General features: G+C 71.4%; 94 protein-coding genes and 2 pseudogenes (1 of these 96 running past the window's edge). 46 read left to right on the top strand and 50 right to left on the bottom strand.

All coding sequences use genetic code 11. The features are described from left to right. From ACZ6KY_RS29280 to ACZ6KY_RS29260, 5 genes are all read right to left on the bottom strand, one after another. Positions 1–507 carry the beginning of an ATP-dependent Clp protease ATP-binding subunit gene (locus tag ACZ6KY_RS29280; protein ID WP_469313269.1) on the bottom strand. 2,103 nt of this gene lie to the left of the window's left edge, so 507 of the gene's 2,610 nt are visible here — the first part of the coding sequence; its start codon is at positions 505–507; its stop codon lies beyond the left edge, outside the window. A gap of 215 nt (positions 508–722) precedes the next feature. Next, complete coding sequence (locus ACZ6KY_RS29275; RefSeq protein WP_469313268.1) at positions 723–1,592, bottom strand: family 1 encapsulin nanocompartment shell protein; 870 nt, start codon at positions 1,590–1,592, stop codon at positions 723–725. Further along, on the bottom strand, positions 1,589–2,626 hold the full coding sequence (locus tag ACZ6KY_RS29270) for a Dyp-type peroxidase (RefSeq protein ID WP_469313267.1): 1,038 nt from the start codon (positions 2,624–2,626) through the stop codon (positions 1,589–1,591). The genes ACZ6KY_RS29275 and ACZ6KY_RS29270 overlap by 4 nt, the downstream gene beginning before the upstream one ends. A gap of 125 nt (positions 2,627–2,751) precedes the next feature. Beyond that, positions 2,752–3,396 carry a DUF1345 domain-containing protein gene (locus tag ACZ6KY_RS29265; RefSeq protein ID WP_469313266.1) on the bottom strand — a complete coding sequence of 215 codons (645 nt, stop codon included), beginning with the start codon at positions 3,394–3,396 and terminating at the stop codon, positions 2,752–2,754. A gap of 106 nt (positions 3,397–3,502) precedes the next feature. After that, positions 3,503–3,988: a PaaI family thioesterase gene (locus ACZ6KY_RS29260; protein ID WP_469313265.1), complete on the bottom strand. Its 486-nt coding sequence runs from the start codon at positions 3,986–3,988 to the stop codon at positions 3,503–3,505. Positions 3,989–4,146: 158 nt separating this feature from the next. Here ACZ6KY_RS29260 and ACZ6KY_RS29255 point away from each other — a divergent pair. From ACZ6KY_RS29255 to ACZ6KY_RS29240, 4 genes and pseudogenes are all read left to right on the top strand, one after another. Further along, positions 4,147–4,602: pseudogene (locus ACZ6KY_RS29255) on the top strand (winged helix-turn-helix transcriptional regulator); the annotation flags it as partial. A 252-nt stretch (positions 4,603–4,854) separates the two neighbouring features. Continuing rightward, complete coding sequence (locus tag ACZ6KY_RS29250) at positions 4,855–6,222, top strand: diacylglycerol/lipid kinase family protein (RefSeq protein ID WP_469313264.1); 1,368 nt, start codon at positions 4,855–4,857, stop codon at positions 6,220–6,222. 162 nt (positions 6,223–6,384) lie between these two features. Further along, entirely contained in the window at positions 6,385–7,173 is a 789-nt protein-coding gene (locus tag ACZ6KY_RS29245) for a polysaccharide deacetylase family protein (protein ID WP_469313263.1), read from the top strand. A gap of 241 nt (positions 7,174–7,414) precedes the next feature. Continuing rightward, the gene (locus ACZ6KY_RS29240; protein WP_469313262.1) at positions 7,415–7,894 is read left to right on the top strand and encodes an SRPBCC family protein; all 480 of its coding nucleotides are present in this window, start codon (positions 7,415–7,417) and stop codon (positions 7,892–7,894) included. Positions 7,895–8,164: 270 nt separating this feature from the next. On the opposite strand, the gene ACZ6KY_RS29235 is transcribed toward ACZ6KY_RS29240, so the two are convergent. From ACZ6KY_RS29235 to ACZ6KY_RS29210, 6 genes are all read right to left on the bottom strand, one after another. After that, on the bottom strand, positions 8,165–9,340 hold the full coding sequence (locus ACZ6KY_RS29235; protein ID WP_469313261.1) for a glycoside hydrolase family 6 protein: 1,176 nt from the start codon (positions 9,338–9,340) through the stop codon (positions 8,165–8,167). 270 nt (positions 9,341–9,610) lie between these two features. Then, entirely contained in the window at positions 9,611–10,765 is a 1,155-nt protein-coding gene (locus tag ACZ6KY_RS29230) for an XdhC family protein (protein ID WP_469313260.1), read from the bottom strand. A 59-nt stretch (positions 10,766–10,824) separates the two neighbouring features. Then, a complete protein-coding gene (locus tag ACZ6KY_RS29225) occupies positions 10,825–12,282 on the bottom strand; it encodes an NCS2 family permease (RefSeq protein ID WP_469313259.1) in 1,458 nt (485 codons plus the stop codon). A 276-nt stretch (positions 12,283–12,558) separates the two neighbouring features. After that, positions 12,559–14,946, bottom strand: a complete 2,388-nt coding sequence (locus tag ACZ6KY_RS29220; protein ID WP_469313258.1) for a xanthine dehydrogenase family protein molybdopterin-binding subunit — start codon at positions 14,944–14,946, stop codon at positions 12,559–12,561. A 2-nt stretch (positions 14,947–14,948) separates the two neighbouring features. Further along, a complete protein-coding gene (locus tag ACZ6KY_RS29215) occupies positions 14,949–15,551 on the bottom strand; it encodes a (2Fe-2S)-binding protein (protein WP_469313257.1) in 603 nt (200 codons plus the stop codon). Next, positions 15,551–16,441 (bottom strand): FAD binding domain-containing protein, encoded by an 891-nt coding sequence (locus tag ACZ6KY_RS29210; protein ID WP_401331357.1) that lies wholly within the window; start codon positions 16,439–16,441, stop codon positions 15,551–15,553. Before ACZ6KY_RS29210 ends, ACZ6KY_RS29215 begins: the two co-directional genes overlap by 1 nt. Before the next feature lie 474 nt (positions 16,442–16,915). Here ACZ6KY_RS29210 and ACZ6KY_RS29205 point away from each other — a divergent pair, with 474 nt between their 5' ends. Together ACZ6KY_RS29205 and ACZ6KY_RS29200 are read left to right on the top strand one after the other, a co-directional pair. Next, positions 16,916–18,589 carry a PucR family transcriptional regulator gene (locus tag ACZ6KY_RS29205; RefSeq protein ID WP_469313256.1) on the top strand — a complete coding sequence of 558 codons (1,674 nt, stop codon included), beginning with the start codon at positions 16,916–16,918 and terminating at the stop codon, positions 18,587–18,589. 135 nt (positions 18,590–18,724) lie between these two features. Further along, a complete protein-coding gene (locus ACZ6KY_RS29200) occupies positions 18,725–19,498 on the top strand; it encodes a hypothetical protein (RefSeq protein ID WP_469313255.1) in 774 nt (257 codons plus the stop codon). A 280-nt stretch (positions 19,499–19,778) separates the two neighbouring features. On the opposite strand, the gene ACZ6KY_RS29195 is transcribed toward ACZ6KY_RS29200, so the two are convergent. After that, positions 19,779–20,513 carry a GntR family transcriptional regulator gene (locus ACZ6KY_RS29195; RefSeq protein ID WP_469313286.1) on the bottom strand — a complete coding sequence of 245 codons (735 nt, stop codon included), beginning with the start codon at positions 20,511–20,513 and terminating at the stop codon, positions 19,779–19,781. 586 nt (positions 20,514–21,099) lie between these two features. On the opposite strand from ACZ6KY_RS29195, the gene ACZ6KY_RS29190 reads away from it, so the two are divergent. Together ACZ6KY_RS29190 and ACZ6KY_RS29185 are read left to right on the top strand one after the other, a co-directional pair. After that, positions 21,100–22,002: a (2Fe-2S)-binding protein gene (locus ACZ6KY_RS29190; protein ID WP_469313254.1), complete on the top strand. Its 903-nt coding sequence runs from the start codon at positions 21,100–21,102 to the stop codon at positions 22,000–22,002. A gap of 311 nt (positions 22,003–22,313) precedes the next feature. Further along, complete coding sequence (locus ACZ6KY_RS29185; protein ID WP_469313253.1) at positions 22,314–23,354, top strand: DUF2637 domain-containing protein; 1,041 nt, start codon at positions 22,314–22,316, stop codon at positions 23,352–23,354. A gap of 90 nt (positions 23,355–23,444) precedes the next feature. On the opposite strand, the gene ACZ6KY_RS29180 is transcribed toward ACZ6KY_RS29185, so the two are convergent. Further along, positions 23,445–23,897, bottom strand: a complete 453-nt coding sequence (locus ACZ6KY_RS29180; RefSeq protein ID WP_469313252.1) for an ATP-binding protein — start codon at positions 23,895–23,897, stop codon at positions 23,445–23,447. Positions 23,898–24,112: 215 nt separating this feature from the next. On the opposite strand from ACZ6KY_RS29180, the gene ACZ6KY_RS29175 reads away from it, so the two are divergent. Then, on the top strand, positions 24,113–27,127 hold the full coding sequence (locus ACZ6KY_RS29175; RefSeq protein ID WP_469313251.1) for an alpha-mannosidase: 3,015 nt from the start codon (positions 24,113–24,115) through the stop codon (positions 27,125–27,127). A 75-nt stretch (positions 27,128–27,202) separates the two neighbouring features. Here the strand turns inward: ACZ6KY_RS29175 and ACZ6KY_RS29170 are convergent, their stop codons facing one another. Beyond that, the gene (locus ACZ6KY_RS29170) at positions 27,203–27,697 is read right to left on the bottom strand and encodes a hypothetical protein (protein ID WP_469313250.1); all 495 of its coding nucleotides are present in this window, start codon (positions 27,695–27,697) and stop codon (positions 27,203–27,205) included. Positions 27,698–27,946: 249 nt separating this feature from the next. Here ACZ6KY_RS29170 and ACZ6KY_RS29165 point away from each other — a divergent pair, with 249 nt between their 5' ends. Next, positions 27,947–29,437 carry a helix-turn-helix domain-containing protein gene (locus ACZ6KY_RS29165; RefSeq protein ID WP_469313249.1) on the top strand — a complete coding sequence of 497 codons (1,491 nt, stop codon included), beginning with the start codon at positions 27,947–27,949 and terminating at the stop codon, positions 29,435–29,437. A gap of 54 nt (positions 29,438–29,491) precedes the next feature. Here the strand turns inward: ACZ6KY_RS29165 and ACZ6KY_RS29160 are convergent, their stop codons facing one another. After that, positions 29,492–31,234: a pyruvate dehydrogenase gene (locus tag ACZ6KY_RS29160; protein WP_469313248.1), complete on the bottom strand. Its 1,743-nt coding sequence runs from the start codon at positions 31,232–31,234 to the stop codon at positions 29,492–29,494. 101 nt (positions 31,235–31,335) lie between these two features. Continuing rightward, positions 31,336–32,784 carry a protein phosphatase 2C domain-containing protein gene (locus ACZ6KY_RS29155; RefSeq protein ID WP_469313285.1) on the bottom strand — a complete coding sequence of 483 codons (1,449 nt, stop codon included), beginning with the start codon at positions 32,782–32,784 and terminating at the stop codon, positions 31,336–31,338. A 1,156-nt stretch (positions 32,785–33,940) separates the two neighbouring features. On the opposite strand from ACZ6KY_RS29155, the gene ACZ6KY_RS29150 reads away from it, so the two are divergent. Together ACZ6KY_RS29150 and ACZ6KY_RS29145 are read left to right on the top strand one after the other, a co-directional pair. Continuing rightward, positions 33,941–34,921: a helix-turn-helix domain-containing protein gene (locus ACZ6KY_RS29150; RefSeq protein ID WP_469313247.1), complete on the top strand. Its 981-nt coding sequence runs from the start codon at positions 33,941–33,943 to the stop codon at positions 34,919–34,921. A gap of 36 nt (positions 34,922–34,957) precedes the next feature. Then, the gene (locus tag ACZ6KY_RS29145) at positions 34,958–35,440 is read left to right on the top strand and encodes a DUF456 domain-containing protein (RefSeq protein ID WP_469313246.1); all 483 of its coding nucleotides are present in this window, start codon (positions 34,958–34,960) and stop codon (positions 35,438–35,440) included. A gap of 76 nt (positions 35,441–35,516) precedes the next feature. On the opposite strand, the gene ACZ6KY_RS29140 is transcribed toward ACZ6KY_RS29145, so the two are convergent. After that, positions 35,517–36,797, bottom strand: coding sequence for an SGNH/GDSL hydrolase family protein (locus ACZ6KY_RS29140; protein ID WP_469313245.1), 1,281 nt, complete (start codon positions 36,795–36,797; stop codon positions 35,517–35,519). A gap of 243 nt (positions 36,798–37,040) precedes the next feature. Between ACZ6KY_RS29140 and ACZ6KY_RS29135 the strand changes: the two genes are divergently transcribed. Next, entirely contained in the window at positions 37,041–37,409 is a 369-nt protein-coding gene (locus ACZ6KY_RS29135; RefSeq protein WP_469313244.1) for a PPOX class F420-dependent oxidoreductase, read from the top strand. A gap of 154 nt (positions 37,410–37,563) precedes the next feature. Here ACZ6KY_RS29135 and ACZ6KY_RS29130 read toward each other — a convergent pair whose 3' ends face one another. The 12 genes from ACZ6KY_RS29130 to ACZ6KY_RS29075 all read right to left on the bottom strand — a co-directional run bounded on the left by ACZ6KY_RS29130 (position 37,564) and on the right by ACZ6KY_RS29075 (position 54,995). Beyond that, the gene (locus ACZ6KY_RS29130; protein ID WP_469313243.1) at positions 37,564–39,030 is read right to left on the bottom strand and encodes an AlkA N-terminal domain-containing protein; all 1,467 of its coding nucleotides are present in this window, start codon (positions 39,028–39,030) and stop codon (positions 37,564–37,566) included. A 173-nt stretch (positions 39,031–39,203) separates the two neighbouring features. Then, complete coding sequence (rsgA, locus tag ACZ6KY_RS29125; RefSeq protein ID WP_469313242.1) at positions 39,204–40,364, bottom strand: ribosome small subunit-dependent GTPase A; 1,161 nt, start codon at positions 40,362–40,364, stop codon at positions 39,204–39,206. Positions 40,365–40,670: 306 nt separating this feature from the next. After that, entirely contained in the window at positions 40,671–41,360 is a 690-nt protein-coding gene (locus ACZ6KY_RS29120; protein ID WP_469313241.1) for an FHA domain-containing protein, read from the bottom strand. After that, on the bottom strand, positions 41,348–42,004 hold the full coding sequence (locus ACZ6KY_RS29115) for a 4Fe-4S single cluster domain-containing protein (protein WP_469313240.1): 657 nt from the start codon (positions 42,002–42,004) through the stop codon (positions 41,348–41,350). Before ACZ6KY_RS29115 ends, ACZ6KY_RS29120 begins: the two co-directional genes overlap by 13 nt. 1 nt (position 42,005) lies before the next feature. Further along, on the bottom strand, positions 42,006–43,310 hold the full coding sequence (locus ACZ6KY_RS29110) for a hypothetical protein (RefSeq protein ID WP_469313239.1): 1,305 nt from the start codon (positions 43,308–43,310) through the stop codon (positions 42,006–42,008). Next, the gene (locus ACZ6KY_RS29105; protein WP_469313238.1) at positions 43,307–45,592 is read right to left on the bottom strand and encodes a serine/threonine-protein kinase; all 2,286 of its coding nucleotides are present in this window, start codon (positions 45,590–45,592) and stop codon (positions 43,307–43,309) included. The genes ACZ6KY_RS29110 and ACZ6KY_RS29105 overlap by 4 nt, the downstream gene beginning before the upstream one ends. Continuing rightward, positions 45,589–47,502: an AAA family ATPase gene (locus ACZ6KY_RS29100; protein ID WP_469313237.1), complete on the bottom strand. Its 1,914-nt coding sequence runs from the start codon at positions 47,500–47,502 to the stop codon at positions 45,589–45,591. Before ACZ6KY_RS29100 ends, ACZ6KY_RS29105 begins: the two co-directional genes overlap by 4 nt. Continuing rightward, positions 47,499–47,729, bottom strand: a complete 231-nt coding sequence (locus ACZ6KY_RS29095) for a hypothetical protein (protein WP_469313236.1) — start codon at positions 47,727–47,729, stop codon at positions 47,499–47,501. The genes ACZ6KY_RS29100 and ACZ6KY_RS29095 overlap by 4 nt, the downstream gene beginning before the upstream one ends. After that, positions 47,730–48,386: a DUF6338 family protein gene (locus ACZ6KY_RS29090; RefSeq protein WP_469313235.1), complete on the bottom strand. Its 657-nt coding sequence runs from the start codon at positions 48,384–48,386 to the stop codon at positions 47,730–47,732. 8 nt (positions 48,387–48,394) lie between these two features. After that, the gene (locus ACZ6KY_RS29085; RefSeq protein ID WP_469313234.1) at positions 48,395–51,529 is read right to left on the bottom strand and encodes a CHAT domain-containing protein; all 3,135 of its coding nucleotides are present in this window, start codon (positions 51,527–51,529) and stop codon (positions 48,395–48,397) included. A 251-nt stretch (positions 51,530–51,780) separates the two neighbouring features. Continuing rightward, entirely contained in the window at positions 51,781–53,304 is a 1,524-nt protein-coding gene (locus tag ACZ6KY_RS29080; RefSeq protein ID WP_469313233.1) for a cellulose binding domain-containing protein, read from the bottom strand. Between the two features lie 368 nt (positions 53,305–53,672). Then, on the bottom strand, positions 53,673–54,995 hold the full coding sequence (locus ACZ6KY_RS29075) for a radical SAM protein (protein WP_469313232.1): 1,323 nt from the start codon (positions 54,993–54,995) through the stop codon (positions 53,673–53,675). A 176-nt stretch (positions 54,996–55,171) separates the two neighbouring features. Between ACZ6KY_RS29075 and ACZ6KY_RS29070 the strand changes: the two genes are divergently transcribed. Continuing rightward, positions 55,172–56,056: an alpha/beta fold hydrolase gene (locus tag ACZ6KY_RS29070; RefSeq protein WP_469313231.1), complete on the top strand. Its 885-nt coding sequence runs from the start codon at positions 55,172–55,174 to the stop codon at positions 56,054–56,056. 123 nt (positions 56,057–56,179) lie between these two features. On the opposite strand, the gene ACZ6KY_RS29065 is transcribed toward ACZ6KY_RS29070, so the two are convergent. Next, the gene (locus ACZ6KY_RS29065; RefSeq protein ID WP_469313284.1) at positions 56,180–57,190 is read right to left on the bottom strand and encodes a hydroxyacid dehydrogenase; all 1,011 of its coding nucleotides are present in this window, start codon (positions 57,188–57,190) and stop codon (positions 56,180–56,182) included. A 196-nt stretch (positions 57,191–57,386) separates the two neighbouring features. Here ACZ6KY_RS29065 and ACZ6KY_RS29060 point away from each other — a divergent pair, with 196 nt between their 5' ends. The 6 genes from ACZ6KY_RS29060 (at position 57,387) to ACZ6KY_RS29035 (ending at position 66,405) form a co-directional block, all read left to right on the top strand. Further along, the gene (locus tag ACZ6KY_RS29060; RefSeq protein WP_469313230.1) at positions 57,387–58,637 is read left to right on the top strand and encodes an FAD-binding protein; all 1,251 of its coding nucleotides are present in this window, start codon (positions 57,387–57,389) and stop codon (positions 58,635–58,637) included. Between the two features lie 189 nt (positions 58,638–58,826). After that, on the top strand, positions 58,827–60,074 hold the full coding sequence (locus ACZ6KY_RS29055) for an ROK family transcriptional regulator (RefSeq protein ID WP_469313229.1): 1,248 nt from the start codon (positions 58,827–58,829) through the stop codon (positions 60,072–60,074). A 249-nt stretch (positions 60,075–60,323) separates the two neighbouring features. After that, a complete protein-coding gene (locus tag ACZ6KY_RS29050) occupies positions 60,324–61,586 on the top strand; it encodes an ABC transporter substrate-binding protein (protein WP_469313228.1) in 1,263 nt (420 codons plus the stop codon). 20 nt (positions 61,587–61,606) lie between these two features. Next, entirely contained in the window at positions 61,607–62,572 is a 966-nt protein-coding gene (locus tag ACZ6KY_RS29045) for a carbohydrate ABC transporter permease (RefSeq protein ID WP_469313227.1), read from the top strand. A gap of 86 nt (positions 62,573–62,658) precedes the next feature. Then, entirely contained in the window at positions 62,659–63,459 is an 801-nt protein-coding gene (locus ACZ6KY_RS29040) for a carbohydrate ABC transporter permease (protein ID WP_469313283.1), read from the top strand. 12 nt (positions 63,460–63,471) lie between these two features. Then, on the top strand, positions 63,472–66,405 hold the full coding sequence (locus tag ACZ6KY_RS29035; protein WP_469313226.1) for a glycoside hydrolase family 2 TIM barrel-domain containing protein: 2,934 nt from the start codon (positions 63,472–63,474) through the stop codon (positions 66,403–66,405). 76 nt (positions 66,406–66,481) lie between these two features. Here ACZ6KY_RS29035 and ACZ6KY_RS29030 read toward each other — a convergent pair whose 3' ends face one another. Continuing rightward, positions 66,482–67,093 (bottom strand): hypothetical protein, encoded by a 612-nt coding sequence (locus tag ACZ6KY_RS29030; protein WP_469313225.1) that lies wholly within the window; start codon positions 67,091–67,093, stop codon positions 66,482–66,484. Next, positions 67,090–68,796 carry a PHP domain-containing protein gene (locus ACZ6KY_RS29025; protein WP_469313224.1) on the bottom strand — a complete coding sequence of 569 codons (1,707 nt, stop codon included), beginning with the start codon at positions 68,794–68,796 and terminating at the stop codon, positions 67,090–67,092. Before ACZ6KY_RS29025 ends, ACZ6KY_RS29030 begins: the two co-directional genes overlap by 4 nt. Positions 68,797–69,043: 247 nt before the next feature. Between ACZ6KY_RS29025 and ACZ6KY_RS29020 the strand changes: the two genes are divergently transcribed. Next, entirely contained in the window at positions 69,044–69,631 is a 588-nt protein-coding gene (locus ACZ6KY_RS29020; protein ID WP_469313223.1) for a TetR/AcrR family transcriptional regulator, read from the top strand. Positions 69,632–69,641: 10 nt separating this feature from the next. Here ACZ6KY_RS29020 and ACZ6KY_RS29015 read toward each other — a convergent pair whose 3' ends face one another. Then, entirely contained in the window at positions 69,642–70,112 is a 471-nt protein-coding gene (locus ACZ6KY_RS29015) for an Lrp/AsnC family transcriptional regulator (protein ID WP_469313222.1), read from the bottom strand. 142 nt (positions 70,113–70,254) lie between these two features. Here ACZ6KY_RS29015 and ACZ6KY_RS29010 point away from each other — a divergent pair, with 142 nt between their 5' ends. Continuing rightward, positions 70,255–70,656, top strand: coding sequence for a hypothetical protein (locus tag ACZ6KY_RS29010; RefSeq protein ID WP_469313221.1), 402 nt, complete (start codon positions 70,255–70,257; stop codon positions 70,654–70,656). A 9-nt stretch (positions 70,657–70,665) separates the two neighbouring features. On the opposite strand, the gene ACZ6KY_RS29005 is transcribed toward ACZ6KY_RS29010, so the two are convergent. Together ACZ6KY_RS29005 and ACZ6KY_RS29000 are read right to left on the bottom strand one after the other, a co-directional pair. Beyond that, positions 70,666–71,505, bottom strand: coding sequence for an enoyl-CoA hydratase/isomerase family protein (locus tag ACZ6KY_RS29005; RefSeq protein ID WP_469313220.1), 840 nt, complete (start codon positions 71,503–71,505; stop codon positions 70,666–70,668). Between the two features lie 190 nt (positions 71,506–71,695). Continuing rightward, a complete protein-coding gene (locus ACZ6KY_RS29000) occupies positions 71,696–72,304 on the bottom strand; it encodes a DJ-1/PfpI family protein (protein ID WP_469313219.1) in 609 nt (202 codons plus the stop codon). A gap of 154 nt (positions 72,305–72,458) precedes the next feature. Between ACZ6KY_RS29000 and ACZ6KY_RS28995 the strand changes: the two genes are divergently transcribed. Next, positions 72,459–72,956, top strand: coding sequence for a hypothetical protein (locus tag ACZ6KY_RS28995; protein ID WP_469313218.1), 498 nt, complete (start codon positions 72,459–72,461; stop codon positions 72,954–72,956). A gap of 292 nt (positions 72,957–73,248) precedes the next feature. Here the strand turns inward: ACZ6KY_RS28995 and ACZ6KY_RS28990 are convergent, their stop codons facing one another. The 3 genes from ACZ6KY_RS28990 to ACZ6KY_RS28980 form a co-directional block, all read right to left on the bottom strand. Continuing rightward, positions 73,249–73,983, bottom strand: a complete 735-nt coding sequence (locus ACZ6KY_RS28990; protein WP_469313217.1) for a rhomboid family intramembrane serine protease — start codon at positions 73,981–73,983, stop codon at positions 73,249–73,251. A gap of 49 nt (positions 73,984–74,032) precedes the next feature. Beyond that, a complete protein-coding gene (locus ACZ6KY_RS28985) occupies positions 74,033–75,835 on the bottom strand; it encodes a DUF2264 domain-containing protein (protein WP_469313216.1) in 1,803 nt (600 codons plus the stop codon). Positions 75,836–75,973: 138 nt separating this feature from the next. Then, entirely contained in the window at positions 75,974–77,062 is a 1,089-nt protein-coding gene (locus tag ACZ6KY_RS28980) for a rhamnogalacturonan acetylesterase (RefSeq protein ID WP_469313215.1), read from the bottom strand. Positions 77,063–77,292: 230 nt separating this feature from the next. Between ACZ6KY_RS28980 and ACZ6KY_RS28975 the strand changes: the two genes are divergently transcribed. Beyond that, positions 77,293–78,969 carry a rhamnogalacturonan lyase B N-terminal domain-containing protein gene (locus tag ACZ6KY_RS28975; protein ID WP_469313214.1) on the top strand — a complete coding sequence of 559 codons (1,677 nt, stop codon included), beginning with the start codon at positions 77,293–77,295 and terminating at the stop codon, positions 78,967–78,969. Positions 78,970–78,993: 24 nt separating this feature from the next. Here ACZ6KY_RS28975 and ACZ6KY_RS28970 read toward each other — a convergent pair whose 3' ends face one another. The 3 genes from ACZ6KY_RS28970 to ACZ6KY_RS28960 form a co-directional block, all read right to left on the bottom strand. Continuing rightward, a complete protein-coding gene (locus tag ACZ6KY_RS28970; RefSeq protein ID WP_469313282.1) occupies positions 78,994–80,403 on the bottom strand; it encodes an RICIN domain-containing protein in 1,410 nt (469 codons plus the stop codon). 321 nt (positions 80,404–80,724) lie between these two features. Continuing rightward, positions 80,725–81,513 carry a class I SAM-dependent methyltransferase gene (locus ACZ6KY_RS28965; RefSeq protein WP_469313213.1) on the bottom strand — a complete coding sequence of 263 codons (789 nt, stop codon included), beginning with the start codon at positions 81,511–81,513 and terminating at the stop codon, positions 80,725–80,727. 73 nt (positions 81,514–81,586) lie between these two features. Further along, positions 81,587–82,189, bottom strand: coding sequence for a nitroreductase family protein (locus tag ACZ6KY_RS28960; RefSeq protein ID WP_469313212.1), 603 nt, complete (start codon positions 82,187–82,189; stop codon positions 81,587–81,589). A gap of 385 nt (positions 82,190–82,574) precedes the next feature. Between ACZ6KY_RS28960 and mmuM the strand changes: the two genes are divergently transcribed. Continuing rightward, entirely contained in the window at positions 82,575–83,501 is a 927-nt protein-coding gene (gene mmuM, locus ACZ6KY_RS28955; protein WP_469313211.1) for a homocysteine S-methyltransferase, read from the top strand. Positions 83,502–83,747: 246 nt separating this feature from the next. Here mmuM and ACZ6KY_RS28950 read toward each other — a convergent pair whose 3' ends face one another. Beyond that, complete coding sequence (locus tag ACZ6KY_RS28950) at positions 83,748–85,502, bottom strand: carboxylesterase/lipase family protein (RefSeq protein ID WP_469313210.1); 1,755 nt, start codon at positions 85,500–85,502, stop codon at positions 83,748–83,750. A 175-nt stretch (positions 85,503–85,677) separates the two neighbouring features. Next, entirely contained in the window at positions 85,678–86,361 is a 684-nt protein-coding gene (locus ACZ6KY_RS28945) for a ThuA domain-containing protein (protein ID WP_469313209.1), read from the bottom strand. Positions 86,362–86,691: 330 nt separating this feature from the next. Between ACZ6KY_RS28945 and ACZ6KY_RS28940 the strand changes: the two genes are divergently transcribed. Next, complete coding sequence (locus tag ACZ6KY_RS28940; protein ID WP_469313208.1) at positions 86,692–87,105, top strand: VOC family protein; 414 nt, start codon at positions 86,692–86,694, stop codon at positions 87,103–87,105. A gap of 35 nt (positions 87,106–87,140) precedes the next feature. Here the strand turns inward: ACZ6KY_RS28940 and ACZ6KY_RS28935 are convergent, their stop codons facing one another. Both ACZ6KY_RS28935 and ACZ6KY_RS28930 read right to left on the bottom strand, forming a co-directional pair. Next, positions 87,141–87,875 (bottom strand): helix-turn-helix domain-containing protein, encoded by a 735-nt coding sequence (locus ACZ6KY_RS28935; RefSeq protein WP_469313281.1) that lies wholly within the window; start codon positions 87,873–87,875, stop codon positions 87,141–87,143. Between the two features lie 431 nt (positions 87,876–88,306). Next, complete coding sequence (locus tag ACZ6KY_RS28930) at positions 88,307–89,476, bottom strand: YihY/virulence factor BrkB family protein (protein ID WP_469313207.1); 1,170 nt, start codon at positions 89,474–89,476, stop codon at positions 88,307–88,309. Positions 89,477–89,704: 228 nt separating this feature from the next. On the opposite strand from ACZ6KY_RS28930, the gene ACZ6KY_RS28925 reads away from it, so the two are divergent. The 17 genes from ACZ6KY_RS28925 to ACZ6KY_RS28845 all read left to right on the top strand — a co-directional run bounded on the left by ACZ6KY_RS28925 (position 89,705) and on the right by ACZ6KY_RS28845 (position 105,725). Beyond that, entirely contained in the window at positions 89,705–90,094 is a 390-nt protein-coding gene (locus tag ACZ6KY_RS28925; protein WP_469313206.1) for a transposase, read from the top strand. Next, on the top strand, positions 90,039–91,673 hold the full coding sequence (locus ACZ6KY_RS28920) for an acyl-CoA dehydrogenase family protein (RefSeq protein WP_469313205.1): 1,635 nt from the start codon (positions 90,039–90,041) through the stop codon (positions 91,671–91,673). The genes ACZ6KY_RS28925 and ACZ6KY_RS28920 overlap by 56 nt, the downstream gene beginning before the upstream one ends. A 325-nt stretch (positions 91,674–91,998) precedes the next feature. Then, complete coding sequence (locus ACZ6KY_RS28915; RefSeq protein WP_469313280.1) at positions 91,999–93,228, top strand: GAF domain-containing protein; 1,230 nt, start codon at positions 91,999–92,001, stop codon at positions 93,226–93,228. A 160-nt stretch (positions 93,229–93,388) separates the two neighbouring features. Further along, positions 93,389–94,744 (top strand): hypothetical protein, encoded by a 1,356-nt coding sequence (locus ACZ6KY_RS28910; protein ID WP_469313204.1) that lies wholly within the window; start codon positions 93,389–93,391, stop codon positions 94,742–94,744. Positions 94,745–94,941: 197 nt separating this feature from the next. Then, positions 94,942–95,514: a GNAT family N-acetyltransferase gene (locus tag ACZ6KY_RS28905; RefSeq protein ID WP_469313203.1), complete on the top strand. Its 573-nt coding sequence runs from the start codon at positions 94,942–94,944 to the stop codon at positions 95,512–95,514. 164 nt (positions 95,515–95,678) lie between these two features. Beyond that, positions 95,679–95,762: a putative leader peptide gene (locus tag ACZ6KY_RS28900; protein ID WP_309486338.1), complete on the top strand. Its 84-nt coding sequence runs from the start codon at positions 95,679–95,681 to the stop codon at positions 95,760–95,762. A gap of 137 nt (positions 95,763–95,899) precedes the next feature. Further along, entirely contained in the window at positions 95,900–97,594 is a 1,695-nt protein-coding gene (locus tag ACZ6KY_RS28895) for a nitrite/sulfite reductase (protein ID WP_469313202.1), read from the top strand. After that, the gene (locus ACZ6KY_RS28890) at positions 97,591–97,770 is read left to right on the top strand and encodes a hypothetical protein (RefSeq protein WP_469313201.1); all 180 of its coding nucleotides are present in this window, start codon (positions 97,591–97,593) and stop codon (positions 97,768–97,770) included. The genes ACZ6KY_RS28895 and ACZ6KY_RS28890 overlap by 4 nt, the downstream gene beginning before the upstream one ends. Beyond that, positions 97,767–98,477, top strand: a complete 711-nt coding sequence (locus ACZ6KY_RS28885) for a phosphoadenylyl-sulfate reductase (RefSeq protein WP_469313200.1) — start codon at positions 97,767–97,769, stop codon at positions 98,475–98,477. The genes ACZ6KY_RS28890 and ACZ6KY_RS28885 overlap by 4 nt, the downstream gene beginning before the upstream one ends. A 65-nt stretch (positions 98,478–98,542) precedes the next feature. Then, entirely contained in the window at positions 98,543–99,079 is a 537-nt protein-coding gene (gene cysC, locus ACZ6KY_RS28880) for an adenylyl-sulfate kinase (RefSeq protein WP_469313199.1), read from the top strand. Next, positions 99,076–100,014, top strand: a complete 939-nt coding sequence (cysD, locus tag ACZ6KY_RS28875; protein WP_469313198.1) for a sulfate adenylyltransferase subunit CysD — start codon at positions 99,076–99,078, stop codon at positions 100,012–100,014. The genes cysC and cysD overlap by 4 nt, the downstream gene beginning before the upstream one ends. 2 nt (positions 100,015–100,016) lie before the next feature. After that, positions 100,017–101,372 carry a sulfate adenylyltransferase subunit 1 gene (locus tag ACZ6KY_RS28870; protein WP_469313197.1) on the top strand — a complete coding sequence of 452 codons (1,356 nt, stop codon included), beginning with the start codon at positions 100,017–100,019 and terminating at the stop codon, positions 101,370–101,372. A gap of 223 nt (positions 101,373–101,595) precedes the next feature. Then, positions 101,596–102,714, top strand: coding sequence for an aliphatic sulfonate ABC transporter substrate-binding protein (locus tag ACZ6KY_RS28865; protein WP_469313196.1), 1,119 nt, complete (start codon positions 101,596–101,598; stop codon positions 102,712–102,714). Between the two features lie 36 nt (positions 102,715–102,750). Beyond that, on the top strand, positions 102,751–103,539 hold the full coding sequence (locus ACZ6KY_RS28860) for an ABC transporter ATP-binding protein (RefSeq protein ID WP_469313195.1): 789 nt from the start codon (positions 102,751–102,753) through the stop codon (positions 103,537–103,539). Continuing rightward, positions 103,526–104,428, top strand: a complete 903-nt coding sequence (locus tag ACZ6KY_RS28855) for an ABC transporter permease (protein ID WP_469313194.1) — start codon at positions 103,526–103,528, stop codon at positions 104,426–104,428. The genes ACZ6KY_RS28860 and ACZ6KY_RS28855 overlap by 14 nt, the downstream gene beginning before the upstream one ends. 7 nt (positions 104,429–104,435) lie before the next feature. Continuing rightward, positions 104,436–105,182 carry a sirohydrochlorin chelatase gene (locus ACZ6KY_RS28850; protein WP_469313193.1) on the top strand — a complete coding sequence of 249 codons (747 nt, stop codon included), beginning with the start codon at positions 104,436–104,438 and terminating at the stop codon, positions 105,180–105,182. A gap of 168 nt (positions 105,183–105,350) precedes the next feature. Beyond that, positions 105,351–105,725, top strand: coding sequence for a hypothetical protein (locus ACZ6KY_RS28845; RefSeq protein ID WP_469313192.1), 375 nt, complete (start codon positions 105,351–105,353; stop codon positions 105,723–105,725). Between the two features lie 85 nt (positions 105,726–105,810). Here the strand turns inward: ACZ6KY_RS28845 and ACZ6KY_RS28840 are convergent, their stop codons facing one another. After that, on the bottom strand, positions 105,811–106,182 hold the full coding sequence (locus ACZ6KY_RS28840; protein WP_469313191.1) for a nuclear transport factor 2 family protein: 372 nt from the start codon (positions 106,180–106,182) through the stop codon (positions 105,811–105,813). Then, positions 106,175–106,723 carry a DUF1697 domain-containing protein gene (locus tag ACZ6KY_RS28835; RefSeq protein WP_469313190.1) on the bottom strand — a complete coding sequence of 183 codons (549 nt, stop codon included), beginning with the start codon at positions 106,721–106,723 and terminating at the stop codon, positions 106,175–106,177. The genes ACZ6KY_RS28840 and ACZ6KY_RS28835 overlap by 8 nt, the downstream gene beginning before the upstream one ends. Before the next feature lie 307 nt (positions 106,724–107,030). On the opposite strand from ACZ6KY_RS28835, the gene ACZ6KY_RS28830 reads away from it, so the two are divergent. The 3 genes from ACZ6KY_RS28830 (at position 107,031) to ACZ6KY_RS28820 (ending at position 111,481) form a co-directional block, all read left to right on the top strand. Next, complete coding sequence (locus tag ACZ6KY_RS28830) at positions 107,031–109,304, top strand: MMPL family transporter (RefSeq protein ID WP_469313189.1); 2,274 nt, start codon at positions 107,031–107,033, stop codon at positions 109,302–109,304. Between the two features lie 281 nt (positions 109,305–109,585). Then, a complete protein-coding gene (locus tag ACZ6KY_RS28825; RefSeq protein WP_469313188.1) occupies positions 109,586–110,392 on the top strand; it encodes an oxygen-binding di-iron domain-containing protein in 807 nt (268 codons plus the stop codon). A 225-nt stretch (positions 110,393–110,617) separates the two neighbouring features. Beyond that, entirely contained in the window at positions 110,618–111,481 is an 864-nt protein-coding gene (locus ACZ6KY_RS28820; RefSeq protein ID WP_469313187.1) for a phosphotransferase enzyme family protein, read from the top strand. A gap of 336 nt (positions 111,482–111,817) precedes the next feature. Here the strand turns inward: ACZ6KY_RS28820 and ACZ6KY_RS28815 are convergent, their stop codons facing one another. From ACZ6KY_RS28815 to ACZ6KY_RS28805, 3 genes and pseudogenes are all read right to left on the bottom strand, one after another. Next, positions 111,818–112,540 (bottom strand): exonuclease domain-containing protein, encoded by a 723-nt coding sequence (locus ACZ6KY_RS28815; RefSeq protein WP_469313186.1) that lies wholly within the window; start codon positions 112,538–112,540, stop codon positions 111,818–111,820. Between the two features lie 107 nt (positions 112,541–112,647). After that, complete coding sequence (locus tag ACZ6KY_RS28810) at positions 112,648–113,886, bottom strand: SAV2148 family HEPN domain-containing protein (RefSeq protein WP_469313185.1); 1,239 nt, start codon at positions 113,884–113,886, stop codon at positions 112,648–112,650. A gap of 119 nt (positions 113,887–114,005) precedes the next feature. Next, positions 114,006–115,214: pseudogene (locus ACZ6KY_RS28805) on the bottom strand (copper amine oxidase); the annotation flags it as partial. Positions 115,215–115,343: the final 129 nt, after the last annotated feature.

The following is a 115,343-nucleotide window of genomic DNA, read 5'->3' as shown; positions in this document are numbered from 1 at the left end:
CAGTTTCCGCGCGTCCTGTCCGTCGGCGCGCAGCAGCTGGGCTGCACCGGTGTCGGCGTCGCCCAGCAGGGCGCCGAGAATGTGTTCCGGGCCGATGTAGGACACCCCGGCCGCCTGCGAGCGGGCGTACGCGGCGGCGAGGGTGCGTTTGGCCGCCGGGGTGAGGCCCGGTTCGGAGGACGGTTCGCTGCTCTCGCGGGGAAGCACCTCGGCGAGCTGGGCCGCGAGGGCGTCGGGGTCCACCTCCGCGCGGGCCAGCAGCGAGCGCGAGGGTTCCACCTTCGTGGCGGCCCAGAGCAGGTGCTCGGTGTCGAGATCGGACGACCCGTCCTGCATGGCCCGCCGCGCGGCCAGGCTCAGGAGTTCCTGCGATGACTCCGTCAGCAGCCGTCCGATGGGCACCCGCTGCACCGCCGGCGGCGAGGACGCGGGGGACATCCCGAAGAAGCGGTTCAGCAGTTCACCGAAGGGGTCGGACGAGCCGAAACCGTGGGACGACATCGACATGGGCAGCTCCCGGTGCGGCGGTGAGTCCTTTCCACCATTTCGCGGCGCCTATTGCTCCGCAACCGGAGCGGGCATCCGCGCCACGAGCGTCCTGGCCTGCGGTGCTTCCCCGGAGAGGGCGGAACTCGCCGACGGGAAAGGCGCGTTGAGGCCGTCGGAAAACGGAGCCGGCGGCCGGGGCGGACCCCCTGCCGAGGGCCGCGCACCCGGCGAGGTCAGGCCCTGTCCGTGCTCGTGTCGGTCCACGGGTCGAGTGCCACCACGGCCTCGTCCGTGTGGACCAGGAACGTCAGGGTCTGGCGGAAGTACAGGTCGATGCCGGTGGCGTCGTGGGTCGTGTAGCCGATGGCCAGATCCTCGCCGAGCCGCAGTTCGTAGTCGCCGCCCCGGGTGGTGAGCAGGAAGGCGCCTTCCATGGCGGGCGCCCAGATCAGCCGGCCGTCGAGGATCCGGCCGAGGTGGGCGGCGACGGGATAGCCCTGGTCGGAGGTCTCGCTGACCGCCGTGTACGCCTCCGCGCCCAGCAGCAGCGCGTACGGGCCCTGCACCCCTGCCAGCCGGAGGGTGCTCAGGGCATGGCTGACGGCGTCCGGGAAGTCGCGCGGCTCCGCGGGGAGACGGAGCACCGGGTTGGAGGTGCGTGCGCGAAGACCGTCGATACGGGCCGCCGTGTACCCGTGGAACACGGTCTGGTCCTCGGCGAACGCCATGATGCGGGCGGCGTCCTTGACCGGCTGCCAGTCGGAGTCCTTGGCGCCCCGGTCCACGTCGTCGACGGCGGCGCGGCTCACCCTGAACGGAACCGTCAGCTCGACCAGGGGCTGTACCTGGCGCAGCCGTGCCGCGACACCGGGCGACGGCCCGTCGATGCCGGACAGATGACCGGTCCCGACGGCGGCGAGTTCGGGGCCGTCGGGGCCCGTGACGTCCACGGCGCGCCGGCCGGCGAGGTTGCGGCGGAAGGTGCGGCGCGCCTCGTCCTCGATCTCGTTCCACGCGGCGGGCGTGATGGGGGCGAGTTCGCGGTGCAGGTTGCCGGCGCTGGAGACGGCGGGGGCGATGGCGCTGTCGTCGGACGTGGTCATGGTCGGACTCCTTTGAGGCTGCCAATCCCCAGTGAGCCGTCCGCCCTCGCCCGCTCGCCCGGAGCGGCGGGGAGCTCCGTCGGCCGCTCGTCCGCCGCCCGCTCGTCCGGGGCGGCGGGAAGGTCGTCCAGGAAGTCGACGGTCGGCACGTGGAAGAGGCATCCGGTGATCGCGGTCGAGAAGTCGAGGATGCGGTCGTGCGGGGCGCGGCCGTCTCCGAGGAACATGTTCCGCAGCATCTGCTCGGTCACCTCGGGGGTGCGGGCGTAGCCGATGAAGTAGGTGCCGAACTCGCCCTCTCCCAGGGCGCCGAACGGCATGTTCTCCCGCACGATCCTGCGTTCGGCGCCGTCCTCGCCGGTGATGGTGTTGAGCGCGACATGGGAGTCGGCCGGCAAGACGTCGTCGGGGAGTTCGACGTTGGCGAGCTTCGTACGTCCGATGACCTTCTCCTGCTCGTCCGACGGCAGCGCGTTCCATGTCCGCAGGTCGTGCAGGTACTTCTGGACGATCACGTAACTGCCGCCCTCGAAGCCGGGGTCCTCGTCGCCGACGAGCACGGCGTCCGCGGCCGGCCGGCCTTCGGGGTTCTCGCTGCCGTCGACGAAACCGAGCAGGTCGCGGTCGTCGAAGTACTTGAATCCATGGACTTCGTCGACGACCGTGACCGCGCCGTCGAGCCGTTCCACGATCAGCCGGGCCAGTTCGAAGCAGAGGTCCGTCCGGCGGGCCCGGAGATGGAACAGGAGGTCTCCCGGCGTGGACGGCGCCCGGTGGCGCTTGCCCGTCAACTCCACGAACGGGTGCAGCTGTTGGGGGCGGGGCCCGCTGAACAGCCGGTCCCAGGCCGCCGATCCGATGCCGACGATGCAGCCCAGATCGTCACCGGGTGCCCGGAAGGCGACGGAACGGCGCAGTCCCGAGACATCCTCCAGCAGGCCCCGGACCGTGTCCTCGTGCCCCGGCGTGACGGTGACCACGAGGAACACGGTGGCCCTGGCCGGTCGGGAGATCACAGCCTGTGGCTCGGCCAAGAGTCGGCCTCCTCATGATTCATGGGACGCGGAGGTGTCCGTCGGCGCGGACCGGTCGGTTCCTCCTCCCATCCTGCTTCGTCCGGGGGCAAACCGCACCAGAGCCGGGCGCGCCTCAGCTGCCGTCAGCCGCTCACGAGTCCCACGACGACGTTGATGGCCGTGGCGAGGATGCTGGTGCCGAACACGTACGACAGGAGGGAGTGCCTCAGCACGATCGAGCGGATCCTCGGACTCGAGACGTCGGTGTCGGACACCTGATAGGTCATTCCGAGGTTGTAGCTGAAGTAGAAGAAGTCGCGGTACGCCGGTGGGTCGTCCGTGTTGAAGTCGATGCCGCCGTTGGCGTCGTAGTACACGTAGGCGTAGCGGGTCGCGTACATCAGGTGCAGGGCGGCCCAGGCCAGGAAGACCCCGCACAGAGCCGTCACGGCCGCGGCGTGGCCGTCGTCGGGCCTGCCGCCGCGCAGGAGCAGCAGCACGATGGCGAACAGTCCGCACAGGGCGACCGCGACCACCACGAGCTCGTCGGTCAGGGGCCGGAGGTCCTCGCGTCGCGCGTTGTCGCGGGTGGCCGCGGCCGTCATCGGCCACAGCACCGCCCAGCCCGCCAGGACGAAGAACAGTTCCGTGGCGGCGATCCCGGCCAGCAGGCCCAGGAAGACATCGGTCGGCACTCCGACGACCGCGCCGACCGCCGCGCCGAGGACCACCGCGCCGATCAGGCGCGGTACGGCGTCCAGGGGCAGGTTCGGCAGGCTCGTCCTCATACACGGCCACGGTATCCGCGAGAGAGCCGGTCGGCCCGACGGAACCGGTCGCCACGGGGAGGGCACCGGCTCGCCTTCCCGCGGCGGAGAGAGCCGAGGCGGCGGGTCACACGGGGAACAGCAGGCAGCTGCTGGTGGTGTGGGCGAGCAGCCGGTCGGCCGCGTCGAACAGCTCCGCCTGGGCGAGGGCCGTACGGCGGCCACTGCTGAGGACGGTGCCGACCGCGCGGACCTTGCCGGTGTCCACGGTGACCGGGCGCAGGAACTTCACGTTCAGGTCGAGCGAGGTGTATCCGGTGCCCCGGGGCAGCACGGACTGCACCGCGCAGCCCGCCGCGGAGTCGAGCAGCGTGGCGTAGACGCCTCCGTGGACGCTTCCGATGGGGTTGTAGTGCTCCTCCCCCGGAACCAGGGCGAAGACCACCCTGCCGTGCTCGACCTCTTCGAGGGTCATGCCGAGGGTCGCCGAGATCGGTGGCGCGGGGAGCCGTCCGGCCCGCACCTCGCGGAGGAAGTCGAGACCGCTGTAGTCGCCGACGGCGGCCGCGGAGACGGCCGGGTCCTGCCAGTCGTACGTACGAGACCTGCCCATGGTTCTCCCACTCTCCCCGTTCCTCGACGGCCCGACGCGACGGCCCGACTCCGCTCTCTGACTGCGTTTCTCTGACCGTGCTTCTCTGACTCTGTTTTTCGAAGCTAGCCAGTCGCACACCTGGCTGTCAATCTCACAGTCAGCCTACGATGGTGCGTATGACGTGGCTCGACACAAGTACCGAGAACTGCACGGTCCAGCGGACGCTCGACCTGATCGGCGAGAAGTGGTCGATGCTGGTCCTGCGGGACGCCATGAACGGCGTACGGCGCTTCGACGATTTCCGGCGGCATGTCGGGCTGTCCGAGAGCGTGCTGGCGGACCGGCTGAGGAAACTGGTCGCGGCCCGGATCCTGGACACCGTGCCGTACAGCGAGCCCGGCAGCCGTACGCGGTACGAGTACCGGCTCACCCGCAAGGGCTGGGAGCTGTGGCCCGTCATGATCGCCCTCAAGCAGTGGGGCGACCGCTACACGGCGGATCCCGAAGGGCCTCCTCTGGAGGTCGTGCACGCGGACTGCGGCGAGCAGGTGCGCGCGGAGGTCGTGTGCGGCGCCGGGCACGGCGCGCTGATTCCGCCGGAGGCACGCACCCGCCCCGGCCCCTCGGCGCGGCACGCGGACCCCGCCGCCGGCCGACCGGCGTCCGGAGCGGGACCGGACAGGGAAGCGGGCCAGGAATCGGGCCGGGACACAGGCCGCCTCGTGGTGCCGGAGCCCGGCTCGTGACAGCGTGACCTCATACGGGCCGTCCCGGCACGTGGGTCATGGATGTCCGTCCCACGGGCACATGGTTCACGTGACGGGTGGAACGGCTCCTCCCGTCCGGTGACCGCGGTGCGCGAGGGACCGACCAGTGGAGGAACGATGAGCACGGATACGGGTCCGCCGGCCCGCGAGCGGTGGGCGGCGAGAGCTTCGCTGGCCTCGGCGGCGCTCGCCGTGGCGCTGCCCCTCGCCTTCGGGGGCGTACGCGGATTCCTGCTCCTGCTCGCCGCTCTGGCCGGCATGGCGGTCGCGGCGGCGGCGCTGTGGTGGATGCTGACCCGGCGAGGCCTGGTGCGCTGGATCGCGGGGCTGCTGGCGATCGTCGTACCCGTCGCCGTCATCGTGGTCCTCGCGGTCACGCTGCTGTGGACCCTGCTGCTGTCCCCCGTGCTGTGGATCATCGCCGTGTGGAGCGGCCGTTACGCGCTGCGGAGCGCTCGTGGCCGGGTCCGGCCCATGAAGGAGCGGCGCACCCCGCCGCCGCAACGGCCCTTCGTCCTCATGAATCCCCGGTCCGGCGGCGGCAAGGTGGAGCGGTTCCAGCTCGTGGAGAAGGCCGAGCGACTCGGCGCCCGCGTCGTCCTCCTCGACCCGGAGCACCATCAGGACGTCACCGAGCTGGCCCGGCGGGCGGTCGCGGACGGAGCGGATCTGCTGGGCGTGGCGGGCGGCGACGGGACGCAGGCGCTCGTCGCGGCCGTGGCCGCCGAACACGGGCTGCCGTTCCTCGTCGTCTCGGCCGGGACCCGCAACCACTTCGCCATGGACCTCGGCCTCGACCGCGACGACCCCGCCACCTGCCTCGACGCCCTGACGGACGGGGTCGAACTCCGGGTGGACCTCGGCTTCGCCGGGAAGCACCCCTTCGTCAACAACGCCTCGTTCGGCGCGTACGCGGCGGTCGTGCAGGATCCCGCCTACCGGGACGACAAGATCGGCACCATCCTGCAGTTGCTTCCGGACCTGCTCACCCGCCAGCGCGGACCGCGGCTGAGCGCCCGGGCCGCCGGCACGACGCTCGACGCGCCGCAGGCGCTGCTGGTGAGCAACAACCCCTACCGCACGAACGATCCGGCCGGTCTGGGCCGCCGCGAGCGGCTCGACTCGGGACTGCTCGGCATCCTCGGCGTCAAGGTGGACAGCGCGGTCGAGGCCGCCGCCCTGCTGCTCTCCCCTGACCCTCAGGGCCTGTCGGTCCTCACCGCGCTCGAAGTGGTCGTCGGCGCCGACAGCGACGCGCTGGAGGTCGGCATCGACGGCGAGGCCATGATCCTGCCCACCCCGGTGCACTGCCGTGTCGAACCCGGCGCGCTCCGCGTCCGCGTCCCGAGGAAGCGGCCGGGCGTCCCCACGGTCCAGCCCGCCCTTGACTGGCGCCGGCTGTTCGCCATGGCGATGCTCGTGGGCCGCACGGCCGGCGTGCACCGCCCCGGCCACGGACCGAGGCCGCGGCAAGGGCCGGAGTAACGACCTGAGCGGCGTTCCGACAACGCGCGACGCGTGAGCACCGGCTGTCGGCGCGACGCGGACTCGTGACGACACCCCCCGGCCAAGCTGCCGCCGATCAGGGCATTTGCGCAGCTCACAGCACTATACATCGAGTGTATACACGTCATATATAGTCGCGGCATGCCTTCTCTGACCAGGAAGATGAAAAGACCGGCGACCGGGTTCCGCGCGACGGCCGCGATCTCCGCCGCCGTCGCACTGACCCTGCCGCTGACGGGGTGCGCGTCCAGGGACACCACCGCGCCGAGCGCCGCGAGGGCGCGAGGGGGATCCGCCGGACAGGCGGCATTCGGGACGGTGGACTGCCGAAAGGCCAAGTGCATCGCCCTGACCTTCGACGCCGGGCCGAGCGAGCACTCGGCCCGGCTGCTCGACATCCTCAAGGAGAAGAAGGTCCAGGCGACCTTCTTCCTGCTCGGCAAGCGGCACATCGAGAAGTACCCGGAGCTGGTGCGGCGCATGGCCGACGAGGGCCACGAGGTGGCCAGTCACACCTGGGACCACAAGATCCTCACGCGTATCCCGCCGGCGGAGATACGGGAGGAACTGCGCCGTCCGAACGAGGAGATAGAGCGGCTCACCGGGCACAAGCCGACGTTGATGCGGCCGCCGCAGGGGCGGACGAACGACACCGTGCGGAAGATCGCGCGCGAGGAGGGTCTCGCCGAGGTCCTGTGGAGCGTGACCGCCAAGGACTACCTGACGGACGATTCCGCGCTGATACGCGAACGCGTCCTGCAGCAGTCGTCCCGGGACGGGATCATCCTGTTGCACGACCTCTACCCGGGCACCGTGCCCGCGGTACCCGGGATCATCGACGCGCTGAAGGAGCGCGGGTACGTGTTCGTGACGGTGCCGCAGCTCCTGGCACCGGGGAAGGCCGAGCCCGGCACGGTGTACCGCCCCTGACGGAACATCAACTCCGGTGCGGGACACCAGATTTCGGGGCCGCCCACCCGATTGCAGCCACGGCCGCCCATCTTGACGAATGATCAGCTCCGACGCACGGACAGCGTCCGGCGGCCGTGGCCGGTGAACGACTCCGCGCGGCGCGCCGGGGCCCGCGCGGTGCCCCCGCTCCGGTACCTGCGAAGGTGCGGCCTCCCGGGCGAACGGTGGATCGCGGCCGGCCGGGTCGTAGCCTGGAGGCGTGGTCCTCTTCGTCCTGGAACGCGTGTCCTCCCACTCCGTCGCCGAGAGCTGGCGGCGCCTGACCGACTGGCCCCGGCACGCGGACGTCGTCCCGCTGACCCGGATCAGCGTGCGCACCCCGCCGCCGACGGGGGAGGGCACGGTCTTCGTGGCGCGGTCGGGGCTCGGGCCGCTGGCGTTCGACGACCCCATGGAGGTCGTCACCTGGCGGCCACCGCACGACGGTGGCCCCGGAACGTGCCGCCTGGTCAAGCGCGGCACGTTCGTCACGGGCTGGGCCGAGTTCGAGGTGCACCCGGTGGACGGTGACGGCGCCGGCGATGGCGATGGCGGTTCGCTGGTGGTCTGGCGGGAGGATCTGAGCGTGCGCGGGCTGCCCGGTCTCGCCGACCGGCCGCTGGGACGGTCGGCGCGCTGGATGTTCGGGCGGGCGATGGACGGGCTGCTGGGACGGGGCGAGAGCACCGGGCGGGGATGAGACACCGGGCCGGGGGCGAGACACCGGCCGCGAGCCAGAGCAACCGGCCGAGGGTGAGAGCACCCGGCCGCGAGCCAGAGCACCGGGCGGGGATGAGACACCTGGCCGGGAGTGAGGCCGCCGGCCGGGAAGAGACCGCCGGCCGGGAAGAGACCGCCGGCTGTGAGGAGAGCACCGAGCGCGGTGCTCTCCTCACCGTGGTGGTGGAGGACGTGTCCGGCCCGGTGCGGAACGTACCCGGCCTGGACGCCGTCGCTGCCGGGTGCTCCGTCAGTCTCCGGGAATGATGGGCGGATCGGCCAACCGGGAGAGTTCCAGGGCCTGTTGTGGGAACCAGTCCCCCGCCTTCGGGTCGACCGTCCCGCGCTCCGGGTCCTCGGGCCCCGCCGTTCCGCGCAGACAGAGCCCGTCCGACTCACCGGGCGTCTTGATCCACAGCCGGGCGTCCTGGAGGGGGTCGCCGGTGCGCAGCGTGGGGCGGGCGCCGAGACCCCGGTCCGGCGGGTTGCACCAGTCCTGCGCGTCGGAGTACTTGCCGGCGGGCGGGACCCAGGGGCCCTGTCCGTTGCGGCTGGAGTCCGTCACGAAGTGCTTCATCCGGGACGGCGGCGTCCGCACATGCGCGTCGAGCCAGGCCTGCGCGTCGGCGCGCGGCCACCACTGGTTGGGGCACTCGGCGACGTCACCACCACCGTCGGCATAGGCCAGACAGGATGAAATCAGCTTGCCGTACCAGGAGTTGGCGTCCTCGGTGTTGTAGTTCGAGGCGTTGGTGTAGAAGCCGGAGGCCCGCGCCACCCCGCCCTCGATCAGGCGCGGCACGATGGAGTTGACGGTGTGCCAGCCAGGGTGTCCGGTGTCGAGGTAGACCCGTGTCCCGGGCAGTGGTTCCAGGGCGTCGACCGCGTAGTTGACCTCGGTGTACCGCGCGGCGGTCTTCGTGCCCTGCGCGTCGTCCTGGCCGCAGTCGGAGGGCAGCAGGGCGAGGGCGTCGGGTTCGAGGGTGACGATCGCGTCGCCGTGCCCGATCCCCCGGGCCACGGCGTCGATCCACGCCTTGTACTCGGCGGTGTCGGCGGCCCCGCCCGCGGAGTAGTTGGCGCAGTCCCGGCCGGGGATGTCGTACAGCGCCAGCACGGGAATCGCGCGCTCATGGCCCGCGTCGCGCACCACCGCGCGGACCAGTCGCTCCACCTCGGCCGGTGTCTGATCGCCGAACCACACGGCCTGCGGGGTGTTCACCATCGCCAGAATCCCGGCCGCGTCACGGAACCGGCCGGCCCGGGCGAGGCCGAGGGCCTGCTGGTACGCCGCCGGGTTGGGGTCCGGGACGTACAGCGACCGTCCATGGCCGGCGGCCTCCGCGGCGTGCGCCGGGGGTACGGCGAAGAGGGCGGCCAGCCCGACGGACAGGACGGCCAGCCAGGTGGGGGTACGTCGTCTCATGCGCGTTCACTCCTGGTTCGCAACGGTCACGAGGGACTCGCGGGAGCGCTCCCACAGAGATTCGCCGAGAGGCGTGCCTGCGTCAATACAAGACACAGAAGACGGGCCCTGAAGCAGAAGACGGATGCCCGGGAATCAGCAGACGGGCCCCGACGACAGGCGTCCGGCGAACAGGCCCGGAGGACGAGCCGGGAGGAGAAGGTACGGGGGCCGATTCCGCCGCCCGTCCCGCAACCGCCCCTCCGCCACCGTCTCCCAGGCCACCGTCTCTCAGGCCACCGACCCGATCCGCCGTGCCGGAACCGAGGACGCGTCGTGATGGATCGGCGTGTGCGCACCGGTGAGGGAGACCCCGCTGCCCCCGCGCCGGTCGGCCACGATCTCCGAGGCGATGGACAGTGCCGTCTCCTCGGGCGTGCGCGCTCCGAGGTCCAGGCCGATCGGTGATCTGAGGCGGGCCAGCTCCAGCTCGGTGACGCCGACTTCGCGCAGCCGTTCGTTGCGGTCCAGGTGGGTGCGGCGCGAGCCCATGGCGCCGACGTACGCCACCGGGAGCCGCAGCGCGAGCCGGAGCAGCGGGACGTCGAACTTGGCGTCGTGGGTGAGGACGCACAGGACCGTGCGGGAGTCGACCGCCGTGCGCTCCAGGTAGCGGTGGGGCCATTCGACGACGATCTCGTCCGCGTCGGGGAAGCGGGCCGCCGTCGCGAAGACCGGGCGGGCGTCGCACACCGTCACCCGGTAACCCAGGAACTTGCCCATGCGGACCAGGGCGGAGGCGAAGTCGATGGCGCCGAAGACGATCATGCGCGGGGGCGGCACCGACGACTCCACGAGAACCGTGAGCGGTGCTCCGCAACGAGAGCCCTGCTCTCCGATCTCCAGGGTGCCGGTGCGGCCGGCGTCCAGTTGGGCCGCCGCCTCGCCCGCCACCGTACGGTCGAGTTCGGGGTGGGCGCCGAAGCCGCCCTCGTACGAACCGTCGGACCGCACGACGAGGGCGCGGCCCATCAGTTCGGCGGGTCCACCGACGACGCGGGCGAGCGCCGCCGCCTCGCCGCCCGCCGCGGCGGCCAGCGCCGCCGCGAACACCGCGCGGCGGGCGGTGTCCCGCGAGCGGACCGGGGTGACCAGGATGTCGATGACGCCGCCGCAGGTCAGGCCGACGGCGAAGGCGTCGTCGTCGCTGTAGCCGAAGCGTTCGAGGACGGTCTCGCCGTCCTCCAGCGCCTGGACGCACAGTTCGTAGACCGCTCCTTCCACGCAACCGCCGGAGACCGAGCCGATCGCCGTGCCGTCGGAGTCGACGGCGAGCGCGGCGCCGGGCCGGCGGGGCGCGCTGCCGCCGACCGCCACCACGGTGGCGACGGCGAAGTCGCGGCCCTGCTCGACCCACCGGTGGAGCTCTTCGGCGATGTCCAGCATCTCTCGGTCTCCTTGTGTGCTTGTCCGCTTGTCTGCGGTTGCGTGGAAGAGACGGGGCGTCAGTGGACGCCCAGCCAGTTCTCGATCGGGTGGAGCGCGAAGTAGACGAAGAAGACCGCCGTCAGACCCCACATGAAGGCCCCGATCTCCCGGGCCCCGCCCTGGGCGATCTTGATGGCCACGTAGCTGATCACGCCGGCCGCCACGCCCGCGGTGATCGAGTAGGTGAACGGCATGATCACGACGGTCAGGAAGACCGGGATGGCGGTGGCGCGGTCGGCCCAGTCGACATGGCGCGCGTTCGTCATCATCATGGCGCCGATGACCACCAGGGCCGCCGCCGCGATCTCGCCCGGGACGATCGCCGTGAGCGGGGTGAAGAACAGGCAGGCCGCGAAGAAGAGCCCGGTGACGACGGACGAGAGGCCGGTACGGGCACCCTCGCCGACGCCGGTCGCGGACTCGACGAACACCGTCTGACCGGAGGCGCCGGCCACTCCGCCGACCGCTCCGCCCGCGCCGTCGATGAACAGCGCCTTCGACAGGCCCGGCATCCGGCCCTGGCCGTCGGCCAGTCCGGCCTCCGTCCCGACGCCGATGACGGTGGCCATGGCGTCGAAGAACCCGGCGAGCACGAGCGTGAAGACGATCATGCCGACCGTCATCGCGCCGACCTGTCCCCAGCCGCCGAACTCGACCTTGCCGAAGAGCGAGAAGTCCGGCATCGAGACGGCGCCGCCGTGCAGTTCGGGGGCGCCGCCGGCCCACTGCTTCGGGTCGATGACCCCGGCGGCGTCGAGGACGACGGAGACGACCGTGCCGGAGACGATGCCGATGAGGATCGCGCCGGGGATGCCGCGCGCCTGGAGCATGAAGATCAGCAGCAGGGTGGCGGCGAACAGCAGCACCGGCCAGCCGGCGAGTTCTCCGGTGGCCCCGAGAGCGAGGGGGGTGGCCTTGCCCTGGTGGACGAAGCCGGCCTTGACCAGGCCGATCAGCGCGATGAACAGGCCGATGCCCATGGTGATGGCGTGCTTGAGCGCCGGCGGGATCGCGTTCATGATCATCTCGCGCAGCCCGGTGGCGACCAGGAGCATGATGACCGCGCCGTACATCACGCACATGCCCATCGCCTGCGGCCAGGTCATCCGCGGGACGACCTGCGAGGAGAGCACACCGGACACCGAGAGTCCGGCCGCGAGGGCGAGCGGCACCTTGCCCACGAACCCCATGAGAAGCGTGGTGAAGGCCGCCGCGAACGCGGTCGCGGTGATCAGGGCCTTCTGGCCGAGCATGTCCCCCGCCACGTCCTTGCCGGACAGGATGAGGGGATTGAGCAGCAGGATGTACGCCATCGCCATGAAGGTGGTGACGCCGCCGCGCACCTCACGCGCGATCGAGCTTCCCCGCTGGGATATGTGGAAGTACCGGTCGAGCCAGGACCGTCCCGCCGGAACGCGGCTGCCCGCGCCCGCGTCCTGCGCGGTGGTCTTCGGCTCCAGTGACTGCTGGGTCATGTGGGACTGCTCCCAAGGTTCAAAGGGGCACCCGGACAGCCGTCCTGACGACTGGTCAACCGCGAGCGCGGTTGCGGGATTCGGGATGGTGCTTCGGCCGCACGACCCGGGGGACGGCCCGAGGCGAACGTGAAGAACGCGATGAACTCTTCTGTGTTGCTTGGTTGTTGCTCACTGCTTCCTGCCGGGTCCCGGTTCCGCGAGCGGTGCGGTGACCGGGTGCTCCGGGCGGCGCGGCGACGTTCCCGGCGCCGCCCGGAGCGGACTGCCCGGTGCCTACGCGGTTCCCGTGAGGTGTTCGGGGCGTACCGGCGTCCGGTCGAGCTCCAGACCCGTCGCGTTCCGGATCGCCGCGAGGACGGCCGGGGTGGACGACAGGGTCGGGGCCTCGCCGATGCCACGGAGCCCGTACGGGGCGTGGTCGTCGGCGAGTTCGAGCACATCGACGGGGATGGTCGGTGTGTCGAGGATGGTGGGGATCAGGTAGTCCGTGAAGGACGGGTTGCGCACCTTCGCGGTCTTCGGGTCGACGATGATCTCCTCCATGACCGCGATGCCCAGACCCTGGGTGGTGCCACCCTGGATCTGGCCGATGACGGACAGCGGGTTGAGGGCCTTGCCGACGTCCTGGGCGCAGGCCAGTTCGATGACCTTGACCATGCCGAGTTCGGTGTCCACCTCGACGACGGCGCGGTGCGCGGCGAAGGAGTACTGGACATGGCCGTTGCCCTGGCCGGTGCGCAGGTCGAAGGCCTCGGTCGGACGGTGCCGCCACTCGGCCTCGATCTCGACGGCCTCTCCTTCGAGCACGTCGGCGAGATCGGCGAGGACCTCGCCGCCGTCGGTGACGACCTTGCCGCCCTCCAGGAGGAGTTCGGCGGTGGCCCACGCGGGGTGGTACGTGCCGAACTTGCGGCGGCCGAGCTCCAGGACCTTCTCACGGACCAGCTCGCAGGAGTTCTTGACGGCGCCACCGGTGACGTACGTCTGACGCGAGGCGGACGTCGAACCGGCGCTGCCCACCTGGGTGTCGGCCGGCTGGATGGTCACCTGGGCGACGCCCAGCTCGGTGCGGGCGATCTGCGCGTGGACGGTGACGCCGCCCTGCCCGACCTCCGCCATCGCGGTGTGCACGGTGGCGACCGGCACGCCGCCGACGACCTCCATGCGGACCCGGGCGGTCGAGTAGTCGTCGAAGCCCTCGGAGAAACCGACGTTCTTGATGCCGACGGCGTACCCGATCCCGCGGACGACGCCTTCTCCGTGCGTGGTGTTGGACAGGCCGCCGGGCAGTTGCCGTACGTCGGCGTCCTCGCCCGCGGAGAGCCACTGCTGCTCGGGCGGCAGGGGCATCGCCTTGACGCGGCGCAGGAGTTCGGCGACCGGGGCCGGCGAGTCGACGCGCTGCCCGGTCGGCAGGAGCGAGCCCTGTTCCATCGCGTTGAGCTGGCGGAACTCGACCCGGTCCATGCCCACCTGGTCGGCGAGCTTGTCCATCTGTGCCTCGTACGCGAAGCACGCCTGGACCGCGCCGAAGCCGCGCATGGCGCCGCAGGGCGGGTTGTTGGTGTAGAGCGCGACGGCCTCGATGTCGACGTCCTCGACGACGTACGGGCCGACGCCGAGCGAGGAGGCGTTGCCGACGACCGCCGGGGAGGCCGACGCGTAGGCGCCGCCGTCGAGGACGATCCGCGCCTTCACGTGGGTCAACTTGCCGTCCTTGGTGGCCCCGTGCTCGTAGTACAGCTTGGCGGGGTGGCGGTGGACGTGTCCGAAGAAGGACTCGAAGCGGTTGTAGACGATCTTGACGGGCTTGCCGGTGCGCAGGGCCAGCAGGCAGGCGTGGATCTGCATCGACAGGTCCTCGCGGCCGCCGAACGCGCCGCCGACGCCGGAGAGGGTCATCCGGACCTTGTCCTCGGGCAGGCCGAGCACCGGGGCGATCTGGCGCAGGTCGGAGTGCAGCCACTGGGTGGCGATGTAGAGCTCGACTCCGCCGTCCTCCGAGGGCACGGCGAGGCCGGACTCGGGGCCGAGGAACGCCTGGTCCTGCATGCCGAACGTGTACTCGCCCTTGACGACGAAGTCGGCCTTCTTGGCGGCCTCTTCGGCGTTACCGCGGACGATCGGCTGGCGGTGCACGATGTTCGGGTGCGGGACGTGGCCGATGTGGTGGTCGTCGCGGCCCTCGTGGACGAGGACCGCGTCGGGCGCGGTCGCGGACGCCTCGTCCGTGATGACCGGCAGCTCCCTGTACTCCACCTTGATCTTGGCGGCGGCGCGGCGCGCGGTCTCCGGGTGGTCGGCGGCGACGATGGCGACCGGCTCGCCGTGGTGGCGTACCTTGCCGTGCGCGAGGACCGGGGTGTCCTGGATCTCCAGGCCGTAGTTGCGCACGGCGGTGGGCAGGTCGTCGTACGTCATGACGGCGTACACGCCGGGCTGCGCGAGGGCCTCGGAGGTGTCGATGGAGACGATCTCGGCGTGCGCGACCGTGGAGCGCAGGATCTGGCCCCACAGCATGTCCTCGTGCCACATGTCGGAGGAGTACGCGAACTCGCCGGTGACCTTGAGGGTGCCGTCCGGACGGAGTGTGGACTCGCCGATGCCGCCCTTGGTCCGGGAGCCCTGCGTGATGTTCGTGGGTGTACCGGTCGTTCCCATGGTCAGACCGCCTCGGACTGCCGGGCGGCCGCGAGGCGGACCGCGTCCATGATCTTCTCGTAGCCGGTGCAGCGGCACAGGTTGCCCGAGAGCGCCTCGCGGATGTCCGCGTCGGTCGGGTTCGGGGTGCGCTCCAGCATCTCGTCCGCCGCGATCAGCAGACCCGGGGTGCAGAAGCCGCACTGCACGGCTCCTGCGTCGATGAACGCCTGCTGGACGGGCGCGAGTCGGGTGCCCTCGCCGGTCTGCGAGTCGTGCCCCTTGGCCGCCCAGTTCTTGGCCTCGTCGAGCGAAATCCCGTTCCCTTCCGGGATGTTGGACGTACCGGTGGCGCAACTCCCGTGCTCCGCGCGCTGCTCGGCGAAGTCGGCGAGCCCCTCGACGGTGACGACCTCGCGGCCCTCGACCTGGCCCGCGGCGACCAGACACGAACACACGGGCACACCGTCGAGCCGGACCGTGCAGGAACCGCACTCGCCCTGTTCGCAGGCGTTCTTGGAACCGGGCAGGCCGAGCCGCTCGCGCAGGACGTACAGAAGGCTCTCGCCCTCCCAGACGTCGTCGGCTTCCTGCCTGCGTCCGTTGACCGTGAAATTGACACGCATTACGCGACTCCCTCCGTGCGGGCGGCGGTGCCGCGGTAGGACTCCCAGGTCCAGGTCAGCGTGCGGCGGGCCATGACGCCGACCGCGTGGCGGCGGTAGCTCGCCGTGCCGCGGACGTCGTCGATCGGGTTGCAGGCGGCGGAGCACAGCGTGGCGAACTGCTTGGCCACCGACGGGGTGATGATCTTTCCGTTGTCCCAGAAGCCGCCCTCGTCGAGTGCCGCGTTCAGGAACTCCTCGGCGGTCTTCGCGCGGACCGGGGTCGGCGCGGCCGAGCCGATGCCGGTGCGGACGGTACGGGTCTCGGGGTGCAGGGCCAGACCGAAGGCGCACACGGCGATCACCATCGCGTTGCGGGTGCCGACCTTCGAGTACTGCTGCGGTCCGTCGGCCTTCTTGATGTGGACGGCGCGGATCAGCTCGTCGGGCGCCAGCGCGTTGCGCTTCACGCCGGTGTAGAACGCGTCGATCGGGATCAGCCGCGAGCCGCGCACCGACTCGGCCTCGACCTCGGCGCCCGCCGCGAGGAGAGCGGGGTGGGCGTCGCCGGCCGGGGAGGCGGTGCCGAGGTTGCCGCCGACGCCGCCGCGGTTGCGGATCTGCGGGGAGGCCACCGTGTGGGAGGCGAGGGCCAGCCCGGGGAGCTCACCGCGCAGGTTCTCCATGATCCGGGTGTACGGGACGGAGGCGCCCAGGCGCACGCTCTCCTCGCCGACCTCCCAGTCGCTCAGCTCTCCGATGCGGTTCAGGTCGAGGAGGTATTCGGGTCTGCGGTGATCGAAGTTGATCTCGACCATCACATCGGTGCCACCCGCAATCGGCACAGCGGTGGGGTGCTCAGCCTTCGCGGCGAGCGCCTCCTCCCAACTGGCGGGGCGAAGGAAGTCCATGAGTGGCTCTCTTCATTCGTATCGTGGGTCGTTCTGATCAAGCCAGATCGTGTGCGGGCGGCCCGGCTCGTTCATGAGGTGTTCACGCGGAGTGAGGCCAGTACACAGCCGCGTCCCACACCGGGGTCAGTCACCGAAACCATGAAGGAGTTGGCTGGCCAGCCCGGGCATCTTGTAGATTCGTATGAACCGAGGTCATCAGCAACCTCTCAGCTTTCCTCCGGAAACAATGAGCACGGCCCTCCGGAAACAATGAGCACAGGCCCGGGACCATCGAGAACCGCCCCCTGGAAACAGAGAGCACGGCTCTCGAAAGCCCAGGACACAGGCCCGGGGGGCCGGGACCACCGATTCTCGGAACCCACGGACCGGCTCCGCGGAACCCACGAACCGGCTCCACCGGGCACGGGGACCGTCGGCGGGCCTCACCCACGATCCATCGAGATTTCGAGACAAAGAACGGCGGCGACGAGAATGCGGCTGCGCGCACTGCTGGACACCGACGCGCTGGGCCTGCGGCTGCTCGGCGGCGAGGACGAGCTCGACCGCACCGTACGCGGTGTGATGACCACCGACCTCAAGGACCCGAGCCGCTACCTCTCGGGCGGCGAACTGGTCCTCACCGGCCTCGCCTGGCGGCACGACGCCGAGGACTCCGAGCCGTTCGTCCGCATCCTCGCCGGCACCGGGGTCGCGGCCCTGGCCGCGGGTGAGGCGGAGCTCGGCGACATCCCCGACGACCTGGTCGTGGCCTGCGCCCGGCACCGGCTGCCGCTGTTCGCCGTGAACGAGTCGGTCGCCTTCGCCACGATCACCGAGCACGTCGTGCGCCAGGTCTCGGGCGAGCGCGCCGGGGATCTGGCCGCCGTGGTCGACCGGCACCGGCGGATGATGACCTCGGGCCCGGCGGGCGGTGGCCCCGACGTGGTCCTCGATCTGCTCGGCACCGACCTCGACCTGCGCGCCTGGGTCCTCTCGCCCGCCGGACGGCCCATAGCCGGCTCCAAGGTCGCGGGCGGCGCGCTGCCCGCGGACACCCGCGCCGAGCTGGCCGCCGAGCATCTGGCGGCGGCCCGCACCGGGCGCCGGGGACCGCACCGGGTGACGGTGGGCCCGGCGATGTACTCGCTCTTCCCGATCCGCTCCTCGGGGCGTGCCACGGGCGCCTCCCGGGACGTGCGCGAGACGGTGCTCTCGGACTGGCTGCTCGCGGTCGAGGCGGACGCCGGGGAGTGGCCCGAGGAGCGGCTCGACCTGCTCCAGGGCGTCACCCAGCTGATCGCGGTGGAGCGGGACCGGCGGGACGCCGCACGCACGGTACGCCGACGGCTCGCGCAGGAAGTGCTTGAGCTGGTCCAGACGGGGGCGGCGCCCGCCGAGATCGCGGCACGGCTGCGGGTCGCGGCGCCGGTGCTGCTGCCGGGCCTGGGCGCGGCCCCGCACTGGCAGGTCGTGGTGGCGCGAGTCGAGTGGGACGGCGGCGAGATCGAGGGCGGCCCGGTCGCCCAGGCGCTGCTGGAGGAGATCCTCGTGGACCCGCTGTCACCGGGCCCGGAACACTCCGACCGGATAGCCGTCGCCCACACGGGCGACGAGGCGGTCGCGCTCGTCCCCCTTCCGGCGGTCCCGTCCGACCAGGACGGCCCCGAGCGCGGCCTGCACGCCGACACCCTGCTCGCGGCCGTACGGGACCCGCTGTCGGCCGGTCTGAACGACGACGGGCGGCTCACGCTCGGCGTCAGCGCCGCCGTCCACTCGGCCGAGGGGCTGCGCGGCGCCCTGGAGGAGGCCCGGCACGCCCGCCGGGTCGCCGCGGCGCGCCCCGGGCGCGTCTGCGCGGCCGGACACCAGGAGCTGGCCTCGCACGTCCTGCTGCTGCCGTTCGTCCCGGACGACGTGCGCCGCGCCTTCACCGCCCGCCTTCTGGACCCCCTGCGCGAGTACGACAGCCGGCACCGGGCGGAGCTGATTCCGACCCTGGAGGCGTTCCTCGACTGCGACGGCTCCTGGACGCGCTGTGCCGCCCGACTGCACCTCCACGTCAACACGCTGCGCTACCGCGTCGGCCGTATCGAGCAGTTGACGAGTCGTGATCTGTCGCGCCTGGAGGACAAGTTGGACTTCTTCCTGGCACTGCGAATGAGCTGACCTCAGGAGCCCCGGGTGAGCCGCGCGCGTCCAATGACTTTGTGAAATCCTTCACCCACCCTCTTGGCCGGGCCCGGTGATCCGTGCTGAGATGCCACCACTCAACAGCTCAATGGTGTGCTCGGGGAGGGCAACGTGGCGCATACCGCCATGTCTGGTACCGGAACGACTGCAGGGGACGATCCACTCCAGACCGCGGTATGGCGGCTGCGCTCGCGCGCCTGCTGGGCCGACGCGGCGGCGCTGCTCCAGCCGCACACGGCGGGGGCCGCCCTGCAGAGAGCGTCGCTCCTGGTCGAGCGCTGTCTTTACACCGAGCAGGGCTGGGCCGAGGCGGAGGACGCCCTGCGCACCGCCGAGGCGCTGGCGCAGACCGACGACGAACGGGGCGCGGCGGCCTGCGAGCGGGGGCAACTCGCCTACGCCGCCACACTGCTGACCGTGCGCGACCGGGCCGACGAGGCGCGGGCCGCGCTCGGCAGGGCCGCGGCGCTGCTCGCGCCGGGCGCGCCCGGCAGAGCCCTGCTGGACTTCCGGCGCGGGCTGCTCGCCGAGAACCTCGCGCACGCGCCGCAGGCAGCCCGCGCCGCGTACCGGCGGGCACACGCGGGCGCGACCGCCCAGAACGACGCACTGCTGCTGTCCTTCACCTGGCGGCATCTCGCCGGACTCGCCCTGCGCGAAGGGGAGTTGGCGGAGGCCCGGCACGGCTTCGCCGAATCCCTCAGGATCCGGGAGGAGCTGGGGTACCTCGTCGGTACGGCCCCGGCGCTGGCGTCCCTGGCCGACGCCGAGGTCGAGCCGGAGGCGTCGCGACTGCGGGCGGAGGCGGGACGGCTGTTCCGGCTGCTCGGGGGCGTGCCCATCTGGCTGGCGGGCCAGTTGACTCCGCCCGCGGCGACGGCCTGATCACACACGGGCGGGCGGATACTCCGCCCGCCACGGGCTCCTGTTGTCCGGGGCGGGCTGCCGTCCAGCACGGATGTGTACGGACCCGTACAGCCCGCCCGGCACGGACGCGTACGGCGCCCGACCGGCACGACGGCTCGTGCCGGCACAGATGCCAAGGCCCGACCGGTACGGACGCGTACAGCGCGTGCGGCACGCCTCGCTGAGGAGCGGGCGGGCGGGACGAGCCGGGCGCGTACGGCACGACCGCCGAGGAAGCGGGCAGGACGGGCCGGGCGCTTCAGGGGGCGCCGGTGAAGTGCTCCCGCACCAGGGCCTGGACGACCGTCAGATCCTCGGCGATCAACGCCTCAAGCAGCGCGGTGTGTTCGGCCGCGTCGGCCACCAGGTCGGCGCGGCCCCGGGAGACGGGACCGCCGACGAGGGGCCACTGGGCGCGGCGGTGCAGATCGTCGGCGATGCGCACCAACTGCGCGTTGCCCGCGAGCGCGAGGACCGCGCGATGGAAGGACCGGTCGGACTCCGCGTAGGTCGCGCGGCAGCCCGTGGACGCGGCGCGCACGGTGGCCTCGGCGAGCGGGCGCAGCTCGGCCCAGCGGGCGGCGGGCACGGTACGGGCGAGCCTGAGCATCACCGGGACCTCGATCAGGCCCCGGATCTCGGCGAGTTCGGCCACTTCCCGGGTGCCGCGCTCGATGACGCGGAAGCCCCGGTTGGGGACGACCTCGACGGCGCCTTCGAGGGCGAGTTGCTGCATCGCCTCCCGGACGGGCGTCGCGGACACCCCGAAGCGCTCGCCGAGCGCGGGCGCCGAGTACACCTCGCCGGGGGCGAGTTCACCCGCGACGAGCGCGGTGCGCAGCGCGTCGAGGATCTGCCCGCGCACGGAGGCACGCTGCACGACGGGCCGTGCGGCCTCGGCTCGTACGACGGGCCGGGTGTCCTCGGCGCGCACGGGGCGGGCACCCGGCTCACGTACCGCGGGGCGGGTTTCCTCGACGCGTACGGGCCGGATGCCCTGCTCGCGTACGCCGGGTCGAGTCTCGTCCGCGTACACGGGCCGGACGCTCCCGGGACGCGTCCCGGGGCGGACCTCGTCGGCGTGTACGGGGCGTACAGCGGGGCGGGTGTCGGCCGGGCGTACGGCGGCGCGGGTGTCCTCGGTGCGGGGGTGCGGGATCGGCGTCTCGCTGTGCGTGTGCTCACCGCGGGCCGAGGCCGAGGCCACGACGGGACCGCCGCCAGGCCCACCACCCGACCCACCGCTCGCCGAACCACCACCCGGCCCGGTGCCGGGGCCGTCGCCCGTGACACCCGCCGGGACTCCCCTCGCCCGGCCCCCGTCCGCGGGCCCCGGCTGCGGCGGAACCCGGAAGGCGGCGGGGTGGATGTCCGGGTCCCACGACCCGGCGGAGCCGTGCGCGCTGCGCGGACCGGCCTGCTCCACGGGGCCCTCCTCCGGGTCGGTGGTACTGGGGGTCATGGCGTCGGTTGTTACTCGTCCGTCAAGCACGATAGGCGCACATGGCCTCAGTTCAAACACCCGCAAGGCGGGGTAAGGTAAGGCTTGCCTTCTAACGATCGTGAAGCGATGGTTCCGCATGTCCGCTCCCGCCCCGTCCGCCGACTCCCTCACGACCGCCCCAGCCGCCCCGGCCCGCCCCGCCAGGCAGCCCGCCGCCGCGTCGCCCGTGGCGGACGCGTACACGCGACTGAGTGAGGTCTTCCCCGGTCTGGGCGTCACGGAGCTGGGGGCGGCAGAAGCGGCCCCGCGGGGCACGGGCTGGGCCGCGGCCGCCGGGCTCGCGGAGGGCGGGCCCGCCCTCGACGCGTTTCTCGCCTGGGACGAGGCCCAGGTGGTCCGGGACTACGGCCTGCGGGCACGGCCCGACGTCGTGGCGGGTTTCGGACTGCACCGGTACGCCTGGCCGGCCTGCCTGCTGATCACCGTGCCGTGGTTCCTGCTGCGCCGGGTGCCCCGGCTGCCCGTGGAGGACGTCACATTCCAGCGTGAGCTCGGCCGGATGGCCGTCCGGGTCACCACGTTCGCCTGTCTGCCGGACGACCCGGCCGCCGCCCTGCCGGGCGCCAGGGTCGTACCGGACGAGGAGGCACTGCGCGCGGAGGTGCGGGCCGCGGTGGCCGAACACCTGGAGCCGGTCCTCGGCGGATTCGGCCCGCGGATGCGGCGGCGCGGCCGGGCGCTGTGGGGCATGGCGACCGACGAGATCGTCGAGGGCCTCTGGTACGTCGCCCACCTGTTCGGCGAGGAGCGGCGCGCGACGCGCGAGCTGGAGCTGCTGCTGCCCGGCTCGACGCGGCCGTACGTCGGTTCGGCGGCCTTCCGCGAACTGACCGGCCCACAGGGGGAGTCGCTGCCCACCCGCGACCGGGTGAGCTGCTGCCTCTTCTACACACTGCGTCCGGCGGACACCTGCGCCACCTGCCCGCGCACCTGTGACGCGGACCGGATCACCAGGTTGACCTCCGCTGCGGCGAGTTGAGACACCCGGGCGAGGGTCTGCCCGTAGGCGCGTCGGGACCGTCACCGGTCGCGGCGCCCTCGGACCGCTCACGGATCACAAGTGCTTCACGAATTCCTCACTTGTCACGGGAACTCTCCACGGAACCATCCGTATGGGTAGTCTTATTCGTACTCAACTCCCGTCCCTCGTGCGGCAGTTCGAGCAAAGCGTCGCCCTGCGTACCTCCTCGCACTTCCTTGGCGGCCTCTTGCCCCGAAACCCCCTGAGGGCCGACGTGATTGGGCCACTATGGCGGGCGTTACGCCCTATCCCAATGCAAGGGACCCCAGATGAGACTGACCGACATATCGCTGAACTGGCTGCTTCCAGGCGCCGTTCTGCTCCTGGGCCTGCTGGCGGCGGTGGCGGTGCTCGCGCGCGGCAAGCGGTCCGGGGACAGCACGAGCAGCGACGACTCGTGGGAGCGCACCGAGGAGCGCCGCAGGCGTAAGGAGGCCGTCTACGGCTCGGCCTCCTATGTGCTGTTGTTCTGCTGTGCCGCTGTCGCGGCGGCACTCTCCTTCCACGGCCTGGTCGGCTTCGGCCAGCAGAACCTGGGCCTCTCCGACGGCTGGGAGTACCTCGTCCCGTTCGGCCTGGACGGCGCGGCGATGTTCTGTTCCGTCCTCGCGGTGCGCGAGGCCAGCCACGGTGACGCGGCGCTCGGCTCCCGCATACTCGTGTGGACCTTCGCCGGTGCCGCGGCCTGGTTCAACTGGGTGCACGCGCCCCGCGGCATCGCCCACGCCGGTGCTCCGCAGTTCTTCGCGGGCATGTCCCTGTCGGCCGCGGTGCTGTTCGACCGGGCTCTGAAGCAGACCCGTCGTGCCGCGCTGCGCGAGCAGGGTCTGGTGCCGCGTCCGCTGCCGCAGATCCGCATAGTCCGCTGGCTGCGCGCGCCCCGTGAGACGTACAGCGCCTGGTCGCTGATGCTGCTGGAGAACGTCCGCTCGCTGGACGAGGCCGTGGACGAGGTGCGCGAGGACCGGCGCCAGAAGGAGCAGAACCGGCTGCGCCGCCGGAACGAGGAGCGGGTCGAGCGAGCACACCTCAAGGCGCTCAGCCGTGGTCACCGCGGCTTCGCCGGACGCGGTGGCGCCCGGGAACTGGAGACCGCGACCGTGGAGCGGGCACCCGCGCCGGCCTCCACGGAGCCTGCCATATCCACCGCGGAGCAGCTGCCCGTACGATCGCGGCCCTCCCTCACCCCCGTCCGCAAGAGCACTGAGCCGATCACCGTCGACCTCACCACGGAGGACGAAACGATGGCGCTGCCGCGGCTCGACTCCCTGGAGCGCAAGCTCAAGGACCTTGAACAGCAGTTCGGCTGAGGCGCACACGCCCGACCCCGGGCGACAGTCCGGAAGGCCCGGCCGGGATCTCCGGCCGGGCCCGGACACGACAACGGCGGCGCGGTGTTCCTACACCGTGCCGCCGTTCAGTTCGAACCACACCGCCTTGCCCACCCCGTGCGCCCGTACGCCCCACGCGTCCGCCAGGGACTGGACGAGGACGAGACCTCTGCCGTGCGTACCGTCGTCGGCGTTCGGTACGCACATTCTGGGCCTGCGTGCCACGAAGTCCCTGACCTCCACGCGCAGTCCGCGCGGTCCGATCGTCGCTGTCAGGACGGCGTCGTCATCGGTGTGAATCAGTGCGTTGGTGACGAGCTCGCTGGTCAAGAGCTCGGCTGTCTCGGACCTTCCCGGTTTCCCCCAGTGCCGTAACAGCTCCCTCAGCGCCTTGCGCGCCTCGGGCACCGCCCTCAGATCCGCCTTGCCCAGCCGGCGCCGGAGCTGCGCGCCGTCCGGTTGGTCGATCGCCCCCTCGGACGCTTCCTCCACTGGATCGGTGGAGTAGGCCCCCCTGGTCATGGGACCACCTCCTGGTGCCTGCCGCTTCATGACCCCCGCCTGCGTACCGATATCGGGTCCCCTCTGCTCGAACACGTTCACGGGAATCCATGCCCTCATCGGGAACGTGACACTCATGCCGATCGTCGACCAACCGCCGTACGGTCACGGGTGCGCGCCGCCCGCACGGGGAAGTGAAGGCTTCGACAGAGCCGTCCGAGCACCGAGGAGCCGCCGTGCACGACGACCGTTCGCTGGTGGAGGCTCGCCTGGAGCGCGCGCTACGGCAGCGCCTGCGCCCCGCGCAGTACGCGGACCGGGTGCCGCTCACGCTCTCCGTATGGCATGTACCGGGCGAGCCGGTGCCCGTCGACCAGGCGCTCCAGGCCTCCTACGAGCCCTTCACGACCGGCACGGTCTGGGGAAAGCCCTGGTCGACGAGTTGGTTCCGCATCGAGGGCCGGGTGCCCGAGGAGTGGGCGGGCCGCCCGGTGGAGGTGGTGATCGACCCCGGGTTCACCGGGGACGGACCGGGATTCCAGGCGGAGGGGCTGCTGTACGACGCGGCCGGCGTCCCCCTCAAGGGCATCCACCCGCGCAACCGCCATCTGGCGGTCGGGGCACCGGCGGCGGGAGGCGAGGCGGTGAGCCTGTTGCTGGAGGCGGCGGCCAACCCCGCCGTCCTGCACGGCTTCGAGCCCACACGCCTGGGAGACGTGCTGACCGCCGGTGATGGGCCGATCTACCGATTCGCGGCTGCCGATCTCGCCGTACTCGATGAGGACGTGTGGCATCTGGTCCTCGATGCCGAGGTCCTCTCGGAGCTGATGTACGAGCTGGATCCGCAGCGGCCGCGACGGCACGAGATCCTGCGCGCCCTGGAGAACATGCTCGACGCCCTCGATCTGCACGATGTCTCCGGCACGGCGGCGGCGGCCCGGTCCGAGCTGACCGAGGCGCTGTCACGGCCCGCGTCGGCGAGCGCGCACCGCGTCTCGGCGGCCGGGCACGCGCACATCGACTCGGCGTGGCTGTGGCCGCTGCGCGAGACGGTCCGCAAGGCCTCCCGGACCTTCGCCAACGTCACGGCACTGGCCCTCGACTACCCCGAGCTGGTCTTCGCCTGCTCGCAGGCCCAGCAGTACGCCTGGGTCAAGGAGCACCAGCCGCACATCTGGGGACGCATCAAGAAGGCCGTGGAGGAGGGCAATTGGGCTCCGGTGGGTTCGATGTGGGTGGAGTCCGACGCCAACATGCCCGGCGGTGAGGCGCTGGCCCGGCAGATCGTGCACGGCAAGCGGTTCTTCCGGGAGGAACTGGGCGTCGAGACCGAGGAGATCTGGCTGCCGGACTCCTTCGGCTACACGGCCGCCTTCCCACAGCTCGCGAAGCTCGCGGGCGTCCGCTGGTTCCTCACCCAGAAGCTGAGCTGGAACCAGACCAACAAGATGCCCCACCACACCTTCTGGTGGGAGGGCATCGACGGCACCCGGGTCTTCACCCACTTCCCGCCCGTGGACACCTACAACTCCCAGTTCCACGGCCGCGAACTCGCCCACGCGGAACGCAACTTCGCGGAGAAGGGCCGGGCCACCCGCTCGCTGGTCCCGTTCGGCTGGGGCGACGGCGGGGGCGGTCCGACCCGCGAAATGCTGGAGAAGGCGAGGCGGTTGCGGTCCCTGGAGGGCTCACCGCGCGTCGAGGTCGAGAAGCCTTCGGCGTTCTTCGCCGCCGCGGAGGAGGAGTACGGGGTCCACGCGCCGGTGTGGTCGGGCGAGCTGTACCTGGAGCTGCACCGGGCCACCTACACCACGCAGGCCAAGACCAAGCAGGGCAACCGGCGCTCCGAACACGCTTTGCGTGAAGCCGAGTTGTGGTGTGCCACGGCCGCCGTGCGCGATCCGTCGTACGCCTACCCGTACGACGCCCTGGACCGGCTCTGGAAGACGGTGCTGCTGCACCAGTTCCACGACATCCTGCCCGGCTCCTCGATCGCCTGGGTGCACCGGGAGGCCCGCGAGACCTACGCGCGGGTGCTCGCGGAACTGGAGGAGATCACCGCGGACGCGGTACGGGCTCTGGGCACCGGCTCCTCGCCCGCTGTGCTGAACGCCTCGCCGTACGAGCGGACCGAGGTGGTCGGGGACGGGCTGGTGACGGTGCCGGGGCTGGGCGGCGCCGCCGTACCGACCGGGCCCGGACCCACCGTGCGGGCCGAACAGGCCGACGGCACGATCGTGTTGGAGAACGACCGGCTGCGGGTGCGGATCGACGGTGACGGGCTGCTGACCTCGGTACGGGATCTCGCGCACGACCGCGAGGTGCTGTGCGGTCCCGGAAATCTGCTCCAGCTCCACCCCGACCATCCCAACGCCTGGGACGCGTGGGACATCGACCGGCACTACCGGCGCACCCACACGGACCTGACGGCGGCCGAATCGGTGGAGCTGGTGGAGAGCGGGCCGCTGCGGGCGACCGTGCGCGTCACCCGGGCCTTCGGCTCCTCCCGGATCACCCAGGAGATCCGGCTGACAGCCGCGAGCCGCCGGCTGGACATCGTGACGGACATCGACTGGCAGGAGTCGGAGAAGGTCCTCAAGGCCGCCTTCCCACTCGACGTCCAGGCCGAACGGTCCGCGGCCGAGATCCAGTTCGGGCACGTCCACCGCCCGACCCACGCCAACACCGGCTGGGACGCGGCCCGTTTCGAGATCTGCGCCCACCGCTGGCTGCGGGTCGCGGAGGATTCGTACGGCGTCGCGGTGCTCAACGACTCGACGTACGGCCACGATGTGACCCGTACACCGCATGACGGCGGCCTCGGCACCACCGTACGGCTGACCCTGCTGCGTGCCCCGCACAGCCCGGACCCGGAGACCGATCTCGGCACGCACCGGTTCACGTACGCGCTGTTGCCGGGGGCGGGCGTCGGGGACGCCGTGGCGGAGGGGCTCGCGCTCAATCTGCCGCTGCGGCAGGCCGCGGCGCCGGCGCTCGAACCGCTGGTGAGCGTCGACGACCCGGCCGTCACCGTCGAGTCGGTCAAACTCGCGGAGGACCGCGGCGGCGACGTGGTGGTGCGGCTGTACGAGTCCCGGGGCGGGCGGGCCAGGGCGAAGGTGACCGCCGGTTTCCCGGTCTCCCGGGCCGAGGTGACCGACCTGCTGGAACGGCCGCTGCGCGAAGCCCCGTCGGAGATCGAGCTGCGGCCGTTCCAGATCCTCACCCTGCGGCTGAGGCCCGCGCGGTAGGACGGCCGGGGGCCGGGCCCGCGGTGCGCGCGCCCTGCCCCCTGTCCCCCCGCCCTTGCCCCGGAGGACGGCCGGTCAGTTGCCGTCGATGTGGATGATCTTGTGGTTGCGGTCCAGGCCCACGACGAGCTTGGTGGTCTGCCCGCCGCCCCAGGTGAGGGTGACGCCGACCTTCGTGTGGCCGACGGCGCCGGTGTCCTTGACGGTCCACTTCGCCGGGACGTTCTGAGCGCGCAGGACGCCGTCCGCGTGGTTGCGGCTCTCCCACGTCGCGAGCGTACGGAGGTAGCCGGACTGGACGTAGAACTTGCGGAGTTCGGTGGACAGCTTGCCGCCGTGGTCCGGGTCGCTCTGGGCGTCGATGTAGGCGCCGTAGAAGTCGGCGACGAGGGTCACGTTGTCGGACGCCGTGCCGCTGACCGTCCGCTGCGCCGCGGCGCCCGTGGTCGTCCCTCCCGTTGTCGCTTGGGCCGACGCGGTGAGCCCGAGCGGCAGGGCCACGGCGGCGACGAGGCCGGCGATCATCGCGGTGCGGCGGACGTGCTTGCGGGCGGTCGTGTTGCTGTTCATGAGTGTGCTTCCCCGATTTCGGTGAGTGCGGAATGGCGTCGCGCTGTGCGGGGCGGGCCCCTCGGCCTCCGTGGTGCGGAGACCGAGGCTTCCGTGGTGCGGAGACCGCGACCTCGGTGATGCGGAGACCGCTCCGGCGACACCAAGAGCATCAGCGGCCCCATGGTCCGGGCACAACGGACTGCGCCCCATCCGCAACGGTGGAACCGTCCCAGCCCTTCTGACCTCTCCTTACGGGGAGTGCCTGGGATGCCGTCCTGGGACGGGAGGCGGGGAGAACCGGTGTCATCCCAGGACGACGTGGAGGAGTTCGCGGCGCTGCTGCGGCACTTGAAGGCGCGCACCGACCGCAGTTACGCCGCGCTCGCACGCCGCCTGAACATGAACGCCTCGACGCTGCACCGGTACTGCGCGGGGGAGGCGGTGCCGCTCGGGTTCGCACCCGTGGAGCGGTTCGCCGCGATCTGCGGGGCGAGTCCGGCCGAACGGGTCGAACTCCACCGGCGGTGGATCCTGGCGGTGGCGCAACGACAACGACCCCGGACGTCTCCGGGGGCCGAGCCGGCGTTGCCGGGCCCGTCAACTCCGGTGACCGTGCCGCCGAATCCGTTGCCTCCGGAGGAGTCGGCCGCCGGCTCCTTGCCGACAGCGGCCCCGGACTCCGTGTCGGAGCCGACTGCCGGTTCGCCGGCTGCCGGTTCCGTGTCCGCGGCGGCGTCCGACCCCTCGCCCGGTCCCCGGGAGAGCACCCCGGAAGGGCACCCCGCCTCGTCGCGCGAGCGCGATGTGGCGGCGCACCCGGCAACGCCAACGCCCTGGCACAGGCGCCGCGTCGCGGTCACGGCGGCTGTCGTGACCGCGCTGCTCGCGACGCTGGGCAGCCTGTCCGCCCTGTCGTCCGGGCACTCGGGACACGCCGGCACCACCACGACCACCGGCGACGACCGGGCGGCCGGTTCACCGACCGCGAGGGCGGCGGGCGGGCGGCACGGCTCCCCGGTGCCCTCCGCACACCCCTCCACCGCGCGCGGACGGTCGTCCGGGTCGCCCTCCCCCGAGGCGCCCGCCGCGAACGGCGGCTCACCGAACCCGTCCACCAGCCCCTCCCCCACGACCGCTTCCGCCGTCACCCCTCTCACCTGGACCGCGAACTCCCAGTTGTGGCAGCTCGGTTGCAGTCACGACTACGTCATCGACAAGGAGCCCCGGCAGGTGCCGCCACCCCCGGCCCCGCAGGACGCCGCGCCGTGGGCGCGGACACAGGGCGCGGTGCACGGCGGCGAGACACTCGTGGAGATCTCGGTGCAGGGGCGAACGAACACGGCCGTCGTCCTGGAGGGGCTGCGGGTCCGCGTCGTCGGGCGGTCCGCCCCGGTGAAGGGCACGGTGTACGCCATGGACCAGGGATGCGGCGGCGAGATCAGTCCCCGCTCGTTCGCCGTCGACCTGGACGTGGACCGCCCGATCGCCCGGTCGGTCCCGGGCAAGGAGACGGGGACGAGCACCCCGGCGATGCGCATGCCCTACCGGGTGTCCGCGAAGGACCCCGAGGTACTGCTCGTCGACGCCCGGACCACCGGCTGCGACTGCCGCTGGAACCTGGAGCTCGACTGGTCCTCACAGGGCCGCACGGGCACCGAGATCATCGACGACCACGGCCTCCCGTTCCGCACCAGCGGCATCAAGGGTCTGCCGCACTACTGGTACGCGGGCCGCGGCTGGACCCCTCTCCAGGATTGAGCCGGGGTCACCGGCCACCGTGCCGACACACCCCCGACGCCGTACCCGAACGCCTTACGGGCGAGGCACGTTGCGCAGGTTGGAGCGGGCCAGCTGCACCATCCGCCCGACGCCGCCGTCGAGCACGATCTTCGACGCCGAGAGCGCGAAGCCCGTCACCATGTCCGCGCTGATCTTCGGCGGGATGGAGAGCGCGTTCGGGTCGGTGACGATGTCGACGAGGGCCGGGCCCTTGTGACGGAAGGCGTCCTTGAGGGCTCCGGCGAGTTCCTTGGGCTTCTCGACCCGGACGCCGTACGCCCCGCACGCGCGGGCCACCGCGCCGAAGTCCGGGTTCTTGTTGGTGGTGCCGTACGAGGGCAGCCCGGCGACCAGCATCTCCAACTCGACCATGCTGAGGGACGAGTTGTTGAAGAGTACGACCTTCACCGGCAGGTCGTACTGCACAAGGGTGAGGAAGTCGCCCATCAGCATGGAGAATCCACCGTCGCCGGACATCGACACGACCTGCCGCCTCCGGTCGGTGAACTGGGCGCCGATCGCCATCGGCAGCGCGTTCGCCATCGACCCGTGCGAGAACGAACCGATCACGCGGCGGCTGCCGTTGGGCGAGATGTAGCGAGCCGCCCAGACGTTGCACATCCCGGTGTCGACCGTGAACACCGCGTCGTCGTCGGCCAGTTCGTCGAGCACCGAGGCGACGTACTCGGGATGGATCGGAACGTGCTTCTCGACCTTGCGGGTGTACGCCTTGACGACCCCCTCGAGGGCGTCCGCGTGTTTCTTCAGCATTTTGTCGAGAAAGCGCCTATTGCCCTTGGGCCGCACCCGCGGGATCAGACAGCGCAGCGTCTCCCGCACATCGCCCCACACCGCCAGGTCCAGCTTCGACCGGCGCCCCAAGTGCTCCGGCCGCACGTCGACCTGGACGATCTTGACGTCGTCGGGGAGGAACGCGTTGTACGGGAAGTCGGTGCCCAGCAGGATCAGGAGATCGCACTCGTGGGTCGCCTCGTAGGCCGCGCCGTAGCCGAGGAGCCCGCTCATGCCGACGTCGAACGGATTGTCGTATTGAATCCATTCCTTGCCGCGCAGCGCGTGCCCGACCGGAGACTTGATCTTCTCGGCGAACTGCATGACCTCGGCGTGCGCGCCCGCCGTGCCGCTCCCGCAGAAGAGGGTGACCTTCTCCGCCTCGTCGATCATCTCGACGAGTTTGTCGATCTCGCTGTCGCCGGGCCGGACACTGGGCCGGGAGGTGACGAGAGCGGTCTCGATCGTCTTGTCCGGGGCGGGCTGGGAGGCGATGTCACCGGGCAGCGAGACCACGCTGACACCGGACTGGCCCACCGCGTGCTGGATCGCGGTCTGGAGCAGCCGCGGCATCTGCTTCGGGCTGGAGATCAGCTCGCTGTAGTGGCTGCACTCCTGGAAGAGCCGATCCGGGTGGGTCTCCTGGAAGTAGCCGAGGCCGATCTCGCTGGAGGGAATCTGCGAGGCGAGGGCCAGCACCGGGGCCATCGAGCGGTGCGCGTCGTACAGGCCGTTGATGAGGTGGAGGTTGCCCGGACCGCAGGAGCCGGCGCAGGCGGCGAGCTTGCCCGTGATCTGCGCCTCGGCGCCCGCGGCGAAGGCGGCGGTCTCCTCGTGGCGGACCTGGATCCAGTCGATGGCCGCGTCGCGCCGGATCGCGTCCACGACCGGGTTGAGGCTGTCGCCCACGACTCCGTACAGCCGCTTGACGCCCGCGCGGACGAGGATGTCGACGAACTGCTCGGCTACGTTCCGCTTGGCCATGCTGCACGCACCTCTTCGTGATCCTCGAAACCCTCAGGTGTCTCGGGTCCGCTGGTTGCCCGGCCCGTCCCTCGGGTTCCATGAATTCACACCGGTGGCGGTTACGCCTCCCACACGGCGGCGGCCGTACGGTCGTCGGCGTACCCCTTGACCCGCACCAGGCTGTCCGCGAGGAAGGCCGCGAGGCCGGGCGGCTCCCCCGCCGACCACCGTGCCGTCAGGTACTCGGCCAGCTCGGGTTCGCCGCGCAGCGGCTCCGCCAGGCCGCCCGTGCACAGCAGGAGCGTGTCACCCGGGCGGGCGACGGAGGCCCGGAACCGGAAGGGCGCGCGCGGCGGCCGGGGGGCAGGTTCGTACGGGCTCGGGGGCGTCGTGATGCCCAGGTCCATGGTGAGCCGGTCGCCCTCGGGGGTCTCGTGGGGCAGTGATCCGAAGCCGACGACGGCCTCGCCGGCGGTGTCGGCGACCCGCGGTTCGATGTCCTGCCACTCACCGTCCCGCAGCCGGAACAGGCCGCCCGCGCCGACGCCGAAGAAGACCCGGGTACGGCACTCCGGATCGGCCGGCAGCAGCAGACAGCGCAGGCCGGCGGTGTACTCCTCGGGTTCGACGCCCTGCTCCGCCGCGCTCGCCCGCAGTTTGCCGAGGCTGCGGTCGGTGAGCCGCTGCAACCCGGACTTCAGGTCGCCGCGCCGGGCGGCCCTGATGTCGTCGGCCAGCCGCTCGTGGCTGCGCCCGACGGCCTGCCCGATCCACCGGCACGCCTCCGCCGCCGCCCGGTGCGCTCCCGGGGTGGCCCGGGCGCCGGTCGCCATCGCCACCAGCACGAGTGCCTGCTCGCCCGCTCCGAACCGCGCGGTGAGCAGCGCGTCCCGGCGCGGCTCGCCCCGGTACCGCGCGGAGTCCCCGCGCGCGGACACGGCGCGCAGCGTGCTCGTTCCGTACCGTGCGCCGTCCAGCGCGGTGTCGGCGACCAGATCACCGAGTTCGTCCGGCTCGGCGGGCGGCAGCGCGGTCGGTTCGGGGTCGTAGGTGGGCGGGCCTGAGCCGACGTGGCCGACGGAGGACGGCGGCTGGACGACGGAGAGGACGGTCTCCCGGGGTGCGCCCGCGGGCATGTCCGCGGGGGCCGACTCGGGCGGCGGTGTCCGGAAGCCCCCGGTGGTGCTGGGCAGTGCGGCCACCGGGCGGACGGAGGGCGGCGCGCCCGGGGGTACGGCGGGAGCCGACACGGGTTTCGGCGGCACCTCCGACGGCGCCCTCGACGCGGGCACCTGCGCCGGGGAGGGCGCGGAAGGCTCCGAGGGCGTGTCGCCCCGGGTGTCCCGGGACGCGTCCGGGCCGGGTTCCTGCGCGGTGAACCCCGGTGGTTTCGGGCCGGGCGGGAAGGGCGCGGGGGCGGCCGGCGCGGAGGCCGGGGCGGGGGGCGGGAGCTCCCATGCCGGAGGTTCCCAAGGTGTGGGTTCCCAGGGGGTGGGCTCCCAGGCGGTGGGCTCCGAGGGGGGTCCGCCGCGGCCGGGCGGTCCCATGTCGGCACCGGGCCCCGACACCGGGCCCCGCTCCCAGCGTCCGGGCCGGGACACCGCGCCGTCGCCGGGGTTCGCGGCGGGCCGGGGCGGCGTGTCGTCGCTCGGGATCACGCCGGGCCAGGGCGGCGTCTCATCGCGCGGGGTCGCGCCAGGTCGGGGCGGCACCTCGCCACTCGGGGTCGCGCCGGGCCGGGCGGCGGAGGCCGAGGGGCCACCGTGCTGCCCCGAGACGGCGGGAGGCTGGCTCGGGAGGGCGGGCGGCTGCTTCCCCGTCCCGGGGGACGAGGACTCCGGCACGGCGGGGGACCGCCGCGGGGGCGGCGGACCGTCGAACCCGCGCGCGTCGGACCGCCGGAGGGAACCGCGCCCCCGGCCGGACGCCGCGTCCGGCTCGGACCTCGGATCCGAGGCGGAGCTCCCGTCGGGCGCGGACCTCGATTCCGCTGTGGGCCACGCGTCCGCTGTAGGCCACGCGTCCGCTGTGGGCCGACCGTCTGTTGTGGGCCGCGCGTCCGGCCCGGATTCCGGACCCGGATCGAGCCCGCCTCCGACCGTCCCCGACGCCGACGCGAACCGGTCGTCGAGGGAATCGGCCACGGCCGCGGGCCCCGTGTCCTCGGTGGAGTCGTCGTACAACTGCCTCCACCAGTCGTCCTCGTGACCGGTGGGCTTCTCCCCCTGCTGGCTCATGCTCCCGATTGTCCACCGAGACAGCCGGTTGAAAACGGGGCATCCGGAAAAACCGGCCAACGTGCGGACCCTCGAACGGCGCGTCGAGTGAACCGTCGAACGGCGATGCGCACCGAAACGTGCGAACACCTGACCGCCGGGCGGTCCCACCCCCCACGGGAGAACCGCCCGGCGGCACCTGGGTGACCGGAGCCCGACGCACGTCGCGGACAGGCCCGGGTCACGGTTCGGATGGCCGAATCCCGTTCGAAGTCGGCCAGTTCAGAACTGGGTAAGGGCCGCGGTCCGCGAGCCGGTACAGCCTCTTTCCCGCAGACCGATCCCAAGCGGGGCATTACGGAAGGTAGTTGGCGCCGCGGTGACGTGAGCTTGTCAGAGGGGCGGGGGGTACGACCATGATGTGCCGAGGCGGGTTTGTGCCGTGGCCGATTTCCGCCACGGCTCCGCCGACCGGCCGGAACGCATCCATGGGGAGGGACATCGCCGCATGCTGGGAGCGATAGGTCTGGACGAGACCCACGAGTCGGCGTACCGAGCGCTGGTCTCCGTGGGCGCCGCCGAGGTGCCCGATCTCGCGCGTCGGCTCACACTCGGCGAGTACGAGACGGAACGCGCGCTGCGCCGGCTGGAACGGCACGGTCTGGCCGCGCAGTCCTCGGCGCGGCCCGGCCGCTGGGTCGCCGCGCCGCCGGGCGTCGCCCTCGGCGCGCTGCTCACCCAGCAGCGGCACGAACTGGAGAAGGCGGAGCTGGCGGCCGCGCTGCTGGCCGAGGAGTACCGGGGCGCGGCCGGCGAACCGGCCGTGCACGACCTGGTCGAGGTGGTGATCGGCGCGGCGGCGGTCTCGCAGCGCTTCCTGCAGCTCCAGCTCGGCGCCACCGACGAGGTGTGCGCGCTGGTCACCGGGACCCCGATGGTGGTCTCCGGCGCGGACAACGACGCCGAGGAGCAGGCCGCGGGCCGGGGCGTCGGTTACCGCGTCGTCGTCGAGCGGACCGTCCTCGACCAGCCGAGCGGGATCACCGAGCTGTCCGCCGCGCTCGGCCGCGACGAGCAGGTGCGGGTCGTGGACCAGGTGCCGACCAAACTGGTGATCGCCGACCGGGCGCTCGCCATGGTGCCGCTGACCTCGCACACGGCGGAGCCGGCCGCGCTGGTCGTGCACGCGAGCGGGCTCCTGGAGCTGCTGTCGGGGCTGTTCCAGTCGGTGTGGCGGGACGCGCTGCCGCTGCGGCTGGGCAGCCGGGGCGTGCTGGAGCGGGAGCCGGACGGCCCGGACGGAACCGATCTGGAGATCCTCTCCCTGCTCCTCGCGGGACTCACCGACGCGAGCGTGGCCAAACAGCTCGACCTGGGCCTGAGGACCGTACAGCGCCGCGTCAAGCGCCTGATGGAGCTGACAGGGGTGACGACCCGGCTGCAACTGGGCTGGCACGCGTACGAGCGCGGCTGGGTGGCGCGTGACTGACCTGCGGTTTCCCGCCCACTCGGGCAGGCTGGGCAGATGGGAGTGTGGGAACTCCTGCTGGTCGGCGTCGTGATTCTGCTCGGCCTGGTCGGAGTGCTGGTGCCCGGTCTGCCGGGATCGTGGCTCGTCTGGGCCGCGGTCCTGTGGTGGGCGCTGAGCTACCCGCAGACCCTGTCCTGGGCCGTCCTCGTCGGCGCGACCGCGGTCCTGCTGCTCGCCCAGGCCATCCGCTGGATGCTGCCGCCACGACGGCTGCGAGAGAGCGGCGCCACCACCCGAATGGCGGTGTACGCGGGTGGCGGGGCGTTCCTCGGCTTCTTCCTGGTGCCGGTGGTCGGCGCCGTCCCCGGTTTCATCGGCGGGATCTACCTCAGCGAGCGGCTGCGCCTCGGCGGGCACGGGCCGGCGAAGGCCTCGGTGCGGACCGCGATGCGGGCGGGCGGCTGGAGCGTCCTGACGGAGCTCTTCGCCTGCCTGTTGATCATGGGCGCGTGGCTGGGCACGGTGATCTGGGGCTGAGCCGGCGGCGGGGGGACGCGTGTGCGAGACCTCCGGCGGCCGGGGACGCGTGACCGGGGCGTCGGCCCGCCCGGGGCTAGCGCGTGGACGACTTCACCGCGAGGGACCGCAGGTCGATCGTGTCGGCCAGCGCGCGCATGCCCTCGTCGTTGAAGTGCAGGTGGTCGCCGGGATCGTAGGCGGGGAGGATACGGCTCGGGCGTTGCGGGTCCCGGACGGTGGCGTCGAAGTCCGCGACCGCGTCGAAGATCCGGTGCGTGCGGATGGCGGCGTTGACCGCCTGCCGCACCGCCTCCCGGTCCGGGGTGTACGCGGCATGACCGCCGTACGGGGTGATCGTGGCGCCGATGACCCGGATGCCTCGGGCGTGTGCGCGGCGCACGACGAGCCGGTAGGCGTCCTCCAGGGCGCGTGGGTCCGTCTGCTCCGGTGTTCCCTTGATGTCGTTGACGCCTTCCAGCATGATCATCGTGCGGACGCCCGCGCGGGAGAAGACGTCGGTGTCCAGGCGGGTCAGAGCGCTCGGGCCCCGGTCGTCGAGCAGGACGCGGTTCCCGGCGATCCCCGCGTTGAGGACGCCGGGCCTGCGGTACGCGGGAAGGGCGCGCAGCCGGGCGGCGAGCCGGTCGGGCCAGCGGCGGTTGGCGTCGGACGACGAGCCGGTGCCGTCGGTGATCGAGTCGCCGAGCGCGACCACGCTGCCCGCGGCGGACGGGCCGAGCACGTCGACGCCGGTCACGTAGTACCAGCTGCCGACGGTGGTGGTGTAGGCGGCGCCGCTCTCCTCGCCGGTCCGATCGCCCCTGGGAGCGATGAAGTTGGCCTGGAGCGCGGAACGGTGGTACGTCGCCGGGCCCGAGTCGGCCGGGGTGTGCACCGAGACGAGGAGGTTGGCGTCGGCGGGGACGGGCAGCGCGACGGGGTCGCTGACCAGGTCCCGGCCGACGGGGACGGTGACCGATCGGGCGCCGGCGAAGGTGACCGCGCGCACGGAGCCCGCGACCGCCCGGGGGCTCCTCGGTTCCCCCTGCCGCTGCAATGCCAGTGTCACGGAACCGAGTTGGAGCGGTCTCGTGCCGAGCCGGTTGGAGAGACGGACGCGAGCGGCGCGGCCGCCGACGCTGGTGTGCACGACGTTGCGGACCGAGGCGCCGGGCAGCGCGGGCACGGTCCCCGCGGCCGCGGCCTCCCAGGTACCCGTCCAGATTCCTGGCCAGGCCCCTGCCCAGGTCTTGGCCGGCTTCGGGGCGCTCCGGCCGGGCGCGGACCGCGCTTCGGCGATCCCACTCGGCGGGGTGAGGACCAGGGCGGTCACCACGGGGACGAGGAGACGCCGGAACATGATCGCGCGGGGCATGGGGCCATCGCTTCCCCGCCCGCGCGCCCCCACATCACACCATCACACCGTCGGACGCGCCCGAACGGGACCGGACAGGACCGGACGGGCTCCCGCACGCCGATCCGGCCGAGGCTCCATACACCGATCCGGCCGAGGATCCGCACGCCAATCCCACCAAGGCTCAGTACGAGATCCCCTCCTCCCCTGGTCCTAGGTCCGGAACCCGATGCGCCGCGGGCGGGGGCGTGTTTGGCTGCTGTCATGACCGAATTCAGTGAAGCCGAGCGCGCGTATCTGAGGTCGCAGCGGCTGGGACGGCTGGCCACCGTCGACCCTCTCGGGCAGCCCCAGGCCAACCCCGTCGGCTTCTTCCCGCAGGAGGACGGGACGATCCTGATCGGCGGTTACGCGATGGGCACCACGAAGAAGTGGCGCAACCTTCAGAAGAACCCGAAGGTCGCCCTGGTCGTCGACGACATCGTCAGCCTCAAGCCGTGGAAGGTCCGAGGCGTCGACATCCGCGGAGAGGCGGAACTCCTCACCGGCGCACATGACTTGGGACCGCACTTCAGCGAGGAACTGATCCGGATCCACCCGAGGCGGATCCACAGTTGGGGCCTAGACGACTGAACGGCCTTACAAATAGGTCGGGTTGGAGAGAAGCCGAGTCACCGCGTTGCCTGGACGGCGGGTTGGGCCATCCGATTCGGTTCGTGCACAGGGCCGTTGAAGATCGCGCGTGAACCCGCCGCCCGGCTCAAGGCGTCCTGCTCAAGGCGTCCGGCTACAACTCCCCCGCCACCCTGAGGTGTCGGACGGCGTACGAGCGCCACGGGCGCCAGGTCTCCGGGGCGTTCGCGCCGGGCGGGGCCACGTCCGGGTCGCCGAGGGCCCGGGTGCGGATGGCGGCGGCGGTGCCCTCGTCGATGCCGGGCAGCGCGAGCAGCGCCGCCCGCGCCTCGTCCCGGTCTGCGCCCGGGTCGAGGCGCACGGTGCCGTCGGCGAGGGCGGCGGTCAGCGCGCCGAGCGGGCCGCCGGGCTCCGCCTCCGCCAGTGCGGCGGCCTCGGGGAAGAGATGCGTGAGCGTGTCGCACGGGGCGTCCAGCGCCTTCCCGTACCGCAGCACCAGCCGCCCGGCCTCCGCCTCCCCGACCAGCGCGCGCACCGCGAGCTCGTCCGGATCGGCGGCGCCCGGCGACCGCAGGCCCGGCCGCGCCGCGACCAGGGGACCCAGGCGCGCGTCGGCTCCCAGCCGCGCGTCGACGGCGTACGGATCGGCGTCGAGGTCGAACAGCCGCCGCAGCCGCTGTACGGCGGTGGTGAGGTCCCGGAGATCGGTGAGGTGCAGCCGGGCGTCGAGCCAGCCGCCGGGGTGGGCGGCGTCGGTGGGGCCCGGTGCTCCCGCGGTGCGGCTCGTCCCGCCCGCGCGGGTGCGGCCCGCGCCGGTTCCCGGGCGCTCCTCGACGGCCACGATCCCCGTGCCGTACGGCAGCCGGAGCGTGCGCCGGTACGTACGACGGCCACGACTGCCGCCGACGGCCTCGATGCCCGGGACGGCCTCGGCGGCCAGCAGGTCGAAGACGGCGGCGGACTGGTAGGGCCCCCGGTAGGCGAGCCGGAGCGGGACACCGGCGGTGGGGGTGGCCGCGCTCGCGCTCCGGGCGGCGGGGCCGGTTCGCGGCGCCGCGGCGCGCAGCTCGCTCGGTGTCGACGCGTAGACCGTGCGGATCGTGTCGTTGAACTGGCGCACACTGGAGAACCCCGCCGCGAACGCGATCTGTGTGACGGGGAGTTCGGTGGTCTGGAGCAGTATCCGCGCGGTGTGCGCGCGCTGGGCCCTGGCCAGCGCGACCGGACCCGCGCCGACCTCCGCCGTGAGCTGCCGCTGGACCTGGCGGGCGCTGTACCCGAGGCGCGCGGCGAGACCTCCGACGCCCTCGCGGTCCACCACGCCGTCACCGATCAGGCGCATGGCCCGGCCGACGACGTCGGCCCGTACGTTCCAGGCCGCGGAACCCGGCACGGCGTCCGGGCGGCATCTGCGGCAGGCCCGGAAACCCGAACCCTGCGCGGCGGCGGCCGTCGCGTAGAACCGCACGTTCCGCCGCTTCGGTGTGACCGCGGGGCAGCTGGGCCTGCAGTAGATCCCCGTCGTCCGCACGGCGAAGAAGAACTCCCCGTCGAACCGGGCGTCCCGACTCCGCACGGCCTCGTACCTGGTGTCCTCGTACCTGGTGTCCTCGTCGTTCACCCTTCCAGTGTGGGCCGGCACCCACGGCAGGGCTGGCGGAAATCGGACACGGCACTACGGCCTGGGCGGTCCGGTGCGCGGCGGCCCGGAGAGTCGGGCAGCCCGGCTGCTCAGTGATCCAGCGGGCCGGGGTGGAGGGCACGCGGAATCCGTGGCCTCCACCCCGTCCCCGGCTACCAGCGCCCGCGCTTGGCCTCCATGGCGGCGCGGCCCTCCGCACCCTTGCGCTTCCAGTCGCGGCGGATCTCGGCGCGCACGCGGGCGTCCGTCTTGGCGACGATCCGCTGGTTCTCGCGGAGCAGCTTGCGGTAGCTCTCGAGCCGTCGCTCCGGCAGTTCGCCGGAGTCGAGCGCCGCCAGCACCGCGCACCCGGGCTCGGCGACATGGGCGCAGTCCTGGAAGCGGCAGTCCGCGGCGAACTCCTCGATCTCGGAGAACACCTGCCCGACCCCGATCGCGGCGTCCCAGAGTCCGACTCCGCGCAGCCCCGGGGTGTCGATGAGGACACCGCCGCCCGGCAGCGCGAGAAGGTTGCGGGTCGTCGTGGTGTGCCGCCCCTTGCCGTCCATGTCGCGGATGGCCTGTACGTCCATGACGTCCTCGCCGAGCAACGCGTTGGCCAGCGTCGACTTGCCCGCGCCGGACTGTCCGAGCAGGACGGCCGTACCACCGGCGAGCACCGCTTCGAGGATGTCGAGCCCCGCCCCCGTCGCGGAGCTGACGGCGAGCACGGGAACGCCGGGCGCGGAGGTCTCCACGTCCTGGACGAGGTGCCCGAGGGTCGCCGCCTCCGGGACCAGGTCGGCCTTGGTGAGGACGACCACGGGTTGTGCGCCGGACTCCCAGGAGAGTGCCGACTTGTGGAGCAGCGCCTCACCGGTCGAACAGGACATCGCAAGCGCGAGGAACCGCTCGATCCGCCCGAGGTCCAGTTCGACCGCGAGCGACACACAGATGACGACGTGGTCGATGTTCGTGGCCAGCACCTGGCCCTCGGAGCGCTTGGACGACGTCGACCGCACGAAGGCGGTACGCCGGGGCAGCAGCGTCCGTACGTACCGCGGGTCGCTGCCTTCAGGGTCGACCGCTACCCAGTCCCCCGTGCACACGACCTTCATCGGGTCACGAGGAACGACGAACTCGGTGTCGGCACGGACAGTACCGACCGGGGTGACGACGTCGCACAGGCCACGATCGACCCGTACGACACGACCGGGCAGGAGACCCTGCTCGGCATACGGGGCGAACTCGGCCTCCCAGTCCGCATCCCAGCCGTACGGCACGAGGGGATGCGAGGAAGGTGAGAACGAACCGGGGAGAGAAGAGAAAGACAAGGGGTGACCCTTCACAAGGGTGGCCCCGGCACCGCGCTCAAGGGCGCGGGAGAGGAAGAGGTCAGCCGGAGGCCACGGAAGTGGACTTGATGAACTTCCGGATGCGGGCAGCGCCCATCACAGAGACAGCCATCGGTCACACCTCCCGTTCCTCACTCAGCCGACAGCGGGGCCGACCGGCCACCGCGTGAAGCAGCACTCACCATAGAGGCGCACTCACGCGGGTGCCACCGGTTTTCCGCTCCGGCCCCCTTCCCGTACCCGGCCCGAAGCCTCGGGCCGGGAAACGGCTCGGTTCGCCCCCCGTCACACGCGACCCGTCCGGGGTGGTGGGATCCTCCTGCCCACGATTCCGACGCGTGCGGGGACGTTGGAGGCCAGCCGGATCACACTGCCGTCGCGCAGCGGTCGTGTCTGGCCGGCCGGTACGGGTTCTTCGTCGACCCAGGTGCCGTTGGCGGAGTTCTCGTCGCGGAGCCAGGCGGCACCATCGGAGGTCAGGCCGACTGTGGCGTGCATCCGGGAGACGTTGTCGAAAGGCGCGAGCCGAGCGGCCGTGGCCGTGTGGCTGGGGTCGCGGCCCAGGACCACCTGCTGTCCGGGCCGGACTTCGACCTCTCCGGTGGTGAAACTCAGCCGGAGCAACGTCGCGTCGTGTTCCAGGGTGGTGCGCAGCGCCTCGTCCCGAGGTGCGCCGGGACGGTCGGAGGGCAGCTCGCGCAGGCAGGCCATACAGATCAGATCGGCCGTCGTGACGGGCGTCCGGCAGTGCGGGCACGTCGTCCATTCCGCCGACGGGGGCGTGGCAACGGGAGCTGACGGTGGTGGGTCGGGAGCGGTCTTGGCGGAGAGGTCCCGCGCCGGGCGTTCAGCGGCGAGCTCGGCGGTGACGACGCGCACCGCACCCTCCGTGGTGAGCACGGCCCGGCACTCGGGGCAGACCACTTCGTCCGCGCCCACCTCCGCGTCGCAGGCCGTGCAGATCAGGCGGTCCACGTGGTTCCCTCCCATGTCACACCCCCGGCCTCGGAGGCGGCCTGCCATCGGGTCAGGTCCGCTCGGTACGGGATGCCGATGACGCGCAGGTCGCCGCCGTCGGTCATCACCTGGAGGCGGCGTTCTCCGTAGCCGGCGAGAGCCTCCGCGTCGTACCGCTCGCGGCCCAGCGGCGTGAGCGGTACGACCTCCTGGTTGTCGGATCCCCGCAGTGGGCTGCCGGTGTTGCGGCGGGCCACGTAAGGACCGGCGACGACCGCGTCGCACAGCGCCAACGCCGCCTGGTACTCGGCCCCGTCCCGCAGCCGGGGCCACGCGTAGCCGGAGAAAACCAGAAGGTCTCGGGGGGACTCGTCGTCACGGGCCGACTCCCGCAGGCCGTTGAGGAGTTCGGCCAGGGCGCGGGACTGCTGGAAGGGTTCACCGCCGGAGACGGTGACGCCGTCCAGCGGGCCGGGGAGCCGGCGTATCCAGGTGAGCACGGCATCGACGTCCGCCTCCGTGTCCGACCGTGGCTCCCAGGTGTCCCGGGACATGCATCCGGGGCAGGCCAGTGTGCAGCCCTGGACCCACACGCCGACCCGCACGCCGTGCCCGAGCACGGTGACGGGGTAGTGCAACCTGTTGATCGCGAGTCGCGTCATGTCAGTGCCCCTGCCGCTCGGCCTGCGGGCTGCTGTCCGCGCGCCGCTGTTCCTCCTGGTCGCCGGTCCCCGGCGAGCTGGTCACAGGGGTCGGCCTGGAGCCGGGGACGGTGAGTGAGTGGACGTCGACGCTGACGCCCCGGTCCGCCAGCCGGGCCTGCAGATCCTCCAGGGCGCCGCACCACTGCTCCTCGCGCTCCAGGTCGGCGCGAGTGCCGCTCAGTCCCTGTGATCCGCCGGTACGCACCACGACGGCCCGCAGTTCCCGCTCGGCGTTGTCGTAGATCATGCGCACCTCGTGCTCACGCCAGGACGTGTGGGAGACGGCGAACGCTCCCTGCTCGACCGTGACGGTGGAAAAGTCCCCACAGATCTCGTACCCCATCTGCTCCAGCGGCTCCAGGAGCACCTGCCGCACGTGGTGCCGCTCCGCGGCGTCGCGTACCGCCTCCGCCCAGTGCAGGGCTTCGTCGCGTACGCCCTGTTCGAGCGGGCGCTGCGCGCGGACGACGGCCAGCAACGTCTCGCGCAGGGGAGCAGCCGTCTCGTCCTGGACGTGCTCGAGTACCTGCAGGAAGGCGGCTGCGGCCCGGGCGTCCGCCATCCGCCGGTCGGCGGTGCCGCGTGCGCCGTCGACGCGCGAGCGCAGGTCGTCGAGCCGGTTGCGCGCTTCGGTCTCCGAGGCGGCGGCGCCCACGCGCGCGGCCGCGGCCGTGATCCTCAGACGTTCGTCGTGCGAGACGGCCGGTGTCAGGCGGCGCAACGCCCGTGCGGCGGCCTCCCGTTCGGACCCGAAACGGTCCGGGGCGGGCGCCCCCGCAGTCTCCCGGCGCTCGCGGGCCGGCCCTGTGGCCGGGCCCGGTGCCGCGCGCGTCGGCCGTTCACCGACCGGCGGTCCCGTTGTCAGCCAGGCCGCCGCCCGCAGGGCGTCCTGGTCCGTCAGCAGACTCTCCGCAGCTACGAGCGCACGATCCGCGACGGCGCACCAGTCACGCAGTTCCTGGATCTGCTGCCTGAACAGCACCAGCGGCTCCGGCAGTGGGGCCGCGGGCCGGCCGTACGCGCCGAGCGCGGCCTTCGTCACCTCGATCCGGGCGTTGCGGGTGAGCACCTCGGCCACCGCCTCCTCCCACACCGCCTCCGCGCACCGCTCGCGCTCCCAGTGCACCTGGCGCCGTTCGAGAGCGGAGCCGACGGCGGTCAGACCCGACGTGAGGGCGAGCGACACGGCAGCGCCCGCGGCGTAACCCAGGACTGCGCCGACGGCAAGCGGCGCCACGAGTCCGATCGCGGAACCCCCGCTCATCGCCCTGTCACCACCCTCGCGTACGCGGCGGCGTGCTGGTTGCTCCACAGCGCCCGCCTGGCCGGGACGGACCGCAGGTGAAGCACCAGCAGGACCGCGTAAGCGATGGCGGGATAAGCCAGGACCGCGCACATGAAGGGGATGGCCAGACAGCCGAAACCGGCGCCCCGGGGTCGGCCCGCTCTGCGGAACGCGCCGCCGGCCTGGCTGAACAGGGTGTACCCGTGCGCGTACGGGCCGCCGATGTGCCGTGCGAGAGTGACCTCGACCGCGATGTGCACGAACAGCAGGATCAGCCCGATGACCAGGCTGGACACCGCCAGGTCCACGCCGACGAGGGTACTGCCGAGCAAGGCGGCCAGCACCATGACCGCCGCGTAGCCCGCGAACGGACCGATGGCGCGGCTGGTGGCCGTCGCGAGAGCGCCGGGCGATGTGCGCTCCGCCTCCATGTGCTGCCAACGTGCCAGTTGTTCGCGCTGGGCCGCCTGGGCCGCCGCCGTCCGGCGTGCGGTCTGCTCAGCCTCCACGAGGGCCGCGGGGACCAGCCGTCGCAGTGCGGTGACGGCCGCGGGACCGTCGCCCGCCTGTTGTCGGGCGTGCCAGAACCAGGGGACGTTGGCGGTCCGCGCGGACACCTGGTCGAGCTGCTGCCACATCCTGGTGCTCTCCCCCTGGCCACCGAGGAGCAGGCACAGCTGGGGCGCGATCACCATCCGGGCGTCGGACGGCACGGTGAGGGCCTGCCGAGTGGCCTGCGGGAGCAGCTGCCACAGACGGCCGAAGGTCTCGTCGCTGCGGAGCTGGGCCGTGCGCCAGGCCTCGTCGATCCGGCGTAGATCCGAGGACGCCGGGAACCTCGCCAGCTCGGTGAGCAGGTTCTGCTGCCAGAGCGCTTCGACGAACCGGACATGCTCGTCGCCGGGGCTCTGCGCGGCAACGGCGTGCCGGGCGACGCCGAGCAGGTTCTCGCGGTCGACGCGCAGCCCGCGGCACATGGCCGGCGTCTCCGGGGCGAGTACGTGCACCAGGCGTGCGAGTCGTGCGTCGGGGCCCAGGGCCGGGTCGGTGAGCTGGTGGTCGATCAGGTCCTGCAGTTTTTCGACGTCGTACTCGTCCGGCTCGTCGAACTGCCTGAGCCACTTGCGCAGGGCGCGCCATCCTTCGGACGGCTGGTGGGCGGGGCCCATGTCGGTGAAGTAGCTGCGTGCGGCGGCGTTCCACACGTCCGGCTCGGCAAGGGCGACGGCAAGCTCCTCCGGTTTGGTGTAGCGGACGGAACGCAACACCAGGGGCAGGGTGTTCCTCGTGCGCTGTGACAGGGCGAGGGGCGCGGTATAGCTGACCGGAGGGCTGCCGCCGGCCAGCCAACTCGCCACCTCGGATGCGCCCCACCGGTCCTCGGGGTCCCGGGTGAGCAGGCCGGCGCACAGCATCCGTAGGCGAGGATCCGTCACCCCGTCGAGGTCGATGCCGCGGACCATGACGGCCATGACGATGGCCGGATCCATCATGTCGGCGAAGGGCCTTTGTCCGAGGAGGAGTTCGCGGGCCATCATGCCCAGCGCCCACCAGTCCCGTGCGCGTGAGGTCTGCCCGACACCGCTCACCAGCAACTCGGGCGCCAGGTAGGGCAGAGTGCCGGCCGTCGAGGCGGCCGCGCGGGTCTGGTCGAGTACGCGGCTCACTCCGAAGTCGGAGAGCGCGAGGTCGAGGGGGTTCCGGGAGCGCACCAGGACGTTCTCGGGTTTGAGGTCCTGGTGAATGATGTCGGCCCTGTGCAGTGCGCCGAGAGCCTCGGCGATCTGTCGCACCATCTCGGTGACCATCGCCGGGAGGCTGTCGGCAGCCCAGCCGCCCACGAACTGGGCGAGGTTGCCGCCCTGGACGTACTCCATGAGTTCGTAGTCCCGCTGTCCGGCGGCGCCGGTCTCCAGGGTCTTGACGATGTACGGGTTGTCCAGCTGGGGAAGCTTGGACCATACCTCGCGTGATGCCTGGCGGCCGGCGTGCCGGTAGATCTTCGCGACGAGGTGCTTGCCGTGTTCGTCGGCGACGAGCAACAGGTTGGCCTCCGCGCCCTGGGCGGGAATCTCGCTCAGGAGTCGGAAGCGGGCCGCCAGTTGCTTCGGCAGAACGGTCAGTACTTCCTCCGGAGGCGGCGCGTCCGAAGCATGTGATGACTCCAGCCGGGTCCGAAGTGCCTCTCCAGAAGGCGGTGATGCCGGTGCTGTCCGTTCCAGCCGGGTCTCAAGCGGGTTGTTCGGCTCCTCAGGGGTCATCGCAGAGTCACCCGCCAGCCCGTCGCCTCGTGCGTGACGTCGGTGATGCACTGCTCGGGCGCCGGATCGTGGCCCTGGGTGAACAGTGCGCGTGCCAGCGGGTTGATCAGGGCCGTCTCCAGAATGGACCCGATACCGCGACCGCCGAAGGTGATGTCCGCCGTCGCGACCTTCAGCAGCGTCTCCCGTGCTTCGGGCGCGATGGTCAGCTTCACCTTCCGCTCCTTCTCGACAAGGACGAGGATGCGCTGGAGCAGCAGGTCGAAGATCTCCTGCGCGGCGGCCCGGCCGATGAAGTTGAAGACGACGATGTTGTCGCCCAGCCGGTTGAGCAGCTCCGGCCGGTCCAGTTCCTCGGCGATGTGCTGTCTGACGGCCGAGGAGATCAGGCTGACGAGTTCGTCGCGCGTGTTGTCGGGGCTGACGTTGTGCACCTGCATGCCGCGTTCGTCGAGCACCGACATCCCGAGGTTCGAGGTGAAGACGAGCACGGCCTCCGAGAAGTAGACGGTGGATCCCGTGCTGTCGGTGAGGCGGCCGTCGTCGAGGATCTGCAGGAACTTGTCCAGGATCCGCGGATGCGCCTTCTCGATCTCGTCGAAGAGGATGAGGCTGAACGGGCGTTCCCGGACGGAGTTGGTGAGTTCACCGCCCGCGTCGTGCCCGATGTATCCGGGTGGCGCGCCGATCAGCCGGGCCGCCGAGTGCTCCGCGGAGAACTCCGTCATGTCGAATCGGATGTACGCCCGCTCGTCGCCGAAGATGAGCTCGGTGAGCGACTTGGCCAGCTCGGTCTTCCCGACGCCGGTGGGTCCGGCGAAGAACAGCACCCCGCGCGGTCGCGACGCGTTCGAGGCCGCCTGCGCGCCCGACAGTCCCATGACGGAACGGATGATGATGTCGACGGACTGCTCGATGGCCTCGTCCTGACCTCGGACGCGCTCACGGATGCGCTCGGCCGCGGTGGTGAGTCGTTCCCTGAGGAAGGGCTTGCTCCAGGGGTTGTCGGAGATGCCCACCCGGTAGCAGCGGGCGGCGGCCTCGATCGAGTCGACGGCGTCCTCACGGGTGCGTGCCAGCCGGATGATCTCCATCATGCTGCGCACGGTCAGGGATTCGGTCTGTTCGGCGAACCGGTAGGCGATGTCGTCGTCGGTGGCTCCCCCGAGCATGTGTGAGGAGACTCCCTGTGACAGCAGTTCGGCCGCCACCTTACGGTCGCCGAGGTCCGGCAGCGGTACGGCGATCCGTCGTACGGCCATGGAGTCCGCGGTGAACCACGCGGGGATGTCCCGGTCGTTGTTGGCCACCCACAGCACCGGGTTGTAGCGCGGTGTCGCCCCGCGGCCGCGCAGCGGCTTCGCCGTGTGCGACAGCTTCTCGCAGGCGGCGAAGAAGTAGTGCTCCTCGGGCGAGAGCTGGCGGACATCGCGCACCAGGCGGGAAGCGTAGTCCACCATGACGCCCGCCTTGGTGTCCCGGCTGCCGGTCACCGCACGCAGCACACCGAGCAACGTGTCGAGGCTCAGCGGTCGGCCGTTCCCGAGCGCGACCGAGGTCAACGCCGCGACGCTCTTCAGGACCTCTTCGTCGTTGCCGGGAAGCACGTGCAGCCCGTCGACGGGGTCGACGACGAGCAGGAATCGGTAGCCCAGCGGCTTCATGAGCCACCACAGGGCCTCCCTGACGTCCGGGAGCTGCCATGAATCCCCTTGCGGGACCAGGTAGTTGTCGCGGATGTTGCCGTACAGCACCAGCTGGGGATTGGTCAGGAAGCAAGTGCTGGTCTCCCGGAGCCACGCCGGAACATGGCGGCCGCCGTATGCGTCGGCTGCGGCGTCCCCGGCTCCCGCGGGATCTTCCGCGCCGGTGCCCTTGGTCAGGAAGGGCAGATCGGAGTCGAGGCTCATCCGTCCGCCTCCTGGTCGCCGTCGGCGTCGTCCTGGGCCTCGGGCGCCGGGACGGCGGGCTGATCCGAGATCGTCACCGAGGCAGGCGGCACCGGCATGTCCGCGGCCGGCTGCCCCGTTCGTGTGTACCCCCCGCGCCGGCGCACCGTACGCCGCCGTTTTGTGGGCGACTCCTCGGGCCGGGGCGCCGCTTCTGTCTCCGCCGTCTCGTGTTCTTCGTCACTCATCTACTCCCCCTCTACGGACATGACCTCGGCGTAGGCGATCTCCTCCCACCGCATCAGCACGCCGACGCCGCGAAACTTCGGCCGACCTTCCACCAGACGGATACGCCCCGACGCCGGATCGACCTCCACGGTCTCCGCCAGATAGATGTCCTGGTCGTGCGGAAACCCGGACGCGTACGAGTGCGGGCCCCGGCGTGCCGGGGCGAAGGCGCCCGCGAACCATCCGTTGTCCCCGCCGCTGGGATCCTTCAGCCGGATCCGCAGCCAGATGCTGTCCTCGTGGGAGAACACCTGATCCCAGGCGCGCGGCGCTGGCGCCGGGCCGATCAGCCACCGCGTCCAGGGGCGCCGGCGCCGGGCCGCGACGCCGACCGCGTGGCCGAGCGCGGCAGGGAGAAGCGCATAGACGGCAACGACCGGCCACAGCAGCCAGGGTGACGCGCCCGCCCGCAGTGTCCCGTGCCTGTCCTGCTGAACCAGCCACCAGGACAGGGGCGCGAGCGCCAGGTGGAACAGGACCGACATGCCCAGGAAGCGCAGGACCCTGTCCGACAGGTTCACACCCCAGGCGCCCGCCTGCTTCTCCAACTCCCACGTGTACAGCGCTCCGGGCACCACGCCGATCAGGGTGGTGAGCAGCGCCTCGAACGAATCCATGGTCCTCCTCAGATCCCCAGACAGCTGAAGGCGGCCCAGACGAGCGGGCTGCTGTGCTCTCTGCGGTCCGGCCACCCGGGGTCGTCCGCCGGAGCGAGGTCCTCGGGAGCAAAGAAGGCGAGTTCCGGGAACGCCGCGCACTTCTGCTCGTTCGTGCTGTCGCGGAGCCACGCCATGGCGCTGCCCATCGCGGCCGGCAGGCTCTTCCCCTCACTCAGCCAGTACCGGTAGGTCAACGCCATCTGCGCGGCGGCGGGCGCGTCCTCGACGGGCCACAGAGCGGCGATCACCGCGCCGAAGCCCGCCTGCAGGAATCCCGTGGCAAGTCCGACGACCTCCTCGGGGAGACTCTCGTCCACGCGGCCGCTGTCGCACGCCGACAGGACCGCCAGCCGCGCCGTGATGGTCGGCATCGCGAACATGTCCCGGACGGTGAGTCTTTCGCCGCCGACGAGGCTGAGCCCTCCGTCGAGCGGCCGCTCGGGGTGGACGTGAGCATGGCAGGCGAAGTGGCAGATCTCGACGTCCGCCAGTGCCAGTTGGACATTCTGCCGGGTGGCCGCCACGCCGTGGAGCTCGCGAACCCGCACCTGGGGCGGCAGGGCGACGCGGACCCGCTGGATCTCGGCCGCGGCCCCCGGCAGCGGCAGTTCGTCGCTCGGCGACGGATCGCGTACCGCGAGCAGCCCGCGCACCGATGCTCCGGAGGTACGGGCGACCGCGACGCTCAAGGTGCGGGCGCTGGGTGCCATGGCCACCGGTATGTCGTCGATCACGAATCGGCGTCCGACGGACGCCCGGGGGTCGGGGCGGGCGGCGGCGTGCAGCGGAAGCGTGCCGAGGGGGCCGTCGGGTATCAGGACGGCCGGAGTTCCGGGCCCCATCGCGCTGACCACCGGCTCCATCACCGACTCCCACAGCCTGCCGGTCAGTTCGTCCATGCGTCGCTCGGCTTCGTCCAGGTCGGCGTGTGCGACAGCGCCGCGCAGCACCGCCACCGCCTGCCGCTCGAAGTCGTCCGTCAGTCCCGGCAGTTCGACGGCCCGCACCGGCCGGTCGGCCGGACCGGGAGAGGGGGCGGGAACCAGGAGCGCGATACCGCCCCTGTCGGTGGCCGCCAGGTAGACCAGGGTGCTCCGGCAGACGTCCGCCGCGCCGGAGAGGTCCGTCATCGCGGGCGGGCGCAGGAACGTGCCGAAGCCCGGCAGCCTGCGGATGTCCCGGACGACCTCATCGAGTGCCCGCAGCCGGACGCGGTACGTCTCCCGGATGCCGTCGACCACCGGCAGGTCCCGCGGGCCCGCGAGGAGCCGCCGTTCGAGCGCCGTCATCTCCTCCGCCGCCCGACGGAAGCGGGACGACAGGTTCTGGTATTCGCTGGCCAGCAGCCTGAGAAGATCGGGGTGTTCACGCTGCATGGTCTCGGCAAGCATCACCGCCCGGCCGGTCTCCAGGATGGTGGCGGCCGCGGCGGTCTCGCCCCTCGTCACCAGCGCGAACGCCGTTCGTGACGCCAGCCCTTCGGCCTGGCGCAGGGGTACGGCCTTGTCGTCCCGGCCCAGTTGCAGGGACGCGATGTCGTGCAGCAGCGGCACGGCGATGCTGCCCGCCTCGGCGACCTCGTCCATCGCGCCGCGTCGCCAGGCCGACTCGGACCATACTCGTGCCGCGAGGTACACGGCCGCACGGTCGGAGTCCGCGTAGTCGCGACATACCTGCCGGCACAGCTCACCGGCCTCCCGCTGATGGGAGGCGAGCCGGGTCGCCTCCGCACGCGCCAGTAGGACGTCCGCCAGGCAGCCCAGTGCACCAGCCCTCAGCGGGGACTCGTCAGGGATGCCGTCGGCGGCGCGGCGCGCCAGGTCGACCGCCGCCTCCAGCGACGCCGCGTCGCCCGTGGACCGGGCGATCGCCAGGCGGCAGTAGGCCAACCGCGATGTCACACCGATCTTGGACCGATAGTCCAGGCCCGGGTGGTCCAGGGCATCACACAGAAACCGTTCGGCCGCGGTCAGGTCCGTCGCGTGCCGGCCGGGGTCGGTCATGTAGCGCTCCAGGAGCAGCATGCCGCTGAGCGCCATCGTCCCTCCCCGGTACTGCGCGGGCACGTTCTCGTCGTCGTTCTCCCGCAAGAGGTCCAGGGCGCGCGTCAGATCGGCGGAGGCGGCCCCGGAAGGCGCGCTTTCGTCCGCGCGATCGGCCCCCCGGCGGGCGTGATGACGAACGGCCAGAGTGAGCGCCAGATTGACCACGAGCGGGCTCCGCCGGACGACATCGTCACCGCACCGGTCGACTGCCTTTTGCTGATCTAGAATTGCCTGGTCGACATCCGCCTGCCGCGCATCGGACATGTATTCGAAGAGCGCGATGGTGGCCTGGATATCCGCCCCGATCACCGAAGCCGCATTCAGTCGCGACCCCGGTGCGACGGAATTCCCGGGCGGCTCGTCGGGCGTTTTCCGGAGCGCGGAGGCACGGGAAAGGTCTGCCGGGTCTCCCCGGTCCGCATAACGCAGTGCCAGGGCCTGGGCCAGATGGGCGGCGGCCCAGTCGGCCCGTTCGGGGTCCAGGGCGCGCCTCCCGAGGTCGTCGAGAACGACGATCGCCTCGTCCAGTCCGCCCGGGTCGGGCCGCGCGACTTGATGACGTGTGGCGAGCAGCACCGCACGGTTGGCCCGCAGGGTGTCACCGAAGCCACCTGCCGGCAGGTCGCGCACGGCCCGCTCCAGCAGGGCCAACGCCTCGTCCAGCAGTTCGGCGTCGCCGCCGAGGGTGAACGACTCGTACAGCCCTTGTGCCAGCTGACCGGCGGAAGCGGCCCATTCCTGACTTCCGTACCGCTCCCGGGCGAGGCCGTTGCGCCACAGACCCACCGCATCGTCGAGGTCTTCGCGCGTTCGGCGGGCCGCCAGCATCATCGCCAGGTTCCCCTGCGCGGTGCTGCACTCAGGATGACCGACCGGCAGGAGCCGCAGCACGGTGCAGAGGTGGTCGATCGCGGCGTCCAGATCACGTCGGCCGCCCTGACAGCGGTGACGTGAATACAGGGATATCGCGAGGTTCCCGAGTGCAATACAACGGGATTGAAGGTCGTTGCCTGCGAGCCGCAAGGTGCGTACATCCGCGGCGACCGCTTGGTCCACTTGATGACACGGTACGAAATCGTCGCGCGGAAGGGCCTCCCTGAAATCACGCATGCGACAACCCCCCGAATTGCGCACGACCGAGACTCGGCCATCCGGGAATCAAAGCTACTAATGAATTCAAGATCCCAGAACCGAACGGCTGTTTCTGATCGAATTTGACCCCAGCCGATCGACGTGTCGGTAACTCAGCAGCCGAGATCAGCCGTCAAGCGGGCCTGGAGGGGACGGGAATCTCCGGGGCCGACGGGTCAGCCCGCGGTCGTGCAGCGTCCGCCGTTGACGGTGAAGGCGTTCGGGGCCGCGTTTCCGTCGTGCCAGGTGCCGTTGAAACCGACGGCGAAGGAACCGCCCGCGGCGACCGACTTGTTGTAGTCGGCGGCGGTCGCGGTCACGTGGGAGCCGTTCTGGGCGACCGTGCCGTCCCACATCTGCGTGACCCGCTGGCCGTCGGCGAAGGTCCAGGCGATCTGCCAGGAGTCGAGGGCCACGGTGGACGTGACCGTGACGGTGGCCTGGAAACCGTCCGTCCACTGGTCGACGACGTGGTACTTCACCTCGCAGGAGGCGGGGCTCTTGGTGGAGTCCGGGTCCGGGGGATTCGTGGGTTTCGTGGAGTCCTTGGAGCCCGGGGTCCCGCTGGGGGTGCGGGCCGAGGAGGAGGACTTGCCCTGGGGTTCGGGGTCGGTGTTCGAGCCCGCGTCGGCGCTGGGGTCCGCGGGTTCGGGCGAGACGAGCGAGCCCGCGGCGCGGGCGGTCGCCTGCGGGGACGGCACACCCGGGTCGGCCACCGGCTGACGGTCGGCCGAGTCGCCGCGCGCGGAGGTGCCGGCGTCGCTTCCGGGGCCGAACGGCATCAGGGAGACCGTGAGCGCGAGGCCGGAGACGATGACGGCGGCGACGAGCAGCCCGGTGCGGCCGATCCGGGGCGCGGCCTCCTTGATCTCGGCGAAACCGGTGTCCACGGCCGTGTCCGTACGCCCGCCCGCCGTCCCCGCCTCGGCGGCGCGGCGCCTGCGCTCCAGATAGGCGAGGCCGCCCCAGCCGATCACCCCGCCCGCGAGCGCCGCGGGCAGTCCGCCGCCGTGCAGCCGCAGACAGGCGGCGGCCTCCGCGCACTCCACGCAGCGGGAGAGGTGCTGCGAGAGGTCATCGGGCGTGTCGGCGCCCGGCGAGCGGGTGACCGCGTCGAGAAGCCTGGCGTAGCTGCGGCAGTTCGTGTCCATCGGTGTGTCGAGGTGGTTGCGGTGACAGCGGTCCCTGAACAGCGTCCGCACCTGGCCGAGTTCCTCGGCGGCCGCCACCGGGTCGAGACCGAGCCGCCGGGCCACCGCGGGCAGCGGGAGCGCCTCCACCTCGACCAGCCACAGCAGAGCCGCGTCGGGTTCCTGGAGATCCCTCAACCCCCGCAGCGCGATGGGGCGGTGCAGCGGAGGTCCGGTGTAGCGGTCGGCCTTCTCGGAGTTGAGCCACAGCCTGAGGTCGGGGTCGAGCCGGTGGCCCTGGCCGTGCGCCTCCCAGGCGGCGGCGGTGGTCCGAACCGAGTTCAGCAGCAAGGGAATCCGGGGCAGCCGGGGGGTTCTGCGGCCCGTGTTCTTCGTGCGGGCCATGACCGAGCGCGCCTCATGGATGCCATGGGTGAACGCCTCGGTGGCCAGTTGGGTGGCCGCGGCGGAACCGGACGTGCACAGATCGGCGTACGACAGGACCGCGTCCCAGCATTCCGAGAACAGCGCGGCCTCGGCGGCATCCTGAGGGGTCGGCAGGTCTGACATGGGGGGCTCCTGCATCGATTGCTTCCATGTGCGACGTCGCACAACGCCCAACTCGCCCTGATTCGGCTGGAGTTGGGGACCGTCTCGACAACGGGCCAGAGCCTTTCACGGGTTCGACACAACTGACAAGCGACGTAGTCACATATCGCGGTCGCGCGATCACACGGTGGACCGTCCGACTCCGGTCGCCCCGAGTGTCGTACGGAACGCGGGGCGGGAGGGACCGATCGCTTCAACTTTCACAGGACCTGCCATTCCCCGGGCAGGGCAGCTCGCGGTACGAGCGCGGTACGGGCTCGGTGGGACGCGTACGGCCCGGACGTACGGATGACGTCCGGGCCGTGCGGGGTGCGCCTCGGGGGCGCGGGTCACACCTGGGAGGCGGGCTCCCGCGCGGGAAGGCTGTCCATGAAGGAGCTGACGGAGAAGACCGCTCGGCCGGGACCGGGCTCTCCGTATCCGGGCGGTGACTTGAGACCGAAGTCGTCCATCGTGGCGCGGTAGGCCTCCAGCAGACGGATGTGGTACTCCAGCGGCGCGCCGTGCGGGTTGGCCTTGCCCAGCGGGGTGGTCGGCTCGGGGCACCAGGTGGTGAAGCGCGGCGTGATGCCGTGCGACATGAAGAAGCGCAGGCCCTCGGTCGTCGACGCGATGGCCTCGTCGACCGTGGTGAAGCCGAAGGGCTCGGCCATCTCCACGCCCGCCACGAAGTTGGGGATCACGTTGCGCGCGCCGAAGACCTCGGCGGAGTCGAGGATGCGCTTGTGCCACTCGTCCCTGCCGACGTAGCGCTCCTTGCCGGGGCAGTACAGCTCGAACAGCCGGCGGTCCCACACCTCGTAGTTGGGGTGGTAGATCTGCACGCCGTAGTCCTTGAACCGCTGCACGTCGTCGCGCGGCAGCGCCTGGGCCACCACCTTGCCGATCCACCGCCCCGGGAACCGCTCCTCGATGGCCTTGGCGTAGTGCCCGTAGAAGTCGGCCTCGTCCCGCCCGGCGACCGTCTTGGTGATCGCACCACCGGTGAGGGTGTACGCCGTCGACGCCTTCGCGGTGTCGTAGCGGTCGATGATCTCCAGCGCTTCGAGGACCTCCTCGACGTCCTTCACGCCGGTGTACGGGCGGCCGGCGGCCTTGTGCTGGCGCCAGTTGTGGTTGATGTCGCAGTACTGGCACTCCTCCTTGGCGCCGAAGTACTGGCACACGCGGAAGACGGTGAGGTAGATGAGGTACCCCCACTGGATCGTCGGGGCCACCTCCATCACGGACTTCCCGTTGGAGAGGGTGTGCCGGTAGTACTCGGGCATCGGCGGCACGCCGACGTCGGAGATCCTCTTCCCGTCGAGGTAGAGCCCGAGGACGCCCTCGTCGTCGGCGGCGACGCGGTACGGCGAGGCGGGATTGACGCGCACGGACACGACGGTGCGCCGCAGGTCGTACGGGCCACCCGTGAGGATGATCTCCTCGGGCGGGCGCCGCAGCGCGGCCTCACCGAGCTCGGGCAGGGTGCCGTGGTCGAAGGAGAAGATGAAGTACGACTTCGGCTTGACCTCGCCGTTCTCGTTGTCGCTGAGGGCCGAGGCGTCGAAGGCCACGCCCCCGCGGAGCAGGTCCTCCTTGATGACGGCTTCCCGCGGCACGTGCGGGAACCGCTCCATCAGATCCTCGACCAGCGCGGTGCGGCTGCCCATCCCGTTCTCCTCGCTCTCGACCTGCTTCGTCTGTCGCTTCGTCTGTCGTGTTCGACTCCTCACGGTATGCCCCCGCTCGGACATCGGCCGTGCCGGGTCCCCTCGCGCCGCGCGACGCCCGCCGCGGCGCCGGATCCCGTTTGCCCCGTCCGGGCGCCGCTGCGAGAGTCCTCGCCATGCCTTCCTTCATCGCGTACGACAGGACCGAGCTGGCGTTCGACACCTTCGGGGACGGCTCACCGGTGGTGTGTCTGCCCGGCGGGCCGATGCAGGACTGCGGGTATCTCGGGGACCTGGGCGGGCTGTCCGCGCACCGGCGGCTGATCATGCTGGACCCGCGCGGGACCGGTGGGTCCGCGATCCCGGCGGACCCCGCCTCGTACCGCTGCGACCGGCTCGTCGACGATGTCGAAGCGCTGCGCGAGCACCTCGGGCTCGACCGGATGGACCTGCTCGCCCACTCCGGCGGGACGAATCTGGCGCTGCTCTACGCGCAGCGCCATCCGGAGCGCGTGGCGCGGCTCGCGCTGATCACGCCGAGCGTCTACGCCGTCGGGATCGAGATCACCCCGGAGGTCAGGCGGGCGACTGCACTGCTGCGCCGGGACGAGCCGTGGTTCCCGGAGGCGTTCGCGGCGCTGGAGGCGATCGTCGCCGGGAACGGGGACGCCGACGCGTTCCTGGCCATCGCCCCTTTCTGGTACGGCCGTTGGGACGAGGCCGCGCGAGCGCACCGGGACGCGGAGGACGCGCACAAGAACCACGAGGCCGCGGCCCGCTACGCCGACGGCGCGTTCACCCCGGCCGCCACCCGGGCGGCGCTCGCCCGCCTGGCGTCCTCGGTGCTGGTGCTCGCCGGGGAGGCCGACCTGAACTCCCCGCCTCCCGCGATGGCCCGGATCGCCGCCCTGTTCCCGCACGCCGAGCTGGTCGTCCAGCCCGGCACCGGGCACTTCCCGTGGCTCGACGACCCGGAACGGTTCGTCTCCACGACGGCAGCGTTCCTCGCCCGGCCCGCTCGCCGGGGACTCCCCACCGGCGCCGTACGACCCACCGTGTGAGGCGCGCCGGGTGGGGCACCCCCGGCAGGCGGCACGCGATACCCGGCCAACGGCCACCCCTCAAGCACCCCGCTCGGGGGACCCGCCCGAGCACCCCGCCCAGGGGCAGCACAAGCGCCCCGCTCAAGCGGCCCGCTCCAGGTCCTCCAGGTCGATCCGGAACTCCGGCTCTCTCCCCGACAGGAGGCGTTCGGTCTCGTTCAGCACGGTCTGGCCGAGGCGGGCGACCTCGTTGCCCTGTGAACCCGCCAGGTGGGGCGTGATGAAGGCGTTCGGGAGGTCGTGCAGTGGGGAGTCCGCGGGGAGCGGCTCGGGGTCCGTGACGTCGAGGATCGCGCTGATCCGCTCGGCGCGCAGCGCCTCGACCAGGGCGTCGTGGTCGACCAGGGAGCCGCGTGCGGTGTTGATGAGAACCGATCCCGTGGGCATCAGCGCGAGTTCGCGGCGGCCGATCAGATGCCGGGTCTCCGGAGTCTGCGGGGCGTGGATCGTGACGATGTCACTGCCGGCGAGCAGGGCGTCGAGCGGCAGCAGGGGGACGCCTAGAGCGGCGGCCCCTGCCTCGTCGACGTAGGGGTCGGCGAGGCTCACCGCCAGGTCGAAGGGCCGGAGCAGTTCGATGAGACGCCTGCCGATGCGGGAGGCGCCCACGATGCCGACGCGGCGGCCGAAGTTGCCGACGCCGGGAAGGATCTCTCCGTAGGGGAAGGTCCGGTCGGTGCGCAGGCGTTCGCGGTGGGCGAAGACGTCCTTGCCCGCGAGCAGGATCATGGCGAGCGTGTACTCGGCGACGGGCAGCGCGTTCGCGGCGGCGGCCGACGACACGACGATCCCGCGCTCCCACACCGTCGGCGTGGCGAAGCTCTTGACGGAACCCGCGGCATGCAGCACGGCCCACAGCTTCGGGGCCGCGTCGAGCGTGCCGGCGTCGAGGACGGGGCACCCCCAGCCGGTGATCAGGATCTCGGTGTCGGCGAGGCGGGCCCGTACCCGTGGATCGGCGAAGTCGCCCGCCGCCAAGGAGAGATCGATGTCCACCAGCGCGCGCAGCCGGGCGAGTGTGTCCGGAGGGAAGATCCGCGTCACGTTCTCGGCGGTCATGGCGAACATCGCCACAGGCCGCTCGGACGCCATCACCACAGGACGCTCGGGCAAGGAGGTGGCCTTCCGGTTCGGTGACGCCGACGACAGCAACCGCTCTCCAAGGTAGATCGCGCCACGTGAGAGGGTCAACGGCAGGTCTGCCACCTCGGCGGACCGGCAAGGTACGTTCCCCGGGTGGTCATCGCACGGGCCACGTACGGCGACTTCACGGGAAGGGACGACAGGGATGACTCGGACCCTGACCAACTGGGCCGGCAACATCACGTACGCGGCCAAGGAGCTGCACCGGCCCTCCTCGCTCGACGCGCTGCGCGCGCTGGTCGCGGACAGTTCCCGGGTGCGGGTGCTGGGCAGCGGGCACTCGTTCAACGAGATCGCCGAGCCGGGCGCGGACGGCGTCCTGTTGTCGCTGACCGCGCTGCCGCCCGCGGTGGACGTCGACACGACGGCCCGTACGGTACGGGTCTCGGGCGGCGTCCGGTACGCGGAACTCGCCCGCCTGGTGCACGAGCAGGGGTTCGCGCTGCACAACATGGCCTCCCTCCCGCACATCTCCGTGGCGGGCTCGGTCGCCACCGGCACCCATGGGTCCGGGGTCACGAACGGGTCGCTCGCCTCCGCCGTGCGCGAGGTCGAGCTGATCACGGCGGACGGTTCGGCCCTGACGATCCGCCGGGGCGAGGCGCGCTTCGACGGCGCCGTGACCTCGCTGGGCGCGCTCGGTGTGGTCACCGCGCTCACCCTCGACCTGGAGGCGGACTTCGAGGTGAGCCAGCATGTGTTCACCGAACTCCCTCTGGAGGGACTGGACTTCGAGACGGTCGCCGCGTCGGCTTACAGCGTGAGCCTGTTCACCGACTGGGGGCGTCCCGGCTTCCGGCAGGTGTGGCTCAAGCGGCGTACCGACCAGCCGCTGCCCGACTTCCCGTGGGCGGTGCCCGCGACCGAGGCCCTGCACCCGGTGCCGGGCATGCCCGCCCGCAACTGCACCGAGCAGCTGGGCGTCCCGGGGCCCTGGCACGAGCGACTTCCGCACTTCCGGGCCGAGTTCACCCCGAGCAGCGGGGCCGAGTTGCAGTCCGAGTATCTGCTGGCGCGCTCGGACGCCCTGGCCGCGCTGCACGCCCTGGACGCGATCCGCGAGACGATCGCGCCGCTGCTGCAGATCTGCGAGGTGCGGACCGTGGCAGCCGACGACCAGTGGCTGAGTCCGGCGTACGGCCGGGACACCGTGGCTCTGCACTTCACCTGGGTCGAGGACACCGAGGCCGTCCTGCCGGTGGTACGGCGGGTCGAGCAAGCGCTGGAGCCGTTCGGACCGCGTCCGCACTGGGGCAAGGTGTTCACCGTGCCGCCGATGGTGCTGCGCGAACGGTACCCGCGACTGGCCGAGTTCAGGGCGCTGGCCGACGAGCTCGACGCGGCGGGCACGTTCACGAACGCCTTCGTGGGGGACTTCCTCCACCCCCTTTCCTAACCCCTTGTCGAAAGTCCCCGGCAGGCCATAGCCTTGCGCAGCGCCGGGGCCGACGGGCCTCGTCAGGGCACGGACGACCGGGGGAAGCGATCGGTGCCGTGCCGCCCCGGGGCGATCCCGGACCCCGGCCCGAAGATCTGGTCGGCCGACGCGCCCGGCATCCGGTGCGCGGAAGCGAGGGGGAGCCTCATGAAGCGCGGTACATCACGCGACATCCGCACCGCGAACCGGTACGAGGTGCTGCGCCAGATCATCGCCGAATCCCCCACCTCGCGCCAGGAGTTGGCGGCGGCGACGGGGCTCAGCCTGGCCACGGTCGCCACGCTCGTCGGTGAGCTGCTCGACCTCAGGATGCTGACCGAGGTGGGGTTCGAGGACTCCGCGGGCGGCCGGCCCCGGGGGCTGGTGGCGGTGAACGCGGCGGGGGGCGCCCTCATCGGCGTCGACATCGCGGAGACGTACGTCCGGGTCGAGCTGTTCGACCTGGCCCTGAACGTGCTCGCCCGCGCCGCCGAGGACATGCGCCCCGGCGAGAGCCGCCCGGAGCAGGTGGTCGGGCATGTCGCGGCCGCCGTCGGCTCGGTGGTCGCGCAGGCCGGGGTGGAGGGCGCGCGGGTCCTCGGCGTGGGGGTCAGCGTCCCCGGGCAGGTCGACCGGGACACCGGGATCGCGGAGTACGCGCCCAACTGGGACTGGCACGACGTGCCGTTGCTCGATCTGCTCGCGGAGCACATCGCCTACCCCCTGTACCTCGACAACCCGCTGCGGGCCTGTGCCGTCGCCGAGTTGTGGTTCGGCGCGGCCCGCGGACGCGGTGACGCCGTGGTGGTCAACCTGGGCACGGGCGTGGGCGCCGGTCTCGCGCTCGGCGGCGGACTGCACCGCGGTGTCAGCAACAGCGCAGGCGAGTGGGGCCACACCACCCTCGTGCTGGACGGCCGGCTGTGCCACTGCGGCAACCACGGCTGTGTGGAGACGTACGTCGGGGCACCCGGAATCATGCTGAATCTGCGGGAGTCGAGCCCCGGGAGCGCTCTGCTGCACCCGGAGGACCAGACCGCCACCATCGACGCCCTCGCGGCGGGCGTCGCCGCGCAGGACCCGGTCGCCCTCAAGGTCGTACGCGACACCGCGCGTTACCTCGGCGCCGGGATCTCCGACCTGGTCAACCTGCTCAACCCCGAAGTGGTCGTGCTGAGCAGCTGGGTCGCGGCCACGCTCGGGGAACCGCTGCTGCGCGAGGTGCGCGAGGCCGTCGCCCGGCACGCGCTGCGGCGTCCGCTCGCGGCCACCGAGATCGTCCTCTCCCCCATCCCGACGGACCCGGTCTGCCTCGGCGCGGCCACGTTCGCCCTCGAAGGGGCACTCCAGTCGGTCGGCCAGCGGCCTGCCAAGCAGGCCGCTCCCGCGAGGAGCCGCACAGCACCTCAGGCGTGACGACGAACGCGACACGATCAGCGCGGTCCGCTCCAAGTAGAGCCGTGTTGCTGTGAGTTGAGCATCCACGGTCCACCGCGACGGTGGACCGCGGCCCGGCACGTCCGGTATCCCGAACCCCCCGCAACGCTTCGCGCCGACTTCGTCCAACCCCTTGCCGAAGCCTTAGTAGAAGGTTAACGTCCCGCACCGCACCGCGAATTCGAGCCGCAGCCGCACTCAGACCGCATCGAGGACAAGGACGTCACCATGTCGGCATTGAGCAGCAACTGGGACCGTCGATCCGTACTGCGGGCCGCCGCCGGCCTCGCCGCCCTCGGGCCGCTGGCCGCATGTGGCAGCAACAACGGACGTTCCGGGGGCGGGAGTTCGGGCAAGGAGCTGGTCCAGTACTTCCACGCCTACGGGGAGGCGGGCACCGAGCAGGCCATCAAGAAGTACGCCAAGGCCTACGACAAGGCCCGGGTGACCACGCAGTGGATCACCGGCAGCGACTTCGAGAGCAAGCTGTTCGCCTCGCTGCTCACCAAGAACGCACCCGATCTCTTCGAGTTCCACCCGCAGATCCAGCTCGTCAGGAGCGGCCAGGTGGCGGACCTGAGCGACATCATCGATCCGGTCAAGGACGACTTCAACCCGGCCGACATCGCCTCGCACACGGTCGACGGGAAGATATACGGCGTCCGGATGATCGACGACCCGCAGTTCTTCTTCTACCGGCCCTCCCTGCTGGAGAAGGCCGGCGTCAAGGTGCCGACCACCCTCGACGAACTCATCGAGGCCGCCGCCAAGTTGACGACCGGCAAGGTCAAGGGCCTGTTCATCGGCAACGACCTGCACGCTGTCATCAACCCGATGATCTGGTCGGCGGGCGCCGACACCCTCGACTCCAAGAACCAGATCGCCTACCACACCGAGGGGGTCAAGGAGGGCCTGAAGAAGATGCGGGGGCTCTTCACGAGCGGCCATCTGCTCCTGGACGCCCCGGCGGACTACTGGGACCCGTCGGCGATCAACCAGGGTCTGTGCGCCATCCAGTTCTGCGGGATGTGGGCGATGCCGCAGATGCAGAAGGCGCTCGGCGACGACATCGGGGTCTTCGCCTTCCCGAAGGTCACCGACTCCGGCAAGCCCTCCGTCTACAACGGCGGCTGGTCGATGTTCGTCAACGCCAAGGGCAGGAACGTCGACCTGGCCAAGGAGTACGTGAAGTGGCTCTGGATCGACCAGAAGAAGTACCAGGAGGACTGGTCGCTGTCGTACGGCTTCCACATCCCGCCGCGCACCTCGCTCGCCGCGTCCGCCACCAAGCTCGAGTCGGGGCTGCCCGCCGAGGGCGTCAAACTCTTCGGTGAGTACGGGCACTTCGACAACATCGGCTGGACCCAGTCCATGATCACCGCACTTGAGGACGTCTTCGCCAACTGCGTCCGCAAGGGCGGGGACCCGGAGGCCGCGCTCGACAAAGCCGACCAGACCGTCGACCGCGAGCTCAAGAAGCTCTTCGGATAGACCGACGGACGGGCCCCGACATGTCGACCACCACCTCACGCGGAGTCTCACGCCCCGCCCCTGCCGAGGCCACAACGCCCCGGCCGCGGCGGAGGCTTCGGGGCGGCGCCACCTTCAACTTCTGGCTCTTCACCGGCCCCTTCCTCATCGGCCTGCTGGTCTTCGTCTATGTGCCGATCGGCTGGAGCCTGTGGCTGAGCTTCTTCGAGGCGCGCTTCACGGTCACCCCGGACAAGTTCGTCGGCTTCGACAACTACCGGCAGATGCTGGAGAACGGCGACTTCACCGGGTCACTGGTGACGTTCACCGTCTTCGCCGCGTTCATCGTGCCGCTGACCTGGGCGCTCTCCCTCGGTCTCGCGCTGCTGGTGAACCGGCTGCGGTTCATGCGGGCGTTCTTCCGGTCGGTGTTCTTCCTGCCGACCGCGTGCAGCTATGTCGCCGCCTCGCTGATCTGGAAGATGTCCATCTTCAGCGGGGTCCGCTTCGGTCTGATGAACACCGTCCTCGGCTGGTTCGGCGTCGAGAACATCGCCTGGCTGGCCGACCCCGATCCGCCGTGGTACTGGCTGGTCATCGTGAGCGCCCGGCTCTGGCTCCAGGCAGGCTTCTACATGATCCTCTTCCTGGCGGCCCTGCAGAACATCCCGCCGGAGCTGTACGAGGCCGCCGCGATCGACGGTGCCCGGCCCGGCTGGCAGACCTTCCGCCACATCACCCTGCCGCAGTTGCGCGCCACCTCGACGGCCGTGATCCTGCTGCTCCTCGTGGCCGCCTACCAGGCCTTCGACGAGTTCTTCAACCTGCTGTCGAAGACCACCTGGGGCCGCCCGCCGCTCGTCGAGCTGTACTACACGGCGCTGGGCCAGGCCCAGGACTACGGCGCGGGCAGCGCGGGCGCGGTCATCCTCACCCTGCTGATCTGCGTGGTGACCCTGCTCCAGGGCACGTTCATGGGATTCGGACGCGGGGAGGAGACCGAGTGACCGCCGTCACCCCGGGCCGGAAGGCCCACGCCGCCGCGCCGGGGAAGCGCCGGCGGGACCGGGGCGGAGTCCTCGGCAGCACCGGCCTGTACGTCGCCACCGGCGTCGCCGGTCTGCTGTTCCTCGTCCCCTTCTATCTGCTCGTCCGCAACTCCCTGTCGACCGACGCCGAAATCACCGGCGAGAACTGGCAGTTCTTCCCCACCGACCTCAAGTGGGGCAACATCACGGAGCTGTTCGACGATCCCACCGTCCCCTTCGCCCGCTCCCTGTGGAACTCCGCCGTCGTCGGGGTCCTGCACACCCTCGGCACCCTGCTGGTCTGCTCGCTCGCCGGCTACGGCCTCGCACGGATCCCGTACCAGCACGCCAACAAGGTCTTCTACGGGGTACTGGTCACCCTGATGGTCCCCTCCGCCGTGACCTTCGTGCCGAGCTTCGTGCTCGTGTCGTCGCTCGGCTGGGTGGACAGTCTTCGCGGTCTCATCATTCCGGGGCTTTTCAGCGGTTTCACGTGCTTCCTCTTCCGGCAGTACTTCCTGGGGTTCCCGAGGGAGTTGGAGGAGGCGGCGCGCATGGACGGGCTCGGCTACTGGGGCGCGTACTGGCGCATCGTCGTGCCCAACTCCCTGAACTTCTTCGCCGCTATCGCGACCATCACGTTCATCAGCGGCTGGAACGCCTTCCTGTGGCCGCTGGTCATCGGCCAGGACCCCGACGCCTGGACGGTCCAGGTCGCCCTGTCCTCGTACATGACGAACCAGACCGTCAACTTCCATCTGATCTTCATGGCCACGGCCATTTCCATCCTGCCCCTGGTGTTCGTGTTCCTCTTCCTCCAGCGCTGGCTGGTCCAGGGAATCGCACAGACCGGCATCAAGGGCTGAACTAGGAGACGCATGTCTTTCCGCACCTCTCCCGGACAACCGGCCTCTCCCCCGTCCGCCACCGACTACGTCGAGGACGTCTCCCCCGGCAGCGGCGCCCTCCCACCGCGCGCCTGGTACGCGACCTCGGACGCCAGGTCCCTTTCCCTGAACGGCAGTTGGGACTTCCGGCTGTCGCCCACCGCCGACGCCGAGGACGACTCGTTCGCGGCCGAGGGGTACGAGCCCGGGGGCTGGACCGAGGTGCGGGTCCCGGGCCACTGGGTGCTGCAAGGTCATGGTTCGCCGATCTACACCAACCACCTCTACCCGTTCCCGGTCGACCCGCCGCGCGTACCGACCGAGAACCCGACCGGTGACCACCTGCGGCACTTCGACCTGCCGTCCGACTGGCCGGCGGACGGCGGTTCGGTCCTGCGCTTCGGCGGGGTCGAGTCCTGCGCCCGGGTCTGGCTGAACGGCACGGACCTCGGCGAGTTCAAGGGCTCGCGGCTGCCGCACGAGTTCGCCGTGGGCCATCTGCTGAAGCCGGGCGGCAATGTGCTCGCGGTCCGGGTGCACCAGTGGTCGGCGGGCTCCTACCTGGAGGACCAGGACCAGTGGTGGCTGCCGGGCATCTTCCGTGACGTCACCCTGCTGCACCGCCCGGCGGGCGGCGCGCTCGACTTCTTCGTGCACGCCTCGTACGACCATCACCGGGGCCTGGGGACCCTGCGCGTCGACTCCGACGTCGACGGGCGGATCCTCGTGCCCGCGCTGGACATCGATGTCGAGACCGGCACACCGGTCACGGTGCCGGTGCTGCCGTGGACGGCCGAGACACCCCGGCTGTACGACGGCGAACTGGTCACCGAGGGCGAGCGCGTCCCGCTGCGCGTCGGCTTCCGTACCGTCGCGCTCGAGGACGGTCTGATCAAGGTCAACGGCACGGCGATCCTCTTCAAGGGCGTCAACCGGCACGAATGGCATCCGGAGAAGGGCCGCGCCCTCGATCCGGAGACCATGCTCGCGGACGTGCTGCTGATGAAGCGGCACAACATCAACGCCGTGCGCACCTCGCACTACCCGCCGCACCCCGCCTTCCTCGACCTGTGCGACGAGTACGGTCTGTGGGTGATCGACGAGTGCGACCTGGAGACCCACGGTTTCACCGAACAGGCCTGGCGGGACAACCCCGTCGACGACCTCCGCTGGACACCGGCACTGCTCGACCGGGCCGCGCGCATGGTCGAGCGCGACAAGAACCATCCGTCCGTCGTCCTCTGGTCACTCGGCAACGAGGCCGGCACCGGGCGCGGACTCACCGCCATGGCCGAGTGGATCCGTGGGCGCGACAGCTCACGGCTCATCCACTACGAGGGCGACCCCGACTGCCGTGACACGGACGTCTATTCACGCATGTACGCCGACCACGCCGAGGTCGAGCGGATCGGCCGGCACCTGGACGGCGGCGGCCTGAGGCGACGTCAGCTCCCCTTCATCCTCTGCGAGTACGGGCACGCCATGGGCAATGGGCCGGGCGGACTCGCGGACTACCAAAGCCTGTTCACCTCGTACGACCGTGCTCAGGGCGGCTTCATCTGGGAGTGGATCGACCACGGCATCAAGGACGAGCGGTACGGGTTCGCGTACGGCGGGGACTTCGGCGAGGAACTGCACGACGGGAACTTCGTCTGCGACGGACTTCTCTTCCCGGACCGGACGCCGTCCCCCGGGCTCGTCGAGTACAAGAAGGTGATCGAGCCCGTCCGCATCGACGCCGGTGGCTCCACCGCCCCGTCCGAACCGCGCCGGGAACCCGTCACGGGCTCGGACGGCACCGTGCGCGTCACCAACGGGTACGACTTCGCGGACCTTTCCGCCCTGGCCTTCGAGTGGTCGTACCAAGTGGGCGGCGAGACCATCGAGTCGGGCCCGCTCCCGGTGCCCGCGCTGGCCCCGGGCGAGTCGGCGGACGTCAAACTGCCGACGCCGCCCGCGGACCCGGGGGGCGCCGGGGCGCGGTGGACGGTCCGGGCGGTGCTGGCCGAGGAGACGGCGTGGGGGCCGCGCGGCCATGTCGTCGCCTGGGCCCAGCTGCCGGTGACGGAGGCGGCCTTGCCGCGGCTCACGCCGTCCGGGGTTCCGGTGCGCGGCGAGCGGGTGATCACCCTCGGGCCCGGCACCTTCGACGCCCGCACCGGTGCGCTGCTGACCGTCGGCGGCGTCGAGGTCACCGCCCCGCGCCTCGACGTGTGGCGCGCCCCGACCGACAACGACAACGGCGCGCACTGGCAGCCGGACGCCCGCTACGGCCCGCTCTGGCGCACCCTGGGGCTGCATCGGATGCGGCACCGCCTGGACGGGGTGGAGTTGGGCGACGACGCCCTGACCGTACGGACCCGGGTGGCGCCCGCGGCCCGGGAGGTGGGCCTGCGCACGGTGTACCGGTGGACCTCCGACGGCACACGGCTGCGGCTGACCGTGTCCGTGGCACCGGAGGGCCACTGGAAGCTGCCGTTGCCACGGCTCGGCGTCCGGCTCGGGCTCGCGGGCTCCGCGGACCGGGTGACCTGGTTCGGCGGCGGACCCGGCGAGGGGTACCCCGACACCAAAACGGCGTGTATGACCGGCCGTTGGGAGTCGACGGTCGACGCGATGCAGACGCCGTACGTGCGCCCGCAGGAGAACGGCGCCCGGCCCGACGTCCGCTGGGCCGAGATCGGCGGCCTGCGGATCGAGGGCGACCCGGCCTTCTGGTTCACCGCGCGCCGCTGGACGACCGAGCGACTGGACGCCGCGGATCATCTGCCGGATCTGCGCCCCGGGGACACGGTCTGGGTCAACCTCGACCACGGCCAGCAGGGCATCGGTTCGCAGTCGTGCGGTCCCGGCACCCTTCCTCAGTATCAACTGCGGGCCGCACCAGCCGAGTTCTCGTTCGTCTTCTCGGAGATCCAGGACTGACCGCCGTGTACAGAGCACGGCCGGACGGCTCTTCAGCCGTCCGGCCGCGCTCGTGTGCGGGTCGCGTCCGTCGGACTCAGTGGCCGGCGCAGCAGGGCGTCGGGTCCGGTACCTCGAAGGGGACCAGGGTGCCGCCCGCGGCCGGCATCACCGCGAGGACCAGACGACCGTCGCGCCACTCCGGACGGACGTGCTCACGGGTGACCAACTTCGCCTCCGGATCGGCGCCTTCGGGCGAGCCGAGCACGGCGAGCCGGTCCACCGCCGAGACTTCCAGCAGCCGTGCGACGGTCATGACTCCGGTGAGGGCGTCGGCCCCCGGGTACAGGACGGCACGGCCACCCGTGCGGGCCATGTGCTCCGCGGCGGCGTGTGCGGCTCCGGCCGCGAGCTCGTCGGACCCGTGCAGCTCAGCGCCGAAGGCGACACCCGGGAGGGCACCGGGACCGGCGTCGGGACCGGCCCCCTTCTCCGTGAGCCGCCCCCGGAGCGCGCGGGCCGCACGCTCCGACGGCACGCCGAAGGACAGCGCCGTGTGCGGCCGCCGCCCGTCCCGTACGTGATGCGTGCAGCCCAACACGTCCTCACTCAGATCGAGTTCGGCAGCCAGCGCCCGCAGCAGGTGGTCGGCCTCCCGCAGGGATCCCGTATGACCGGTGTCGACTCCGACGACGTACCACTCGCTCACGACGGGAGGACCCACACCGGATTGGAGTAGAACCACAGGTCCTTCCACGGGTCGGCGTCGCCGAGGACGTCCACGGCCGGACCCGCCGGGTCGACCGCCGTGCCCCTCAGGCCGACGGCGGAACGGTTGCCGTCGGTGCCTCGCAGACGGACGTACACCGGACGGTCGACGGCGCCGAGGTCGTAGGTGAGGCGGACCGTTCCGGCCGACTTGTCCACCTCGTAGGACTTGGCGACCCGCGCGGTGGGAGCGGTGATCGTGTCCCGGTCCGCGGCCGCGCCCGTCACATCGCCCTGGATGACGTCGACGCGCGCCAGCTTCGGCACGAAGCCTGCCCAGTTGGGGACGCCGGCCAGTCCCACGTCGACGGTGAGCGTGACCCGGGTGCCCTTGCGCACGTGCAGCGCGCCGCCGAGGGTGGCCCAGCGGCCGCCACCCGAGACCCGGGCGTCGAGACCGCTGAGGAGCTGCCCGTGGTCGACCCACACCCGGCCGGCGCGGATGCCGTCCATCACGGCGGAGTACGAGAACCCGTCGGAGCCGACGTGCGTACGGCTGTACTGGCCGGGCCAGAAGTCGCCCTGCGTGAGGTCGATCCTGCCGCCGTAGACCGGGTCGGTGTGCCGGCCGTTGGCGTCGAAGTCGCTGTCCGGTCCGCCGCGTACGGCGGTGTCCGTGTAGACCTGGTGGGAGTCGGAGTTGGCGGTGATCCACCAGGGCTTGCCCTCGGCGAGGAGGCTGTCCCACAGGCCGCCGACGGTGGCGGTCATCCAGTCGAAGCCGCCCCAGGTGCGGTAGCTCTCCAGCGGGTACCCGGCGAAGGAGTTGGCGCTCGGGCTGTTGTCGTACAGACCGCGCGCGACACCCATGCCGTACGTCTTCTCGATACCGCCGCCCTGGTGGCCGGGCGCGCCCTCGAAGCCGACGGCGATCTGGTGGGACGCGGGGGTCGCGTCGCGCCAGGCGCGGATCTCGTGCGGGGAGTCGAGGCCCTTGCGGGCGGGGTGGTTGGCCAGCATCAGGATGTCCTTGACGCGGCGCCGCTGGACCTGCTCGGCAAGGAAGTTGAGGCCCGCGATGGCGAGCGCCTCGTTGGCGGGCGTCGAGTCGGAGGCGTTCTTGACGCTGCCGTCGTAGTCGGTCTCGAACTGCTTGAGGACCGCGACCTCGTTGCGGCCCGGGTGGACGAAGACGGTGCCGTGCTCAGCGGCCGGGATGTTCCACTCCAGACCCTGGAAGACGAGCGTGTCCTCGTAGGCGTCCCGGGCCTCCCGGATGTCCGGGTTGACCTTGTCCACACCGATCTTGGCGTGCGTCACGCTGCCGTGGTCGGTGATGACCATCCAGTCCAGGCCGTGCGCGGCGCCCTGCCGGACCTGGTCGCGGACGCGGTACTTGCCGTCGCTGCTGTACTGGGTGTGGATGTGGTGGTCCCCGGCCAGCCACAGGAAGCCGTCTCTCCGCCGGCCGCCCGTGGAGGCGTACGCGGGGGTGGCGGCCCCCGCGAGGACGCCGCCGGCGGCGAGGCCCGCGCCGAGCAGTCCCGCGCGGCGCAGCAGTGACCGGCGCGACCGCTGCTCGGGGGTGAGGGCCTCGTCGGGCACGGAGGTGTCGAAGGCGGCGGGCAGCGGGGTGCCCGTCTCCTCGTGGTCGTGATGGTGGTGATGGTGGTGCCCGTGCTCGTGTCCGTGCGTGTGCCCCATGACCGCCTCCTGAATTCCGCCCCGCCCCTGCGGGCGCGTCATGAGGAGATTCGGCGCGGAGCATGAACGGCGGGCGGCGCACTCGTGTTCGCCGGGCGACCTGGACCGGTCAACTGCCCTTACCCAAAGGCCTGTTGGCATTCCGGATGCCCGTTGCGTCAGGACTTCCGTGGAGTTGGCGGTCCGCCGGGACTAGGGTTCTGCCTGGGTTCCCTAGGAAATGGTCTGTGGCGAAAAGGTGGTCCTCATGGCTCGTGCCGGGCTCACGACCGAGCGGGTCGTGCTGGCCGCGGCCGAACTCGCGGACGAGATCGGCTTCGAGAACGTCACCGTGGCGGCCCTGGCCCGGCAGTTCGGGGTCAAGGACGCGAGCATGTACGCGCATGTGAGGAACCTGCGGGAGCTGCGCGAGCGCATCGCGCTGCTCGCGTCCGGGGAGATGATCGACCGGATCGCCACCGCCGTGGCCGGGCGGGCCGGCAAGGACGCGCTCGTCGCCTTCGCCGACGCCTATCGCTTGTACGCCCTGGAACGGCCCGGTCGCTACCGGGCCACCCACACACAGCTCGACCCGGCCCTCGTCGCCGGGACGACGACCTACCGCCGCACGGCCGAGGTCACGTACGGCATGCTGCGCGCGTACGGGCTGTCCGAGCCCGATCTGACAGACGCCGTACGCCTGTTGCGCAGCACCTTCCACGGCTACTGCAACCTCGAGGCCATCGGCGGATTCGGCGCCCCACGTGACGTCGAGACGTCGTGGAGGCACGCGCTGGACGCGCTGCACGTGGCCCTGGAGCACTGGCCCCGCGCGAAGGGCGAGGACCGGGCCTGACGCGCGCCTTTCACTCTGTGCCGGTGGGTCTGAGCGGGCCCGCCACCGGGTTGCTCAGATGCTGATGGATCACCGAGCTGCGGTAGTCGACGATCTCGGGTCTCTCGCTGAAGCGGTCCAGCAGGAAGGAGTGAAGCCGGTCGACGTCCGGGACGGCGACATGGACGAGGAAGTCCTCGCCGCCCGCGACGACGAAGACCGACAGCACCTCGGGGAGACCGGCCGCGTACTCCTTGAAGCCCTCGACGACCTCGCGGCTCAGCGGCCGCACCCGCACGGACAGCAGGGCCTGGACGGGGCGGTTGAGGGCGCGCAGGTCGACGGCCGCGTGATACCCGGTGATCACGCCGCGATTGCGCAACGCCCGTACCCGCTCCAGGCAGGTCGACGGGGCGATACCGAGCTTGCGGGCCAGATCCCGGTTGGTCTGCCGGGCGTCGCGCTGAAGGTGCTCCACGATCTCCGCATCAAGTTCATCCATGACCGCCACTCTTCCCCATCCACCGAATTGAATTCGGCAGATCGTCCGACGATCACACCTTCTGCCTGCTGCGCAGGCCATCGTCCGAACCACGTTCCCGGTCTCGGCGTCATTGTCAGTCCTCGCCTGTACGGTCCCGCCCATGGCTGAGAGACCGACTGCGAACTGGCGTCACGGCATTGCCGAAGAAGCGGAAGAGCTTGCCGCCGGCACCCTGGATCCCGAGTGCGCCTGCATGGCCGAACTGTTCCCCGATGAACTGCTCGCGGCCACCGACGCGGTCCTCGACACCTTCGAGGCCGAGATTCCTCGACCTGGCGACGCCGACGACGAACAGGTCCTCGCCGTGGTGGAACGCGTCGTCCTGGCCCTCAACGCGGTGAACGACGCGCACGACAGAGGGGCCTACGAGACCGGCGAGCGAGAGCAACTGTGCGACTACATCGACCAGTCGCTCACCGAGCACGGCGTCGACATCGTGGCACTGACCGCCCGCCACGGACTGGGTCGCTACGAGCTCACGGACGAGTGGCGGACATGGTAGGACCGCTCGTCAGTCGGCGGCCTTCAAGTGGCCGAGCGCGTCTCCGAGGCCGAGTTCGGTGGCGCCACGGGTCTGGAATCCCTGCTCGAACAGCTCAGCGGTACGCCGCCGGGTCTCCTCGCCTCGGACGAGTTGCTGGAACAGGGCGGCGTCCGCGCGTACTTCGGCAGGCGTCGGCAGGCTGACGGCGTTGACGGCCGACTTGGCCGCGATCAGCGCATCGCGGGGGAAGCCGCTCACGCGCGCGGCGACGCCTGTCACGAACGCGTCCAGTTCGGCGTCGGGGACCGCGCGATTGATCCATCCATAGCGTTCGGCGAGGTCCGCGTCGAAGTCCGACGACGTCAGCACGACTTCCAGCGCACGACCCCGGCCCATCAGCCGGGTGAGGTGCTGGATCGCGCCCGCGCCGGGGGGTGCCCCGATTCCCACCTCGGGCTGGCCCAGGACGGCGTTCTCCCGGGAGGCGAAACGCATGTCGCAGGCGAGGAGGAACTCACTTCCCGCGCCCCGGGCACGTCCGCGCAGCTTGGCGATGGTGACAGCCGGGAGCAGGCTCAGCTTGCGGAACAGCATTCCCAGGGAGGCGTCGCCGGGGCCTCCGGCCTTCGCGGCCTCAGCGGTGTACTCGGGGACCTTCGTCATGTCGACGTGCGGGAAGAAGAAGTCGGCGTCGGCACTGTCGAAGATCACCACGCGTGGGGCGGTCGGGTGCGACAGTTCCTCCAGCAGCGCGACCAGATCCCGCACGACCTCGGGACCGATGAGATTCATCGGCGGCGCGTCGAACGTGGCGGACAGGACGGTGCCGTCCAGCCTGGTCCTGATGGTTTCGTACGAGGCGGTCATCTCGGTCCTCCTGTCATCGAGGCCGAAGCTCATTGCGCCACGTCGGACCGCCCGGGGCTCGACAGTAGACACTCCACCCGGTTTCGTCATGCTGTGCCGCGCCGCACCAGTTCTCCTGATGGCCCTGACTTCGCGATGGGTTCAGCCCTGGACGACTGAGCGGCGGCCCTGAGGAATGATGCGCGCGCCGTCAGTGCCGTACGGCCTCGCCCGCCCGGACGGCGCGCAGGGCGCGCTCGACGGTCTCCTGGTTCTCGCCGACCGGAGCGACGTAGCCGATGACGTCGCGCGCGGCGTCCTCCCCGAGCATTCTGGTGATCACCCAGGTGGCAAGATACTGCGAGGCCAGGCAGCCGCCCGCCGTGGCGATGTTCCCCTCGGCGTGGAACGGCGCGTCCAGCACGGTGACATCGTGGGCTTCCACAAAGGGCCGGCTCTTCATGTCCGTACAGGCGGGCATGCCCTCCAGCAACCCGAGCCGGGCGAGCACCAGCGCGCCGGAGCACTGCGCACCGATCAGCTGTCGCGAAGGGGCGAGCGGCAGCCTCGCGATCAGCCGGTCGTCGGCGACCACCTCTCGCGCCTTCACCCCGCTCCCGATCAGCACGACATCGGCCTCGGTCACGAACTCCATCGGGCGCTGACCGGTCACCTCGACACCGTTCATGGACGTGACCATCGGCGTGGGTGTCGCGATGAAGGCCTCCAAGCCGTCTTTTCGGCACCGGTTGATCAGCGCCGAGGCGATGAAGCTGTCGAGTTCGTTGAATCCGTCAAAGGTGACCACGGCTACCTGCATGGCATCTCCTCGAAGCACGGCACGGGAGCGCGGTCTCTCAGGGCGCCGCACCCAGGTCACAGGCCAATCGGCGGTCGGTGGCCGCTCCGCCGACCCGATGTCAGTGTCGCCTGCTCTACTTGAACCCAGGATCCGGTGAAGGACTGAGGCCGACATGGGTGTGCTGTACGACTACTTCCACACGACCGACCACGCCACGGCCGTGCATCAGGCCATTGGCCCGGACGGCGACTGGCTCCGCGGGACGTCGCTGGAAGAAGCGGGCGCGGACTGGATCGACGCGAAGGGCCTGGACCCGAACGTCGTCCTGGCCAAACTGGTCACCTACGCCGAGGGCGTCCGTTTCACCGATCGGCAGGACAAGCCGGAACTGATCTGGCCCGACCTGCCGTACCCCCAGGGCGAGCCCACCGATCCCGACTCCCCCTGGAACTCGGGCGTGATCCTCCAACAACTCCCCGACCGCTGGCGGGACATCCTCGCCGACCTCCCCGAGGAAGCGGTCCCGATGGTGGCGGCACAGTGGTACGAGATCGAGGAGGTCGACTTCGCGGACTACCTCGCCGTCAAGGACGCAGTCGACGTGTTCATAGCCCTGGCGCGCCGGGCGCGGATGGCGGACGCCCACCTCTACTGCCGATGCAGCCCGTGAAACCGCCCGTGGGGTACCGGCCGCACCACAGCTGCCGTTACGGAGCGCGGAAGCGCTGAGCCGTCGTGCCCCACGCGTGCCGATCAGTCGGGGCGAGCGGGGACTCGGGGCAGCTTCACGCAGATGTTCGGCCTCGGCGCCGGACTGGCCATCCTCATCGACGCCGTCGCGGTACGCGGCGTCCTCGTCCCCGCCGCGACGCGCCTGCTCGGCCGGTCGGCCCGGTACGCGCCCGGGTTCCCGCGCAGCGTCCACGGACGATTCGGTCTCGGCCAGGGCGGTGACGGCTCTGTCAGAGGAGGCCCAGATCGCCCAGTTCCTTGTGCAGGTCCGCGCGCGGGTTGGCGGTGTCCGTCTGCGGGGTACGGCGGGCGGGAGCCGCCCCTCCGCCGTCGGATCGGGTGGGCGGGAGGGGGCGCGGGTGACGGTCTCGGAAGAGCCAGGCCCCGGCCAGGCCGCCGAGCAGGCCGCCGAGGTGTCCGAGCCAGCTCACCCCCGGCGTCCCGGGTACGGCCACGGTGAGCAGGTAGGCGAAGGAAGCCGCCATGACGACGCCGATCAGCGTGTCGATCAGGTGCCGGTCGAAGATCCCGCGGACCACGACGTAGCCGAAGTAACCGAAGATCAGGCCGCTGGCGCCCACCGTGTCCACGTTGCCTCGTTCGAAGAACCAGACCACGAGCCCACTGGTCACCGCCACGAGCAGGCTCAGACCGAGGAAGCGGGCCACGCCTCGGTAGGCGGCAAGGAATCCGAAGACGAACAGTGGTCCGGAGTTGCTCTCGATGTGCGCCCAACTCCAGTGCAGGAAAGGTGCGCTGAGGATGTCGGGCAACGTGCCGAAGTCGCCGGACACCACCCCGTAGTCCCGCGAGAGGGCGTAGTGGTCGGCGTAGTTGGCCAGTTGCACCAGCCAGACGATCACAAGGAACCCGAACATCACGAAGAAGGCCTTCCGCGCCTCCGCGATCATCTGCTCGGCGTCGACCGGGCCTCTGCCGCCCCGGTCCTGGTCCGACCCACCCATGGCACGCTCCCCGTCCCCCGGCGGATCCGTTTCCGCCTCACCCCGAACTCTAGGGAATCCCGGCGGAGCCGCTTCCGCTCAGGGCCCCATCTCCGACGGTTGCCTGTCGCACCACCACGGACGGCCCCGAGGACGTACCTTCCCGACCGGCAGAACCACCGAGCCCGTCGAACCGGAAGCTCGCCGTCTCTCCCTGGGTCCAGGTCACCGTCACGTCGTACGCCCCCGGCCCCCCGTCCTCGGGCGCTGTCACCCGTACGGACACCAGGTCCGTGAGCGGGAGGGGGTCCGGCTCGGCGGTCAGGCGGACGAGGGCTACGAAGAGGGTGGCGTCGTCCCCGGTGACGCCCTCCCCCGTTCCCGACAGGCCGTGCACGGGCAGGAGTTCGGAGCGTGCGCCGTCGCGCGCGGCCCAGCCCGTGACCCGGACCCGCGTCCCGGGATCCGCGCCCGCCACCAGATGGGCCCGCACCTCCACGGCGCCCCGCGCGACCACGAGGCAGGCGACCTCGATGCCCGCCGAGACGGTGTGCCGGGACGCCGCCCAGCCCTCCCCGACGCCCAGCGGCTCGATCCCCGTACGGCTCGCGTCGGCACCGACGATCACGCTGTTGTCGTACGACGGCGAGGGCTCCGTCACCGTCGAGTAGGCGAGCCGCGTGTAGAAGGGGTCGTAGCGGACGTCCTCGCTGCCGTGGTTGTGCAGGCGGACCAGACCGTCCGAAGTCGTCGACTGGAGAAGCCAGTTGGGCGGCCCGATCGGGGTGACGGCGTCGGCGCGCTCGGTGGGACCCGGCTCCTCCTGGACCGTCCAGACCGCGTGGTCCGGGGGCAGCAGCAGGCCGACGAAGGCCTTGCCGGCCCAGTACGGCGAGGCGGGGCCGGAATAGTGCTGCAGGAACGCCTCGTCGGGGCCGTGCCAGCCGAGGGTGAGCAGGCCGTTCTCGTCCACCGCGCCCCGGTCGAGGAAGTAGCGCAGGGCGCCCGAGGCGAGGCGACGGGTCTCCCCCGGGGACAGGGGCGTACGGCCGGTGAGCGCGCCCAGCCACAGGGGCGCGGTGGTCGCGAAGCGGTAGGTGAGCGAGCGGCCTTGGAGCATCGGAGCGCCGTCGCCGCCGAACAGGCGGGCGTAGTCGGCGAGATGGGATTCCAGGCGACCTGCGTACAGGTCGAGCAGCCGGGTGTCGTCCGCCAGCCACGCGTGCAGCACCGGATAGAGGTGCATGGCCCAGCCGTTGTAGTAGTCGAACTTGCGCCCGTGGCCGTCGGTGTACCAGCCGTCGCCGAGATACCACTGCTCGATGCGCTCCAGGCCGCGGTCGATCGCGGCGCGTGACGCCTTGGGCTCGTGTCCGATCTCCTGGAGGAATCCGCCGACCGTCACCGGGAACAACTCCCAGTTGCAGGGCCATGGTTCGGCCGTCAGGGCGTCGCCGAGCCAGTCGGCGGCCCGCTGCCGCACGCCGTCGTCCAGGCGGTCCCACAGCAGCGGCCGGGTCAGCCGCAGCGCGAGCGCGATCGACGCTGCCTCGACGAGTGGCTGACCGCGGTCCTCGACTCGGGGCCAGACGCCCGCCGTTCCGGCGGCCAGCCCCTCCGCGTACCGCTCCAGGACCTTCTCGTCGCGGCGGAAGCCGGCCAGCAACAGCGTGCGGGCGTAGCCCTCCAGTCCGTCGGAGAGCCTGCCGGACGTGCTCGTGTGCTTCCCGGGGAAGTGGTAGAGGGCTCCGTCATCGGTGGCGTACGGCGCGACCGCGGCGAGCAGCGAATCGGCGACCGCCTCCCAATGGGCGCGCGTGCAGCCGGTGTACGGGCTCAGGGAGCGGTCCTCGGAAGGTTCGGCGGGCGTCACATGGGCCTCCGGTCCGGGCTGCGCCGGGCGTCTCGGTACGCCCGGGCACCTCGTCATGCCAAGCGCCTGGGGGCGTCCGGGCATGGCCGAGGGTCGATACCTGGGGCGCCCCGGTTCCGGTCGGGACGCCCCAGGGACTCATCCCACCCTCACCAGAGCCCTCGGCACCAGATGCAGGGCGAGGAGTTCGTCGCGGACCAGGGCCGCGTACACCGTGGCGCCGTGCACCGAGGTGTGGGTGTTGTCCCGCTTCTCGTTGTAGAGGTAGATCGCCTTCGATCCCTCGACGCCGAGTGATTCGACGAGAGCCCTGGTCTTCGCCGTGAGGTCGATGAGCGGCACGTCCTCGGCGGCGGCGACGGCGCGGATGACGGCCGGATGGTCGACGCCCAGACCGTTCACCAGCAGTGCGGTGTCGTTGTTCAGGGTGCCGTCCGCGTTGAACCAGCGGCGGACGATCGGCGTGACGAGGACGGGTTCGCCGCCCCGCGCGCGTACGCCCGCGACCAGCGTTTCGAGGTTCGTACGGTACGTCGTCCCGTCGGTCGTCTTGTCGTTGTGGGCGAGCTGGATGAGTACCAGGTCGTGCGCCCGGATCAGCGGCTGGACGGTCGGGAAGAGGAGGGGGTCGGCGAGGTAGGTGACCGTACTCTCCCCGGAATCCGCGTAGTTGGCGACCGAGAGACCCTTCCTGAAGTACTGCGGCAGCTGCTGGCCCCAGCCGGAGTAGGGGGCGCCGGGCTGGTCGCAGACGGTCGAGTCACCGACCAGGAAGATCTGCCGGGTGCGCGTGCGGCCGTCCCCCAGCCGGGCGGGGCCGAGGTCTCGGAGGGCGGCCGGGGTCACCCGGATGTCCGCCAGCGCGGGCGCCGAACCGCCGATGACGAGGTCGAGGCCCGGTGTGCCCTCGGGGCCGGTCGGTTCGCCCTCGGGGGTACGGACGTTCACGGTGAAGCCGCGCGCCACGGGCCGGCCGGCCTCGGTGACGGTCTCGGGGAGCAGGGAGCGGCGGGTCTCGCCGCTGATGGACGTACTGGCCGCGGTACGGCCGCCGAGCAGCACCCGGACGTCGTACGTGCCCGGCGGGACGTCGAAGTGGCAGGCGGTCGCCGTGCAGTTCTCCATGCCCAGGGCGGGGCGCGCCGTGCGGGCCTGGGCCGGGGCGGCCGACAGCGCACCGGCGACGGCCATCGCGAGCAGCGGCACAGCGATGGTGAGACGTCTCATGTGCGGCTCCTCACGACGGGGCGACAGGGCGACAGGGCGACAGGGCGACGAGACCTGGCGGCAGGACGGTACCGCTCTTGGACAAGCGCTTACTAGAGGGAAGCCCGATTTCATACAACAGCCAACTTCCGCCGCGCGAAAGCCCTTTCGCGATGACGGTTCGACTGTCACTCTGCGAAACACCCGCACCCCCCACCTCTCCACCTCCCCACCCCGAAGGAGGCACCCCCATGTCCGGATCCCTGAACCGGCCGGTCCGACGCCGCGCCTTCGTGCTCGGCGGCGCCGCCGTCGCCGGCACCGCCGCCCTCGCCGGGCCGCTCGCGAAGGCCGCGTCCGCCGCGGCCTTCGGCTGGAGCGACGACGGTTCGAACTACGTCGTCGACACCGGCGCGAGCCTCGTCTTCAAGGTGAGCAAGACCAACGGCGACCTGACCTCGCTGGTCTACAAGGGCACCGAGTACCAGGGCTACGGCGGCAAGAACTCGCACGTCGAGTCCGGCCTCGGCACCTCCACCGTGACGATCACGCAGTCCGGCACGACGATCCTGGTCTCCGTCGCCTACGGCACGCTCAAGCACTACTACGCGGCCCGCAGCGGCGAGAACAACATCTACGTGTGGACCAACAAGGCCGACACCTCCGTCACCGCCACCCGCTACATCGTGCGCGTCAAGGCGGGCCTGTTCCTCAACGACGAACCGGATTCCTACACTTACGCGCCGACCGTCATCGAGTCCGCGGACGTGTTCGCGAAGTCGGACGGCCAGACCCGCTCGAAGCACTACGCGAAGCGCCGCGTCATCGACTACTCCGCGATCGGCTGGACGACCGGCGGTGTCGGCCTGTACATCGTCCGCTCCAACCACGAGAAGGCGTCCGGCGGCCCGTTCTACCGTTCCCTGCTGCGCCACCAGAGCACGGACGGCGGCGGCCTGTACGAGATCCTGTACTACGGCGAGAACCAGACCGAGTCCGAACGCTTCGGTCTCCAGGGCCCGTACGTCATCGCCCTCACGGACGGCGGCACGCCCTCCTCCTCGCTGTATCCGGGCACCCTGACCACCGCGTGGGCGGACTCGCTCGGCATCTCCGGGTACGTCGCGGCGAGCGGCCGGGGCAAGGTCGCGGGCGTCGGCATCTCGGGGCGCGACACCACGTACGCGTACACCGTCGGGCTCGCCGGCTCGGCTGCCCAGTACTGGGGTTCGGCGCGGTCCTCGGACGGATACTTCTCGATCGGGGGCGTCCTGCCGGGGACGTACGCCGTCACGGTCTTCAAGGGCGAACTCGCCGTCCACACCACCTCGGTGACCGTCACGGCCGGTGCCACGACCACCCTGAACACCATCGCCATCGCGTCCTCGAACGACCCGGCCAACGCGAGCGCGATCTGGCGGATCGGCGGCTGGGACGGTACGCCCTCCGGGTTCAAGAACGCGGACCTGATGACGTACGCGCATCCGTCCGACGTCCGGGCGGCCGCGTGGACCGGGAACGTGGTCATCGGCAGCGGCAGTGAGACCGCGTCCTTCCCGGCGTACATCTGGAAGGACGTCAACAGCGGTCTGCTCGTCTACTTCAAGCTCACGGCCGCGCAGGCCGCGGCCGCGCACACCCTGCGGATCGGGGTGACCACCGCCTACGCGAACGGCCGACCGCAGGTCACGGTCAACAGCTGGGTGTCGTCGGTCCCCTCACCGCCCACCCAGCCGAGCACCCGTTCCCTGACGGTCGGTTCGTACCGCGGCAACAACTACACGTTCACCTACAGCGTGCCGGCCAGCGCCTGGCTCACCGACACCAGTCAGTACAACGTGCTGAGGATCGACGTGGTGAGCGGTTCGGGGACGACGTCGTATCTCAGCGCCGGCACGTCGATCGACGCGCTGGATCTGCTGGCCTGAGGCCGGTGTCGGTGATGCCGTCGCTCAAGTGCCGCGCGTCCACTGCTGGTTGGCGCCGCCGTTGCAGGTGTACGTGATGAGCGGCGCGGAGTTGGCGGTGGACGCGCCGGACACGTCCAGGCACTCGCCGGACGCCCTGGCCTTGAGGAGCACATAACCGCCGGAGGCCGTCACCGACCACTGCTGGGCGGTGGCGCCGGCGCAGTTCTCCTGGGTGACGCCGGTGGCGTTCTCGGTCAGGCACAGGGAACTGCCCCGGCCCATCAGCTCGTAGTAGCCGCTGCCGAGGGACTTGAACCAGAACTTCTGGTTCGCCCCGCCGTTGCAGGTGTACTGGGCGAGCGCGACCCCCTGCCACAGCGACTGGTTGGGCACGTCCGCGCACTTGGCGGAGTGACGGGCCGTCAAAGTCTCGTAGGTGGCGCTCGTTCCGCCGATGGTCCCGGCTGCCGTGTCGACGGTGATCTCCGGGGACCAGGACAGGGACATCGTGGTCGTCGTCGGGAAGGCGAGCGGCAGCCAGACGTAACGGGAGTCGCTGACCGTGCCCCCGAAGGAGTCGCCCCAGCGGTCGCCCATGTAGAGGTACGAGGTACCCGAAGTCCCCTGCACGGGAAGGACGTACGCCGTCTGCGAGCCGTACGCCGTGGAGTCGCCGACGTTCGCCATCGCGGTCCAGGGGCCGGCGATCGAGGTGGCGGTGGCGTACTGCTGCTGGTTGGGGCTCCAGCCGGTGGCGGCGGAGGTCAGCATGAAGTAGACGCCGCCCCGCTTGAAGAGCGCGGGCGCCTCGCGGTGTCCGCCGTGCCAGGGGTCGGCGACGAGGGCCGCGATGCCGGTGTAGTCGGCGGTGAGCCGGTAGATCTGGAGGTCGTAGTTCTCGCGGGCGGCGGAGACCATGTAGCCGGTGCCGTCGGTGTCGACGAAGGTCGTGATGTCACGGGACATGTACTGACCGAGCGGCTGGAAGCTGCCTTGGTAGGTGTAGGCGCCGTCCACCGTGTCCGACACGGCGACGGCGGCACGCGCCTCGCTGTAGTCGACGCCGTTCTCCTTGTGCATCCACATGACGAACTTGCCGGTGGACGCGTTGTACATGACCTTGGGCCGCTCGATGTAGGCCGTGCCCAGCTCGGCGGCGCTCGACTGGGTCAGGACGTGGTTGCGGAACTCCCAGTTCTTCAGGTCGGTGGAGCGGTAGGCGTCGACGTATCTGAAGGTGTTGTCGGCGTTGCGGTTCTCGCCGAACCAGTAGTAGTAGCTGCCCACTTTGACGACTCCACCGCCGTGCGCGTGGACCGCGGCGCCCGAAGTGTCGCTGAACTGGGTGCCGTTGGTGATGGTCTGGGCCGCCGCCTGCGCGGGCCCGGCGGCGAGGAGTCCCCCGGCGACCGCCAGACAGAGGGCGGCGAGGAGGGCGTACACACGTCTCACCTTGCTCGTACCACTCATGCGGCTCGTAGAACTCGTGCGGTTCATGCGGCTCATGCGATGACCGTCCGTCCGGTATGCCGAACATTATCTGCGATTACGAACGCTGCCGCCGAAAAAGTAAGCGCGTACTACGACGAGGTCAACGGGGCGGACGGGACCGGTCCTTCGGGGCGGGGCTCGTGGGGCGGCCGGGACGGTCAGAGGTGCCGCTGGTGCTGGTGCCGTGTTGCCGGGCCCGCCAGGAAGCTACCGGGACGCCCCGCGACGAAGCGGCCTTACCGATCGGGGCCCTACCGGTAAGGGCCCACCGGCTCCGCGGAGTCATTGGCGCGGAGAAACCCGGCGAGCCGTGATCAGCTCGTGCAGGTAGCGCTTGGTGATGCTGCCTCCGTGCCGGTTCTCGATCAGCTCGGCGACGCAGTCGAGGAGTCCGCTGAGCGCGGGCGCCGGCAGTGCCCGGTGGTTGGAGTAGGTGCGCAGGACGTCGAGATAGGCCGCGGTCGTGTAGGTGATCTCCTGAGGGAAGCGCCGGATCTCGACCGGCCCGAGCCGGTCGGAGGCGTCGAGCTCGGTGACGTCCGAGACCACCGTGGTCTCGTCGGACAGGCGCAGATCGGGCGGTGTGCCGGGGTCCCAGCGTTCGTAGCAGCGCTGGGCACGCTCGAAGAACTCCGCCGAACCGCCCGCCACATGGTGGGTGGTGACCAGGGCGAGGGTGCCGCCCGGGGCGAGGGCGGCGGCCATCCTGGGCACGCGGACCGCGGGGTCGATCCAGTGGAAGGCGGTGGCGCTGACCGCCAGCTCGAACCGGTGGCCGGACGGGGGGCTCCACTCCTCGAAGGCGGCGACCTCGACGCCCGCGTCCGGGAACGGACGCAGGTTGCGCCGGGCCACCGCCGCCAGCGAAGGACCCAGTTCGACCGCGGTGATCCGCAGTCCCGCGCGGGCCAGCGGCACGGTCAGCTGTCCCGTTCCCGGGCCCACCTCCAGGACGTGCCCGCCAGGGGACACCCCCGCCCCGGTGATCAGGGCCTCGACCAGGGTGGGCGGGTAGCCGGGGCGGGCACTGTCGTAGAGCTCGGCGACCTCGTCGAACATGTCACGCAGCATGCGTCCAGGCTAGAGACCGGCCCGGTGCCTCGTCAGTGGTTCAGCTGCTCAGGTGTGCAGGTGTGCGGCTGTTTCAACTGTGCAGGCCCCAGTGCCCCCGGTGGACGACCTCGGCGACTCCGCGCCGGCGTTCCGCGATACGGGAGCCCTGCTCGGGAACGTCGTCCGACCGGTAGCCGACCGTGATGCCGCCGATCGGCGCGTACTCCTCGGGGACCCCGAACTCGGTACGGAACGGATCCAGATGCTCGGGCATGATCCCGAAGAAGCAGGCGTCGAGTCCTTCGTCCACCGCGCTGAGCAGCATCATGAGGGCGGCCATCCCCGTGTCGATGTACCAGTACGGGGCGGGCCAGCGGGCCTCCGCGCGGTCCCCCCAGCCCTTGTCCGGCTCGGCGTAACGCTCCAGGTAGGCCGCCTTGTGGGCGAGCGGCACGACGACCAGCGGGGCGTTCCGCATGGTGGGCGTCCGCTCGGCGCGGATGGGGACGAACGGCCAGAACCGGGCGCGGTCGGCGGGGTCGGTGAGCGCGAGGAACGCCCAGCCCTGGGAGAAGCCGGCCGACGGAGCCCGCAGCGCGGAGGCGAGGATTCTCTCCACCGCCTCGGGGGTCAGCGGTTTGTCGGAGTAGTGCCGGATCATGCGACGGCGACGGACCACTTCGGAGAACTCCATGTCACCTGATCCTGCCAGGGGCCGGGCCGGAGGAGACCGGGAGCCGTCAGGATCAAGCCTCGGTCACCGGCGGTCCAGCCGTCCGGCCGTCCGGTCGTCCGGCGGTCCGGTCGTCCGGCGGTCCGGTCGTCCGGCGGTCCGGCGGTCCGGCGGTCCGAACGTCAGCGGACCGCGGTCAGCGGGTTGTCGCGGCCCCGGCGCCGCGAGCGGCAGGAGTGGTACGAGCGGTATGAGTGACACCGGTCGCCGGAGACGCGAGCGCCGTCGGCCGCCCGCGACTCCCGCCGCCGGGCAGGGCAAGCCCCCTGTGTCTCACTCAGCGGGACGGCCGTTCGGCAGGTGGACCGTGCCGGGCGCGTCGCCCCGGATCGGCTAGCGTCGTGGCATGGCCAGCGACAACACCCTCACCCTCGCCGCCGCGCTGTCCTCCGGCACGGTCGTACTCGACGGAGGCATGTCCAACCAGCTCGAAGCGGCCGGACACGACCTGAGCGACGAACTGTGGTCCGCGCGGCTGCTCACGGACCTGCCCGAGGCGATCGTCGAGGCGCATCTCGCCTACTACGAGGCGGGCGCGGACGTGGCGATCACCTCCAGCTACCAGGCGACGTTCGACGGGTTCGCCCGACGCGGCATCCCGCACGAGCGGGTGGCCGAACTGCTCGGCCTGAGCGTCGAGTTGGCGCGCGAGTCCGCCCGGCGCGCGCACGCGAAGGGCGTCGCGCGACCGTTGTGGGTCGCCGCGTCGGTGGGCCCGTACGGGGCGATGCTCGCGGACGGTTCGGAGTACCGGGGGCGGTACGGGCTGAGCGTCGCGGAACTGGAGCGGTTCCACCGGCCGCGTCTGGAGGTGCTGGCCGCCGCCGCGCCCGACGTGCTGGCCCTGGAGACGGTCCCGGACACGGACGAGGCCCAGGCGCTGCTGCGGGGGGTGCGCGGACTCGGCGTACCGGCGTGGCTGTCGTACAGCGTGGCCGGTGACCGCACGCGGGCCGGGCAGCCGCTGGAGGAGGCCTTCGGTCTGGCCGCCGAGGCGGACGGGGTCATCGCGGTCGGGGTCAACTGCTGCGCCCCCGAGGACGTCGACGCGGCGGTCGCCACGGCCGCGCGCGTGACCGGAAAGCCGGTCGTGGTCTATCCGAACAGCGGCGAGGCGTGGGACTCCCGGGCCCGCGCCTGGACCGGCGGTTCCACGTTCACGGCCGCGCAGGTCGGCGGGTGGGAGCGGGCCGGGGCCCGGCTGATCGGCGGGTGCTGCCGGGTGGGCCCGGAGGCGATCACGGGGATCACGGCGACACTGCGGGCCGCGTAGGCCCGCGCGGCACCCCCGGGTTTCGGGCGCCGCACTCCGGCTCGCACCGGAAGGCACCATGCGGGCGGTCACCTGATCCCGGCCTGTCCGCGCCGGGAAGCCCGCGCGTGACGCGTACCCGGCCGTCCGAGCCCGCCCGCCCCAGGGCAGCCCGCGTCAGGGCGGCGCCCACCCCCCAGCCCCGGGACTCTGGGCACCCTCGGCTCACGGCCCCGGACTCGGCGCCGCCCTGGACCGCGGCCCGACTCACGTCCGCCCGGCGCCGCCCGAGCGACGGAAGCGTCGTACGGCCGACAGCGGTGTCGCGATGCGCGCGGACGCGTCAACGGGACGGCCGGACGTGGGCGGGCCCTCCGCCGAACCGGCCGGGTGGTCCGCGGGCTTGTCGGCGGACCCGTCGGCGGGCTCATCGGCTGGCTTGATCAACGGCTTGTCGGTGGGCCTTGTCACGGGCTTGGTCGCGGCTCTGGCCGATTCGGCTTCCCACAGGGCGAGTTCGCGGTCGCGCGGGCCGTGCACGGTGTGCGGGTCACCGGCGCCGAAGATCCGCACCGGGTGGGAATCGTCCCAGGCGGCCCACCCCGGGTCGCCGTCGACCGCGAACCGCACCCACGCGCCGTGCATGGCGTCCGCCAGCTCCTGCGGGGCGCCCTCGCCCGCGAGCTTCGCCGCATCCGGGGTGCCTGCGGTGTCGAAGACGAAGCCCAGCTCCAGGGCGTGGCAGGCACCGAGGTCGGGCACGTTGGACGGCCAGGCGAACTCGTAGACATGCGCGGAGGCCCGGCCCACGCCGGGGACGTCCGCGTCGAGGGACGCGGTGGGCCGGCCGCTGCGCGCGTCGGCGAGGCGGTGCAGCGGGACCCGCAGGAGATGATCGGTGATCATCTGCCCGACGAGATCGGCGGTGCCGCCTTCCGAGTGGATGGCGCGGTAGCCGCGGGGCACCTCGTGGCCGCAGTGGCAGCGGGCCATCGCACCGGCCAGGGCGACCGGGCCGAGCCGGTCGACGCGTTCCAGGAGCCCGCCAGGTACGAGCCACAGCCGGTACTCGTCGCGGGTCCAGCCGAGCAGAAGGCCGACGTCGGGCGCGGCGCCCTCGACAAGGGCCTCCAGCGGGTCGCGCGGCACGAGGTCGCCGTCGACGACGATGCCGAAGGCGGGGCCGCCGAGCACCGGACTGCTGAGTCTGCCCACGTCGGCCTGGGTGCGCAGGAGCAGGTCGCGGTCGACGGCGGCGAACGCCTCCGCCGTCGCGGGGATCCTCAGCCGGGTGGCCATCCTGCGCACCATCCGGCGCACCTTGTCGCGGTCGCTCGCCTCGGGCGGCCCACTCTGCAGCACAGCCCGGTGGAACAGGCCCTGGGCGCGCGGGCTCGCGAGCAGCGCGCCGATGCTGATGGCTCCGGCGGACTCGCCGAAGACGGTCACCCGGTCGGGGTCGCCGCCGAACCGGGCGACGGACTCCCGCACCCACTCCAGCGCGGCGAGCTGGTCGCGCAGCCCGGGGTTGGCGGGGGCGTCCGGGAAGAGGCCGTAACCCTCCACTCCCAGACGGTAGTTGACGGACACGAAGACGACGCCGTCGCGGGCGAAGGCACGCCCGTCGTACACGGGCACGGCCGAGGAACCGCGCGTCAGGGCTCCGCCGTGGATCCACACCATGACGGGGAGCCGGGCGCCGGGGTCCGGCTCCGGAGTCCACACGTTCAGGTTGAGGCAGTCGTCGCCGGGCACGACGGGGTCGCCGAGGAGCCGGGCGAACGCTTCGGAGTACGGCGGCTTCGGCGGCGTCGGCCCGAACGCGCCGGCCTCCCGGACGCCGTCCCAGGGTTCGGGCGGCACGGGCGGGCGGAAGCGGCGGGGGCCGAAGGGCGGGGCCGCGTACGGGATGCCCCGGAAGACCGCGATCCCGCTCTCGTACCGGCCGCGCACCGCTCCGTACGGGGTGGCGACCACCGGGTCCTTCGCCTCCGCCACCGGATCCACCGTGTCCACCGCCATCCGGGACCAGCTCCTCACCGTCGCGCGTCGTAAAGATCAGAGCACCACATCACTTCCCGGTATTCCTTCGGATGTCCCCTGTTCGGCCGATATCGCCGTGCGGAGCCGTACGGAGCCGTGCGGCTCCGGCCTTCGCGCCGGGTCCGGGCCGACCGGTAGCACTGGGCGGCGCGTTTCAGCGCGTCGGCTCAGGACCGGCGGCCGAGGGCCTCCGCGCCGCCCAGCGGATGCCGCCGAGCAGATGTCCGCGGAAGCCAGGGTCCTCGTACGCCCGTGCCTCATGTCCGAGCGCGGTGTAGAAGACCCGGCCCGCGCCCTGTTCCCTGCACCACACCAGGGGGTGGTCGTCGCCCATCCCCCCGCCCTCGTAGGAGGATTCGTCGGCGGAGGCGAGCACGCGCACCGAACCTCGCGGGCTGGAGCGGAAGTCGTACCACTCGTCCGTGAACTCCCAGACGGGCGGCAGGTGCTGGGTCGCGGGATGTCCGTGGTCCTCGACGAGGACCCTGCCCGGCTGGAGGTCCGGGTGCCGGTCGAAGCGGGCGCCGAGCAGGCCGCCGTAGTGGGGCCAGTCGTACTCCGTGCAGGCGGCGGAGTGCACCCCGACGAAGCCGCCGCCGCCCTCGACGTAGGCCGCGAGCCGGTCGCGGCCCGGCGGCGTCAGGACGTCGCCGCTCGTCGACAGGAACAGGACCGCCGCGTACGGGTCGAGGGGCGCCTCGAAGACCGCGGGATCCTCGGTGGCGTCGGCCGCGAAACCGTACGCGTCACCGAGGGCGCGCACGGCCGCGACGGCGGCCGGAATGGAGTCGTGCCGGTAGCCGGTCGTACGGGTGTACACGAGAACGCGAAAGACCATGCCCGGAGCCTAGGGCGGCCCCTGCCCCCGGCGGTACGGGGAACGGCCGCCGGGCAGGCGGGGCGCACGGGCGGGCTGGCGAGGCTGGCGAGGCTGGCGAGGCTGGCGGGGTGGTCACGGCAGGCGGCAGGCCTGGGCCTGGCAGGCGGGCAGCCGGTTCGGGCGGCAGGGCACGGCGGGCGGCCAGGCGGCAGGCCAGGCAGGGGCACTCCGCGCGAGGCAAGGGCGTCGAACGGCCCGGGCGGCCAAGGCAGGCCGGGCGGACACGGTGAGTGCAAGGTGTCCGATTCGTTCAAGACCGGGCGGGCCTCGCCCGCCTACGGTGACCGCATGACTCCACGATTCGATCTGATCGGCCTGGCGGTCTCCGACATGGCCGCCTCCCTCGCGTTCTACCGCCGTCTCGGGCTCGTCTTCCCCGAGGGCGCCGAGAACGAGCCGCACGTCGAGGCCGAGCTGCCCGGCGGTCCGCGCCTCGCGCTGGACACGGAGGAGACCATCCGGTCGTTCCACGCCGGGTGGCAGCCCCCGAGCGGCGGCGGCAGGGTGTCGCTCGCGTTCCTCTGCGACAGCCCCGCCGAGGTCGACTCCGTGTACGAGGAGCTCGTCGCCGCCGGCCACCACGGCGAACTCAAGCCCTGGGACGCCTTCTGGGGCATGCGGTACGCCGTCGTGCACGACCCGGACGGCAACGGCGTCGACCTGTTCGCCCGTCTGCCCGGGGAGCGGGACCCGGCACAGTAGTCCGGCACAGTAGTCCGGCACAGCAGTCCGGCTCCCTACCGGTTGCCGACCAGTTCACCGAGCGTCGCGCCCGCCAACTCCCTTACGTCTCGCGCCAGATGGGCCTGGTCCGCGAAACCGGCCCGGAGGGCGGTCTCCGCGAAGGGCACCCCGTCGCGGGCGAGGGCGAGCGCCCGTCGCAGTCGCAGGACGCGGGCCAGGGTCTTGGGCCCGTAGCCGAAGGCCGTGAGTGAGCGGCGATGCAACCGCCTTGCTCCCAGGCCCAGTCGGTCAGCGGTCTCGGCGACCGGGCGGCCCGCGTCCAGCGCGGCCACCACCTCCCGGAGCAGCGGATCGGGGGGCTCGGCGTCGGCCGCCCGGAGCAGCGCGACCTCTTCGAGCGCGTCCACGGGGTCGGCGGCCGCGTCGATCCGCGCGATGAGACGGCGCACCTCGGATGCGGGCCACAGGTCACTCGACTCCACGCGCCGGTCACGGAGTTCGTTCGCCGGTACGCCCAGGTACGCGGGCGCGGTGCCGGGGAAGAAACGGACGCCCGCCCAGCCGCCGGGCACCCCGTCCGGAACGAAGGACCGCGTGTCGGGACCGGCGACCAACAGCCGCCCCTCGGTCCACAGCAGATCCATGCAGCCGTCCGGAAGGACCACTCCCCGAGCGACCCCGGACTCGCCTCCGAACCCGGGACCAGACCCAGGACCGGGCGCCGGGCCGGGCAGGTCGCGGCTCCACACGACCGCGCCCCGTAGCCGGGACGCCCGTTCCGCGTACATGGACGCCAGGCTACGCCGGGCGAGCCCGGCACTCCGGGGGGCCCACACCGTACACCCGTTCGAATGTGTTCGACGGCGCGAAGGCGCTGCCGTGGAACGTACGGCGGGCGAGGGCCGGTACCAGCCGGGCGCCACGGCCTCGGGGCGGGAGAACCAGGCCCGCCGGGCGGTGATCGTCAGCGGGTCGAGGAGCCGGTCCAGGACCAGCTCCTGGCCGGTCTGGTCGCGCACCATCTCCGCGGCGAGGGTCCTGAAGGCCGTGAAGGTCCTCCCGGGCGGCGTCGGACGCGATCCCCCGGCCCGACGGACCCGCGGCTCTCGGACGGCGTCCGGCAGCCTCTCAGCCCGGCCCCTCGGCCGGCGCCGCGCTCGCCCCTCTGCCGATGGAACGCCCGGTCAGCCGTGCGAGACGTCAGCCGTGCGGGACGGGCTCACACCTCCGGGGGGTGCTCCTCGCCGTTCTTGTGGGCGCGGGGGGTGTGGTGGGTGTTCTTGGCGTGCGTGCGCAGGCGGGACGTCACGTCCTCCGGGGGCAGGAAGCGCGACCAGCGTTCCGGGAACTCGGAGGGCATGTCGGGGTCGTCGGGATCGGCGTCGTAGGAGCGGTGCGCGGCGACGCGAGCCACGTACTCGGCGGCCTGGGCCTCGCGCAGCCGCTCGTTGGCGGCACGGGCCGCGGCGGTGGCGGCGGCCGGCCAGACCCGGTCGATGGCGGCGTTGACGGCCGCGCCCACCAGGACGGCGAAGGCGGCGACACCGATCCACAGCAGGACGGCGACCGGCGCGGCGAGCGAGCCGTAGATGGTGGGGCCCTCGATGGCGTTGGTCAGATAGATGCGGAGCAGGAAGCTGCCGAGCACCCACATGGCGAGGGCGACCAGGGCGCCCGGCACGTCCTCGACCCAGGGAGAACGCACCGGGACGGACACGTGGTAGAGCGTCGTCAGGAAGGCCACCGACAGGACGATGACGACCGGCCAGTACAGGACCTGCACGACGGTCGTCGACCACGGCACGACGTGCACCACGGCGTCCGGGCCCGCCACCATCAGCGGGAGCAGGACCGAGCCGATCAGCAGGGCCACGATGAACAGCAGGAACGACATCATCCGGGTCTTCACGATGCCCCGGGTGCCGTCGAGGCCGTACATCACGGTGATGGTGTCGACGAAGACGTTGACCGCGCGCGAGCCCGACCACAGGGCGAACAGGAAGCCGAGGGAGATGATGTCGGGCCGGCCGCCCTTCATCACGTCGTGCAGGATCGGCTCGGCGATCTGGTGCACGCCCTTCTGCGTCAGCACCCTGCGGGACGCGTCCAGGATGTTGGACTCCACGCTGGCGATGGTGTCGGCGCCGGTCCAGGCGTCCACGTATCCGAGCAGCCCGACCATGCTCAGCAGCAGCGGCGGCACGGACAGGAGCGTGAAGAAGGCGGCCTCGGCCGCCAGCCCCAGGATCCGGTACTCCATGCACGAGTTGACGGTGTCCTTGATCAGCAGCCAGGCGGTCCTGCGCTTGGAGACGTTCCGGTAGAGCGCGCGAGCGCGGTGAAAGCGGCCCGAGCGCGGCCGTTCAGCTGTTTCTTTTGCCTGGTGCACGCCCTTACGGTAGCGGTGTGACTCCTCCCCCGGTTGAAGCCGGGGGGCTTCTCGTTACACCAGGTCGGCGTCGCGACGGACCAGCCCGGCCCGTAGAACGTCGATGGCTCCGACCGTGTCGGCGTGCGGTGTGGCCGCAGGCGACACGGTGGAGCTTTCCCCGTGCGGGCCGGTTCTCCTCGGCGGTGCGCCCGCATTGGCTACCGGCGTGAGATCTTCGACGGTGAGATGCTGAGGCGCCGCGAGGCGATCGTGCGGGACGTGTGCGAGAGCTTCGGCGCCAAGCCGCACGAGGTCGGCGGTGAAGGCGATCACGTCCACCCGCTCGTGCACCGGCCGGATCAACCGGACCGGCACGCGGTCCGTGTTCCGGTCCCGTCGTACTTCGCGGGATCCCGCGGCGGCGCACCGGCGGCCATCGCCCAGGACCACGTCGAGAACCAGAAGCGGCCGGTCCGATCGTCACCCCGCAGCGCAGAGAACTCCGGCGCTCCGCGCCTCCGGGCCAAGGATCGCGTTCCCGCCCGGCCTGAAGGCCGGGATTCCCTGCGAGGATCAGGGGATGGCAGCCAGCACCCACACCGTGACCAACCAGGCTCCGCCCCTGGTCGGATATGACGTATTCGCCGCCGACCGGGCCCTCGCCGAGGCGGTCGACCGGCATCTCGATCCCGAACTCCTCGAGGAGGCGCGCGAGGAACTGTCGTCGCTCGGCCGGACGACCGGTTCCGCCCAGGTCCAGGAGTGGGGTGCGCTGGCCAACGAGAACCCGCCGAAGCTGCGCACCCACGACCGCTACGGCAACCGGATCGACGAGGTCGACTTCCACCCGTCCTGGCACCGCCTCCTCGGCAAGGGTGTGTCGGCGGGGCTGACCTCGGCCTGGACCCGGCCCGGCGGACACCTCAGGCGCGCGGCCGGTTTCGTCGTCTGGACGCAGGCCGAGGCGGGCAACGGCTGCCCGCTGTCGATGACCCACGCGGCGGTGCCCGCGCTGCGCACCGACCCGGCGCTCGCCGCCGAGTGGGTGCCCCGGCTGACGTCCACGGTCTACGACCAGGAACTGCGGCCGGCGTCCCAGAAGGCCGGCGTGCTCTTCGGTATGGGCATGACCGAGAAGCAGGGCGGCAGCGACGTACGCGCCAACACGACCGAGGCGCGACCGCTCGCCGAGGACGGGACGTACGCACTGACGGGGCACAAGTGGTTCTGCTCGGCGCCGATGTCGGACGGTTTCCTCGTGCTGGCGCAGGCTCCGGGCGGACTGACCTGCTTCCTGGTGCCGCGGGTCCTGGAGGACGGCACCCGGAACGTCTTCCGTGTCCAGCGGCTCAAGGACAAGCTCGGCAACCGGTCCAACGCGTCGAGCGAGGTCGAGTTCGACGGGACCTGGGCGCGCCGGGTGGGCGACGAGGGGCGCGGGGTGCGCACCATCATCGAGATGGTCGCGGCGACCCGGCTGGACTGTGTGCTCGGTTCGGCCTCGCTGATGCGGCAGGCCGTCGCGCAGGCGATCCACCACTCCACCTATCGCGAGGCGTTCGGCGGCCGGCTTCTCGACAAGCCGCTGATGCGCAACGTCCTCGCCGATCTGGCGCTGGAGTCGGAGGCGGCCACCACCCTGGCGATGCGGCTGGCCGCGGCGTACGACGACGGGAGCGAGCAGGAGCGGGCGTTCCTGCGGCTCGCGGTGCCGGCCGCGAAGTACTGGGTGACCAAGCGGTGTACGCCGGTCGCGGTGGAGGCGCTGGAGTGCCTGGGCGGCAACGGCTACGTCGAGGAGTCGGGCATGCCGCGGCTGCTGCGCGAGTCGCCGCTCAACTCCATCTGGGAGGGCGCCGGCAATGTGCAGGCGCTGGACGTCCTGCGCGCGCTACAGCGGGAGCCGGGGGCCCTGGACGCGTATCTGCGGGAGGTGGGCCAGGCCCGCGGCGCCGACCACCGGCTGGACGGGGCCATCAAGAACCTGCTGACCGAACTCGCCGACCTGGACGGTATCGAGGCCCGTGCCCGCCGTCTGGTCGAGCGGATCGCGCTGGTGCTCCAGGGTTCACTGCTCGTGCGGTACGCGCCCCCGGAGGTCGCCGACGCGTTCTGCGCCTCACGGCTGGGCGGTGACTGGGGCACGGCGTTCGGCACGCTGCCGCACAGTCTGGATCTGGCCACGGTGGTGGAGCGGGCCCGGCCGGTGGCCTGACGGAGGCGCTGGAGCGGGGGTGGTGCTGCGCCGACACGGCACCACCCCCGCCGCTGGCCCCGTTGAGGAGCTAGGACACCGCACAGGCGGCATCGCTGTCAGTTTCAAGGAACCTTGTGACCGTTGGCGAGAGTTGCAGACCGTTGCATTCCTTTGTGCACCTTGCGCGAAGGCCCGGCGGACCCGGCCGAGAGCAGGCACGATGTGAGATGACGGCGGGGTCGCGGCCCGTACGAGGTCCTGGTTTCGGGAGTGCCCTGTGAAGATCACATCGTTCAACCCCGCCCGTTTCGCCCCACCGGACGCGTCCGTAACGGCGGGGCACCTGAAGGAGACCTGGGCCGCGTCGGTCAAGGGCGAACGCGGCCTGATCGCCCCCCGTCCGGTGATCGGCCGGTCATGGCAGCGAGCGAAACGTTTCGGCATCGATCCCGAACAGGGAACGGACAGCATCCTGTTACAGACGGACGAACTCGAACACCGGCGGACGTCGACCGCGCTCGCCGCCGTGATGCCGACCCTGCACGGCGGACTCGCGGCGGTCGCCGACGCCTCCTTGCAGATCATGGTGGTCACCGACCCCGAGGGCCGGGTGCTGTGGCGCGAGGGCAACCCGGGGGTGCTGCGCCGCGCCGACGCCATCTGCCTGGAGGAAGGCGCCGCCTGGAGCGAGGACACCACCGGCACCAACGCCATCGGAACCGCCCTGTCGGCGGGCGCCCCGGTCCAGGTGCACTCGGCCGAGCACTTCGTGCGCACCCTGCACGACTGGACGTGCGCCGCCGCCCCCGTGCGCGACCCGCGCGACGGGCGGCTGCTCGGGATCATCGACGTGAGCGGCCCGGACAGCACGTTCCATCCCGCGACGCTCGCCCTCGTCGACTCGGTGTCAAGACTGGCCGAAAGCGAACTGCGCGCCACGCATCTGACGGCCATCGAACGGCTGCGCGCGGTGGCCGCCCCCCTGCTGTGCCGGCTGGACGGCCCGGCGCTCGTGGTGGACACCCACGGCTGGCTCGCCGCCGTCACCGGAATGCCGCCCGTGGACCGCGTCCCGCTGCCCGACTCCTTCGGCGCGGGCCGGAGCTGGCTGCCCTCCCTCGGGATGTGCGTCGCCGAGCCGATGCCCGGCGGATGGCTGCTGCGTGTCACCGGCGCCGGCGACACGGGGAGCGCGGGCCGGGTGGTCCTCGACCTGGTCGAACCCCGGCGGCCGCACGTCACCGTCTCGGGCACTGCGGGCAGTTGGGCCCAGGACCTCAGCCCGCGCCACGCCGAACTGCTCTACGTCCTCGCCGTGCACCGGCAGGGACGCAGCGCCGCCCAGCTCGCGGTCGACCTCTTCGGCGATCCGACCCGCACGGTCACGGTCCGTGCCGAACTGTCCCGCGTACGCCGCCGGCTCATCGGACTCCTCGACCACCGGCCGTACCGCTTCCGCGAGGAGGTGGAGGTCGAGGTGCTGCTGCCGGTGGACCCCCGGGACCTGCTGCCGCACTCGACGGCGCCCGCGGTGCTCGGAGCACGGACACCGGCCGAACCGGCACCGTCCTGAACGCGATGAGGGGTGAAGCGAGCGTATTTCGTGAGCGTCTTCCGCGGTCTTTGTCCTGGCCCGGAGGTCTCTGCCGTAGCATCCACTTCACAGGCCACCCCACCCGTCTCTCCGTCAACGCCCTCGGCGGGGGAGGCAGTTGGCCTATTCGGGAGGACGCATGAAGCAGCGCGGCAGGCATCGTCGTCGGAGAAGGGGACAGGCGCTGCGCGCCACCCTGGCCGGAACCGCGCTCGCGCTCACCGCGGCCGCCACCCTGATCAGCACCTCGCAGGCCACCGGAGCCAACAGTCCCGGCGGGCTCACCGCGCTCCGCGCGGGCTCCGCCACGCAGCAGCTGCGACTCCACGAGAACCTCGCCTCCCGGGACGCGCTCGACACGCTCAGCGGGAACATGGGCGGCAATGTCGGCGTCGACGGAGTCCTGCGCGACGCCGACCGCTCGATGCGGAACACCGCCGACTGCACGGGGGACGAGCGGGCCGCGCTGCCCGTCGAGCCGACGGCCACCCGCGCGTACTGCTGGGAGGACGCCGACGCGCGGACCGCGCAGTGGCAGCCGCGTTCCGTGACCACCTCCGGTGACGCCGACGACGACGGCCTGTGGGGCACGCACCAGGTGATCCTGGCCGGCTGGACGCACCGCGACGGGCAGGCGACCGCACCGGCCCGGGACGAGGGCCTGGCCAAGATCGCCTTCGTCGACGCGACCGACCCGGACGCCCTGAGCTACCGCTGGGTCCTGCTGGTCGCCCCGCGCGCCGGGGGCAAGGACTTCGCGGCCGTCCACACGGGCCTCGGCGGCATGGTCTGGTACCAGGACAAGCTGATCGTCACCGCGGAGCACGGCGAGGGCCTGCTCGTCTTCGACCTGCACCGGCTGCTGCGGGCCGACGTGGACAGCGGCGCCGTGGGCCGGGTGGGCCACGGCTACTCGGCCGCGGGCTACCAGTACGTGCTGCCCGCCATCGGCTCGTACGACCCGGAGGGCGGCGCGTGCGCACGCGGTCGCGACCGCGACCACACGGTCCCCTGTTTCGGCTCGCTCTCCCTGGACCGTACGACCACTCCGGACAGCCTGGTCGCGACCGAGGCCGCGAGCGACCACTCGGAGCGGACCCGCATCTGGCGGTACGCGTTCAGCACCGCCGCGTACCGCACGGGACTGCTCGCCGACGCCCAGGGGCATGTGAACGCGGTCGAGGCCTACACGACCAGGGGCTCCGGGATCTCCGGCGCCGTCTCGCACCGGTCCGGCGGCGCCCGCGAGGCCCAGTGGTACATCGGGCGGCCGTCCGACAGCCGCACCCAGCACGGCTCCCTGTGGCGGCAGAGCGGCAGCGGCGCCGAGGCGGCCACGTGCACCGCGGACCAGTCGCACGCCTGCTGGGGCCTCGGTTCCGGATCCCTCTCCTACTGGCAGCGGACCGGCGAGCTGTGGACACTCACCGCCGCGGCGGACCGGCGGGCGCTCTACGCGGTGCCGCTGTCGTCGGTCGACGGCTCCCTCGGATAGCGGGCTGTCGTCGGTCGACGGCTCGCTCGACGGCGGGCTGTCCTGGGTCGACGGCTCGCTCGGACAGCGACCCGGCTGCGCCACCGGCGCAGCGCGGCCTCCGTCCCCGGAAGGCGGCCCGACCTGCGTCTGCGGACAGCGGCCGGCCTGCGGACACTTTTTGGAGGGGCGCCCGCGGCCGTGATTCCCTGGCGGTCATGAGCAACGTCAGTGTGACCACCTGGTCCCTGGAGCAGACGGCCCCGACCGACCTGCTCCCCGCGAGCGCGCCCGACGGCAATCTGCGGATCGTCCGCGCCGAGGTCCCCTCGCCCGAGTTCAGCCGTTTCCTGTACGCCTCGGTCGGCGGGGACATCCGCTGGACGGACCGGCTCCCCTGGACGTACGCGCAGTGGGACGAGACCCTCGCCCAGCCGGGCACGGAGACCTGGGTCGCCTACGACCGCGGGACGCCCGCGGGCTATGTCGAGCTCGGCGCACAGGACGACGGGGCCGTGGAGATCGCCTACTTCGGGCTCATCCCCGCGTTCCGCGGGCGCCGGATCGGCGGACACCTCCTCTCGTACGGTGCCGCGCGCGCCTGGGACCTGGCCGGACGCTGGCCGGGGCGGGCCGAGACGAAGCGTGTCTGGCTGCACACCTGCAGCAAGGACGGGGAGCACGCGATGGACAACTACCTGCGCCGCGGCTTCAAGCTTTTCGACACCTCGGTCGAGGAGGAGGCGGAGGTCGCCACCCCGGGCCCGTGGCCGGGGGCGCACGCCGTCTGACCAGCTCCGGGCCGCGCAGACCGCGGCCTTCCGGCCCTCCTCGCGGCACCGCGGGAGGGCCGGTCATGTGATCGACAACGCGGATGTCTCACCATTCGGGACCAGGGTGTCCACATGATGGATGACGGTGGACTGCCCGGAGATCCCCATGACAGGCTTCCGTCATGTCTGGAACTGGAATTGCCTTGGTGAGTCGGCGGCACGTCGACCTCGGCCGCATGTCCAGCGCCATCTGTCCGGCGAGCTGACCCAGCCCAGCAGCGCCGACTCTCCCCCTTTTTTGCGACCCTTGCGCAGTGCTGCGCCCATTCTTCCGTATGCACCCGTATGCGCAGGTCAGAGCCGCAGTCAGACCTGTCCCGCAGTCTCGAAGGACGTATCAACCATGGCCGCCACCCCGCAGAATCCCGCCGCCGCGCCCCGCCGCAAGGTGAGCCGTCACCGCGGCGAGGGTCAGTGGGCCGTAGGTCACTTCACCCCGCTCAACGGCAACGAGCAGTTCAAGAAGGACGACGACGGTCTCAACGTGCGGACACGCATTGAGACGGTCTACTCGAAGCGGGGCTTCGACTCGATCGACCCCAACGACCTGCGCGGCCGGATGCGCTGGTGGGGTCTCTACACCCAGCGCAAGCCCGGGATCGACGGCGGCAAGACCGCGATCCTGGAGCCGGAGGAGCTGGACGACAAGTTCTTCATGCTGCGCGTCCGGATCGACGGCGGCCGGCTGACCACCGAGCAGCTGCGCGTGATCGGCGAGATCTCGCAGGAGTTCGCGCGCGGCACCGCCGACCTCACCGACCGTCAGAACGTCCAGTACCACTGGATCCGCATCGAGGACGTCCCGGAGATCTGGGAGCGTCTGGAGGCCGTGGGCCTGTCCACGACCGAGGCCTGCGGTGACACGCCCCGCGTCATCCTCGGCTCGCCCGTCGCCGGTATCGCCGAGGACGAGATCATCGACGGCACCCCGGCCATCGACGAGATCCACCGCCGGGTCGTCGGCAACAAGGACTTCTCGAACCTGCCCCGCAAGTTCAAGACCGCGATCTCCGGCTCGCCGCTGCTGGACGTGGCGCACGAGATCAACGACGTCGCCTTCGTCGGCGTCAACCACCCGGAGCACGGCCCCGGTTTCGACCTCTGGGTCGGCGGCGGCCTCTCCACCAACCCGAAGATCGGCCAGCGTCTCGGCGCCTGGGTCCCGCTCGACGAGGTCGCGGACGTCCACATCGGCGTCCTCTCGATCTTCCGGGACTACGGCTACCGGCGGCTGCGCACCCGCGCCCGCCTGAAGTTCCTGGTCGCCGACTGGGGCGTCGAGAAGTTCCGCCAGGTCCTGGAGGACGAGTACCTGAAGCGCGAGCTGGTCGACGGCCCCGCCCCCGACCAGCCGGTCGCCCGCTGGCGCGACCACGTCGGTGTCCACCGGCAGCAGGACGGCCGGTACTACGTCGGCTTCGCCCCGCGTGTCGGCCGTATCGACGGCGCGACCCTGACGAAGATCGCCGAGCTGGCCGAGGCGCACGGTTCGGGCCGGCTGCGCACCACCGTCGAGCAGAAGATGATCGTGCTCGACGTGGACGAGACGCGGATCGACTCGCTCGTCGAGGGACTGGAGGCGCTCGACCTGACCGCCAGGCCCTCCACCTTCCGGCGCGGCACGATGGCCTGCACCGGCATCGAGTACTGCAAGCTCGCGATCGTCGAGACCAAGGCGCGCGGTGCCTCCCTGATCGACGAACTCGAGCGCCGCATCCCCGAGTTCGAAGAGCCCCTCACCATCAACATCAACGGCTGCCCGAACGCCTGCGCCCGTATCCAGGTCGCGGACATCGGTCTCAAGGGCCAGTTGGTCCTCGACGAGAACGGCGAGCAGGTCGAGGGATACCAGGTGCACCTGGGCGGCGCGCTCGGCCTGGAAGCCGGATTCGGCCGCAAGGTCCGTGGTCTGAAGGTCACTTCGGACGAGCTGCCCGACTACATCGAGCGGGTCCTCAAGCGTTTCCAGGCGGAGCGCGAGGACGGCGAGCGCTTCGCCACCTGGGCCTCGCGCGCCTCCGAGGAGGCGCTGTCGTGAGCGAGCGTGCCGCGCCGTTCTACTGCCCGTACTGCGGAGACGAAGACCTGCGACCCAGCGAGGAAGGTCACGGCGCGTGGGAATGCGCGGCGTGCAACCGAGCCTTCCAGCTGAAGTTCCTCGGACTGCTGTCCCGGGGCGTTCGGCGGGAAGAGCGTGGAGGGGCGGAGATATGACGGCCATTCAGGAAGAGCGTACGGGCGAGGACTTGAAGAGCCTGGCCGAGCGGGCGGGGCGCGACCTGGAGGACGCGTCCGCGCTGGAGATCCTGCGCTGGGCGGTGGACACGTTCGGCGAGAAGTTCTGCGTGACCTCGTCCATGGAGGACGCGGTCGTCGCGCACCTCGCCTCGCACGCCAAGCCCGGCGTGGACGTGGTGTTCCTCGACACCGGCTACCACTTCCCGGAGACCATCGGCACCCGCGACGCGGTCGAGGCGGTGATGGACGTCAACGTCATCACCCTCACGCCGCGTCGGAGCGTGGCCGAGCAGGACGCCGAACACGGGCCGAAGCTGCACGACCGCGACCCCGACCTGTGCTGCGCGCTGCGCAAGGTCAAGCCGCTCGAAGAGGGCCTGACCGCTTACGACGCCTGGGCGACCGGGCTGCGCCGCGACGAGTCCCCGACCCGGGCGAACACCCCGGTCGTCGGCTGGGACGAGAAGCGGCGGAAGGTCAAGATCTCGCCGATCGCCCGCTGGACGCAGGACGACGTGGACGCGTACGTCGCCGAGCACGGGGTCCTCACCAACCCGCTGCTGACGGACGGTTACGCCTCCGTCGGCTGCGCGCCCTGCACCCGCCGGGTGCTGGAGGGCGAGGACGCGCGCGCGGGCCGCTGGGCGGGCCGCTCGAAGACCGAGTGCGGGCTGCACGGATGACGTCAACGACGACGGCGACGACGACCGCGCCCGCCGCGGACCCCACGATTTCCCAGGAGCAGCAAGTGACGACCGGAGCCACCGTCTGGCTCACGGGTCTGCCGAGTGCCGGCAAGACCACCATCGCGTACGAACTGGCCGGCCGGCTGCGCGGGGAGGGCCACCGTGTCGAGGTCCTCGACGGCGACGAGATCCGCGAGTTCCTCTCGGCGGGCCTCGGCTTCAGCCGCGCCGACCGGCACACGAACGTGCAGCGCGTCGGCTTCCTCGCCGAACTGCTCGCCCGCAACGGCGTGAAGGCGCTCGTCCCGGTGATCGCGCCGTACGCGGACAGCCGCGAGGCCGTGCGCGGGCGCCACCGGGCCGGGGGCACCCCCTACCTGGAGGTGCACGTGGCGACCCCGGTCGAGGTGTGCTCCGTACGCGATGTGAAGGGGCTGTACGCCAAGCAGGCCGCGGGCGAGATCTCGGGGCTGACCGGTGTCGACGACCCGTACGAGGCTCCCGAGTCGCCCGATCTGCGCATCGAGTCGCACACCCAGACCGTGCAGGAGTCCGCTGCCGCGCTGCACGCGCTGCTCACCGAGAGGGGTCTCGCATGACGACCGCCGCCCGTGTCTCCGAGGAGACGGAGAGCACCCCGTACGCGCTGTCGCATCTGGACGCTCTGGAGTCCGAGGCCGTCCACATCTTCCGTGAGGTGGCGGGTGAGTTCGAGCGGCCGGTGATCCTGTTCTCCGGCGGCAAGGACTCCATCGTCATGCTGCACCTCGCGCTGAAGGCGTTCGCTCCCGCCGCGGTTCCCTTCACGCTGCTGCACGTCGACACCGGGCACAACTTCCCCGAGGTCCTCGAGTACCGCGACCGGACCGTGGAACAGCACGGGCTGCGGCTCCATGTGGCCTCCGTACAGGACTACATCGACCGCGGTGTGCTGCGCGAACGCCCCGACGGCACCCGCAACCCCCTCCAGACCCTGCCGCTGACCGAGAAGATCCAGTCCGAGCGCTTCGACGCCGTGTTCGGCGGCGGACGCCGCGACGAGGAGAAGGCCCGCGCCAAGGAGCGGGTGTTCTCGCTGCGCGACGAGTTCTCCCAGTGGGACCCGCGCCGCCAGCGGCCCGAACTGTGGCAGCTCTACAACGGCCGCCACGCGCCCGGCGAGCACGTCCGCGTGTTCCCGCTCTCCAACTGGACCGAGCTCGACGTCTGGCAGTACATCGCCCGCGAGGGGATCGAACTCCCCGACATCTACTTCGCGCACGAGCGTGAGGTCTTCCAGCGGTCGAACATGTGGCTGACCGCCGGTGAGTGGGGCGGCCCGAAGGACGGCGAGACGGTCGAGCAGCGGCTGGTCCGCTACCGGACCGTGGGTGACATGTCCTGCACCGGCGCCGTCGACTCGGACGCGACCACGCTGGACGCCGTCATCACCGAGATCGCCGCGTCCCGGCTCACCGAGCGCGGCGCCACCCGCGCCGACGACAAGATGTCCGAGGCCGCGATGGAAGACCGCAAGCGCGAGGGGTACTTCTAGACATGACCAGCACCACCGAACCCACCGAGCCCCTGTCGGTCGAACAGCTCTCGGCGACCACCCTGCTGCGTTTCGCGACCGCGGGCTCCGTCGACGACGGCAAGTCCACGCTCGTCGGACGGCTGCTGCACGACTCCAAGTCGATCCTCACGGACCAGCTGGAGGCCGTCGAGCGCGCCTCGGCCAGCCGCGGCCAGGACACCCCGGACCTCGCACTGCTCACCGACGGTCTGCGCGCCGAGCGCGAGCAGGGCATCACCATCGACGTCGCCTACCGCTACTTCGCCACCGCGCGCCGCCGGTTCATCCTCGCCGACACCCCGGGCCACGTTCAGTACACGCGCAACATGGTCACCGGCGCCTCCACCGCCGACCTCGCCGTCGTGCTCGTCGACGCCCGCAACGGCGTCATCGAGCAGACCCGCCGGCATGCCGCCGTCGCCGCGCTGCTGCGCGTCCCGCACGTCGTCCTCGCCGTCAACAAGATGGACCTCGTCGAGTACAAGGAGTCCGTCTTCGCGGCCATCGCCGAGGAGTTCACGGCGTACGCCTCCGAACTGGGCGTCCCCGAGATCACCGCGATCCCGATCTCGGCGCTCGCCGGTGACAACGTGGTGGACCCCTCCGCGAACATGGACTGGTACGGCGGCCCGACCGTCCTGGAGCACCTGGAGACCGTGCCGGTCAGCCACGACCTGGCGCACTGCCACGCGCGGCTGCCCGTGCAGTACGTGATCCGCCCGCAGACCGCCGAACACCCGGACTACCGGGGCTACGCCGGCCAGATCGCGGCCGGAACCTTCCGCGTCGGCGACAGCGTCACCGTGCTGCCGTCCGGACGCACCACGAAGGTCGCCGGGATCGACCTGCTGGGCAAGCCGGTCAACATCGCGTGGACCCCGCAGTCGGTGACCCTGCTGCTGGAGGACGACATCGACGTCTCGCGCGGCGATCTGCTCGTGCCGAGCAAGGACGCGCCGCCGACCACGCAGGACGTCGAGGCGACCGTCTGCCACGTGGCCGACGAGCCGCTGACCGTCGGCCACCGGGTGCTGCTCAAGCACGGCACCCGCACGGTCAAGGCGATCGTCAAGGACATCCCGTCCCGGCTGACCCTGGACGACCTCTCGCTGCACCCGCACCCGGGCCGGCTGGTCGCCAACGACATCGGCCGGGTCAAGATCCGCACCGCCGAGCCGCTCCCGCTCGACGCGTACGCCGACTCCCGGCGCACCGGCGCGTTCATCCTGATCGACCCGGCCGACGGCACCACGCTGACCGCGGGCATGGTCGGCGAGTCCTTCGCCGCGCCGCAGCCGGTCAAGGACGAGTCCGACGACGACGGCTGGGACTTCTGACATGAATCCTGTCGACTTCTACTCCACGTTCGCGAAGGAGGGCGGCCGCGTCGGCAGCGGCGCCCTCGGCAGCGGGCAGGGCGGAGTCGCGCGATGTGCGCGATGACGTACGCGCACTGCCTGCGCGCCCCGTCCCCCCACAGCCTGAGCGTCCGAAGACCTGCCGACCTTCCCGGCCACGATTGAAAACGTGACCGCCGGGCCACCGAGAGGAAACCCTCCCGTGCCTGCCATCCGCTCCACGCGCTCCAAGCTGCTGACCCGCGGCATAGCCCTCGCCACCGCTCTCCCGCTGCTCTCTCTCGCCGCCTGCAGCTACGGCTCGGACGCGAAGGACGACACCAAGGCGAAGGTCGCCGCCGGGTCGAAGAAGATCGACGGTCTCGACTCCGTGAAGATCGGCTACTTCGGCAACCTGACGCACGCCACCGCGCTGGTCGGCAACCAGAAGGGCTTCTTCCAGAAGGAGCTCGGCGCCACCGCCGCGAAGTACCAGATCTTCAACGCGGGTCCCTCCGAGATCGAGGCACTCAACTCGGGCTCCATCGACATCGGCTGGATCGGCCCCTCGCCGTCGATCAACGGCTTCACGAAGTCCGAGGGCAAGAACCTGCGGATCATCGGCGGTTCGGCCTCGGGCGGCGTCAAGCTCGTGGTGAACCCCAAGAAGATCAAGTCCCTGAAGGACGTCAAGGGCAAGAAGATCGCGACGCCGCAGCTCGGCAACACGCAGGACGTCGCGTTCCTCAACTGGGCCGCGGAGCAGGGCTACAAGGTCGACCCGCAGAGCGGCAAGGGTGACGTCTCGGTCGTCCGCACCGACAACAAGATCACTCCGGACGCCTACAAGTCCGGCTCCATCGACGGCGCCTGGGTGCCGGAGCCGACCGCGTCCAAGCTGGTCGCCGAGGGCGCCAAGGTGCTGCTCGACGAGTCGGACCTGTGGCCCGACAAGAAGTTCGTGATCACGAACATCATCGTGTCGCAGAAGTTCCTCAAGGAGCACCCGAAGGTCGTCGAGGCGGTCCTGAAGGGCTCCGTCGAGACCAACAAGTGGATCAACGCCAACCCGGACGACGCGAAGGCCTCGGCGAACAAGCAGCTGGAGGCCGACTCCGGCAAGGCGCTGCCGGCGAACGTCCTCGACCCGGCCTGGAAGTCCATCCAGATCACCGACGACCCGCTGGCCTCCACGCTGCACACCGAGGCGGACCACGCGGTGAAGGCCGGTCTCCTGGACAAGCCGATCCTGACCGGCATCTATGACCTGACGCTCCTGAACAAGGTCCTCAAGGCCGCCGGCGAGAGCCCGGTCGACGACGCCGGTCTCGGCGTCAAGTAAGCCCGGATCCCGATGAGTTCCCAGGAGGTGACGACCATGGCCACGACGCTCGCCAAGGCCGCCGACGGCGCCGACACGACGGAGTACGCCGCCCGCATCGAGCACGTCTCGAAGTCCTTCGCCGGACCCGCGGGTCCCCAGCTCGTCCTCGACGACATCACCCTCGATGTCGCGCCGGGCGAGTTCGTCACCCTCCTGGGGGCCTCGGGGTGCGGCAAGTCCACACTGCTGAACCTGGTGGCGGGGCTCGACAAGCCCTCCGCCGGCTCCATCACGACCAACGGGCGCCCGGCTCTGATGTTCCAGGAGCACGCCCTCTTCCCGTGGCTGACCGCGGGCAAGAACATCGAACTCGCCCTGAAACTCAGGGGAGTTGCCAAGGCCGAGCGGCGCAACAAGGCCGAGGAACTGCTCGAACTCGTACGGCTTCAGGGCGCGTACGGCAAGCGGGTGCACGAACTGTCCGGCGGGATGCGCCAGCGCGTGGCGATGGCGCGGGCGCTCGCGCAGGACAGCCAGATCCTGCTGATGGACGAGCCGTTCGCGGCGCTGGACGCCATCACCCGGGACGTGCTGCACGACGAACTGACCCGGATCTGGCGCGAGACGGGCCTGTCCGTCCTCTTCGTCACGCACAACGTCCGTGAGGCCGTGCGGCTCGCGCAGCGCGTGGTCCTGCTGTCCTCCCGCCCGGGCCGCATCGCCCGCGAGTGGACCGTGGACATTCCGCAGCCGCGCCGCATCGAGGACGCCCCCGTGGCGGAACTGTCCATCGAGATCACCGAAGAACTGCGTGGGGAGATCCGCCGCCATGGCCAGCACTGAGACGAAGTCCGACGCGGCCGTCAAGGAGCACGACGGGCTGGGCGGTCTGGAGGCGGGCCTCGACGCGCTGGAGTCCTCCGTCGCCGGCCGCGGTTCCTTCGGCACGACGTTCCGGCAGAAGATACTGCCGCCGCTCGTCGCGGCCGTGGTGGTCCTGGCGGCCTGGCAGGCACTGATCACGTTCAAGATCGTCGACGACCCGACCAAGCTGCCCTCGCCGTCGGCCGTCTGGGGCGAGGTCAAGGACGCCTGGCTCCAGGGCACGCTGCTCGACTACATCTGGACGAGCGTCTCGCGCGGTCTGCTCGGCTTCCTGTTCGCCCTGGTGATCGGGACCCCGCTGGGTCTGGTGGTGGCCCGGGTGAAGTTCGTGCGGGCCGCGATCGGCCCGATCCTGTCGGGCCTGCAGTCCCTGCCGTCGGTGGCGTGGGTGCCGCCGGCCGTGATCTGGCTGGGTCTGGACAACTCGATGATGTACGCGGTGATCCTGCTCGGCGCGGTCCCCTCGATCGCCAACGGGCTGGTGTCGGGCGTGGACCAGGTGCCGCCGCTGTTCCTGCGGGCGGGCCGCACGATGGGCGCGACCGGCCTGCGCGGGACCTGGCACATCGTGATGCCGGCCGCGCTGCCCGGCTACCTGGCCGGTCTGAAGCAGGGCTGGGCGTTCTCCTGGCGCTCCCTGATGGCCGCGGAGATCATCGCCTCCTCCCCCGACCTCGGCGTGGGCCTCGGCCAGCTGCTGGAGAACGGCCGCAACGCCAGCTCCATGCCGATGGTCTTCCTCGCCATCTTCCTCATCCTGTTCGTCGGTATCGCCATCGACCTGCTGATCTTCAGCCCGGTGGAGCGGTGGGTGCTGCGCAGCCGCGGACTCCTGGTGAAGGGCTGACCCCGTCATGAGCAGGCCCGAGCACCCCGTCCTCGTCGTCATCGCCCACGGCAGCCGCGATCCGCGGCACGCCGCGACGGTGCATGCCCTGGTACGGCGGGTGCGCGCCCAGCGCCCGGGCCTGCGCGTGGAGACCGGGTTCCTCGACTTCAACATCCCGTCCGTACAAGGGGTACTGAAGTCCCTGGCGGCCGACGGCGTACGCGAGGTGGTGGCGCTGCCGCTGCTGCTGACCCGCGCCTTCCATGCCAAGTCGGACATCCCGGCGGTGCTGCGCCAGGCACCGTCGCGGCTGCGCGTCCGGCAGGCGGAGGTGCTCGGCCCGTCCCCGCTGCTGACGGCCGCGCTCGAACGCCGGCTGTACGAGGCCGGGCTGACGCCCGCCGACAAGTCCCGGACCGGGGTCGTGCTGGCCTCGGCGGGGTCCACCGACCCGGAGGCGATCGCGGTGATCGCAGAAATCGCGCGGGAGTGGCGGCACACCGGTTGGTGCGCCGTGCGGCCCGCGTTCGCCTCCGCGTCCCTTCCCCGCACCGAGGACGCGGTCCACGAACTGCGCGCCCTCGGCTGCGAGCGCGTGGCCGTCGCCCCGTACGTGCTGGCCCCCGGCTTCCTGCCGGACCGCATCGCCCGGGGCGCCGCCGGGGCGGACGTCCTCGCCGACGTCCTCGGCCCCGCGCCTGAGGTCGCGAGGGTCCTGCTGGACCGCTACGACGAGGCACGGATGCCGTCCTTGGCGGCGATCGGCGCCTGACCTCGAAGGCGGGGCCTTCGCGGCGGCCCTTGGATGGCGCACCGGAAACCCGGCTGCCGCCCGACGCCCGCGTGTGGTGCAATTCCCGGAACCGCCGGGCCGGACCGACGGGCGATCCGGCGGGGCCCGTCACGGTCGGCACCGCGAACGGGCGAGGAGCGAGAGTTCGTGAAGATCCTGGTGATCGTCGCCGTCTGCATCGTCGGGTACCTGGTCGCCGGCCAGTGCGCATGGGTTCTGTACGGCTGGATCAAGGACGGGAAGCCACTCTGGCTGACCCCCTGGGGTCTGCGGGAGGCCGTGGAGGACCGGATGCCGACGGACGCCTCCGGGCTCCCTCTGGCGCTGTTCCTATGGGTCGTCATGTCCGTCGCATGGCCGTTCCCGCTCGGTATGACCGTGTCCGAGGACCTGCGGGAACGGCGGGAACGGCGCGAGCGCCTGGAGCAGCGGAAGCGGGAGGCGCGGCAGTTGTGGCGGAGCCGGTCTCGTCTGCCGTCCGCGGCTCCCTTCGAGGCGCGGCCGGACACCCCTGACGACTGAGGCCTGTCGTTCCCGTTCGCGTCGTTCATGGGTTCCGCGCCAGGGACGCGGCACCCGTACCTCTTGAACGAACGCGACGGCCTCCTCACTCTTCGGCGAGGCTGAACGGTGTGCCCTGGTGGAAGTACAGGAGCCACTCGGTATCGGTGCGGCGCCACAGTGAACTCCGGTGCGCGCGGCGGCCGTTGCTGTCGGTGTCGAACGTCAGATGGACCAGGTCGGCGGCGAGCTGGACGCCCTTCATGCGCGAGGTCGTGCTGCGACCGCCGGTCTCCGCCTCCGAGGCCAGCGCCGCGAGGGTCGAGGCGCGGTCCCAGATATGCCCGGACGCGCCGAACTCGTAGAAGTCGGGGTGCAGCAGCGCGCCGACGAGGTCGGCCGAGCGGCGGACCGCCGGGTCGAGCAGGCGCAGTTCAGCCTCGATGGCGGCCTCGACGGCGGCATTGTGCTCAAGCACCGGTCAGCTCCTCCAGTTTCACGACGGTGTTCCAGTTCCGTGTGGTGGCGAGGACGCCCTTGACCACTCTGGGCTTCGCCAGGGCCTCCGCCAGTTTGGAGCGGCCGAGACCGTCGGGCGCGTACAGGTAGAGGACGCGGTCGCCGAGGCGGAACTCCTCGGGGAGGAAGGCCGCGGGCTCGACGGAGGCGAAGCGCCCGGCGTCGACGGGGTCCGAGAAGTACGTGACGTGCAACTGCTTGGCCTCCAGTTCGGCGGCCGGGAACGGGCACGCCTCCCGGACGGCCTTCAGATAGCCGTGATCCCGGACGAGCACGCCGACGCCGAAGCCGAAGTGCTTCTCGATGGCCCCGGAGAGCTCCTCGGCGAGGGACTCCTCGTCGCCGCGGCCGCTGCTGAACACCGCGTTCCCGCTCTGGAGATACGTGCGGACGTCGCCGTACCCGAGTCCTTCCATCAGGGTGCGCAGCTCGGCCATCGGCACCTTCTTCGCGCCGCCCACATTGATGCCGCGCAACAGCGCCGCGTACGTCGTCGTCATCCGCACACCATAAAACGGCCGCCCTGCCCCGCGAGGGTGGGCGCGACGGCCACGTCCCCCGGGGGCCGTTCCTCCGGCGGACGGGCCGGACACGCCCCGTCGATCCCTGAGCGGCGTCCCCGAGAAGTGCCGTTACGTGTAAGGGGCTTCCGTCCTCCCCAGTGCGGAGACCCCGGGGTCCGCGGGGAGGAGCCGGAGTGCCGAGGGGTCACCGGACAGCACGAGGTGACGCTGTTCTCCGGGCCATACCTTCGATACAAAGGTGGCGGCAGGGGGCTGTCACCGTGCACAAAGGGGCTGGCCCGTCATGGGGAACGGAGACACACGGGTGCGGGGCATCGCCGCGCGAGCAGGCGGCTGGAGCGCCCGGCACCGATGGGCGGCCGTCGGAATCTGGGTGCTGTTCGTCGTCCTGGCGATGGGCCTCGGCTCCGCGGCGGGCCGCGTCGACGTCAAGGAGAGCGACCAGCTCCAGGGCGAGACGCACACCGCCGCGAAGATCATCGAGGATGCCGGCATCAAGGAGCCGGCCAGTGAGACGGTCCTGGTCCAGGCGAAGGACGCGGGCGCCAAGGCCACCGACGCCGGGTTCAGGAGCGCGGTCGCCGCGGTCGTCGAGGCGGTCGACGCCACCGGCAGGGTCACGGACGTGACCTCGCCGTACGACACCGGGACGATCTCGAAGGACGGCCGCAGCGCGCTCGTGCAGTTCGACATGCGCGGCGACTCCGAGACGGCGGGCGACCGCGTCGCGCCCGTGCTGAACGCCGTCCAGGGCGTGCGGAAGAACCACGCCGGGCTGCGGATCGAGGAGATCGGCGGCGCCAGCATGAAGAAGCAGTACGACGACGCGTTCGGCGACGACTTCCAGAAGGCCGAACTCTCCGCCGTGCCCGTGGCGCTCGGCATCCTGCTGATCGCGTTCGGCGCGCTCGTGGCGGCGCTGCTTCCGGTCGCGCTCGCGGTCACCGCCATCATGGCGACGATGGGCCTGATGGGCGTCGTCAGCCACCTGATGCCGATGAGCGACACGGCCAACTCCGTGATGCTGCTGGTGGGTCTGGCCGTCGGCGTCGACTACTGCCTGTTCTATCTCCGGCGTGAACGCGAGGAGCGCGAGGCGGGCCGCGACGCCGGCACCGCTCTGCGGATCGCCGCCGCGACCAGTGGCCGCGCCATCATCGTCTCCGGTGTCACCGTCTGCGTGGCGATGGCCGGCATGCTCTTCACCGGGCTCGCCGAGTTCGAGGCGATGGGCCTGGCCTCGCTGATGGTCGTCGCCGTCGCCATGGTCGGCTCGGTCACCGTGCTGCCCGCGCTGCTCTCCCTGCTCGGCGAGCGCGTCGAGAAGGGCCGCGTCCCGTTCCTGCACCGGGCCAAGCGGCGCGGCGCCAACGGCGCCCGGGGCAACCGCCGTCCGGCCGACGAGGGCAGCCGGTTCTGGGGTGCCGTCCTGCGCGTGGTGCTCGCCAGGCCCGCGGTCTCCCTGGTCGTCGCGACGGGCGCGCTGCTCGCCATCGCCGCTCCGGCCCTCGGCATGAAGACCCAACAGCTCACCCTGGACAAGGAGTTCGGCAACTCACTGTCCATCGTGGGAACGTACAACCGCGTCAACGACGCGTTCCCCGGCGGCTCCGAGCCGGCCGAGGTGGTCGTCAAGGCGCGGGACATCAACGCCGCCGACGTGAAGGCCGCGCTCGCCGACTTCCGTACGGCGGCGGTCAGTTCGGGTGCCTCGCGCGGTCCGGTCGACATCAAGGTGCACGCGGAGCACAACGTCGCCTTCGTCTTCGTCCCGCTGGTCGGCGGCTCCGACCAGGACAAGGCGGAGAAGAGCCTGCAACTGCTGCGCGACAAGGTACGCCCGCAGACGCTCGGCAAGGTCGACGGCCTGCGGGCGCCGATCACCGGACAGGTCGCGGGATCGCACGACTTCAACGACCAGCTGATCGGCTCGGTGACCCCGGTCTTCGCCTTCGTGGTCGTCTTCGCCTTCCTCCTGATGCTGCTCTCGTTCCGCTCGCTGACCATCGCGATCACCTCGATCGCGCTCAACCTCCTCTCGGTGGCGGCCGCCTACGGCATCCTGGTCGCGGTCTTCCAGCACGGCTGGGGCGCGTCCCTGGTCGGCGCGGCGGGCGTCGGCGCGATCGTCGCCTGGCTGCCGCTGTTCCTCTTCGTGATCCTCTTCGGGCTCTCGATGGACTACCACGTGTTCGTGGTCTCCCGGATCCGTGAGGCACGGCTGCGGGGCCGCAGCACCAAGGACGCGATCCGGCACGGGGTGGTCACCACGGCCGGTGTCGTCACCAGCGCCGCCGTCATCATGGTCGCCGTCTTCGCGATCTTCGGGACGCTGTCCATGCAGTCCATGAAGCAGATGGGGGTGGGCCTGGCGGCCGCGGTGCTCATCGACGCGACGATCATCCGGGGGGTCCTGCTCCCCGCGGTGATGGCGCTGCTCGGCGAGCGCAACTGGTACCTGCCGAAGTGGCTGAACCGGATGCCCGACCTCACCCACGACGAGGCTCCCGAGGCCGTCGCGCCGCCGGTGCCTCAGGGAGAGCGGGCCGGGGTGTAGCCGGCCACGACCGGCCGCACCCGGCCAACGCGACGGCCGGCCGGAACCACCGGCCGGAACGACCTCGCACTTCCAGGGCCTGTCGGTCTCCTCCTCCGGGAGGGGCCGACGGGCCCTTCACGCGGGTGGCCACGCATCGGCCGCACGGAGCGTCACGCACCGCCGCGCGCGTGGTCACGCATGCGGGCTCGACAAGACGATACGTCTCGTCGAGCCCGCGCGCACCTGCGGTCGCGGCGCACCCGGTGATCGGGTAGTACGGAGAGCGGGACCCCTCCGCCATGAAGGGACGGCTCACCGTGCAGACGCGTCTCGACGAGATCGCCGACGGCATCTACCGGATCTCGACGCACGTCCCCGAGATCGCCCCGCCGACGGGCTTCACCTTCAACCAGTTCCTGGTGGCGGCGGAGGAACCCCTGCTCTTCCACACCGGCATGCGCGCCCTGTTCCCGCCGGTCTCCGAGGCCATCGCGCGCGTGATGCCGGTGGACAGGCTGCGCTGGATCACGTTCGGGCATGTCGAGGCCGACGAGTGCGGCGCGTTGAACGAGTTCCTTGCCGTGGCCCAGCAGGCCGAGGTCGCGCACAACACCCTGGGATGCCTGGTCACGCTCAACGACCTGGTGTCCCGGCCGCCGCGGCCGATGGGTGACGGCGAGCGTCTCGACATCGGCGGCCACGAGGTGCGGCGGGTCGTACGGAACATCGACACCCCGCACGTACCGCACAACTGGGAGGCGCGGCTGCTCTTCGAGGAGCACACCCGCACCCTCTTCTGCGGCGACCTGTTCACCCACCTGGGGAACGGGCCCGCCGTCACCGCCGAGGAGATCGTCGAACCCTGTCTGGAGGCCGAGGAGCTGTTCCGGCAGATCTCGTGCCTGACCGCGACGACGACCACCCTGCGCTCGCTCGCGGATCTGCGTCCCGCCACGCTCGCCGTGATGCACGGCTCCTCCTTCAACGGCGACTGCCCCCGCGCGCTGAACGACCTCGCGGACGCCCTCGACTCCCGCTTCGCCCCCGAGACCGCGTTCGTGTCCCGGCCGAGCGTACTGGCGCAACCGCATCCCTGGCTGGAGTGACCGCGTCCCAGGTTGAAGCGACCCGCGGCCGTACGAGCCAAGTCACGCCGGGTCCGGCGGCCCCCGTCACCTCCGCGAAGGCGAGGTGGACCGGCGAGCCTTGGCGCACCCGGTCCGACCTGTGGGAATGCGACACTGGCCGGCGGACGGCACGCAACCGAAGCCGTCGTACGCGAGGGCCGCGCGGGCGGCGACCTGACAGGCCCCAGGACACGGAGGCGAGCCATGGACGAGGCACGGGCGCGGGACGTACTGGCCGCGGCGAAGGTACTGCCGGGGCCGGTGCGGGAGGCATCGTTCCTCGCCCTCGGCGAGAACGCGGTGTTCGCCGCCGACGGCCTGGTCGTCAAGGTGGGGCGCGACGCCGAACTCCTCGACCGCGCGCGCCGGGAACTGGACATCGCCGCCTGGCTCGCCGCATCGGATGTCCCCGCGGTGCGGGCCGCCGAACCCGAACCGCTGCTGGTCGACGGACACCCCGTGACGGTGTGGCACCGGCTGCCCGAGCCCGTCCGCCCCGCCGAGCCGCGCGATCTGGCCGGACTCCTGCGGGTGGTGCACGCGCTGCCCTCCCCCTCCTTCACCCTGCCGCCCCGCGAACTCCTCGGCGGCGTGGAGCGCTGGCTGCGTCTCGCGGGCGACGCGATCGACCCCGGGGACGCGGCGTATCTGCGGGAGCGGCGCGACGGCTTCGCGACGGCCGCCGCCGCGCTCGCCCCGCATCTGCCGCCGGGCCCGATCCACGGCGACGCGCTGCCCCGCAACGTCCATGTCGGCCCGGACGGCCCCGTCCTGGTCGACCTGGAGACCTTCTCCGCCGATCTGCGCGAGCACGACCTCGTGGTCATGGCCCTCTCCCGCGACCGCTACGGGCTTCCCGCCGAGGCGTACGACTCCTTCACCGCGGCCTACGGCTGGGACGTCCGCGCGTGGGAGGGCTGCTCCGTCCTCCGGGGCGCCCGCGAGACCGCGAGCTGCGCCTGGGTCGCCCAGCACGCACCGACGAACCCCAAGGCGCTGGCCGAGTTCGAACGCCGGGTGGCGTCGCTGCGGGACGGCGACGAGACGGTGCGCTGGTACCCCTTCTGACCCGACGCTGGGCATCCGCCCAGCCGTCGCCCGACGCCCTGGCGCCTGCGACCGGACCCCGTCACGGTGACCGCCCCCCGTCGGGGGGTCTCGGACCCCCTCAGGGTGAGGGGACCCCGCCGACACGTCCGGACCCCGTCACCGTGGCCGAATCGTCATCGCGTCCGGAGCCCACCCGTGGCCGGACCTCGTCACCGCGTCCCAGCCCCCTCACCGTGGCCGGGTCCTCTGACCGTGGCCGGTGGCGAGGTGCGCGCGGGCAGGCCGGGACCGGGGCCTGAGAGGTGACGGGAAGCGGGGCCGTTCGCCGAGGGCCGGCAGGCTCCCGGGATCGGGTCAGACCCTGTCGTCCGCCAGGTCCCGCAGCGGCCAGGTCCCGTCCACCACCGCGTCCGCCTCGCCCTTGCGGCGCAGGAAGGACTGGAAGTCCGCCGCCCATTCCGCGTACCACTCGATCTGGCGGCGGTGCAGCTCGACGGGGCCGAGAGCGGCCACCTTGGGATGGCGGCCGGCTATCGCGCAGGCGAGCCGGGCCGCGGCGAGGGCGTCGGCCGAGGCGTCGTGGGCGGAGTCCAGGACCACCCCGTACTCGGTGCAGACCGCTTCGAGGTTGCGCTTGCCCCGGCGGTAGCGGTCCACGGAGCGGTCGATGGTGTACGGGTCGATGACCGGGGCCGGGTCGGTGCCGCCGAGCCGCTCGCGCAGCGACGGCAGTCCGTACCGCCGCAGCTCGGCGGAGAGCAGCGTCAGGTCGAAGGCCGCGTTGTACGCGACGACCGGGACGCCGGTCCGCCAGTAGGTGACGAGGACGCCCGCTATCGCGTCGGCGACCTCGTCGGCGGGCCGGCCCTCGCCGGCCGCCCGCTCATTGGTGATCCCGTGCACCGCCACCGCGTCGACCGGGATCTCCACGCCCGGATCGGCCAGCCACTCGCGGCGCCCCAGCGGCTCTCCGCCCTTGACCTCTATCACGGCCCCCGTGACGATGCGCGACTCGCGCGGATCGGTCCCGGTCGTCTCCAGGTCGAAGCCGATCAGCAGCTCCCGGTGCCAGCCCATGGGCGGCCCCCCTTCTTCGTGGTGCTTTCCCCCAGTGGTCTCCACGATCCCATGAGCCACTGACAATCCGAGGACGGGCGTTCCACTCGGCCGCGGAGAACGGCCTTTCAGGACACCGGCCGCGAATCGGCCCAAGCCACCTCGAACTCCTCGCGATAGGTGGGGAAAAGTCCCTCTTCGTTCACTTCGTCCGGTTTGAGCACTCGGCTTCCGCCGCGCAGCACCAGGACCGGCGCCTCCATGCCACGGGTGCGGCGCAGATACGACTGCACGACCGCGACACCGTCCGACCCGTCGCCGTCCACGAGGTACGCGGTGAAGCGGGGCGTCTCGTCGTAGACCTGGATCTCGAAGGCGTCCGGGTCGCGCAGCCGGGACCTCACCCGCCGCATGTGCAGGATGTTCATCTCGACCGCCCGGCTCAACTCACCGCGCTTGATGCCGAGCTCGCGCTCACGCCGCTTGACCGCACTGGACGCGGGGTTCAGGAACAGCAGCCGAGTCCGGCAGCCGGACTCGGCGAGGCGGACCAGCCGGCGCCCGGAGAAGTTCTGCACCAGCAGGTTGAGGCCGATGCCGATCGCGTCGAGCCTGCGGGCTCCGCCGAAGAGGTCCTCGGCGGGGAACTGGCTCAGCAGCCGCACCCGGTCGGAGTGCACACCGACGACGTCCGCGTACCGGTCGCCCACCAGGTCCTCGACGGCGTCCACGGGCAGCCTGCGCGCGGAGGGCACGTCGCTCCCGGCGCCGAGGATCTCCAGGAGTTTCGCCGCGGCCCGCTCGGCCTGGTTCAGGACGGCCTCGGACAGAGCGCGGTTGCGCGACACGACGTTGCGGGTCACTTCCAGCTCGTCCAGGGCGAGTTCGACGTCCCGGCGTTCGTCGAAGTAGGGCTCGAAGCACGGCCAGTGCTGCACCATCAGCTCGCGCAGCTGGGGCAGCGTGAGGAAACTGAGCACGTTGTCGTCGGCCGGGTCGAGCAAGTACCCCTTGCGGCGGCTGACTTCGCGTACGGCGACGGCGCGCTGCACCCACTCCTGGCCGGCCGGCCCCGCGGCGGCGACCACCCAGTCGTCGCCGTGGACGGGTTCGTAGATGGGCCGGAGAACAGCGGCCACGACCGCGCGCAGCCGCTGTTCGACCAGGTTCAGCCAGATGTAGGCGCGCCCGGCTCGCTGGGCGCGCGTACGCACCTCGCGCCAGGCGTCGGCGCCCCAGTCCAGTTCCGGTCCAATGGATCCCATTTCCATCGGCCGTGCCAGGGACACCGCGCCGGGTGGGACATCTGTGGAGTTCCCCTCGTGACCCTCGTCACCAGGAGGCAGCTCCAGCCCTCCCGAGCCCACCCACGCACCGCCTTCCGCTCCCCCGAGCACTCCCCAGGGGCCAGGCCCCAATCAACGATCAAGGAAGGGTACTCCGGGAGCGGCGAGCGGTGCAGCCCGATGCGCAGGTCGTTTCTCAACTACCTTGGTTCGACATGCCCGTTCTGGTTCGCCAGCTCCGGCGGAGTGAGCGGATTCATAGCGGTGACGTCACGCGGGGCGATGGAGAAGCCCTGCCAGTGGACCGGCATCGGCTGCTGGTCCTCGTCGCGCGCGATGTGGTGGAAACCCACGTTCACCCAGACCACCGGGTGTGTGAGCGTCTGCCCGCCGACCCACTTGTCGACGGATGTGCCGTGTCCGGCACCGCAGTTGCGCAGGTTGTCGCTGGCGAACTGCTCGCACTTGTTGTACTCGGTGAAGTAGACGTCGTGCTTGGTGAAGGAACGGCCGAGGTACTTGGTGGTCGCGCCCGGGACGATCTCGTACGAGCGTGCGTGATTGTCCTTGTTCCTGCCGGAGTTGCTGACGATGCGCCACCAGCGCATGTTCTTGGCGTCTCCGGCGAGTTCCTTGGTGACCTTGGTGACCGTGGTCTTGTTGCTGGGGGCCTCGTGGCCGTGCGCGGGCGGGCTGACCACGGAGTCGTACTGCTCGATCTTCGCCTTGGACGAGCCGTCCAGACCGAAGTTGAGCCGCCAGAAGACGTTGTGGCTGTGGCTGGTGGCATAGTCCTTGGCGCCCTTGCCCAGCGGCCAGCCGCGGCCGTCGCCCGCGTCGTAGTCACCCGGCGAGAGGCTGCCGGTGGCGCCGATGTTCATGTTGACGGTGCCGTCGTCCTGGAACCGCCACTCGGTGATGTACTCGTACCAGCCGACCTTGTTGACGGTGTAGACGAGCAGGTCCTTGCCCTGCTTCTGGAAGACCTTGTTCCCGGTGTCGGCCTCCATCCGGTAGGCGTGTCCGCGTGAACGGGTCGTGGTGCACAGGCCCTTGACGTTCGCGTGCTGCGGGTCCCAGGCGTCGGGGACCTTGACCGTCTTGATGGCGCCGCCCGGGCACTCGGCGGGGACCATGTCGACCAGTCCCTGGCCGAAGCCGGCGCCGGTCAGGTCGCTGTACTCGACCGAGCCGTCGTCGTAGGGCACGTCGATCTGGGCGAGCTTGGCGCTGCTGAGGACCTTGATCGGGTGGGCCTCGCCGGGTGGCTGGTAGGAGATGTTCTCCAGGACGAGCCCGGCCTCGCTCTCGTAGTGCCAGCACATCCGCCAGGTGGTGCCGGTGGCGAGCTTCTGCTCGATGCGGTACGCCGCGCTGCAGTCGGCGGGCGGGGCGGGTGCGGCCTTGGGGGGGGGGGGGGGGGGGGGGGGGGGGGGGGGGGGGGGGGAAAGAAAGGGGGGGGGGGGGGGGGGGGGGGGGGGGAAAGGCGAACGTGCTTGTCCGGCACCAAGAAGAGGGCGAAATAATGCCCAACCAAA

It is taken from the genome of Streptomyces sp. NPDC042002 (assembly GCF_055588305.1).
This window is presented reverse-complemented; position numbering and strand designations above follow the sequence as displayed.

Bases quoted from the DNA above. Each gene is read 5' to 3' on its own strand.
- ACZ6KY_RS29275 (WP_469313268.1), bottom strand. From the start codon at position 1,592: ATGACCACGTCCGACGACAGCGCCATCGCCCCCGCCGTCTCCAGCGCC.
- ACZ6KY_RS29265 (WP_469313266.1), bottom strand. From the start codon at position 3,396: ATGAGGACGAGCCTGCCGAACCTGCCCCTGGACGCCGTACCGCGCCTG.
- ACZ6KY_RS29260 (WP_469313265.1), bottom strand. From the start codon at position 3,988: ATGGGCAGGTCTCGTACGTACGACTGGCAGGACCCGGCCGTCTCCGCG.
- ACZ6KY_RS29250 (WP_469313264.1), top strand. From the start codon at position 4,855: ATGAGCACGGATACGGGTCCGCCGGCCCGCGAGCGGTGGGCGGCGAGA.
- ACZ6KY_RS29245 (WP_469313263.1), top strand. From the start codon at position 6,385: ATGCCTTCTCTGACCAGGAAGATGAAAAGACCGGCGACCGGGTTCCGC.
- ACZ6KY_RS29235 (WP_469313261.1), bottom strand. From the start codon at position 9,340: ATGAGACGACGTACCCCCACCTGGCTGGCCGTCCTGTCCGTCGGGCTG.
- ACZ6KY_RS29230 (WP_469313260.1), bottom strand. From the start codon at position 10,765: ATGCTGGACATCGCCGAAGAGCTCCACCGGTGGGTCGAGCAGGGCCGC.
- ACZ6KY_RS29225 (WP_469313259.1), bottom strand. From the start codon at position 12,282: ATGACCCAGCAGTCACTGGAGCCGAAGACCACCGCGCAGGACGCGGGC.
- ACZ6KY_RS29220 (WP_469313258.1), bottom strand. From the start codon at position 14,946: ATGGGAACGACCGGTACACCCACGAACATCACGCAGGGCTCCCGGACC.
- ACZ6KY_RS29215 (WP_469313257.1), bottom strand. From the start codon at position 15,551: ATGCGTGTCAATTTCACGGTCAACGGACGCAGGCAGGAAGCCGACGAC.
- ACZ6KY_RS29210 (WP_401331357.1), bottom strand. From the start codon at position 16,441: ATGGACTTCCTTCGCCCCGCCAGTTGGGAGGAGGCGCTCGCCGCGAAG.
- ACZ6KY_RS29205 (WP_469313256.1), top strand. From the start codon at position 16,916: ATGCGGCTGCGCGCACTGCTGGACACCGACGCGCTGGGCCTGCGGCTG.
- ACZ6KY_RS29190 (WP_469313254.1), top strand. From the start codon at position 21,100: ATGTCCGCTCCCGCCCCGTCCGCCGACTCCCTCACGACCGCCCCAGCC.
- ACZ6KY_RS29185 (WP_469313253.1), top strand. From the start codon at position 22,314: ATGAGACTGACCGACATATCGCTGAACTGGCTGCTTCCAGGCGCCGTT.
- ACZ6KY_RS29180 (WP_469313252.1), bottom strand. From the start codon at position 23,897: ATGACCAGGGGGGCCTACTCCACCGATCCAGTGGAGGAAGCGTCCGAG.
- ACZ6KY_RS29170 (WP_469313250.1), bottom strand. From the start codon at position 27,697: ATGAACAGCAACACGACCGCCCGCAAGCACGTCCGCCGCACCGCGATG.
- ACZ6KY_RS29165 (WP_469313249.1), top strand. From the start codon at position 27,947: ATGCCGTCCTGGGACGGGAGGCGGGGAGAACCGGTGTCATCCCAGGAC.
- ACZ6KY_RS29160 (WP_469313248.1), bottom strand. From the start codon at position 31,234: ATGGCCAAGCGGAACGTAGCCGAGCAGTTCGTCGACATCCTCGTCCGC.
- ACZ6KY_RS29150 (WP_469313247.1), top strand. From the start codon at position 33,941: ATGCTGGGAGCGATAGGTCTGGACGAGACCCACGAGTCGGCGTACCGA.
- ACZ6KY_RS29145 (WP_469313246.1), top strand. From the start codon at position 34,958: ATGGGAGTGTGGGAACTCCTGCTGGTCGGCGTCGTGATTCTGCTCGGC.
- ACZ6KY_RS29140 (WP_469313245.1), bottom strand. From the start codon at position 36,797: ATGCCCCGCGCGATCATGTTCCGGCGTCTCCTCGTCCCCGTGGTGACC.
- ACZ6KY_RS29135 (WP_469313244.1), top strand. From the start codon at position 37,041: ATGACCGAATTCAGTGAAGCCGAGCGCGCGTATCTGAGGTCGCAGCGG.
- ACZ6KY_RS29115 (WP_469313240.1), bottom strand. From the start codon at position 42,004: ATGACGCGACTCGCGATCAACAGGTTGCACTACCCCGTCACCGTGCTC.
- ACZ6KY_RS29110 (WP_469313239.1), bottom strand. From the start codon at position 43,310: ATGAGCGGGGGTTCCGCGATCGGACTCGTGGCGCCGCTTGCCGTCGGC.
- ACZ6KY_RS29105 (WP_469313238.1), bottom strand. From the start codon at position 45,592: ATGACCCCTGAGGAGCCGAACAACCCGCTTGAGACCCGGCTGGAACGG.
- ACZ6KY_RS29100 (WP_469313237.1), bottom strand. From the start codon at position 47,502: ATGAGCCTCGACTCCGATCTGCCCTTCCTGACCAAGGGCACCGGCGCG.
- ACZ6KY_RS29095 (WP_469313236.1), bottom strand. From the start codon at position 47,729: ATGAGTGACGAAGAACACGAGACGGCGGAGACAGAAGCGGCGCCCCGG.
- ACZ6KY_RS29090 (WP_469313235.1), bottom strand. From the start codon at position 48,386: ATGGATTCGTTCGAGGCGCTGCTCACCACCCTGATCGGCGTGGTGCCC.
- ACZ6KY_RS29080 (WP_469313233.1), bottom strand. From the start codon at position 53,304: ATGTCAGACCTGCCGACCCCTCAGGATGCCGCCGAGGCCGCGCTGTTC.
- ACZ6KY_RS29075 (WP_469313232.1), bottom strand. From the start codon at position 54,995: ATGGGCAGCCGCACCGCGCTGGTCGAGGATCTGATGGAGCGGTTCCCG.
- ACZ6KY_RS29070 (WP_469313231.1), top strand. From the start codon at position 55,172: ATGCCTTCCTTCATCGCGTACGACAGGACCGAGCTGGCGTTCGACACC.
- ACZ6KY_RS29065 (WP_469313284.1), bottom strand. From the start codon at position 57,190: ATGGCGTCCGAGCGGCCTGTGGCGATGTTCGCCATGACCGCCGAGAAC.
- ACZ6KY_RS29060 (WP_469313230.1), top strand. From the start codon at position 57,387: ATGACTCGGACCCTGACCAACTGGGCCGGCAACATCACGTACGCGGCC.
- ACZ6KY_RS29055 (WP_469313229.1), top strand. From the start codon at position 58,827: ATGAAGCGCGGTACATCACGCGACATCCGCACCGCGAACCGGTACGAG.
- ACZ6KY_RS29050 (WP_469313228.1), top strand. From the start codon at position 60,324: ATGTCGGCATTGAGCAGCAACTGGGACCGTCGATCCGTACTGCGGGCC.
- ACZ6KY_RS29045 (WP_469313227.1), top strand. From the start codon at position 61,607: ATGTCGACCACCACCTCACGCGGAGTCTCACGCCCCGCCCCTGCCGAG.
- ACZ6KY_RS29035 (WP_469313226.1), top strand. From the start codon at position 63,472: ATGTCTTTCCGCACCTCTCCCGGACAACCGGCCTCTCCCCCGTCCGCC.
- ACZ6KY_RS29025 (WP_469313224.1), bottom strand. From the start codon at position 68,796: ATGGGGCACACGCACGGACACGAGCACGGGCACCACCATCACCACCAT.
- ACZ6KY_RS29020 (WP_469313223.1), top strand. From the start codon at position 69,044: ATGGCTCGTGCCGGGCTCACGACCGAGCGGGTCGTGCTGGCCGCGGCC.
- ACZ6KY_RS29015 (WP_469313222.1), bottom strand. From the start codon at position 70,112: ATGGATGAACTTGATGCGGAGATCGTGGAGCACCTTCAGCGCGACGCC.
- ACZ6KY_RS29010 (WP_469313221.1), top strand. From the start codon at position 70,255: ATGGCTGAGAGACCGACTGCGAACTGGCGTCACGGCATTGCCGAAGAA.
- ACZ6KY_RS29005 (WP_469313220.1), bottom strand. From the start codon at position 71,505: ATGACCGCCTCGTACGAAACCATCAGGACCAGGCTGGACGGCACCGTC.
- ACZ6KY_RS29000 (WP_469313219.1), bottom strand. From the start codon at position 72,304: ATGCAGGTAGCCGTGGTCACCTTTGACGGATTCAACGAACTCGACAGC.
- ACZ6KY_RS28995 (WP_469313218.1), top strand. From the start codon at position 72,459: ATGGGTGTGCTGTACGACTACTTCCACACGACCGACCACGCCACGGCC.
- ACZ6KY_RS28990 (WP_469313217.1), bottom strand. From the start codon at position 73,983: ATGGGTGGGTCGGACCAGGACCGGGGCGGCAGAGGCCCGGTCGACGCC.
- ACZ6KY_RS28980 (WP_469313215.1), bottom strand. From the start codon at position 77,062: ATGAGACGTCTCACCATCGCTGTGCCGCTGCTCGCGATGGCCGTCGCC.
- ACZ6KY_RS28975 (WP_469313214.1), top strand. From the start codon at position 77,293: ATGTCCGGATCCCTGAACCGGCCGGTCCGACGCCGCGCCTTCGTGCTC.
- ACZ6KY_RS28965 (WP_469313213.1), bottom strand. From the start codon at position 81,513: ATGCTGCGTGACATGTTCGACGAGGTCGCCGAGCTCTACGACAGTGCC.
- ACZ6KY_RS28960 (WP_469313212.1), bottom strand. From the start codon at position 82,189: ATGGAGTTCTCCGAAGTGGTCCGTCGCCGTCGCATGATCCGGCACTAC.
- mmuM (WP_469313211.1), top strand. From the start codon at position 82,575: ATGGCCAGCGACAACACCCTCACCCTCGCCGCCGCGCTGTCCTCCGGC.
- ACZ6KY_RS28950 (WP_469313210.1), bottom strand. From the start codon at position 85,502: ATGGCGGTGGACACGGTGGATCCGGTGGCGGAGGCGAAGGACCCGGTG.
- ACZ6KY_RS28945 (WP_469313209.1), bottom strand. From the start codon at position 86,361: ATGGTCTTTCGCGTTCTCGTGTACACCCGTACGACCGGCTACCGGCAC.
- ACZ6KY_RS28940 (WP_469313208.1), top strand. From the start codon at position 86,692: ATGACTCCACGATTCGATCTGATCGGCCTGGCGGTCTCCGACATGGCC.
- ACZ6KY_RS28935 (WP_469313281.1), bottom strand. From the start codon at position 87,875: ATGTACGCGGAACGGGCGTCCCGGCTACGGGGCGCGGTCGTGTGGAGC.
- ACZ6KY_RS28925 (WP_469313206.1), top strand. From the start codon at position 89,705: ATGCTGAGGCGCCGCGAGGCGATCGTGCGGGACGTGTGCGAGAGCTTC.
- ACZ6KY_RS28920 (WP_469313205.1), top strand. From the start codon at position 90,039: ATGGCAGCCAGCACCCACACCGTGACCAACCAGGCTCCGCCCCTGGTC.
- ACZ6KY_RS28910 (WP_469313204.1), top strand. From the start codon at position 93,389: ATGAAGCAGCGCGGCAGGCATCGTCGTCGGAGAAGGGGACAGGCGCTG.
- ACZ6KY_RS28905 (WP_469313203.1), top strand. From the start codon at position 94,942: ATGAGCAACGTCAGTGTGACCACCTGGTCCCTGGAGCAGACGGCCCCG.
- ACZ6KY_RS28900 (WP_309486338.1), top strand. From the start codon at position 95,679: ATGTCTGGAACTGGAATTGCCTTGGTGAGTCGGCGGCACGTCGACCTC.
- ACZ6KY_RS28895 (WP_469313202.1), top strand. From the start codon at position 95,900: ATGGCCGCCACCCCGCAGAATCCCGCCGCCGCGCCCCGCCGCAAGGTG.
- ACZ6KY_RS28885 (WP_469313200.1), top strand. From the start codon at position 97,767: ATGACGGCCATTCAGGAAGAGCGTACGGGCGAGGACTTGAAGAGCCTG.
- cysD (WP_469313198.1), top strand. From the start codon at position 99,076: ATGACGACCGCCGCCCGTGTCTCCGAGGAGACGGAGAGCACCCCGTAC.
- ACZ6KY_RS28870 (WP_469313197.1), top strand. From the start codon at position 100,017: ATGACCAGCACCACCGAACCCACCGAGCCCCTGTCGGTCGAACAGCTC.
- ACZ6KY_RS28860 (WP_469313195.1), top strand. From the start codon at position 102,751: ATGGCCACGACGCTCGCCAAGGCCGCCGACGGCGCCGACACGACGGAG.
- ACZ6KY_RS28855 (WP_469313194.1), top strand. From the start codon at position 103,526: ATGGCCAGCACTGAGACGAAGTCCGACGCGGCCGTCAAGGAGCACGAC.
- ACZ6KY_RS28850 (WP_469313193.1), top strand. From the start codon at position 104,436: ATGAGCAGGCCCGAGCACCCCGTCCTCGTCGTCATCGCCCACGGCAGC.
- ACZ6KY_RS28835 (WP_469313190.1), bottom strand. From the start codon at position 106,723: ATGACGACGACGTACGCGGCGCTGTTGCGCGGCATCAATGTGGGCGGC.
- ACZ6KY_RS28830 (WP_469313189.1), top strand. From the start codon at position 107,031: ATGGGGAACGGAGACACACGGGTGCGGGGCATCGCCGCGCGAGCAGGC.
- ACZ6KY_RS28825 (WP_469313188.1), top strand. From the start codon at position 109,586: ATGAAGGGACGGCTCACCGTGCAGACGCGTCTCGACGAGATCGCCGAC.
- ACZ6KY_RS28820 (WP_469313187.1), top strand. From the start codon at position 110,618: ATGGACGAGGCACGGGCGCGGGACGTACTGGCCGCGGCGAAGGTACTG.
- ACZ6KY_RS28815 (WP_469313186.1), bottom strand. From the start codon at position 112,540: ATGGGCTGGCACCGGGAGCTGCTGATCGGCTTCGACCTGGAGACGACC.